Origin of the sequence: Streptomyces sp. NPDC020299 (assembly GCF_044387825.1) — a bacterium.
Taxonomy (GTDB): domain Bacteria; phylum Actinomycetota; class Actinomycetes; order Streptomycetales; family Streptomycetaceae; genus Streptomyces.
In genome coordinates, this window is record NZ_JBIRWL010000010.1 from 47,234 (window position 1) to 162,177 (window position 114,944).

Here is a 114,944-nt window from a genome sequence, read left to right on the forward strand (position 1 = left end):
GTGTCGTGGTGCCGGGTGGGCTGCGGCTGCGAGGTGAGTCGCTGCCGGGGGTCCGGGGGTGGTCCCCCGGGGGATGCAGTATCACGGAGCCGGGGATGGGCTACCGGTTCGAGAAGTAGGCTTCGGTTCCAGAAATCAGGCGCGGCCGGGGTGGTCGTGGTGCTGCCGGGGCGTGGTGTCGTGGTGCCGGGTGGGCTGCGGCTGCGAGGTGAGTCGCTGCCGGGGGTCCGGGGGTGGTCCCCCGGGGGATGCAGTATCACGGAGCCGGGGACGGGCTACCGGTTCGAGAAGTAGGCTTACCGGTTCCAGAAGTCAGGCCGTCGCCCCGCGCGGGTCGCTGCTCACCCGGGCCGCGCGGCCGGGGATTACGTGGGCGTCAGTGGGCCCCGGTACGCTTTCTGGCATGAGCGCTGTTCCTCGTTCCGAAAAGCCGGCCGGCCGGTTCCGGCGCATGCTCGACCGGCTTTCCTCGTCACAGGAGGACCTGGAGTCCGAGGAGCTCAGGGAGGACGCCGAGACCGCGGGCTGCACCCGGATCGGTGACTGCCAGGACCGGCAGATCGTCACCGTAACTGGTACGTTGCGCACGGTCACCCTGCGGCCGCGCGCCGGAGTCCCGGCCCTGGAGGCCGAACTGTTCGACGGCTCCGCCGCGCTGGACGTGGTGTGGCTGGGCAGGCGCTCCATCGTGGGCATAGAACCGGGGCGCAGGCTCATCGCATCGGGCCGGATCTCGATGAGCCGGGGCCGCCGCGTGCTGTTCAACCCGAAGTACGAACTGCGACCCCTCGGACGGGAGTAGCCGGTGACGTCACTCGACAAGCCGACCGAAGACACAGAGGCGGACGAGGCTCGGACGGACGACGCGCGGGCGGTGACCGAGGCCGCGCTGTTCGAGGCGTTCGGCGGTGTCCGGGGCATGGTCGAGACCGTCCTGCCCGGTCTCCTCTTCGTCACCATCTTCACGATCAACAAGGACCTGCACTGGTCCGCGATCGCCGCGCTGGCCGTGTCCGTGATCCTGGTCGTGGTCCGGCTGGCGATGAGGGACACCGTCAAGCACGCCTTCAGCGGTGTCTTCGGCGTCGCCTTCGGTGTCGTCTTCGCCATGTTCACGGGCAACGCCAAGGACTTCTACCTCCCCGGCATGCTGTACACGCTGGGCCTGGCCCTGGCGTACATCATCACGACCCTCGCCGGAGTGCCCCTGATCGGCCTGATCCTCGGCCCGGTCTTCAAGGAGAACCTCTCCTGGCGCACCCGCAATCCCGGCCGCAAGACGGCCTACGCCAAGGCCAGCTGGGCCTGGGGCCTGATCCTGCTGGCCAAGTGCGCGATCCTCTTCCCGCTGTACTGGTGGGCCAACACGGCGCAGCTCGGCTGGGTGCTGATCGCCCTGAAGATCCCGCCCTTCCTGCTGGCCGTCTGGCTCACCTGGGTCTTCCTCGCGAAGGCGCCCGCGCCGATCGACGTGTTCGCGGAGATGGAGGCCGAGGAGCAGGCCGAGAAGGAGCGCAAGGCAGCGGCGGCCACGGCGGCCACGGAGCGCGGCGAGGCACCGAGCGCGGGCCGGCACCGCCGAGAGGCCTAGGGCCTGTCTGACAATTCCCGCCTGCCCCGCGACGCCTGGCACGCACGCTCGCCGCGTTGCCGAACCACCCACGTGGCTCCGCCACGAGGGCGCTCCGGCGCCTTGCGATCGCACGCTCCCCCACGCTCGAACGCGCTCGCGCGGGGGGACCCCCATCGCCGCCGCGGGGCCCGCCCTTCGGGCGGACGACGGGAATTGTCAGACAGGCCCTAGCGGCGGCGCACCGAGCCGCGCACAGCTTCCGTACGAGGATGGGGGCGCCCAGAGATCCTTGGGCGCCCCCATCCTCGTATCGCTCGAGGTTCCCCTCGTCAGCCGTCAGCCGTCAACCGACAACCGTCAGCCGTCCTCCCGCCGCACCGACAGCAGGTCCTCCAGCTGCTCCTCCCGGGCCTGTGCGGCCACGAACAGCAGTTCGTCGCCCGGCTCCAGGGAGTCCTCCTTGGACGGGGTGAGGACGCGGTTGCCGCGGATGATGGTGACCAGGGAGGTGTCCTGCGGCCACTCGACATCGCCGACCTGGGTGCCGGCCAGGGCCGACTCCTCGGGCAGGGTGAGCTCGACGAGGTTGGCGTCGCCGTGGCTGAAGCGGAGCAGCCGGACCAGGTCGCCGACGCTCACCGCCTCCTCGACCAGGGCGGACATCAGGCGCGGGGTGGAGACGGCGACGTCGACACCCCAGGACTCGTTGAACAGCCACTCGTTCTTGGGGTTGTTCACCCGGGCCACGACGCGCGGAACGCCGTACTCCGTCTTCGCGAGCAGCGACACGACCAGGTTGACCTTGTCGTCGCCGGTCGCGGCGATGACGACGTTGCAGCGCTGGAGCGCCGCCTCGTCCAGGGACGTGATCTCACACGCGTCGGCGAGCAGCCACTCCGCCTGCGGGACCCGCTCCACCGAGATGGCGGTCGGGGCCTTGTCGATCAGCAGGACCTCGTGGCCGTTCTCCAGCAGCTCGCCCGCGATCGAGCGGCCGACCGCGCCGGCACCGGCAATGGCGACCCTCATCAGTGACCGCCCTCCTCTTCCGGGCCCTCGGCGAACGCCGCCTCGACCTTCTCGACGTCGTCCGAGCGCATCATCACGTGCACCAGGTCGCCCTCCTGCAGCACCGTCTGCGAGGTGGGCAGCATCGCCTCACCCAGGCGCGTCAGGAACGCCACGCGGACGCCCGTCTCCTCCTGCAACTTGCTGATCTTGTGCCCGACCCACTTCGCCGAGGCGTGCACCTCGGCGAGCTGCACCCCGCCGGTGGGGTCCCGCCACAGCGGCTCCGCGCCCGAGGGCAGCAGACGGCGCAGCATCTGGTCGGCGGTCCAGCGGACCGTGGCCACGGTGGGGATGCCCAGGCGCTGGTAGACCTCCGCGCGGCGGGGGTCGTAGATCCGGGCCGCCACGTTCTCCACGCCGAACATCTCGCGGGCCACCCGCGCGGAGATGATGTTCGAGTTGTCACCGCTGGAGACCGCGGCGAAGGCGCCGGCCTCCTCGATGCCCGCTTCGCGCAAAGTGTCCTGGTCGAATCCGACTCCGGTGACCCGGCGCCCGCCGAATCCCGGGCCGAGCCGGCGGAAGGCGGTGGGGTCCTGGTCGATCACGGCGACCGTATGGCCCTGTTGCTCCAGGGTCTGGGCAAGAGCGGAGCCCACTCTCCCGCAGCCCATGATGACGATGTGCACGGTTCTACTCCGCACTCCTCGCTAGGCCGCTGACTTGCGTGAACGTCGTGCTCATATCCTTCTCTCGGGCTCGCCGGGCAACGGGTGGGGGACCCGTTCCGGATCCGCCGGGCAACATCATGCCGGGGAAACCCGCCGGTGATCCCCCGCGGGTACCGATCGCGGCTCTCGAGTGCCCGAATCCACGGTAGCCGCAGGCACCGACAGCCGGCCCCTCGGCAAAGACAGCCCAAGGTTTGACCAAAGGAAGAGCCAAGGGCCCGCTCACCGTCGCGTGATGCTGCGCACGCTCCACAGCGTCAGGATTCCGAGGCCGACGAGGGCGGTCACAGCGCCGATCAGCTCTGCGGTCACGGGCATTGAACCTCCGAGGGGCGGCGACAGGCTGGGTTTGCCATCTAGGCACGGTGGGCAGCCGGACCACGGAATCCGCAGTTCCAACCGTCTGTGAGTTCACTCGTCGGGAATAACCGAGACGGCGGGTGGGCGACAGCCAGTTCGAAGGCATACGATCCTCTCTCGTGTCCAAACTGACCGACGTGCCCAAACGGATCCTGATCGGGCGCGCACTGCGCAGTGACCGGCTGGGCGAAACACTCCTGCCGAAGCGCATCGCACTCCCCGTCTTCGCCTCCGACCCGCTGTCCTCCGTGGCGTACGCCCCCGGCGAGGTGCTGCTGGTCCTCTCCATCGCGGGCGTGTCGGCGTACCACTTCAGCCCCTGGATCGCGGTCGCGGTCGTCGTGCTGATGTTCACCGTGGTCGCCTCCTACCGGCAGAACGTGCACGCCTACCCCAGCGGCGGCGGCGACTACGAGGTGGCCACCACCAACCTCGGGCCCAAGGCCGGCCTCACCGTCGCCAGCGCGCTGCTCGTCGACTACGTCCTCACCGTCGCCGTCTCCATCGCCTCCGGCATCGAGAACCTAGGCTCCGCGGTCCCCTTCGTCGTCGAGCACAAGGTGCTCTGCGCGACCGCGGTGATCGTGCTGCTGACCCTGATGAACCTGCGCGGCGTGAAGGAGTCCGGCAAACTCTTCGCGATCCCGACGTACGTTTTCGTCGGCGGCGTCTTCATCATGATCGCGTGGGGCGCCTTCCGCGGCCTGGTCCTCGGCGACACCATGCGCGCACCCACCGCCGACTACCACATCAAGGCCGAGCACCAGGGCCTGGCGGGCTTCGCCCTCGTCTTCCTGCTGCTGCGCGCCTTCTCCTCCGGCTGTGCCGCGCTCACCGGCGTCGAGGCGATCTCCAACGGCGTACCGGCCTTCCGCAAGCCCAAGTCGAAGAACGCGGCGACCACGCTGGCCATGATGGGCCTGCTGGCGGTCACCATGTTCTGCGGCATCATCGCCCTGGCCATGGCGACCAACGTCCGCATGGCGGAGAACCCGGCCACCGACCTGATCCACAACGGTGTCGCCCTCGGCTCCGGCTACGTCCAGAACCCGGTGATCTCCCAGGTCGCCGAGGCGGTGTTCGGCAAGGGCAGCTTCCTGTTCATCGTGCTCGCCGCCGCCACCGCCCTGGTGCTGTTCCTGGCCGCGAACACGGCGTACAACGGCTTCCCGCTCCTCGGCTCGATCCTCGCCCAGGACCGCTACCTCCCGCGCCAGCTGCACACCCGCGGCGACCGCCTGGCCTTCTCCAACGGCATCGTGCTGCTCGCCGGCGCGGCGGCCCTGCTCGTCGTCATCTACGGCGCCGACTCCACCCGCCTGATCCAGCTGTACATCGTCGGCGTGTTCGTGTCCTTCACGCTCAGCCAGACCGGCATGGTCCGGCACTGGAACCGCCACCTGGCCACCGAGCAGGACCCGAACAAGCGCCGCCACATGATGCGCTCCCGCGCGATCAACGCCTTCGGCGCCTTCTTCACCGGCCTGGTGCTGGTCGTCGTCCTCGTCACGAAGTTCACACACGGCGCCTGGGTGGCGCTGCTCGGCATGTGCATCTTCTACGTGACGATGACGGCGATCCGTAAGCACTACGACCGGGTGTCCGAGGAGCTCGCGGCTCCCGAGGGCCCGAGCGACGACAGCCTGAGGCCGTCCCGCGTCCACTCGGTCGTGCTGATCTCGAAGATCCACCGCCCGGCGCTGCGTGCCCTCGCCTACGCCAAGCTGATGCGCTCGGACTCCCTGGAGGCGCTCACCGTCAACGTCGACCCGGCGGAGACGAAGGCGCTGCGCGAGGAGTGGGAGCGGCGCGGCATCGACGTACCGCTGAAGGTGCTGGACTCGCCCTACCGCGAGATCACCCGCCCGATCATCGAGTACGTCAAGGGCCTGCGGAAGGAGTCGCCGCGCGACGCGGTCTCGGTGATCATCCCCGAGTACGTGGTCGGCCACTGGTACGAGCACCTGCTGCACAACCAGAGCGCGCTGCGCCTCAAGGGCCGCCTGCTGTTCACGCCGGGCATCATGGTGACCTCGGTGCCGTACCAGTTGCAGTCCTCCGAGGCGGCGAAGCTCCGGGCCCGCAGGCGGCAGGACTGGAGCGCGCCGGGTGCGGTGCGCCGCGGTCCGGCCGAGCAGCGGGCGCACTCGGAGAAGCAGCCCAGCGCGAGGGACTGACGCGGGCGCCGGGGACCGGACGGCGGCACGTAGACTGGTGGGCTGTTGTCAGGCCCCCGCCGCGGGCCGCCCCGTCCCTCCCCGATCTGGAGTCACCCCACCATGCAGGCAGAACCGAAGAAGTCGCTGGTGGGGGAGGAGTACGAGGTCGAGATCGGCCCCGTCGCCCACGGCGGTCACTGCATCGCCCGCACCGCCGAGGGTCAGGTCCTGTTCGTCCGGCACGCGCTGCCCGGCGAGCGTGTGGTGGCCCGGGTGACGGAGGGCGAGGAGGGCGCCCGCTTCCTGCGCGCGGACGCCGTCGAGGTCCTCGATGCCTCCAAAGACCGCATCGACGCCCCCTGCCCCTACGCCGGCCCCGGCCGCTGCGGCGGCTGCGACTGGCAGCACGCCAAGCCTGGCGCCCAGCGCCGCCTCAAGGGCGAGGTGATCGCCGAACAGCTCCAGCGGCTGGCCGGGCTCACGCCGGAGGAGGCCGGCTGGGACGGCACCGTCGTACCCGCCGAGGGCGACAAGCTGCCCGCCGGCGAGGTGCCCCAGTGGCGGACGCGGGTGCAGTACGCGGTGGCCCCCGACGGCCACGCCGGTCTGCGGCGCCACCGCTCGCACGAGGTCGAGCGGATCGACCACTGCATGATCGCCGCGGCGGGCGTCAGCGAGCTGGGCATCGAGAAGCGCGACTGGACCGGCATGGACGTGGTCGAGGCGATCGCGGCGACCGGCTCCCAGGACCGCCAGGTGGTCCTCACCCCGCGCCCCGGTGCCCGCCTCCCGCTGGTCGAACTCGACAAGCCCGTCTCGGTCCTCCGGGTCGACGAGAGGTCCGGCGGCGTCCACCGCGTCCACGGCCGCCCCTTCGTCCGCGAACGCGCGGACGGCCGCACCCACCGCGTCGGAGCCGGCGGCTTCTGGCAGGTCCACCCCAAGGCCGCGGACACCCTGGTCACCGCGGTCATGCAGGGCCTGCTGCCCCGCAAGGGCGAGATGGCCCTCGACCTCTACTGCGGCGTCGGCCTCTTCGCCGGCGCCCTCGCCGACCGCCTCGGCGAGACCGGCGCGGTCCTCGGCATCGAGTCCGGCAAGCGCGCGGTCGAGGACGCCCGCCACAACCTCGCCGACTTCCCCCGCGTCCGCATCGAACAGGGCAAGGTCGAGTCCGTCCTCCCCCGCACCGGCATCACCGAGGTCGACCTCATCGTCCTCGACCCCCCGCGAGCGGGCGCGGGCCGCACGACGGTCGCCCACCTCGCCTCCCTGGCCGCCCGCCGCATCGCCTACGTGGCCTGCGATCCCGCCGCGCTGGCCCGCGACATCGCGTACTTCCGCGAGGGCGGGTACCGGGTGCGGACGCTTCGGGCGTTCGATCTGTTTCCGATGACGTCGCATGTGGAGTGCGTGGCGATTTTGGAGCCTGCTGCAAAGGGGCTCTGACCTGCGACTTTCTTGGGTCTTCCAGATGTGGTCGGTGGTGCTCGACCTGTTTCCCGAAGTGCATCATGTGGACTGTGCCGCGGAAGCGAGGAGTACAGCTGACCTGCGGGTTCCTGGCACGGACCGTGGGATGACCGATGCGTCGCCCTGGCACCGCGAGGGCGGTCAGGAGTTGTCCCGACGCTCCTTTGACGCCCGTTTTGACGGAGCATCAGGTGTTTCCTTCGCGGGCCCGTCGACTGACGGACGCGGGAACGCCTGCCCAGGATGGGGAGAGGCTCGGCTTGCTCGATGCGGGGCAAGCCGAGCCGGTGAACCGCGGGCGGTCTAGCGCATGATGATCAGTCGCGGTCCTGGCTCTCAGAGAGTGATATTGGACAAGGGCGCGCCTGCGGTTGGGACGGTTCTGGAGAGCTACGGGCCCACGTGGACGTAGCAGGCCCAATTCAGGCGTGAGGCGTGTGCGGGGTCCTGGCGGAGTCGCTGGACGGCGTCGTGGAGAGCGCGGGCACTGCCGCCCGCTCCCTGGTCCGAGGTTTTCAGAGCCAGGTAGAACTCACGTGTGATTGCAGGCGCCGGACCGTCGGCGAGCCTCCAGAGGGTGCCGACGACGTGCTGGAAGCCCGCGAGTTGGAAAGCGGCGGCGAGATGGATCGCCTCGTCGGCGAGGGCGCTGGTGCCACGGGCGGTGTGGCACGCGGAGAGGAAGGCGAGTTCCGCGCCGGAGAGGTCCTGTTCGGCGATGCTCGTCACGGATAGGGGGCCGTCGTACAGGACCAGGTGACTGTTGGCGGGGTCGTCCGGGTCGTGTATGCCGTGGCAGGCGAAGTGGACCCATGGATGCGAGGGCAGAGCGGACAGGACGGCAGGCATGACAGCCTGCTCCTCGGCCCGGAGGGTGTGCCCGTCGCCGAAGAGCTCCCCCAGCACGGACAGTTCGCTCCGGACGCCGGCCAGGTCGGTCAGGGGCGTGGTGGTTTCGTCGTTTTTCGGTGCGTCGGCCACCCCTACTGCAAGCAGTTGCGGCCGCCGGGAAGGGCGGTGCGATCTGGCCCGGACGAGTGCGCCCAGGGTGGGGGTATAGGAGGAGATCACTCGGTCGATGACCCGCGGGCCGTTCCTGGGCCCGGCGGCGTGCAGGGGGAGGAGGGCCAGGGGACCGGTGGGGCACCACCACATGCGGGGCACCACCGCACCCGGCTGATCCAGGCCGAGTTCGGCGAGGACGGGCTCGGCGATGTCCTCCCAGAGCCGGTGCAGTGTGTCCGTGATCCGGGTTCCCAGAGCGTGGGCTTCGATGGGGCCGAGAGCGAGCCCGGGCTTGTTCAGTCGGCTGATGGCGTCGAGGAAGCCGGCGGCGCTGAGTTCGATGTCCTCGGCGGTGACGTGGGGCAGTTTGACCAGTCTGATCGGGTCTTTGCCCGGGGCGGAGGTGAGCAGGAGGGCGTCACAGCGGTGGCTGCTGATGTTGATGATCGCGACCGGGCCGTCGTCGGCAGCGCGGTGCAGGAATTCGAAGGACGGCGGCTCGAGGAAGTCGTCGAAGTTGGGGAGACTGCGGATGCGAGCCAGGATGTCGTCGAACTGTTCGCTGAGCCCCCAGCGCCGCGAACCGATCCCGGGTACCCCGGTGTGATTGCCGTCCAGACCGGGCCAGCTGCCTTCCAGATCGGCGCAGATCGCATCGAACTCCTCTGCCAGCGAGCGATGCTCGGCACGCAGCGCGTTCCGGTCGGTGCGGGTCTGCATCAGTTGGGACCAGATCACCGAGCGACCCTGCTCCAACAGCCGGACGGCACCGCGCGGGTCGTCGGCGGCGATCGCGGCCGCTGCGGCATCGCTGGCCAGCAAGGGCAGTTGTGCGATCTGCGCCAGCCGGGATGCCCGGGGGATGCCTCGGTCCGCCAGCCGGGGCAGCAGGTGTTCGATCGCCGTACGGTAGTCGGCGAGCGCGCCCCTGGGGTCGCCGGTCAGCATGCTCAGTTTGCCCGAGTGGAAGGCCGAGAACAGACGGGTTCGCGTCGAGGCAGTCACGTTGGCGGTGGAGGCTCGGAAGGATGCCAGGGCGTCGTACACATCCTCGGCCGGGCCGCCGCCCTCGAACCGTCGCCTCATGAGGGTCAGTCCGAGCTCTGACTCCAGGTGGGCGAGATTGGGGTCGTCGGGACTGCGGGTGGCGAGCTCCCGTGCCGTCTGGCGGAGGATGAGCACCGAGGCGTCGAGGTCATCCCGGTCGTCGCCGTCGCGAAGAGCCACGGCGAGTTTGAGCCGCATGATGGGGTAGTCCACGTGGGTGGACGGCGTGGCCGCGATCGCCGTGCGGAGGGTGGCCAGCGCACTGTCCAAGTCCTCCCGCTGCTCGAGGGCGTGGTAGCGGGCGTGCAGGGCGGCGGCCAGGTGGGTCAGCGCGCGACCAGTCTCTGGGCCGGGCGGCGCGGTCTCCACTGCCTTGTGGGCGGCCGCGATCGCTTGGTCGATATCCCCGCGGTGGCGCAAGGTGACGAATCGGGCGAGCAGGAGGCCGCTGAGGACGGCCGGCGCTGTGTGCTCGGTGGCACCCAGGCGGTCGGCAAGGCTGACAGCGGCGTCGGCCGCGTCGATTGCGGCGGTGAGGTCCTCCAGGTTGCCCACGGTCTCGAACCGGATACGCACGATGGACGCGAGGGCGGCCAGACGGTCGACACGGACGGGAGCGTCGTCGGGGGTGGCTGCGAGTGCCGCGGAGGCGGAGTCGAACGCTTCGGCGAGATCGGCTGGCTCGGCCATGAGACGAAAGCGGTGGAACAGTGCGGCGGACTTTGCGGACAGGGCGGGGGCATGTCCGGGGATCACGGCGAGCGCCTCCCGAGAAAGCCGCAGCGCCGCCTCCGCATCCTCCGAGTCGCCGAAGCGGATGAACTGGCTGAGCAGACTCTCGGCGAGAGTCACGAGGACGTCTGGTTCCGGCGGCTCGAGGTCTAACCCGGTATACGCAGGCTGGGGTTGACCGCTCAGGGCCAGCGCGTAGCGCTGCCGCAAGGCATGCGTGTTCCGGTGCAGCGCCGCGCGTTGCGGATGCTCCGGCTGCGCGAGCCGCTCGCCTGCGGCCGTGGCGGCCAGAGCGGCCTCCAGTTCGTCCAGGTCGCTGGTGGCGGCGTAGCGGGCAAGCAGCATGTTCCCGAGGCTGCCCAGCACTCCGGGCAGGACCGGGTGCTCGCTGGGCGTGATCCTGGTCTCGCGAGCGGCCGCGTCGATTGCCTCATTCAGATATCTCTCGACGCGGGTGTGCTGGTACCGCTTCCATAGGAGGACCCCGAGCTGGAACCACCAACCGGTCTCGGGGAGGATCTCGTTCACCATCGCTCGTCGGGCGCCGATCGCTTTGTCGAGGTCGGCGATGTCGTGGTTGTGGTCGAACAGGGCGTCCTGGACGTTCGCGAGGCTGTCCCACATCCGCGACCTTTCCGGATTGCCTTCGGCCGCGCTTGCCGCCTGGTCCATGTGGTGGGCGGCTACTTTGAGTCCTTCGGGTGTGCCGAGGACCTCGCTCAGTTCCATCCAGGAACTGCCCAGGTTGAACCGGATTGCAGGCTGCTCTTCCTCAGGCGCAGTCCGCGACGCGGCCTCCAGCAAGGAGATTGCGGTGCCGGGGACCTGCGCGTCCTTGGTCCGTCCGCATTCGCGGAGCAGGACCATGCCGATCGCGCTCAGCAGGGTGTGCGGTTCCGGCACAGGGGGAGGCGCGTCGGCGAACGCGTCGGCGAGGCCCTCGGGAACGACCTGCGGAGCGATCGCGTACAGGAGCCCGAACACGGACAGCCATGCGTGATAGTCGAAGGGGGTCTGTTCCTCGCCGAGAGCCTGGAGACGGATGTCGAGCAGGACGCCCACCAGGCGGGCGAGCGCCACGTCGTCCTCGGTTACGGAATCTTCGTACAGTCGCCCGCTGATCTCATGGATCAGCGAGCCTGCGGCGCACAACGGCGGTGCTGCGAGCGCGATTTGAGGGTCGTCCGTGCTGAAGTATGCGTGGATGTGGTGATGCACCAGTCCGGCGGATTCCACGGAATCGGCGTTCAGTAAACCCTCAGTGGGTTCCTCGTCCCTCTTCACCGGTAACCCCTGTCTCGCGTGGCCGCGTCGTCCGGCTCAGGCTAGGGGGTGGATAGGGGGTGAAAGGGTTTTCGTGGCAATTGCCCACTCTCGGAGAGGGCTTGGTGGGACCATGCTCCGGTGGAGGACGGGGAGGTCGGGTTGTCGGGCGGGGATGCGGCGGGACTGGCGTATGTGTGCGCTCATTTCGAGGAGTTGCGGGAGCTGCTCGGCGACGATGGTCTCGATCCGTCGACGCCATTGGCGCGGCTGCGTGCGGCCTGCGGTGTCGACGCGACGCAGGCCGCACGACTGTTGGCCGAGGTCGATGCGGCGCTCAGGGCCGCGACCGACGGTTTCGTGAGCATCCACGGTGCCGGTCAGGGCCGTGCTGGAGAGCTGAGCGGTCTGGAGCCGCTGGAGATCGTCTTCCGGTGTCCACTGCGGCAGTGCACTGGGCGGCACGGCAGCGAAGTGGCTGTCGCCCGGCCGGTCTGCTCGATCAACCGGCGGGAACTCATCCGGGAACGGCTGGTCTGAGGTGGGCGGGCTCTGGACTGAGCTGGGCAAGAAGCTCGCCGACCGGTGGCTGTCACTGCTGGTCCTGCCCGGGGTGCTCTACGTTGCCACGGCCGCTGCCGCGCACACCCTGGGTCAACGGCACGCCCTGGATGCCGCAATGCTGGTCCAGGAGGTGACGACTGTCGCCAAGCAGCCGGCCGTGACCGGGGTCGGCGGGCAGATCGTGCTGGTGGGGGCGATTCTGATCGCTTCGGCCGCGGCCGGGCTTTTCGCCGAGGCAGCTGGTGCGCTGGTCGAACGCCTGGTTCTGGCAGTCGGCTGGAAGGCGTGGCCGCTCGGGCTGCCGGTTCTGGCTGACTGGTGGGTACGGCGCAGGCAGCGTCGCTGGGACGACGCCCACCGCGTCTACCACGAGCAGCAGCGGCTCACCCTCGCGCCCGACCCTGATGACCGGCCCGATCCCGCGGTGGGGCGCGCAGCTCTCGCAAGGCGCACCCGAATCGCCCTGGAACGGCCCGAGCGGCCGACCTGGAGCGGGGACCGCGTCCAGGCCGTCGCCCTGCGCCTGGACCGTGACCACAGCCTGGACCTCGCCACCCTATGGCCCTACCTCGAACCTGTCCTTCCCGAGGCTCTGGGCACCCGGATCTCCGAGGCCCGAGCCGCGCTGGCCCGCGCCACGACCCTGGCCGGCTGGGCCGTGCTGTACGCACTGCCCGTTTGGTGGTGGTGGCCGGCCGCCCCGGTGACCTTGGTCCTGGCGGCGGCCGCCAGGCACCGCACCCGCAGTTGTGTGGACACCTACGCTCGTCTCCTCGACGTGGCCGCCCGCCTCCACATCCCTGACCTGGCTGCTCAGCTCGGGTTCGACCACGCCGACCCTCTCACCCCCGATCTCGGCGCCCGCCTCACCCACCACCTCCGGAGCGAGCCTTTGCCTCCTCCCGTCTCGACAGGCAGCTGACAAGGGTTGCCACGCCGGGACAGTCATCCGCTTGCTCTCGGCTCCCAACCGCCCTCGCCTCGGCCGCCGAGGCGAGGCGTAGCGGCCAACCTGGTGTGCTTCATCTGCTGGTCGGACCAGCCGCGGGCTTCCAGGCCGGCGCGGAGCGTGCCGCGATGTCGGCCATGGGCGCCGGGCTCTCGGTGGCGACATCGAGGTCCTGGCTGGGGCGGTTCACGAGGCGGTGCGCCCGCACGGCATCCGCCGGTGAGGACCAAGGGATGCTTCCGGCCCCCATCGGTGACGACGGAGCGCATGCCGGAGGAGTCTCACATCCGCTCCCGGGCCGCCCGGTCGCGGACGCCCAGGACGTCACCCGCACGGACTCGGCGCGACTCGTGCGCGGCCGTCCCGGGTGCTCCGATCCGCTTCAACCGCCGTTGGGCGTGACCCCTGAGGGAGCCGGGGCCAGTCGGTACCCGCCGTCCTCGCGTCGCACGTGTCCGGCGGTCGGCGGCGGGAAGTGGCTCCCCAGCACGAGAGTTGACGTACCGGCCAGTGAGCCGAGCATCTGGTTCCGGGTCCTGGCCGCGAGTTCGGGAGCGACGTCCACACAGCTGCAGAGCTCCGGATGCGCCATCTGGACCGGGTGGTGGATGCTGTCGCCGGTGACCAGTGCGGTCTCGCCACGGCTGCTCAGTTCCACCGCTACCTGCCCCGGTGTGTGGCCGGGGGTGGGCAGCAGACGGATGCCCGGCGCGACGTCCGTGCCCTCGTCCGCGACATCGATGAGGTCGAACAGACCTGCTTCCCGGACGGGATGGACCGAGTCCCGGAACATCTGTCGACGCGCCTCCTCCATGTCGACACCCGCCCAGTAGTCCCACTCGGTGCGTGAGGTGAGATGGCGCGCGTTCGGGAAGGTGGGCACCCAGGCGTCGCCCTCGGCACGCGTGTTCCACCCCACGTGGTCGGCGTGGAGGTGGGTCAGGATCACGACGTCGACGCTCTCCGGCGCGAAGCCCGCCGCCCGTAGCCGTGCTTCGTAGTCGCTGTTCAGGTTGTGCCAGGCGGGGTTGGAGCGCCGCTTCCCGTTTCCGATGCCGGTGTCCACCAGCACCCGCATGCCGTCCACCTCGACGGCGAAGCTGTGACTCGCCAGGCGCAGGACGCCTTGTTCGTCGGCGAATTCGGGGCTCAGCCAGGGAGTCCCGCTCACGAGGTCGGTGGTTGCCCCGGGCAGCAGCCACGGACCGGTCCGGGCGGGCAGGGCCACTTCGTCGATGCGTCGCACGGTGTGGTTGCCCACCGTCCAGGATGAGGCGGGGAGAGTAGTGGACCTGGTCGTTTGCGATGAGGTGAACACGAAGACCTTCCTTACCTGTTGTGGCTCGCGAGGACGGAAGACGGCTCCGAAGCCGAACCCGGCCAGCGCCGCCCCCGGTGAAGACAAGTACGGGGTCGGCGAGATGGAGGGCGCCCACGGCCGGGACGGCCGCCGGAATCACCGCGCAGCTGCCGACAAGAGCGGAGACGTCGGCACGCAGCCTGCGCGTGAAGTACACCGTCGGGGCGGCGACGGCCGTCAGCGTGAAGAAGACCAGGCCGCCGGCGTATTCGGGTCCGTCGGGAAGGGGGAGGTGCGGGGAGGCGCGAGGCCCGCGGGGACGCTCTGCATGAGGGTCCTTCCCGTGCTAAAAGCGATTCGTTTGCTTTAAGGCATCGTAGGTCCTACGATCGACTAAAGCAAACGATTCGCGTTTACGGTGGTCGGAGGTCCTGTGCCAGCCCCGGCCCGTCACGCCGCACAGATCCGGAAGGAAGCCATGACCGGCGAACTCACCCCACAGGAGGCAGCCCGAGGGGCGCTGCGGGCGGGGCTCCCCCTCGGGGACGGCCGACACGAAGGAGTGGCCATGACGGCCAACCACATCCACTCCGTGATCAGCACGTTGCGCGAGCTCGATTTCGGCGAGATCCCTCCCGCGTCCTCCTACCGAGCCGGAGAGTTGAACGCCGATGCAGCCGTTTGAGCTGTCGCTGAGCGAAGCCTCCCGTGCGGTGCGCGCACGGGAGCTGTCCCCCGTCGAACTCACCGAATCGGTGCTCGCCCGTATCGCCGCCGTCGAAGGACGGCTGGGCGCCTACGTCACCGTCGCCGCCGACGCGGCCCTGGCCGCAGCGGTCCGCGCCGAACGGGAGATCTCCGGAAGCGGACCGCGCGGGCCGCTGCACGGGATCCCCATGGCGCTCAAGGATCTGATCGACGCAGAGGGGATGCCCACCACGGCGAGCTCGCACGTCCGGGCAGGGCACGTGGCGGAACGCGACAGCCGGGTGGCCGAACGGCTCGGCGCCGCCGGGGCCGTCCTCCTGGGCAAGACGCACACGCACGAGTTCGCCTATGGCCTGACCACTCCGCAGACGAACAACGCCTGGGACCACGCCCGGGTTGCGGGTGGGTCGAGCGGTGGCTCGGCGGTAGCTGTCGCCGCCGGCGGGGCGACGTTCGCCATGGGCACGGACACGGGCGGTTCCATCCGGGTCCCCGCGGCCCTGAACGGCGTCGTGGGCCTCAAGCCGACCTACGGTCTGGTCCCACGCACAGGCGTGACCTCGCTGTCCTGGTCCCTGGACCACGTGGGCCCTCTCACCCGCACCGTCCAGGACGTCGCGCTGGTGCTGTCGGCGACCGCCGGCCATGACCCGCGCGACCCGGCGAGTGTGTCCGGCCCGATGCCGGACCGCTTCCCGGGAGGGGACCTGCGAGGACTGAAGGTCGGCGTACCGCGGAACCACTACTTCGACCGGGTCACGCCCGAGGTCGAGGAGTCCGTACGCGGTGCGATCGAGCGGCTGGCGGAGCTGGGGGCGGAGCTCGTCGACGTCGAGATCCCGATGGCGCGTTACATTCAGGCCGTTCAGTGGGGGCTGATGGTTCCCGAGGCCACCGCGTACCACGAGCGGTCGCTGCGGGCCACCCCCGACCTGTACGCGGCGGACGTTCGCATCCTGCTGGAGGCCGGCGAACTCACCTCTGCGGGCGACTACCTCCGCGCTCAGCGGGCCCGCACCATGATGCGAGACACCTGGGCTCGCATGTTCGACGGAATCGACGTCCTCGCCGCGCCGACGGTGCCGATGACCGCCACCGAGGCGGGGCAGGAAGCCGTCGAGTGGGCCGATGGCACGACCGAGGCCGTGTCGGACAGCTACGTCCGCCTCTGCGCTCCCGCCAACATCACCGGCGTCCCGGCCCTCACCCTGCCGGTCGGTCACGACCGCGCCGGACTGCCGATCGGTATGCAGCTGATGGCGCGCCCCTTCCACGACGCGACGGTGCTCCGTGTGGGCCGGGTCTACGAGGAGTCGGTGGCCGGCGCGGGGCGGCTTGCTCCCCTCGCTGCCTGAGGGAGGGCGGACGTTCCAGCCGGCATGCGGTTGCGTCGCCGCAGGGGCGTCCGCCGTGCTCGGGCGCCCGGATGCGTAGCCCTGCGGGTCGCCGACGCCGGCCATCGGCTAGAAGCAACAAATTCGCATTAAGGTGGAGGTCATGAGTCCCAGGCCCATGGCCCGCCCCGGCGGGCGCAGCGCACGCGTACAGGAGTCCGTCCATGCGGCGGTACGTGAACTCGTAGAGGAGGTGGGCCGCGACGCGCTCACAGTCCCGATGGTGGCCACTCGGGCGGGCGTGACCCCCTCCACGATCTACCGTCGTTGGGGCGACCTGCAGGAACTCCTGTCCGACGTGGCCGTCGAACGACTGCGCCCGGAAACGGATCCGGCCGATCTCGGAAGCCTGCGGGCCGATCTCGACGCGTGGGCGGAACAGTTCCTCGACGAGATGGCCTCGCCGCCCGGGCGTGCCTACATCCGGGACGCCCTGCTCGGCGACCCCGACGGCGCCAATGCCGGTCAGTGTTCGGCGTATGCCGCAGAGCAGATCGACGCCGTGTTGGCCCGTGCGGTGCAGCGGGGGGAGCCGGTGCCCGAGACGGAACTGCTGATCGACCGTGTCGTGGCGCCGATCATGTACCGCATCCTCTTCCGCCCTGGCCGACTGGACGCCGCATACGCGCGTGAACTCGTGACGAACGCCGTGTAAGCCCTGCAGATCGAGGCGGGCGCTCGCCCCACCCAGGAGGTCGCCGGGGCGTCGACCGCCAACGGTGCCGCCCTGGACCAGGCAACGTGCGCCGCCGGCGCCGACCAGCAGTGGATGGTCGTCTGACGGGCAGAGAAACCGCCAACCGGCGGGAACTCCGGGCGGTCCTTGCACCAGGGCCTGTCCGGAGTCCCCATCTGTGCTGATCGGTTCCACCTGCGTGTGTGCCGCGGCCACGGCCCTTTGCCCGATGTCGCGGTCAGCCGGCGGGGGAGGAGGCCGGCAGGTCCTGGTCGGCGGCCCAGGAGGCCAGGATGCGCAGTCGTTCGTGGGTGGGGGAGCCGGGCTCGGCGGTCCAGACGGTCAGATTCTGGTCGGGGTCCGTGTTGGCGGTCAGGGTGTCCCAGTCAAGGACGAGTTCGCCGACGACGGGATGGTTGAGGGTCTTCGTGCCCACGGTGCGGGCGGCGACGTGGTGTTCGCCCCACCAGCGGGCGAACTGCTTGTCGCGCAGGGACAGTTCACCGACCAGCTCGATCAGGCGCGGGTCCTCGGGATACTTCGCGGCCTCCATGCGCAGTTGGGCGACGGCGATGTGCGCGGAGCTCTCCCAGTCGGCGTACAGGGTGCGCATGGCGGAGTCGGTGAAGATGATCCGCGGGTAGTTGCGGTGCTTTTCCGCGAGGCGGGAGAAGTCGGTGACCAGGGCGGCGGCCAGTGCGTTCCAGGCGAGGATGTCCCCGCGTCGGCCCTGCACGATGGCCGGAGTGGCGGTGAGGTCGTCCAGGACCCGCTGCAACTGTGGCTGGACCTTCTGCCGTCCGCGGCGCCGGGTGCGGGTGGTGGTCTTTCCGGCGAGCTGGAAGAGGTAGCCCCGCTCGTCGTCATCCAGATGGAGCACCCGGGCGAGGACATCCAGCACGGGCGCCGACGCCTGCATACGGCCCTGCTCCAGACGGGTGTAGTAGTCGGTGCTGATGCTGGCGAGCTGGGCGACCTCCTCGCGGCGCAGCCCCTCCACCCGGCGGGGCCTGTCGGTCTCGGGCAGTCCGACTGTGCGCGGGCTCAGCTCCGAGCGGCGCCTCTTGAGGAATTCTCCCAGCTCATTGAGGGGAGCGTTGGCGGTCATGCTTCCCAGGATGACATCGATCGCACCTGCGTAAGGGGGGAGAATTTCCTCCCAGGATGTTCCCATCCTGGGATATTTCTCTCCGCTTTTCGCGCCCGCCCTCGCGTGTGAGGCTCGGCCGTGAGCAGTCGTTCCTCGCGACGGCTGCGGCTCACCGATCCCCGCACCAAAGGAAGACCCCATGCGCGGAGCAGTCATTCACGCCCCCGGCGATGTGCGCTTCGAGACCCTGGACGACCCGAAGATCCTCCAGCCGACCGACGCCGTCATCCGTACGGTCGCCACCTGCGTCTGCGGCTCGGACCTGTGGCCCTACCGCGGCGCGGAGCCGGTGGACGAGCCCCACCCCATGGGGCACGAGTACGTGGGCATCGTCGAGGAGGTCGGCAGCGAGGTCGCCAACGTCGCGCCGGGCCAGTTCGTCGTCGGTTCCTTCGCCACCTCGGACAACACCTGCGTGAACTGCCGGGGCGGCTGGCAGTCCTCCTGTCTGAACCGCGAGTTCATGAGCACCTGCCAGGCCGACTACGTGCGCATCCCCAACGCCCACGGCACCCTGGTCGCCACCGACGAGCACCCGGACGCCGAGCTGGTACCGAGCCTGCTCGCCGTCTCGGACGTGATGGGCACCGGCTGGTACGCCGCCCTCGCCGCCGAGGTGAAGCCCGGCTCCACCGCCGTGGTCGTCGGTGACGGGGCGGTCGGCCTGTGCGGTGTCATCGCCGCGAAGGAACTGGGTGCGGAGCGGATCATCGCCATGTCCCGCCACGAGTCGCGGCAGAAGCTCGCCCTCGAGTTCGGCGCCACCGACATCATCAGCGAACGCGGCGACGAAGGCATCGCCCGCGTCAAGGACCTCACCGGCGGCATCGGCGCCGACTCCGTGCTGGAGTGCGTCGGCACCGCCGAGTCGATGCGGCAGGCCCTGCACTCCACCCGCCCCGGCGGCAACGTCGGTTTCGTCGGAGTCCCGCACGAGGTCTCGATCGACGGCCAGGAGCTGTTCTTCTCCCAGGTCGGCCTGCGCGGTGGTCCTGCCCCCGTGCGCCGCTACCTGCCCGACCTGGTCGACCGCGTCCTGACCGGCCGGATCAACCCGGGCAAGGTCTTCGACCTCACCCTGCCCCTGGACCAGGTCGCCGAGGGCTACAAGGCCATGGACGAGCGCCGCGCCATCAAGACCCTGCTCAAGCCCTGAGCGCAGACGCGTCCACACCCGGGGCCGCACCGACGCGGTGCGGCCACAGGACCGGCAACCACTCCCGCTCGCACAAGGACTGACATGACGACCTTCGCCCTCATCGGTGCCGGACCCGGTCTCGGGCTGGCCACCGCCCGCCGCTTCGGGGCCGTCGGCCACACCGTCGCCCTCATCGCCCGCGACGCGGAGAAGCTGGACGGTCTGACGGCCGCCCTCGCCCGTGACGACATCCAGGCCCGCGGCTACACGGCCGACGTCCTCGACATCGAGTCCCTCACCGCGGCCCTGTACGCGGCCGCGGCCGACCTGGGCAGCATCGAGATCCTCCAGTACAGCCCCGTGCCCCGCGCCGACTTCATGAAGCCGGTCCTCGACACGAGCGCCGACGACCTCGACGCCCCGCTCGCCTTCTCCGTCAAGGGCCCCGTCTCCGCGGTGAAAGCCGTTCTGCCCGGCATGCGTGAACTCGGCCGCGGCACGCTGCTGTTCGTCAACGGCTCCAGCGCCGTACGACCGAATCCGGAGGTCGCCGGCACTTCGATCGCCTTCGCCGCCGAGAGCGCCTACGCCCGCATGCTGCACGAGACGCTCGCCCCGGAGAACATCCACGCCGCGCAGCTGATCATCCCCGGAGCGATCAGGCCCGACGCCGAGCACAGCAGCCCCGACACGCTGGCCGAACGTCTGTACGACCTCCACGCCAAGCGGGACGGCTTCCGCCACTACGCCGAGCCGCTGCCCGACTGACGCCCGGACGACACCATGAACTCGGCCACCCTCCGCGCCGTCGCCCGTGCCGCCACGGCCACCACTGTCCTGCTGGCCGCGGCGGCCTGCAGCGACACCTCGCCGGCCTCCCCGCACAAGACACCCTCCGCGTCCTCCGCCCGAGAGCAGGCACCGACGGCCGAGGCGCGCACCACACCGCCCGACAGGAACACCACCATGGACATCCGGGTCACCCTCGACGGCCGCCCCGTCGACGCCGCCCTGAACGACAGTCCGGCTGCCCGTGACTTCGCCGAGCTACTCCCGCTCGTCCTGGATCTGGAGGACTTCCACCAGACGGAGCGGATCGCCGACCTGCCGCGCAAGCTGACCACCTCGGGCGCTCCCGAGCCGTGCGCGCCGAAGGCCGGCGACCTGACCTACTACGCACCCTGGGGCAACCTGGCCCTCTTCTACCGCGACGGCGACTCCGCCAACCCCGACCTGCTCATCCTCGGCCACATCGACGCCGACGCCGACCGGCTTGCCGGGGCCGACCGGATCACCATTGAAGCCGCGCCCTGACCCGCGCCACCGTTCGTCCCTGCACGAAGGGGGGAGGAGATCCTCCTCTTTTCGCCCGGTTCCCCGCATGGGACCGTCGAAGACGTGGCCGCGCTGTCCACCGTCCGCCGTGACGGTTGCAGCCGCCACCACGATCCCCCGATTTCCACGCAAGGAGAGACCACACGTATGCCTTCCGCGTCCGGGACCACCCCCGGCAAGCTCCCGCTCGTCGTCTGGGTGCTCGCCGCCGGCACGTTCCTGATGGGGACCACCGAGTTCGTCGTCGCGGGTCTGCTGCCGGAGCTGGCCGGTGACCTCGGAGTCAGCGTCTCCCACGCCGGCCTGCTGATCACCGCCTTCGCCATCGGCATGATCGTCGGCGCGCCGACCATGGCCATGGCGACCCTGCGCCTTCCCCAGCGCCGGACGCTGATCCTGGCCCTGTCCGTGTTCTGCCTCGGACATCTGGTCGCCGCCCTCAGCACGTCCTTCACGATCGTCCTCGCCGCCCGCGTCGTCACCGCCCTGGCCACCGGAGCGTTCTGGTCCGTGGGCTTCGTCGTCGCCACCACCGCCGCGGGACCGCACAACGCCACTCGCGCCACGGGCGTCATGATCGGCGGCCTGACCCTGGCCAACGTCGTCGGCGTGCCGGTCGGCTCCTTCGCCGGCCAGTTCACCGGCTGGCGCGGCCCCTTCTGGGCGCTGGCCGTCCTCTCCGGACTTGCCGCCGTCTTCATCGGCCGCTTCATCCCGGCCCAGGAGCAGCGCGTCGAGGTGTCCCTCCGGGCCGAGGTCCGGGCCCTGCGGCAGGGCCGGCTGTGGCTGGCGCTCGGCGCCGCGATGCTGATTATGGGCGGCGTCCTGGCGACATACACCTATGTCACGCCGCTGCTGACCGACCGTGCGGGCATCCCCCAAGGCGCCGTACCGCTCGTCCTCATCGCGTTCGGCGTCGGCGCGCTGGGTGGTACCACCACGGGCGGCCGCCTGGGTGACCGGCGTCCGATGGCCACCACCATCACGGCCGCCGCGGCCACCGCCCTGGTCCTGCTCCTGATGATCCCGCTGTCCGGCAACCCGGTGACCGCCACCCTCCTCGTCTTCCTCATGGGCCTGACCGGCTTCACCGTCAACCCGGTGGTCACCGCGCTCGCCATGCGCTTCGCGGGCGACGCGCCCACGCTCACCTCGGCGCTGACCACGTCCGCCTTCAACACCGGTATCGCCGCCGGTTCGCTGATCGCCGGTACGGCCCTGGACTCCTCCCTCGGCCTGACCGGCCCGCCCCTGGTCGGCACCGTCATAGCCGCCCTGACCCTCCTCCCGCTGATCGCCCTCGCCGTCCACGGCTCATCCGGCAAGGGCCGGATCGTGGCCCGGAGCAGCGCGCCCACGCACGCGCGACGCGACGAACCCGCGCAGGTGCCGTCGCAGCACTGAACTCGAGCCTGGATCCGCGTACTGCCGGCCCGAACACCCTCGTCTGCGACGGCAACGGCGATGACGACGTGCAGTCCGCGCTGGACGACACCGTCGAGGCGCAGTTCATCCAGGCACACCTGACATCAGTCGTCCCCCGCAACCCCCACCCGAAGGGACAACTCCAGTGAATCCCACGTACGACTTCACCGGCCAAGTCGCTTTTGTCACCGGGGCCGGCGCCGGTATGGGGCTGGCCACCGCCCGCGCGTTCGCCGCGTCCGGAGCCGCCGTCGCCCTCACCGACATCGACGAAGCGGCCCTGAACGCGGCCGCGAAGGAACTCACCGACGCCGGCCACCAGGTCCTCGCCCTCACGTGTGACGTCAGCGATGAGGACCAGGTCGCCGCCGCGGTCGACCGCACCGTGGAGAACTTCGGCCGCCTCGACATGGCCTACAACAACGCCGGCATCCAGATCCCGCCCAGCGACGCCGCCGACGAACCCGCCGAACGCTTCGACCGCGTCAACGCCATCAACCTCCGCGGTGTGTGGGCCTGCATGAAGCACGAGCTGCGGCACATGCGCGCCCAGGGCAGCGGCGCCATCGTCAACTGCTCCTCCCTCGGCGGCCTGGTCGGCCTCCCCGGCCGCGCCTCGTACCACGCCTCCAAGCACGGAGTCATCGGCCTGACGAGCAGCGCGGCACTCGAATACGCCCCCCGAGGCATCCGCGTCAACGCCATCTGCCCCGGCACCATCGACACCCCCATGGTCAGCGACATGATCGCCAAGGGAGAACTCGACCGCGCCGAGGCCGAGGCCGAGCAGCCCATCAACCGGCTCGGCACCGCCGAGGAGATCGCCCAGGCGGTCCTGTGGCTGTGCAGCCCCGGAGCCGGCTTCGTCGTCGGCGTCGCCCTCCCCGTGGACGGCGGCTACGTCGCCCGCTGAAGACAGCACACGTACCAAGGAGAGGCGAGACACCATGGAATTCATCGCGCCGCAGCCCAGCAGCAAGGCCCCGGCGGACTGGTTCACCGGCGACGTGTGGTGGGACGTCATCGTGGCCGGCCAGGAGCCGTCGAGGATGCGCGCCAACCTGGTCCGCTTCTCGCCGGGCGCACGCACCAACTGGCACTCCCACGCCCTGGGCCAGACCCTGCACGTCGTGTCCGGCGTCGCCCTGATCGGCACCCGGGACGGCACCGTCTTCGAGGCTCACCCCGGCGGGACCGTCGCCTGTCCGCCGGACGAGGAACACTGGCACGGCGCCGTCCCCGACCGGTTCATGGAGCACATCGCCCTGTGGGAGGGCACGGGCGACGACACTCCCGAGACCACGTGGGCCGAGCCGGTCACCGACCAGCAGTACAACGGCCGCCGCACCCGCGACCAGTAGCCCCGGCCCCTCCCACGCGCATCCGGGGCGCGCGCACGACCGTCACGGCGTCCCGGGGACTGCAGCGCTGCCCTGCAGCGCGCGCAAATGCCCCCGATGACGTCGGTCAGTCGCTTCTGACGAGCCTCAAGGGGGGAGGAAAGTCTCCCTGCCACGAGCGTTGCCGGTGATGCAAGACTCCCCAGGCGACCGGTAGCCGCCGCCAGAGCGCGCGGTTGCCGGCTTCCCCGCGGTGACGACGATCCACTCTCGCGTCCCGCTGATGTGTACGGCCGATCCGTCAGCGATACGAAGGCGTACGTATGTCAACTGAACTCCCCGAGCCTGCCGCTCCACCCCCCACCAGAGCCGGTGAGTCCTCCCCGGCGCCCACTCGGCGCTCGTTCATCGCCACCAGCACCGCGGTCGGTGGTGCCGTCGTCGCGGGCGGCGTGATCGGAGGCACGTTCCTCGGCGACCCGGAGGAAGCGACGGCCGCCGAGAGACCGCCGTCCAGCCGTGTCTCCCTGACGGTCAACGGCACCCGCCATACCGTGACGGTCGACAACCGCACCTCTCTGCTGGACCTGCTGCGCGAGCACCTCGGCCTCACCGGCTCGAAGAAGGGCTGCAACGCCGGGGCCTGCGGGGCGTGCACGGTCCTGGTCGACGGACAGCGGCACAACGCCTGCCTGACGCTCGCGGTGCGACTGGAGGGGTCCGACGTCACCACGATCGAGGGTCTGGCAGAGGGCGATCAACTCCACCCGCTGCAGCAGGCGTTCATCGACGAGGACGCCTTCCAGTGCGGTTACTGCACCCCGGGTCAGATCGTCTCCGGGGTGGGTTGCATCCAGGAGGGCCACACCGGTTCGCCGGAGGAGATCCGGGAGTGGATGAGCGGCAACATCTGCCGCTGCGGCTGCTACGTGAAGATCGTGCGGGCGGTCGAGCAGACCGCCGGCCGGAAGTGAGGGCCCGATGTATCCCTTTGCCTTCACCAAGGCGTCCGACACCCGTGAGGCTCTCAACGCGGGCTGCCGCGGCGGCCGTTACATCGCCGGCGGCACCACCCTCGTCGACCTGATGCGCGAGACCGTCGAGCGTCCCGGCAGCCTGGTCGACATCGGCGGCCTGCCCTTGCGCGAGGTCTTGGTGACCGAGCGCGGGGGCCTGCGGATCGGCGCCCTGGTGACCATGTCCGAGGCCGCCGCCCACGCCAAGGTGCGCGCGCTGTATCCCGTCGTCTCCGAGGCGCTGGAGCTGAGCGCGTCGGCCCAGCTGCGGAACATGGCGACCATCGGCGGCAACATCATGCAGCGCACCCGATGCACGTACTTCCGGGACGTGACCGCCGACTGCAACAAGCGCGAGCCCGGCTCGGGTTGTGCCGCCCTGCACGGCCACAACCGCACGCACGCCATCCTCGGGACCTCCGACGCCTGCGTGGCCACACACCCGTCCGATGCCGCCGTGGCCTTCGCCGCACTGGAAGCCCGGGTGCACCTGCTGAGCCCGGACGGGACACGCCAAGTTCCCTTCGCCGACTTCCTGTTGCGGCCCGGCAGCACTCCGCAACGCGAACAGTCCCTGCACAAGGGTGAGTTGATCACGGCGGTGGAGATCCCCGCTCTTCCGCGCCCGCTCAGATCCGGCTATCTGAAGGTGCGTGACCGGCAGTCGTACGAGTTCGCCCTGACGTCTGCGGCCGTCGCGCTGCACGTACGCGGCGGGGTGATCCGCGAGGCCAAGGTCGCCGCCGGGGGCGTGGGCACCGTGCCGTGGAAGCTGCCCGCCGTCGAGCAGCACCTCGTCGGGGAACGCCCCTCGGGGGCCCTGTGGTCGGCCGCTGCCGCGAAGGCGGCGGACGGCGCCCGTCCCCTGCAGCACAACCGGTTCAAGGTCGAGCTGCTCAAGCGCACTGTCGAACGCCAGTTGCGCGTCGTAGGAGGTACCAAGTGAGCCCCCAGCCGCAGGCAGCCGTGGGTGCGTCGCTGTCCCGGGTGGACGGCAGACTCAAGGTCACCGGACAGGCGCTGTACGCCGCCGAGCACGACGTCGAGGGGTCCGTTCACGCCGTCATCGTCGACGCGAGCATCGGCCGCGGTCGCATCACGTCGATCGACAGCGGCGCCGCCGAAGCCCTTCCGGGCGTACTGAAGGTGCTCCACCACCGCAACGCGCCGAAGCTGCCGTACCGCGACAACTCCGGGTCGAACAACCCGCCAGGCCGGCGACTGCGCGTCTTCCAGGACGAGCGCGTCCGTTTCCACGGCCAGCCCGTCGCCGTCGTGGTCGCCACCACCCTGGAGGCCGCGCAGCACGGCGCGAGCCTGGTCAAGGTCGGCTACGACGCCGAACAACCCTCGACCGACCTGACTCAGGCCGAGCCGGACGAGCCGACCACCTACGCGCGCGGCGATGCCGAAGCGGCCCTGCGCTCGGCGGCCGTACGACTGGACCTGACCTACCGCACGGCGCGCAACCACCACAACCCGATGGAGCCGCACGCCACCATCGCCCGCTGGAACGGCGACCAGCTCACCGTGTGGGACAAGACCCAGTGGGTGGTGGGCACACAGACCGAACTCGCCGCGGTGTTCGGCCTGGAGATGAACGCGGTGCGCGTCATCTCGCCGTTCGTCGGCGGCGGTTTCGGCACGGCGCTGCGCTGCTGGCCGCACGTCGTCGTCGCGGCACTGGCAGCCCGTGAGACGAAGCGCCCGGTCAAGCTGGTCCTCAGTCGCAAGCAGATGTACCTCGGGACCGGGTTCCGGCCCTCGTACGAGTACCGTCTGCGCCTCGGCAGTGACCGGCGGGGCCGGCTGTCCGCCGCGGTGCACGAGCTGGACGCCGAGACGTCGTCGTACGAGACGTTCACCGAGTCCATCCTGGCGGCCGGGCAGATGCTCTACAGCATGCCCAACGTGACCCAGAGGTACCGGACGGTGCCGCTGGATCTGCCCACGCCGCTGTACATGCGCGGCCCCGGCTTCCAGACGGCCTCCTTCGTCATCGAGTCGGCCATGGACGAACTCGCCCACAAGCTCGGCGTCGACCCGATCGAGCTGCGCCGGCGCAACGAGCCGAACGAGGACGAGTCGTCCGGACTGCCGTTCTCCACCCGTCGGCTGCGCGAGTGCTACACGGTCGGCGCGCGCGAGTTCGGCTGGCACCGCCGCAACCCCAGGCCCCGCTCGACACGTGAGGGAGACTGGCTGATCGGCAGGGGCATGGCCGCCGGCGTCTACGACACCGCCCGCATGCCCGCACAGGCCCGCGCCCGCCTCGACGCCGACGGCACCGCGCTGGTCGAGGCCGCCGCCACCGACATGGGCCCGGGCACGTACACCTCCCAGACCCAGGTCGCCGCCGACGCCCTCGGACTCACCGTGCGCACGGTCACCTTCCGGCTGGGGGACTCCCTCTACCCGCCGACCCCACCGCACGGCGGCTCGATGACCATGGCCAGCGTCGGCTCCGCCACCCTCGACGCCTGCAACAAAGCCCGCCGTCAGGCGATCGAACTGGCCGTCTCAGACCGCGAGTCACCGCTGTACGGGGTGGCCGCCGGCGATGTCGTGGTGCGGGGCGGCCGACTGCACGTGAAGAACGATCCCACGCGCGGGGAGACGTACCGGCGGTTGCTGGCCCGCAACGACCGCACCCACCTGGAAGCGGACGGCTCCTTCGCGCCGCCGTCGGGCCCGGAGCGGCACTCCTTCTACGGCTACAACGCGACGTTCGCCGAGGTGGCCGTCGACGCGACCCTGGGCCTGGTGCGGGTGCGGCGGGTGCTCGGCGTGTACGACGCGGGCCGCATCATCAGTCCCAAGCTCGCCGACAGCCAGGCCCTCGGCGGCATGGTCGGCGGCATCGGAACGGCCCTGCTGGAACACACGGTCACCGACCACCGCGACGGACGCATCGTCAACGCCAACCTCGCCGACTACCTCGTGCCCGTCAACGCCGACATCCCCGACCTCAAGGCGATCTTCCTGGACGGCGAGGACCGCGAGGCCGACCCGCTCGGCGTCAAGGGTCTCGGAGAGCTCGTGATGATCGGCGTCGCGCCCGCCATCGCCAACGCGGTCTTCAACGCCACCGGCCGCCGCGTCCGCGAACTGCCCATCACCGCCGAGGCATTGCTCTGACCCATGCCGTGGGGCCGGCGGGGTGCACACCGCTCGTCCGGCAGCCTGCCCCCGCCCGGCTGCCGGACTTCCCAGGGCCGCCGCCTGACGTTTCCCCGCGTCGCGGCGGCGGCCCGTTCACCTTCCGATCCTGGTCCCGCCATGGAGAACTGCCATGCTGAACATCGCTGACACACTGCAGCGCTGGTGCCGCGAGGCACGTCCCTTCGCCCTGGCCACCGTCGTCGGCGTGCACGGCAGCGCCCCTCTGCCGGTCGGTACGTCGGTCGCGGTGGACGAGGACGGCGACGTGGTGGGCAGCGTCTCCGGCGGCTGTGTCGAGGGAGCGGTCTACGAGCTGTGCCGACAGGTGCTCCACGACCGGGGCACTCCGCGGCGGGCCTGGTTCGGTTACTCCGACGACGACGCCTTCGCCGTCGGTCTGACCTGCGGCGGCGAACTCGACGTCTTCGTCCAGCGCATCGATCCCGCAGCCCAGCCGCACCTGTCCACGGCTCTCTCCGCGATCGCTCAAGGGCGACCGGTCGCCGTGGCACAGGTCGTGGACGGCCCGGAGCGCCTCCTCGGCTCCACGCTCAGCGTGCTCGGTGGCGGACGTGTCGCCTACGGGCGCGTGGACGGCGGCCCGGCGGACCGGGCAGTGGCCGACCGGGCCAGGGCCCTGCTGCGGGCGGGCCGCACCGTCCGCACCGACATCGGCGGGCAGGCAGACGAATGCCCCGAACGGCTGTCCGTCCTCGTCCACGTCCATGCGTCCCGGCCGCGTCTGCTGGTCTTCGGTGCCGTCGACTTCGCCGCGGCCCTCAGCCAGGCCGGCCGCTTCCTCGGCTACCACGTCACCGTCTGCGACGCCCGCCCCGTCTTCGCCACTCCCGCCCGCTTCCCGCACGCGGACGAAGTGGTGGTCGACTGGCCCCACCGCTACCTGGAACGCACCGAGGTGGACGACCGCACCGCCGTCTGCGTCCTTACCCACGACGCCAAGTTCGACGTCCCCCTGCTTCGCCTGGCACTCGACCTGCCCGTCGCCTACGTCGGGGCCATGGGCTCCCGGCGCACCCACGACGAGCGCATGCGCCGCCTGCGCGAGCAGGGTGTCACGGAGAACCGGTTGGCCCGGCTGCGTTGCCCCATCGGCCTCGATCTTGGAGCCTCCACACCCGAGGAGACGGCCGTCTCCATCACCGCGGAGATCATCGCCCAGGCCAACCACGGCACGGGCAGACCCCTGTCCCAGATCACCGGCCCGATCCACCGGCCGTCGGAGTTGGCGAGTCAGCGGTAGGCCGGCCTCACGAACCGACAAGGGCTCATCGTCCCTCTGAGGGCAGCCTGTACGTCATGACGCTCGTTTGACGCTCTGGCCTCCCGCAGGCGGGACAGCGGGCCGAGAAATGGCCTCTGACCTGGCCTTTTCCGAGACCCGCTCAAGCCGACATCTTTCCGATGACGTCACATGTGGAGTGCGTAGCGATTTTGGAACCGGCTACGAAGAGCCTCTGACCTGCAGTTTTCTCGGGTTCTTCGGGCGGGGCTGGATGTGCTCGACCTGTTTCCCCAAGTCCACCGCGTGGAGCACGCTGCAGGTTCCCGCCACGCGTCTTCACCTGCGGCTTCGCGGTCGGGGCGTGGGTCGAGAACGCTCTGTCTCAACGCCATCAGGGACGGGTTCGGGAAATATCTTGACGCTCGTTCGACGCTGTTTCTGACGGGGCCTGAGATGGTCGTTCTGGCGAAGTGCGAGGACGGATTTCCTGGTGCCGGTCTCGCTGAGTGCGGGGCAGGGGCCACGGACCTGTCCGGCGGCCGGCTACCGTTCCAGGAATTCGAGCGCCCGCGGGACGCATCTGTCGTGGTGCTGGAAGATCCCGCCGTGTCCGGCGTCGGGGTAGAGGGGTTCGAGTTCGCCCTGGGGCAGCCGGGCCGCCAGGTCGACCGTGTTGACGCTCGGGACCATGCGATCGCTCTCGCCGTTGGCCACCAGGACCGGTTGGTGGATGCGCGACAGGTCGGCCGGTGCCTGGCGGCCCCAGTGGTGAATGGCCTTGAGCTGGGCACGGAACGATGAGAGCGAGATGGCTTTGTCGCGGTCGTCCGTGCGTTCCTTCAGTCGGTCCAGGAAGGCGTGGGCCGCCCGGCGGCCATCCGCGGTGTCGGTGAAGAAGAGGTATTGCTTCGGGTCTTTGCGGGTCAGGACGGCCTTGACGGTGTCCTTGATGGTGAGGCTTGTGACCTTGTCGATGCCGGGTCCTCCGGCGGGGCCCGTGCCCGCGAGGATGAGCTTGCGTACGAGGTCGGGTTCTTGTGCCGCGATGACCTGGGCGATGAAGCCGCCCATCGACAGGCCGAGCAGGTCGACCCTGTCGTACCCGAGGGCCCGGATGAACAGTACGGCGTCGCGGGCCATCGCCTCGATCGTGTCGGGTGTGGAGCCGCCGGAGGCGCCGACGCCGCGGTTGTCGAAGGTGATCACCTGTCGTCGGGCGGCGAGTCCGTCGACGACGCGGGGATCCCAGTTGTCCAGAACTGCGGACAGGTGGTTGACAAGGACCAGGGGGAAGTCATACCGGACCCGAAGGCCGGAAGCCCCATTGCGGAGCCACGAAGACAGTAACGGGGGGGACTTGTTGCTGCCGAAGGTGACCGGCGCCTGGGACTTGTTTTCGCCCTTACGTCATCGCGACGACGACTTTGCCGGCCTTCGCCCGTCCCTTCTCGACGTATTCCATGGCCTGGAGGGTCTCTTCGAACGGGAAGACGCGGTCGACGACGGGGCGGATCTTCCCGGCGTCGATGAGGGGGGTGAGTTCGCGCAGTTGGTCGCCGCTGGCCTTCATGAACAGGAACGAGTACGTCACACCGTGGCGCCTGGCGTCGCGCCGGGTTCTGAAGCTGAGGGCTGTCATGGCCAGACGGAGGATCGGGTTCGCGCCCAGTTCGCGGGCGAAGGCCGGGTCGGGCGGGCCTGCGACGCTGATGGCCATGCCGCCGGGCTTGAGCACGCGCAGGGACTTGGCGAGGTTCTCGCCGCCGAGGCTGTCGAGGACGACGTCGTAGCCGTCGAGGACCTCTTCGAAGTCCTGGGTGCGGTAGTCGATGACGACGTCCGCGCCGAGGTCCCTGGCCAGGTCGACCTTGGTGGTGCTCACGGTGGTGGCCACGTGCGCGCCCAGCGCCTTGGCCAGTTGGACGGCGATGGAGCCGAGGCCGCCGGCGCCCGCGTGGACGAGGATCTTCTGGCCCGGCTGCACGTGGGCCCGCTCGACCAGTGCCTGCCATGCGGTGAGGGCGACCAGGGGGAAGGAGGCGGCCTCGGCCATGGTGAGGGTGGCCGGTTTGGGCGCCAGGTCGTCCTGGTGGACGGCGATGAGTTCGGCGAAGGTACCGATGCGGTCCTTGTCGGGCCGGGCGTAGACCTCGTCGCCCAGCGCGAAGCGGGTGACGGACGTGCCGACCCGGACGACCGTCCCGGCGAGGTCGTTGCCCAGAATGAGCGGGAGGCGGTAGGGCATGAACGCCTTGAAGTCTCCGTTGCGGATCCTGAGGTCCAGCGGGTTCACGCCCGCCGCGTGGATCTTGACCAGGACGTCCTCGGCACCTACCTGGGGGTCGGGTGCTTCGGCGGCGCGCATCCCGGCCTGGTCGCCGTACTTCGCGACCATGAAAGCCTTCATCGTCCTCTCCGTTCCGTGTCCCGTCCGTGAAAGGCCGGGGTCTTCGCTCGCCCCGGGCTTCTCCCAGTGCGAGACAGTTTGGGTTGCTTTCCTGGCTGCGGCGCGGGCTCACCTCGTCCTCAGCCGCGTTCACCCGTCAGGCCACCGGCGCGACCGGGGCGGTGACACGGTCGGCGGCGCCGCCCTGGAGGCGGTCCAGGCTGGCGGCGATCCCTTCGTGGGGCACGCCGAGCGGCACCGCGCTGACCTCGGCCAGGCGGGCGTACTGCTCGTCGGTCAGCTGGACGTCGAGGGCGCCGAGGTAGCTGTCGAGCTGGGAGAGACTGCGCGGGCCGATGATCGGGACGAGCGCGGCAACGGAGCGGGCGGCGCGCTCGCGCACCCAGGCCACTGCCACCTGGGCGGGCGTCACGCCGGTCTCCTCGGCGATCGCCAGGACGGTGTCGACGACGGCGGTCTTCTGGCCGGTGCTCTCGGTGTGGATGACCATGCCCAGGTCGCTCAGGCGCCCCTCGGCGGAGCTGCGGTACTTGCCGGTGAGCAGTCCGCCGCCGAGCGGGGACCACAGGGCTGCGCCGAGCCCGAGGCTCTCGGCCATGGGCAGGAGCTCACGGTCGGCGGTGCGCTCGACGAGGCTGTACTCGTGCTGGATGCCCACGATCGGGGCCCAGTTCTTCAGGTCCGCGAGGGTTACCGCGCGCGAGACGCGCCAGGCGGGGAAGTTGGACAGCGCGGCGTGGTGGATCTTGCCGGCGCTCACCAGGTCGTCGAGCCCGCGCAGGAGTTCCTCCATCGGAGTGAGCTCGTCGGGGAAGTGCACCCACAACAGGTCGATGTAGTCGGTCCCCAGGCGCTTCAGGCTGGCCTCGACCGAGGCGACCATGTTCTTGCGGCTGTTGCCGGTCTTGGAGATGTCCGGCTGCGGGGCGGCGCCGAGGGTGAACTTCGTGGCCAGGACGAAATGGTCGCGGTCGGCGGAGATCAGCTTTCCGGTCAGTTCCTCCGACTCGCCGAACTGGTAGCCGTCCGCGCTGTCGAGAAAGGTGCCGCCGGCCTAGGCGAACCGGTCGAAGATCCGCCGGGCCTCGTCGGGCTCGGCGCCCGCGCCCCAGCCGGTGCCGAAATTCGCGGTGCCGAGCGCGTACTCGGAGACGCGCAGTCCGGTCCGGTGGCCGAAGGTCGTGTAGCGCATGAGATGTCCTTGCATGAGGGGTGTGAGGGTGGTCGCGCCGGGGTGGAGGGGTGAGCGTCAGTCCGCGTTCGGCTGGGGTGCCGCGGACAGGCTCTGCTTGACGTACCGGCTGGTCTCGTCGGCGAGGATCTCGGGCAGGCCGGTCTCGATGCCGGACAGGGCCTGGGCCGCGACGTCGGCGGCGGCGACCTTCTGATCGGCGGGCACGCCGGCGGCCATGTCGGTGTCCATGTAGCCGACGTGCAGCGCCGAGACGGTGATCCCGCGCGGTGCCAGCTCCTCACGGGTCGCGTCGCTCAGCGCCCAAGCGGCGGCCTTGGACGCGGCGTAGGAGCCGAGTCCTGCCGGGTGGAACCAGGACAGGGCGGACAGGACGTTGAGCACGGCGCCGCCGCCGTTGCCCTCGATGACGGGGGCGAAGGCGCGGGTCGCGGCGAGCAGGCCGAAGAAGTTGGTCTCCATCTCCCGGCGCACCTCAGCCACGTCGCCTGCCATCAGCGTCGCGCCGGTGGAGATGCCCGCGTTGTTGATCAGCAGTGTCGCGTCGGACGCCACGCGCGCGGCCTCTCGTATCGACGCCTCGTCCGTGACGTCCAGCCGCAGCGGGATGACGCCCGGCACGTCGACCGTCTCGGGGCGTCGGGCCGCGCCGTACACCTTCGCGCCGCGCTCGACGAGCTGGGCGGCCAGGTGCCGCCCGAAGCCCCGATTGGCGCCGGTGACGACTGCGACCGCGTTCTTCAGTTCCATGTCCACTCCTGGTCGTGGCGGGCGACGTCGGCCACCCGCGACTGTTTAGATTATGAATGCAATCTAAACATGGGTCTATGATAGATGCCAGTCGACATCTAAATGGGAGGTGACCATGGGCCGTGTATCGCAGGCGCAGGCGGAGGAAAATCGCAGGCGGGTGGTGGACACCGCATCCCGGCTGTTCCGGGAGCAGGGCATGCAGGTCAGCGTTGCCGACCTGATGAAGGCGGCCGGTCTGACCCACGGCGCCTTCTACAAGCAGTTCGTCTCCAAGGAGGCACTCGTCGACGAGGCCACCGCGCACGCCTTCGCCGAGCTCGCCCAGCGCTACAGCGCCGGGCTCGAGCGGCACGACGGGCAGCGCGCCGCCCAGCAGGCGCTGATCGACGCCTACCTCTCCGTCGAGCACCGCGACGACCCGGCGGGCGGCTGCCCGGTCGCCGCGCTCGCCACCGACATCGCGCGCGAGGGCGGGGGGCGCGAGGCCCGTCGCGTCTACGCCGAAGGGGTGGCCGACTTCGCCGGTTTTCTGGCCAGTGACGACCAGGACGGCATCGTCCGCCTGTGCACCCTGTTCGGTGCGCTGGTCCTGTCCCGGGCCACCAAGGGCTCCCCGCTCTCCGGGGAGATCCTCGCCGCAGCGCACGCGGCCTTGACTGAAGCAGGCTGATTGGCCCAAAGGGTCAAGGAGAACTTGACCGCCTTCTTCCGCGCCGAGGCCGAACAGGGCGGGGCGAGCGGTCCCCTTCTGATGGCCTGGCGGCTGATCCTGGTCTTCGACGGCGCCAGCTCTGCGCTCGGCGAGTCGCGGCCGCCCTTTGGTGACCCGGGGACTCTCGGGGGTGACGGCCAAGAGTTGCTGAGCTGACGAGCATGCCGTGAGCCAGGAAGGGTCGTGGGCTCACTTACATCGGCCCTCAGCGGAGGCGAACGGCCTCACGGGCATCCGGCCGGCCCGGACGAACTCGCGAGGCGGGGCTCTTTTCGCCTGGCGATCGACGCCAACATCCGCGAGGAACGTGATCGACAGGCCGAAGGGAGCCTCGCCGCTTGGGCTTGCGTCTGGAAACCGATCGGTTTACGGTGGTGAAACTGTTCGGTTTCCCGCCGTGAAGGCGAGCCTCGAGCCCGAATCCCCAGGAGTACGGATGACTGCCGCGCGCGACGCCGAGGGGCAACAGACGGCCCCGGCCCCCAGGCTTCCGGCGAAGCTGGCCGCCCACCCCTCGGTACAGGCCGTACTCGCCCGGCGCAGAGCAGGTGACGCGGTGAACCCGCCGGCGGTGATCGACGCGGACTGGCTGCGCGAGTTGTGTCTGGCGGCCGGCGCGGACGACGCGGCCGCGGTCGGTCTGGACCACCCGGACCTGGTTGGCGAGCGTGAGTACGTGCAGTCCGCGCTGCCCGGTACCCGCACCCTGATCGCGATGGCGGTCCGGATGAACCGCGACAACTGCCGCTCTCCGGCCCGCAGCGTGGCCAACCAGGAGTTCCACCAGGCCGACGAGCAGGCCAACCACGCCGCCCGCACGGTCACCCAGGCGCTCCAGGACGCCGGCTACCGCGCGCTCAATCCGTCCGTCGGCTTCCCTCAGGAGATGGACCGCTTCCCCAGCGAGCGGATCTGGGTGGTGGCGCACAAGACGGTCGCGGTGGCCGCCGGGCTCGGCGTGATGGGTCTGCACCGCAACGTCATCCACCCGAAGTTCGGCAGCTTCGTCCTGCTGGTCACCGTCCTGGTGGACGCGGAGGTGAGCGCGTACGGGCAGGCGCTGGACTACAACCCCTGCATCGACTGCAAGTTGTGCGTCGCCGCCTGCCCGGTCGGCGCCATCGCCAAGGACGGCGCCTTCGACGCGCTGGCCTGCACCACGCACAACTACCGCGAGTTCATGAGCGGGTTCACCGACTGGGCGCAGACGGTGGCCGACAGCGAGGACGCCGCCGACTACCGCTCCCGCGTCACCGACTCCGAGAGTGCCTCCTTGTGGCAGAGCCTGAGCTCACCTCCCGGCTACAAGTCCGGCTACTGCCTGGCCGTCTGCCCCGCCGGCGAGGACGTCCTGGGCCCGTACCTGGACGACCGCAGGACGTTCATGGACACCGTGCTGCGACCGCTCCGGGACAAGAAGGAAACCCTCTACGTCCTGCCGGGCTCCCACGCACAGGAGTACGCCCTGCGCCGCTTCCCCCACAAGCCCGTCAAGGAAGTCACCGGCGGCTGGCAGCCCCCGGCGAAACGCTCCACGTCCCCCGACCGAGAGACACGTACGTCATGACTGGCATGCCCCCCTTCCGCGTCCTGCGCGCCAAGCCTCTGTGGATCGCGAACGGCGTCATCACGGGCGTACTCGCGCTGCTGTTCGCCGTGTTCTACGTCGGCGCCAACATCGATCCGGCCGACCACCTGACCAAGCTGCCCGTCGGCCTGGTCGACGCCGACAGGGGAGCCGCCGTCGGCGGCAAGCAGGTCGATCTCGGGGCGCACATCACCGAGTCGATCAAGAAGTCGACCGCGAGCGGGGACAAGATCGACTGGAAGGTGATGGACGAGAAGGAGATGAAGGAGGAGCTCGGCAAGGGCAAGCTGTTCGGCGCGCTCGTCGTGCCCGCCGACTTCACCTCCTCCGCCACCGCGCTGACCGCCACCGCGCCCACCGCAACCCCGGCCCGCCCGACGCTGACGGTGCTGACCAACCAGTCCGCCGGCAGCATCGGCTCCGGCCTGGCCCGGACGGCGACCACCCGGGCAGCCGAGAACGCCTCGCTCCAGCTGGGCAAGGAGCTGACCGCCCGGATCGGGACCGCGCAGGCGCAGCTGCCCGCAGCGGCACGCGTCCTGCTCGCCGACCCGGCCGCCGTCACGGTCGAGGACGGTCACCCCCTCGGCTCGCACAGCGGCCTGGGCCTGACGGCGTTCTACTACGCACTCACCCTCGTGGTCGTCGGCATGCTCTCCGCCAACGTCATCAGCGGCCAGGTCGACCACGCCCTCGGCTACACCCACAACGACATGGGCCCGCGGCGCCTGCACCGCCCGCTGATCCGGGCGACCCGGGTCCAGACCCTCGCCATCAGCAGCACCCTCATGGCGGCCCTGTCCCTGCTGACGGGCACCCTGGTCATGGCCGGCGCGGTCGGCATCATGGGCATGGACGCCTCCCACCTGCCCCTGCTGTGGCTGTACTCGGTGTGCGCCGTCGCCGTCACCGGGATCGGCGCCCTCACTCTCCTCGCCGTCTTCGGCACGCCCGGCATGCTGGTGGTCACGCTGGTCTTCATCGGGATGGCGGTGCCCACGGCCGGTGCCACCACCCCCATCGAGGCACTGCCCGGCTTCTACCGCTTCCTCGCGGAGTTCGAGCCGCTGCGGCAGATCACCGGCGGCATCAGGTCGATCCTCTACTACGACGCCCAGAGCGACGCGGGTCTGACGCGGGGCTGGGTGATGATGGCGGCCGGACTCGTGGCGGCCGTGCTGTTCGGCTTCGGCGTACTGGGGTGGTACGACCGCAAGGGGCTGCACCGCATCCCGGTGGAGACGACGCCCGGCCAGACCGCGGTCCCGGCGTAGCGGCAGGTCGCCCAGGACGGGTCCGTTACTCGGAGTGGCCCCGGCGCGTGTCGCCCTGCCAGGGACGACAGGCGTGCACACCGTCATGGCTCGGCGACGGCCCTTCTCCCAGGCCGTCGCCGAGCCTCTGTCCAGAGCCCTTGAAAACCGATCGGTCTTCATTTCGTCCGCTTCGGGTTAACCTCGCGGTATGACCACCGAAGTGAAGCTGAGCCCCAGGGAGCGGTTGCTGGGGGCGGCGGCCACGCTCACCTACCGGGACGGCGTCAGCATCGGCGTCGAGGCGCTGTGCAAGGCGGCGGGGGTGTCGAAGCGCTCCATGTACCAGCTGTTCGAGAGCAAGGACGAGCTGCTGGCGGCGAGCCTTGAGCAGCGTACTTCCGCCTACGTGGCGACGCTCCTGCCGGCGGCGGACGATGACCGTCCACCCCGCGAGCGGATCCTGCACGTCTTCGGGCAGGTGGAATCGCAGGCAAGCGCGCCCGAGTTCCACGGCTGCCCGTACCTGGCCGTGCAGATCGAACTCAAGGACCAGAGTCACCCCGCGAGCCGGGTCGCCCATCAGGTCAAGGCGAACCTGACCGCCTTCTTCCGCGCCGAGGCCGAACAGGGCGGGGCGAGCGATCCCGATCTGCTGGCCCGGCAGCTCAGCCTGGTCTTCGACGGCGCCAGCGCCCGCGCGGGAATCCAGGCCGACAGCCTGACCGGGCTCATCGCACCCACGGTGACCACCCTGCTCGACGCGGCAGGCGTGAGCTGACGCATCGCCCGTCCAGAACAACCCTCACCGCCTGGCACTCGCGGGAAGCCCGATAGCCGTAAGCGTGTTGCCGAGCATGCCGCAAGCGAAGAAGCTTGCCGTCTCGTCGGCATCGGCGCCCAGCGACAGGTGCACGGTTTCCCGGATCCTCATCCAGCCGGCCCGGACGACCTCGCCGATCAGGTCATCGCCCTGCGCCTCGGCGGCCGCCACGGCGGCGTATCCCTGCATCTGCATCAGGAGCGTTTCGGGGCGCGTCGAGATCAGCTGCGCGTAAGCCCTCGTCATTGCCTGCAGTGCCTGCTCGCCGCCCTCCACCCGGTCGGCCGCCCTCTCGAAAGCCAGGCGGGTGTCGTCCATGCTCCGCATCAGAGCGGCGACGAAGATCGCCTTCTTGTCCGGGAAGAGCCGGAAGAGATACGGCTGCGTGACGCCGACCCGCTTGGCGATCGCCGCGGTGGAGGTGCCGTGGTATCCCGTGCGCGCGAACTCGGCGATCGCCGCGCGGATGACGCTCTCACGCCTCTTCTGTGCACTCATCCTGCCCACGCCGTCACGCTCCCTGCTCGAGCTTGCACGCTGAAACCGATCGGTTTACTGTAGTGGAAACCGATTGGTTTCAAGTGAGTGAGGGAGTCCAGGATGACGACAGATCGGCCGGTCGCACTCGTGACGGGTGCGTCATCCGGCATCGGGAAGGAAACCGCGCTAGCCCTGGTCGCAGCCGGATTCACCGTGGTCGGCACCAGCCGTGACACCTCACGCGTCACCCCGCTCGACGGCGTGACGTTCCTCGGCCTCGACGTCGCCGGCGACGCCTCGGCCGCCGCAGCGGTCCAGGAGGTGAGCGAGCGGTTCGGACGGATCGACGTCCTGATCAACAACGCCGGCGTCGGCTCGATGGGGGCGGCCGAGGAGACCTCCGTCGAGCAAGCCCGTTCCGTCTTCGACACCAACGTCTTCGGGGTCATGCGCATGGTGAACGAGGTCCTGCCACACATGCGCGCCCAGCGACGCGGACGCATCATCAACATCTCGTCCGTGCTCGGGTTCCTGCCCCAGCCCTACATGGCCGCCTACGCCGCCTCCAAGCACGCGATCGAGGGCTACACCGAGTCCCTGGACCACGAGATCCGTGACCACGGCGTCCGGGCGCTCATCGTCCAACCCGCCTACACCAGGACCGGGTTCGAGACCAACAGCGCGAAGCCCGACACCCCACTGGACGCGTACGCGAAGCAGCGGCAGACCGTCGACCGCGTCATGGCGCAGGCCGTCAGGAACGGCGACGCCCCCGTCGTCGTCGCCCAGGCGATCGTCACGGCAGCGACCGACCCGAAGCCGAAGCCGCGCTACACCGCAGGCCCCCTGGCCGGACGCGCACGCGTACTGCGCCGTCTCGCTCCCGCCGGTGTCCTCGACAAGCAGATCCGCAAGATGAACCGGCTGGCCGGCTGACGCGCAGGCGCTGCCTGGGGTTCCCGAACAGCCACCCACCTCCACCAGACAGAGGACACCTTGATGCCAGAGCGCAGGGCACCCGGTACGGGCGTTCGTACGGCAGGACGACGAACGCGCGCACTCGCTCCCCAGGCCGGCGTCGAGGTCTGTCCTCACCCGGCGGGCGAAGCGGAGCGCCTCCGGCAGGCCGGCTGACCGCTGGATCCGGCGTACGGGTATCCGTCGGCGCACTGCGCGCTGACCTGTTCACGCTGGCTTCCCGACGCCCGAGGACATGGGGGCAGGCGTAGAGGGACCCACCAGGGGGTCGGCTCCAACTGATCACCGTGCCGATGGGGTCGCAGCCTGCCTGCAGACTGATTTCGCCCAGGGCCTGCCCGGTGTAATTGATGCGGGACAGGCCCACGACCTGCTGCTTTGCTACCTACCCATTTCTTGGTTCTTGCGCTGATCGATTGCAGATGTGATCTCATCCGGACGTGGTCAGCCGATGTCCAAATCCTCGGCCTCTTCCAGGCGACGGGCCGCGAGGTCATCTGCCCACCCCACCGCCCAAGCGCGAAGCGCGGTGATGGTGGCATCATCCAGCCCATAGGCGGCGAAGGCGTCGGTCCACTCGGCGCCCGTCAGATCCTCGCGCTCGAAGCGGCCACGCGCGTGACGGCGGCCAAACTCTTCGAGCTCGGCATTGGTCCAGCGGCGGGAGGCTGCGAACACGTCGATCAGGTCGCGGGGCGCTCCGCGGTCGCGCGGTCGGCGAGGGCGCGGACCTTGGGGGACGGGATCCGCCGGCCCTGCTCGAACGACGCGACCGTGGACGCCGAGTAGCCGATCCGCCGCCCGAACTCCTCGCGTTCCAGCCCCGCTCGCAGCCGCAGTGTCTTCATGGTCTGGCCGAACGCGACGACCACGCCCCGGCCCGAGGCGTCCGCCGCCTGGCCCGCGGTGCTCTCTTCTTCCGTAACCTCGGTCGTCACTACCGCCTCCTTGCCCCAACGCCCGCCTACGGGTTGCGCTTCACCTCCACACCGCGCGGCGCACGGCTCGCCCGCAGGCTGGCGGCGCACCGGCTGGACACCTGGGGGATCCCGTACGGCGGCGGCCCGCACGAGGCGATCGCGCTGGTCGTCGGCGAGCTGGCCGCCAACGCGGTGCGGCACGGTCACGTGTCCGGCCGGGACTTCCACCTGCGTCTGTACGTGACCGAGCCCGACCGTACGGTGGTCCGGATCGAGGTCACCGACACCCGCGCCGAACGCACACCGCCCCGCCCGGAGGCGTTGCGCGCACCGGGCCCCGAGGGCACCGGGGGCCGGGGGCTGGTCCTTGTCGCGGGGCTGGCGTCCCGCTGGGGCTGGCATGCGCGGTCCGACGGGCCGGGGAAGACGGTGTGGGCGGAGTGCGAGGTCACGCCCTCGGCGTGAGGCGAAATACGGACATCGTGCACGGGCAGGGGCGGCGGTCGGGAACAATGGACCCACGATGACCTCGCAGAACTACAGCCCGTTCGCGCACCTCACCGCGCCCAACTCCGCCCTCTACCGTCAGGTGATGCGGGCGTTCCTCGCCGCCAAGGAGCGGTTCGCGGTGCATCTGCGGCCGGAGGACGTGTATGCCGTCCTGGGCGGGGGGAGTGGGCCGGTGGACCTGGAGGCGGTGGTGAAGGCGTTGGACAGTCTGGTCGGCTGGGGGAATCTGCGGGCCGATCCGGACACCGCTCGGGTGACGGCGGTCGAGGACTTCTACCGCAGACGGTTCATCTACCAGCTCACCCGGGCCGGTGAGGCGGCCGAGGCGGCGCTCGGGGCGTACGACGCGGCGCTCGGGCGGCGCGGGGAGCTTCAGGCGGTCGCGCTGCACGACATCGTCACACAGTTGCGGGCGCTGCTGGTGATCGCCCAGGAGGACGAGCCGGATCCGGCCAAGGCACATATCGCGCTGTCCGTGCTGACGGCGCGCTTCACCGACCTCGCGGACAACGCGCGTGCCTTCATGGGGTCGTTGCAGCGCACCATCGACCTGCACGACATCGAGGTCGAGGCGTTCCTCGCGTACAAGGACCGGCTGATCCAGTACCTGGAGCGGTTCATCCAGGATCTGATCACGCTCGGCGGGCGGATCGCCCTGCTCATCGGCGAGCTGGAGGATCAGGGGAGGGTGGGGCCGCTGCTGGCCCTCGCCGCCGGGCGGGAGGCCGCCGACGCCGCTCCCGAGGAGGCCGAGCGGGCGGAGGCGCTGGCGTACGAGAAGTGGGCCGCGCGCTGGTCCGGGCTCGCCCAGTGGTTCGTGTCGGAGGAGGGGCGGGAGTCGCAGGCCCGGCTGCTGCGCGGGCGTGCCCTCGGGGCGATTCCGCAGCTGCTGGCTGTCGTACGGCAGTTGAACGAGCGGCGGGCCGGGCGCTCGGACCGTTCCGCGGACTTCCGTACGCTGGCACGCTGGTTCGCCCAGGCACCGGACGACGAGACGCGGCACCGGCTGTGGCGGGTGGCGTTCGGGCTGCACTCGTCCCGGCACCTCACCGTCGACGCCGACACCCTCGCCGAACGCGCCGCCGCCCCGGAGCCCGCCGCCACGCCCTGGGCGAAGGCGCGACCGCTGCGGATCAGCCCCCAACTGCGCCGTACCGGAAGCTACGAACGCCGGGGCAGGCCGCGCCGGGTGGCCGACCGGGGCGAGGCGAAACGGCGGCTCGCCGAACTCGCCGCCCGGCAGACGGCTCAGGCCAGGCAGGCCCGCGACCGGCTCGCGACGGGCGGGCCGGGACGGCTGTCCCGGCTCGGTGAACTCGACCCCCTCGCCTTCCAGTTGTTCCTGCGGCTGCTCGGCGACGCCCTCGCCACCTGGCGGCCGGGCATGACGACCACCACGGCGACCAGCTCGGACGGTTCGATGGAGATACGGCTGACCGCGCTGGACGACGGCTCGACGGCCGAAGTGCGGACGGTCGACGGGGTGTTCAGCGGTCCCGACCATCTGATCGACATCGTCGACCTCAGGATGGGAGAGCAACGGTGACTGGGAGAGCAACGGTGACCGGCTCACCCGGCCCCCTGGCGGAGGTCCTCGAAGGCCAGCGCGAGGCCGAATTCCAGCGCGCCGCACGTGCGTTGCTGAAGGAGCCGCTGCTGACCGCCGACGGGCCGTACGCCGACGAGTTCCGGCTGGTGCGCCGGCACGCCACCGCACTGCGCGACTGGTTCGAACGCAACGTCGGCTGGACGCTGCGCACCGACGCCGACGCCGCCCGGCTGCGCAAGACCCCCGGCACCCTCACCGACGCCACCCACCCCGCCCGCGAGGCGGCCCGCACCGCCCTGCCCTTCACCCGCCGCCGCTACGTCCTGCTCTGCCTGACCCTCGCCGCCCTGGAACGCGGCGAGGCCCAGGTCGCCCTCGGCCGCCTCGCCGAACAGGTCGTGCTGGCCGCCGCCGACCCCGAACTCCTCGCCGCTGGGATCGAGTTCACCCTGGAGCGGCGCGACGAACGCCTCGACCTCGCCGCCGTCGTACGCCTGCTGCTCCGGCTCGGGGTGCTGCGGCGGGTCGCCGGTGACGAGGAGGCGTACGTCAGCGGCTCGGGGGACGTGCTGTACGACGTACGCCGACGCGTCCTCGCCGGGATGCCGGCCTCCCTGCGCGGACCCTCCCTGATCGAGGCCGAGGACTTCGACGAGCGATTGACGGAGATGACGGCTCGGACCGCCCTCGACAGCGACGAGCTGCGCTTCCGCACCATCCGCTGGAAACTGACCCGCCGCCTCCTCGACGACCCCGTGCTCTACTACGACGACCTCACCGACGACGAACTCGGCTACCTCACCCGGCAGCGCGGCTTCATCACCGCCCGGATCACCGAACTGACCGGCCTGGTCGCCGAGGTTCGCGCCGAGGGCATCGCCATGGTCGATCCGCTGGACGACCTGACCGACGTACGCATGCCGGAACAGGGCACCCACGGCCACATCACCCTGCTGATCGCCCAGCACCTGGCGCGGGCCGACGGGCCCGTCACAGTCGCCGAACTGGCCGCGCACGTACGCGAACTCGCAGTAGAACACGGCAACTTCTGGTCCAAGAGCGCCCGCGAGCCGGGAGCCGAACCCGCGCTCGTGGCACAGGCCCTGACCAAGCTCCAGGCCCTCGGGCTCGCCGAGCACACCCCGCGAGGCGTCGTGCCCCGCCCCGCCCTCGCGCGGTACGCGGTCGGCGACGCCGTCATCAGAACGACCGGCGACGAAAGGTGACCCGCGCCGTGACCGCCCCGCCCGTGGAGACCGCACAGACCGCACAGACCGCGCGGACCGTACAGACCGCGCTCCCGGGCCTGGTACTCCCCGCCCCCGCGCCCGGCCGGTGGCGGCCCCTGCGGATCGGGCTCGTCGACCTGTTCCACTACGACGTCGAGGAGTTCTGGTTCCGCGACGGCCGGCTGCTGCTGCGCGGCAACAACGGCACCGGCAAGTCGAAGGTGCTCGCCCTCACCCTGCCGTTCCTGCTCGACGGCGACCTCTCCGCGCGCCGCGTCGAGCCCGACGGCGACCCCGGCAAGCGCATGGAGTGGAACCTGCTCCTGGGCGGCGAACACCCCCACCCGGAACGGCTCGGCTACACCTGGATCGAGTTCGGCCGGCTCGACGACACCACCGGCGAGGGCCACTACCGCACCCTGCTGTGCGGCCTGAAGGCCGTCGCCGGACGCGGCATCGCCCGCCACTGGTTCGCCGTCACCACCCAGCGGATCGCCGCCGGACTCGACCTGCTCGACGCCACCGGCACCGCCCTGTCCCGGGACCGGCTCGCCGAGGCCATCGGCGGCCACGGCATGGTGTACGACACCGCCAAGGCGTACCGGCGCGCGGTCGACGAGGCCCTGTTCGGGCTGGGGGAGCGGCGCTACGGCGCGCTCGTCGACCTGCTCATCCAGCTGCGCCAGCCCCAGCTGTCCAAGCGGCCCAACGAGGCAGCCCTGTCCCGGGCGCTGACGGAGGCGCTGCCGCCGATGGACCAGGCGGTCATCGCCGACGCGGCGGAGGCGTTCCGGTCGCTGGACGAGGAGAAGGAGGAACTGCGCGCGGCCCGCGAGGCAGAGCAGGCGTCGTCGGCGTTCCTCGACCACTACCGGCGCTACGCCCGCATCGCCGCCCGGCGCAGGGCCCGCCTGCCCCGCGCCGAACACGCCCGCTACGAACACCTCCAGCGGGAACTCGTCAGAGCGCAGGCCGACCACGACCAGGCCGTGACGGACCGGACCCAGGCGCAGGACCGCGCGGCGGCGCTCGCCGAGCGGGCGGCACGGCTGAGCGCCCAGGACACGGCACTGCGGTCCGGGCCCGAGATGCGCGACGCGCGCGCCCTCGACCAGGCGGCGGCCGACGCCTCCCGCACGGCCGGGGACGCCGTCCGCTTCGAGGCGGACCGGCAGAAGGCCGCCGAAGCGCACACCCGGGCCCTCGGCCGGCTCGCCACCGCCACGAACCGGCTGACCGCCGCCCGGGAAGCCCTGGGCGACATCGAAGGCCGGGTCGCCGACAGCGCGGCGGCGGCCCGCATCGACGTACCCCGCACCTCCGGAGCCCCCGCCCCGGCCCTGCGCCGCGCCGCCGACGAGGCCACGGCGAGCAGGCGGCGGGCCGTGGACCACGTGGAGACCCTCGTGGCAGCGGCCGAACGCTCCGAGGAGGCCCGCAAGGCCGCCCGGCTGCGCGCCGACGAGGCCGACGAGGAGGCCGGGCACAGCGCGGAACTGCTGGCCGAGGCCGAGGAGGCGGTCACGGAGGCGGGGCACGCCCTGGTCGCGGCCGTACGGGAGCACCTGTCGGGGTGCGTGGAACTGCGCGTCGACGGGCTGCCTGGGGTGCTCGACGCCGTGCAGGGCTGGACGGGCAGCCTGGACGGGCCCCACCCGGCCCGACTCGCCGCCACCGCCGCGCATCGCGGCCTCGGTGCCCAACTTGCTGATTGGGCAGCCGCGTTGGCCCAGCGGGAGACGGCGACGGCCGAACGCCTGCGCGAGCGGGCCGAGGAACTGGCCGCCCTCGAAACCGGCGGACAGCGCGGACCCACCGCTCCGCACACCCGCACCGCCGACGTCCGCACCCGCGCCCTCGGCGCCCCGCTCTGGCGTCTCGTCGACTTCCGCCCGCATGTGACGGAGGCCGAACGGGCGGGCCTGGAAGCCGCGTTGGAGGCTTCCGGGCTCCTCGACGCCTGGGTGAGGCCGGACGGCACCGCGGTGCCGGCGGGCGGCCACGACGTACTCCTCGACCCGCTCGACCTGCCCACCGGACACGGACTCGACCGCGCGCTGTGCCCGGCCGTCGACCACGCCGACGCCGGGGCCGCTGCCGTCGGCGAGCAGACCGTCCAGCGCCTGCTGGCCGCCATCGCGCTGGTGGACACGGACCGGGAGGGCGACAGCCGTACCTGGGTCTGCGCCGACGGCCGCTTCCGGGTCGGCGCGCTCACCGGCGGCTGGACCAAGGACAGCGCCCAGTACGTGGGGGAGGGGGCCCGGGAGCGGGACCGCCGCAACCGGATCAGGGAACTGCGCTTCGAACAGACGGCCTTGGAGATCGAGCGGGAGCGACTCGGCGCAGAACGCCGGGCGGTGTCCGAGCGGCGCACCGTACTCGACGCCGAACTCGCCGCCGTACCCGGCGAGGACGACCTGCGCCGCGCCCACGCCCGGCACGGCGCGGCGGCCGGCGCCGTGCACCGGGCCCGGACCCGGCAGCGGGAGCGGGCCGCCGAACTGGCCCGCGCGGCCACCGAAGCCGACCGTACGGCCGGCGAACTCGGCGACACGGCGGCCGACCTGAACCTCCCCGCCGGCCGGGACGGCCTGGCCGCCGTGCGGCAGGCGCTCGCCGACCACGCCGTCCACCTCGCCGCGCTCTGGCCCGCGTCGCGCGAGCGCGCGGACGCCGAGCAGGCGGTCGACGGGGAACGGGCCGAGACCGGCCGCGCCGAGCAGCTCGCCTCCGAGCTCGCCGGACGCGCCACGGAGGCGGCCCGCCTCGCCGCGGCCGCCGACGAACACCTGCGCACCCTCCGCTCCACCGCCGGAGCGGCCGTCGCCGAACTCCAGCGGCGGCTGGAGGAGACCGGGGAGGCCGCACGCGCCTGCGCGCTCGAACAGCAGCGCACCCAGGAGGACATCCAGGCCGCCGACCGGCGGGCCGGCCATGCGGAGGGGCGTATCGAGCGGCTCGCCGAGGATGTCACCGACGCCACCGCCGCACGTGAACGGGCCGTCGCCGCGCTCCAGCGGTTCACGGCGACCGGACTGCTCGCCGTGGCCCTCCCCGACCTGCCCGTACCGGACGAGGACGGCGGGCCGTGGGCGGCCACCCCCGCCGTGACCCTCGCCCGCGCCGTCGAGTCCCGCCTCGCCACGACCGACGACTCCGACGCGGCCTGGGAACGCATCCAGAAACATCTCAGCGAGGAACTCGGCCGGCTCCAGGACGCGTTGTCCCGGCACGGCCACACCGCCACGGCCCGCCCCGGCGAGGACGGCATGCGCGTCGACATCGTCTACCAGGGCCGAGAACGCGCCGTACCCGAACTCGCCGAAGCCCTCGCCACCGAGGTCACCGAACTCACCCGCATCCTGTCCGCGCACGAACGCGAGATCCTCCAGACCCACCTGATCACCGAGGTAGCCGGCACCCTCCAGGAACTGATCGGCGCGGCCGAACATCAAGTACGCGCCATGAACCGGGAGTTGGAGGAGCGACCGACGTCCACGGGCATGAAGCTGCGCCTGGTCTGGCGTGCCTCCCGCCGCGCCCCGCAGGGGCTGGCCCAGGCCCGGGACCGGCTGCGCCAGTCCGCCGACGCCTGGTCACCCGAGGACCGGGCCGCCGTCGGCGCCTTCCTCCAGGAGCAGATCGCCCGCCGGCAGGCCGACGACCGTACCGGCAGCTGGCAGGAGGACCTCACCGCCGCCCTCGACTACCGTGCCTGGCACGAGTTCGGCGTCGAACGCCACCAGCACGGCAAGTGGGTACCGGCCACCGGCCCCGCCTCCGGCGGCGAACGCGTCCTCGCCGCTTCCGTCCCCCTGTTCGCCGCCGCCTCCTCCCACTACGCGAGCGCGGGCGGCGCCCACGCCCCGCGCCTCGTCACCCTCGACGAGGCGTTCGCGGGCGTGGACGACGACTCCCGCGCCAAGTGCCTGGGTCTGCTGCGCGCCTTCGACCTCGACGTCGTCATGACCAGCGAACGCGAGTGGGCCTGCTACCCGCAGGTGCCCGGCATCGCCATCGCCCAGCTGTCCCGGGTCGACGACATCGACGCCGTCCTGGTGACCCGATGGGAGTGGAACGGCGGCGAACGCCGGCGCGGCCCCGAGCCCGGCACCACCGTGGGGCCGGCGGCGGTTCCCGCCCAGGTGCCCGCCCCCGCCCGCGACGTCACGGTCGATCCGGGGGCCCCGTGGACGTGAACCCCCTCGCGGCCGAAGCGAAGGTCGACGGCGAACGGCTCGGGCGGCTGCTCGGAGACCCGGGTCTGGCCTGGCTCCTGGAACGAGTCCGGCAGCGGATGGCGGCCGGGCGGCCGCTCACCGGGACGGTCGCCCTGGCGCACCCCGACGACCTCCAACGCCGGGCCGCCGAGCGGCTGCTGGGACGCCCCCCGAGCGCGGGCCGGTCCCTGACGGTGCGCCTCGACACGGTGGAAGAGGTCCTGCGCCGCTCCGGCGTCAGCCCCGGCGGCCTGGAGGCCGCCGTGGTCGCCCTCACCGGGCCCGTCGTACTGCGCGCGGAGACGCGGGACAGACACGTCGAGGCGTGGGAGGAGGCCCTGGCCCCGCTCGCCACCGTGAACGCCGAACTGGCCGACTGGGCCGGGCGGATCCGCGAGGACGGTCTCGTACGGCGGCTCGCCCGCAGCCCGGAAGCCGCCGGGCCCCTGGTCGCCGCCGCCGTGCGGGCGCTGTGCGCACTGCCTGCCGACCCCCCGGTGTCACGGGCGGCGTTCGCGGCACTGCGGCTGACCGGCGCCCACGCCCTGGACGAGGGGACCCCGCTCGCCACGCTCGTGCTGTCGGGGATCCGCGCGCTCACCGGCTTCCCCGACGGCGCCGGCGCCGAGTGGCGGCGGGAGGCCTGGGCGTCGGCCGGCCTGCTCAAGGACGACGTGTCGTCCACCGTGCTCACCCTCAACCTGCGCGGCACCCCCGCCCTCGACTGGATGGCCGACGAGGGCGAGCCCGCGGTCCTGACGCTGCGTTCCCTCACCCGCCGGGCCGCGAACCGGATCACGACGACGACGGGAGACGTCCGCGTGTGCGAGAACCCGGCCGTCCTGTCCGCCGCCGCCGACACGCTCGGCCCGGCGTGCCCGCCCATGGTGTGCCTCCAGGGGCAGCCCTCGGCGGCCGCGCTCACCCTGCTGCGCGGTCTGTCCGCACGCGGAGCGGTCCTCCTCCACCACGCGGACTTCGACTGGGGTGGGGTGCGCATCGCCACCGCGGTGGGGCGAGTGGCTCCGTGGCGCCCCTGGCGGTACGGCGTCGCCGACTACCGGGCGGCCGTGACCAGGGTGAGCGAGCCGCAGCACCTGACGGGCACGGCCGCCGCGACGCCGTGGGATCCGCCCTTGGCCGCCGCGATGACCGAGCACGGAGTACGTGTCGAAGAGGAGTCGGTCCTCGATGCTCTGCTCACGGACCTGCACAACGCGGCTCACTGAGCCACGTGGGACGTGGACGCTGCCCGCCGGCGCTTTCCGTGATCAGTTCGGCTCGGCTGCCGCGGCCGCGGCCTCGCTCTCCGTCCGGGCCTGTCCGGTGGTGAGTGTGCCGCCCGCACTCTCCAGGTGGGCCCGTACGAACCACTGGAACTGCTCCAGATCGCGCAGCTGCTCGATGAGCAGGTCCTCGGTGGCGGTGTCGATGTCGCCCGCCTCCTTGATCGCGGCGCGGACGCCCTCGATCACGCCCGTGTAGACGAGGTCGAGCGCGCCGAGATGGGCGATCGCGTCGGCCCGGCCGATGGAGTAGTCGTCCCAGGTGCGCTCGGCGACGAGCACTCCCGGCGTGCCCTGCGCGACGCCGCCGAGCGCGGCGATGCGCTCCGCCACGTCGTCGGCCATCTCCCTCACCCGGTCCACCTGCGGGTCGATCATTTCGTGGACGGCGATGAAGTGCGGTCCTGCCACGTTCCAGTGCACGTGCTTGAGCGTCAGGTGGAGATCGTTGAGCGCGTGCAGGCGCAGCCGGAGCAGACCGATGAGCCGGCCGGCCGCCTCGCGCTCGATGCCGGGGACCGTGTACTTGGGGGTCAGATCCTGCGTCATGGCTCACCTCGGTTTAGACGGAGTGTGTGGATTCACCAGCACCGGTGCCCCGGTTCACCCAGGTCAGGCATGTGGTCCGGGCGGCCACGGGGAGCCGAGCGGGACAGGGAGAGGTCCGAGGCATGCCGGCCCGCGATGGGGGTATGCGCGTGCTTGCCGGACGACGCACCGGCGAGGACGACGACCGGGAGGGGCCCATGATGGCGACGACGACCGTGCAGACCACCGAGCGGATGGTGGACGTTCCGGAGATCGCCGTCCCTTCGAAGGTCGCGCCGAAGGACGCCCGGGAGCTGTCGAAGGTGTTCTTCGACCAGCTGGCGGTGCTGGAGGAGGGCACGCCGGAGCATCAGTACGCGCGCAACACCCTCATCGAGATGAACATGTCCCTCGTCCGCTACGCGGCCGGCCGGTTCCGCAGCCGGGGGCCGGAGGAGATGGAGGACATCGTCCAGGTCGGCATGATCGGCCTGATCAAGGCCATCGACCGGTTCGAGCTGTCCCGCGAGGTCGAGTTCACCTCCTTCGCCGTCCCCTACATCGTCGGCGAGATCAAGCGGTTCTTCCGCGACACCTCCTGGGCCGTGCACGTCCCGCGCCGGCTCCAGGAAGCCCGCGTGCAACTCGCCCGCGCGGGCGAGGAACTGCGCAGCCGACTGGGCCGGACACCGACGACCAAGGAACTCTCCGAGCTGATGAGCCTTCCCGAGAACGAGGTCGTCGAGGCACAACTGGCCTCCAACGGCTACAAGTCGGCCTCCCTCGACGCCGCGATCAACGGCAGCGAGGACGGCGAGGCCGCACTGGCGGACTTCATCGGCAACGAGGACTCCGCCCTCGGCCTGGTCGAGGACTTCCACGCGCTCGCCCCGATGATCGCCGAACTCGACGAACGCGACCGCAAGATCATCCACTGGCGCTTCGTGGAGGAACTCACCCAGGCCGAGATCGGCGAACGTCTCGGCGTCTCCCAGATGCACGTCTCCCGGCTGATCTCCCGCCTCCTGACCCGCCTGCGCGAAGGCATGCTCAGCACCGCCTGACGACGGGGCAGCGCACGGTCGCCGTGTGTCAGCACCGTCGTCGTGTCGCGGAACGCCCCTGCTCCCGGCGCGCGCGGGTTGGCGAGGAAGGTGCGACCGTGGTTGCTGAGATCCGGCCGCACCTCGCGCCGGTCGACGGCGCTGACCGCGCGCTCGACGAAGCCGGCGGTCACCAGCCGGTCGAGCATCAGCAGCACGCCCAGCCGGGACGGCGAGGCCGGTGCGGTCGAGGCCCGGCCTCGCAGGCGGATAGCTCACCGGTGGCACCGAGCCCGGCAAAGGCGCCATCGTCACCTCTCGTCGCCTGGGCCATCCGGGTGTGTCCGTGGCCCGGTGACACGCGTCCGTGTCATCCCGGTGCACGACTCCACCCGTGTGCGGGACGTCCGGGCGGCGACCGAGGAGGCCGGCGCACCGCGGTCGCGGCCCGCTCCTCACCAGACCCCGATCGCGATAGCGTGGAGTTCGTAAGGGGAGAAGGTGGAGGCATGGTGAATCCCTCCGAACCGGGCCCGTCCGCGGAAGCCCAGTTGCGCGCGGCTCCGCCGCACGCTCTGGTGGCCACCGCCGTCCGCCTGCTGGCGGAGCGCTTCGATGCCCTGAACGTGACACTCCTCCTCGCCGACTACGGCCTGACGGTCCTGCAGCCGGTCACCCATCTGCCACACACCGGCGATCCGGTCTCCGCCCACGACGGCCCCGCCGGTACCGCCTTCACCACCCAGAAACCCGTGGTGGAAGTCACGGCCGACCCCGCCACGCAGATGGTTCACCTGCCCATCACCGTCCGCGGGGACCGCATCGGAGTGCTCTCGGTCCGCATGCCCGCCGGCTCGACCGACCCGGGCACGGTGCTGAGGCTCGACGACTTCGCCACCGCGTTGGGCCACGAGGTCGCCACGGCGGGCCGGGACACCGATCTGTATCTCCAGGCCCGCCGCACCCGTCGTCTCACCCTCGCCGCCGAGATGCAGTGGCAACTCCTCCCGGGCCGGGGGTGCGCCCGCGACGAATACGTCATCGGCGCTCACCTGGAGCCGGCCTACGCCATCGGCGGCGACAACTTCGACTGGTCGACCAGCGCCGACCACCTCACTCTCACCGTCACCGACGGCATGGGCGAGGGAATCGACGCGGCCCTGCTCACCAGTCTCACCGTCGGTGCGCTGCGCAACGCCCGCCGCGCCGGCATCGGCCTGGCCGACCAGGCATGCCTCGCCGACCAGGCCGTCTACTCCCAGTACGGAGGCAAGATGTACGCCTCCACCCTTCTCCTGGGCTTCGACCTGGCCACCGGCACGGTGCGCGCCGTGGACGCGGGTTCCCCCCAGCTCTACCGCCAGCGCGGTGCCACGATCGAACGCGTCGAACTCGAGGCGCAGATGCCTCTCGGCATGTTCGAGGAGACCCTCTACGAAGAACAGAGCTTCCAGGTCGAGGCCGGTGACCGCCTGGTCGCCATCAGCACCGGCGTCCACGGCACCCGGTCGGCGAGCGGGGAGGTGTTCGGCGAGGGCGTCCTGCGCCAGATCCTGGGCGCGACCCGGCAGGTCTCACCGCATGAGGCGGCCCGATCGGTCGTCGCCGGTCTTATCGAACACGTCGGCGGCGAGGGCCTCCTGTCCGACGCCGCCGTCGTCTGCCTCGACTGGGCCGGTCGCGATGCCGGGACGCCCCCGCGGTCCCGGCCGACCCGCTGACCTCATGGCGCCCGCGGTGGCTGGAAGGATGCCTCGCACTGAGTGGAGAAAAAGGCCTTCAGGCCGCGGATCAGCGCCGATCGCTCCGCGGGTGCCATGGTCGTCAGCACTCCGGCCAGGGCCTGGACGCGTCGACGGGCCACGTCCCGCAGGACGCGGCGCCCCTGACCGGTGAGCCTCAGCTGCAACTCGCGACGGTTGTGCGGGTGCAGCGCACGCTCCAGCATGCCCGCCGCCTCCAGCCGGTCACACAGGCGGCTGGCGGTGGGAACCCCTATGTCCATGCGCGCCGCCAGGCCCGTGAGATTCACCGTCGGTGTCGTCTCCAGCGCCCGAAGCGCCCGCAGCTGGTGCGGGGACAGCCGTACCGGTGCTTCCTGAGCGGCCAGGGCCCACAGGTTCGTCAGACGCTCCACGGCATCGGCGATCTCCCGCGCGTCGACGCTCGGATCGTCACCCGGGCTCTCGGCGCGGTCGTCGGCACCGCCGGGAAGTGTCACGAACCCATCACTTTCAGTGAGAAAGGGTGCTGCGGGAGCACCCGCGTATTCCATCGCTCTACCCGGGAAGCCGACGGGCAACCAGCGTCATTCGGGGCTCAGCTTCGTCAGCTCCGCGTTGAACTGAGCACCGACCAGAAGGGCCAGGTTGGCCAGCCACAGCCAGACCAGGAAGACCACGACCCCCGCCAGTGAACCGTACAGACGGTGATAGGTGCCGCCGTGGGAGGTGTAGACGGCGAATCCGAGCGAGACGGCCAGCATGAGCCCCACCGCCAGGGTGCCCCCGGGGGCCATCTTCCGCACCGGGCGGGAGGACGCGGGGCCCGAGCGGTACAGCACGAGCACCAGGATGACGGCGACGGCGGCCACGACCGGCCACCGCAGCGCGTCCCAGACGGCCTGCGGCGCGGTGCCCAGGTTCAGCGCCCGGCCCAGACGCCGGGCCAGGCCGCCGGTGAGGAACAGCGCCAGGGTGGTCGTGAGAAGGAGCGAGATCAGAACGAGGGCCGTAACGATGATGCGCGGAGCGGTGCGCCAGACCGGCCGATGCGCACTCGTGCCGTGCATGGCGTGCAGCGCACGGCGGAAGACGCTCAGATAGCTGGATCCCGACCACAGGGCTCCCGCTCCGCCGAGGAAGATCAGTGTCCATGCCGCCGACGACTGTTCGGCCAGCTGTCGCAGGGTGTCGCGCAGCAGAGCGCGGGACGCGACCGGGGCGGCCTGCGACATGCGGTCGATGACGTCCGGTGTGGCCGTCGGAATGGTCAGACCCACGATCGAGAGGATCACCAGCAGTACCGGGAACAGGGCCAGGACCGCGTAGTACGTCAGAGCGGCAGCCCAGTCGGTGACGTCGTCGTTCCAGACCGCCACCGGCGTGCGGCGCAGCGCCGCAGACCAGCGGGCCGCGCGACCGCCTGCATCGTTCATGAGGCGGATGCTCTCACCCCCGGCGTACGGCTTCCCAGAGCGGGTTGCCATACCGGGGTGGATGCGGGACTGTTGCCGTAAGACATCTATTTTCCCATGGCAGAAAGGTGGTGGGGCGCGCACGACGCGCCTCCGCTTGTGTCTGCTTCCCTCGATACCTCCGCCCGCCCACCCGACGCCGGCCACATGGTGGGCGCGACGTGGACCGCGGCCCCCTGCCCTGTCCTGGTCGTCGACCAGCACGGCGGCCTCGTCGACATCAACGAGGCCGCCCGGACACTCCTGCCCGGTGCGTCCAGCGGCGACCCGCTGCACGAGCGGGTCCCCTCCTGGCTCTCCGACGCGCACCAGCGCATCCGCGACGGGCGGCGCGACACGGGAGGCGGCCTGCCCAGCGGCCGCATCAACGGCCGTCACTTCGAGGCGCACCCGACCGCGGCCGGGAACGGTGACGTGGTGTGGTGGCTGGTCGACGACACCGACCGCCGACTGGCCGAGGTCGCGCTGAGCGACGCGCAGACGCGGACCGAGATCCTGTCGGAGGTGTCCAGCACCCTGCTGTCCACCCTGAACGTGCCGCGCTGCATGGAGGTGGCGGCCTCCCTGGCCGCGGCGCATCTCGCCGACGCCGCCGTCCTCGTCGCCCCACCGCACGGCAGGCGCCACTCGCTGACCTTCGCGAGCCGCGGCGGCCTCGTCACCCAGGTCACGCGGCAGGTCGACGTGGCCTCAGTGCCGGGCCTGGCCGAGGCACTCCAGGGCTTCCCGCCCGTACCGGCCCGTTGGATAGACCCCGCCGGCATTCCCGACTGGGTCACCCCGGACGGCTTCGCCGGACCGGTCGGCTCCGTGATCGTCACTCCGCTTCCCGGGCACGGCGTACCCGCCGGAGCCCTGATCCTGCTGCGGGCCAGCACCGAACAGAACTTCACGGAAGGCGAGGAGCTCTTCGCCCGCCTCTTCGCCGCCCGCGCCGGTGCCGCCCTCTCCGCCGCCCGCCTCTACGGGGAACAGGCCACGGTCACCGCCACCCTGATGCGCGAGTTGCTGCCCCCGACGCTGAGCAGCGTCCACGGCGTCGAGTACGCCGGCGGCTACCGCGCGGCCAGGGACCACGAGCGGGTCGGAGGGGACTTCTACGATGTCCACCCCGGCTCCGACCCCTCCCAGGACACCCTCGTCGTCCTCGGAGACGTCGCGGGCAAGGGACTGGACGCGGCCGTACTCACCGGCAAGATCCGTAACACGTTGCACGCGCTGCTGCCGCTGACCGACGACCATCAGACCGTGCTCGACCTGCTCAACGGCGCCCTGCTCACGTCCCACCACACTCGCTTCGCCACACTGGTGCTCGCCTCGGTCCGCCGCCGCGGCAGCCGGGCCCGCCTCCGGCTGACCAGCGCCGGACACCTGCCGCCGCTGATCGTCCGCGCCGACGGCACGGTGGAGGCAGTACCCACGCACGGCACCCTGGTCGGTGCCCTGCCGACCGTCACCGCGCACACGGTCCGGACGGAGCTGGGTCCCGGGGAGACCTGCCTGCTCTACACCGACGGCATCACCGAAGCGCGCGGCGGCCCACTGGGCGACGGCTTCTTCGGCGAGCACCGTCTGCGGCGGGCCCTGTCCGAATGCGCGGGCCTGCCGGCGGAGGCGGTCGTGGAACGGGTGCAGATGGTGGCCGCCCAGTGGCTGGGCGCGGGCCGCCACGACGACATGGCCGCCGTCGCCGTCAGCGTCCCCAGAGCCGGCCCGCTGACCGTTGTCGACGGGCGGGCAGGCACCTGGAACAGCAGGAGGAGTACGTGAGACACCCCACCGCGACGGCCGGTCTGCCGGACCGGCTGTGGCAGGCAGTGGTCGACGGCGACGAATACGAAGCCGTCGACATCGTCCACAAGGCGGTGGCCGACGGTGTGGATGAGGAAACGCTCCTGCTGGAGGTGATCGCGCCCGTCCAGGCGAAGGTCGGGGTCGAATGGGCCGCCGACCGCATCACGGTGGCCCAGGAACACGCCGCCACCGCCATCAACGAGCGGGTGATCGCCTCCCTCTCCCACCGCCGGCCGGCACGCGAACGCCGCACCCCGCGCCAGGGCCGGGTGACGGTCGGCTGCATCGACGGTGAATGGCACGCCTTCCCCGCCCGGCTCGTCGCCGAGGTACTCCACCTGCGCGGTTGGCAGGTCGACTACCTGGGCGCGCAGACCCCGACGCCGCACCTCGTGGCCCACCTGCACCAGACCAACCCCGACGCCGTCCTGCTGTCCGGATCGATCCCCACCCATCTGCCGGCCGCCCACGCCGCCATCACCGCCTGCCAGGCCGTCGGCGTCCTCGTCCTGGCCGGTGGCCGCGCCTTCGGCCCCGACGGCCGCTACGCCCGGGCGCTGGGCGCCGATGAGTGGGCGGCCGACGCCCGCGGCGCGGCCGCCGTGCTCGAAGCGGGCCTCGCCCGGCCCCGTCCGGCGGCGATCCGACAGATGACGGACGATCTGCCGCATCTGGCCGACCAGGAGTACACCATGGTCGTCCGGTCCCGCCTCCAGCTCGTCAAGCAGACCCTGGCCGGCCTCGAAACCCGCTTCCCGGCCGCAAGGAACTACGACGACGCACAGCGGGAGCGCACCGCGGAGGACATCGCACACATCGTCGACTTCCTGGCCACCGCCCTCTACGTCGACGACCCCGAACTGTTCACCTCGTTCCTGACCTGGACCGCCGACATCCTGGAGGCCAGGCACGTTCCCGCCCACTCCGTCCTGACCGGGCTGGACGTCCTGGCCGGCCAGCTACGTGAATTCCCCCGCACCGTCGACCTGATCGACGCGGGCAGGGCCGTACTGCGCGGCCGCCCCACCCGTCCTGTCCCCGACCCTGGCACCCGAACATGACCGACCCGCAGACCACCGAGTTCGCCGTCACCGTCCTCCACGAGCCCACCACGCTGACCGTGCGGGTGGCCGGCGACCTCGACTACGACACGAGCGACGACCTGATCGGCACGGTCGTCGAGCACCTGGCAGCCGGCGGCGCGCGGCCGCACGGGGTGCGTATGGACTTTCGCCACCTGACCTGGATCGACTCCACGGGCCTGTCCGCCCTGCTGATGATCCACCGCCGTACCGCCGCCGCCGGTGTCACTCTGCACCTGGACAACCGGCCGGACGTGCTGGAGCGCATGCTGCGCCTGACCAACGTGCTGGACCACCTCACCGCCCCGGCAAGCCGTGGAGAGCCATCGGAGTACCGGCAGGACGACGGCTTCACCGGGGCGAGCGCCACTTGAGAAACCGAAAGGGGCCTCACCGGGTCACGCCCGGTGAGGCCCCTTTCGGAAGGTCAGTGCTTGAATGCGTCCTTGGCCTTTTCCTTGGCCTCGCGGGCGTCACCCTCGCTCTTCTTCGCCTGCCCCTCGGCGACCATGCGGTCATTCCCGATGGCGCTTCCCGCGGCCTTCATGGCCTTGCCCTCGGCCTGCTCGGTCTTCGCCTTGGCCTTCTCGCCGGCAGTCATGAAACGGCGCCTCCTCGTCACTTGTTTGCCGCTGTGGCAGTAGCCCGCTACTGCCCCGGCTTTCCCTTCACAAACAAGGCACCGTTGCGGCATGTCGGTGAAATTGCAGGGCAGACGGAAGGAAGGAGGTTGATAAATATGGTTCCCCTGCTGCTTGTTCTGCTTCTCGCGTTGGTTCTCTTCGGCGCCGGCTTCGCCCTCAAGATCCTTTGGTGGGTCGCCGTCGCCGTGTTGGTGCTGTGGCTTCTCGGCTTCGTCATGCGCTCCACCAGTGCCGGTGGTGGCCGAGGGCGTTGGTATCGATGGTGACCTGACTCGCATACGCCTGCTTCACCGGGCCCGGCCGACGTGACGGCCGGGCCCGGCTCAGGGTGTTTCTCCCCGCAGGCTGAGTTCGGCCACGACCTGTTTGCCGTCGTCGAGGGGGACCGTATGGAACCGCTCGCAAAGCCGGGTGACCAGGTGCAGGCCGTGCCCCCCGACACGGCGGGGGACGGGGACACGCATGCGTGGCTGCCGCGATGAACGGTCGCGGACGGTGATCCGAAGCAGGCCGCTTTCACGGACGAGTTCCAGACGGAGCCGTCCGGGGCCAGGTGCGTGGCGCAGCGCGTTGGTGACGAGTTCGCCGACGACGATCTGGGCGTCCATACTCGGCTGGTGGTGGGAATGGTGTCCTGCCCGGGCGAGCAGCGTGCGAACGGCGTGCCGGGTGTGAGCGACGGATGTCCCTTCGCTGTCCCAGACGGCGTCATATCGCAACGGCGCTGCCGAGTGGCGCGCGTTCGTGACCTGATTCCTGAGCGGCATGACCATGGAATTTCCTGTGCGGTGCGTCCGGCTTTCTCGTAGTTGGTCGTTTTCGTTTCGCTCTTTCCGTCTACCCGCTGTGGTCGCGCTCATGGGGATGACCGTCGTCACGGTCTCTCAGAAGATCCGAATTCAGGATCGTGAAGTGTTCGAGGGTGCCGCTGATGGTCAGAAGCCGGTTGACCGAAGGGTGCAGAGGGCCGAGCAGGATGAACTCGCGGCCGGCCGATTCGTGTTGGCGCCGGGCTTCGAGGAGTGCGTTCAGGAGCATGCTGTCCGCGAAGGTGACCTGGGTGAGATCCACCACCGTGGTGGCGAGTGCCGCGAGGCCGGCGGCCTCCCATGCGGCTTCGACGTCTTCGGCGTCGTCGTGGTCCAGCTCTCCGCGCAGGATGATGCACAGAGCCTGATCGTGGCGGCTGATGTGGACGTTCGTGGGGTGGGCCGCTGCCATGGCGCCATCCTGACACTTGGTCGTTTCGGCGCCAAGGGGCACCGGTGGGCTCACAGAAAGCGGCGGAGGGGTGTGACCGCCGCTTCTTTGGCGCGTTGCAAAAGTGCCCGTCGTCTCCATCGCGTGAGGTCGATGTCCGCGCTGTGCTTCAGGTCCGCTTCGTAGTCGCGGTCGAGTGCGGCGGTGAACGTCTCGTCCAGGACGGCGAGCATGACCTCCTCGTCGTGGTCCATGGACCGGCGGTTGAAGTTGGTGGATCCGATGAGGGAGGCGACCGAGTCCACGGTGATGATCTTGGCGTGCATCATGGTCGGCTGGTACTGACGGATGTGCACACCGGCCCGCAACAGCCGCGTGTAGTGGTGCTGACCGGCCAGTTGACAGGCGCGCTGGTCGGTGTGCGGACCGGGCAGGAGGATCTCGACCCGCACGCCGCGGCGGGCGGTCTCGCACAGCAGGCCGATGAAATAGCTGTCGGGAGCGAAGTAGGCGGTGGCCAGCCGGAAGCGTTCCTCGGCGGAGGTGAGCATGACGCGGATGAGGGTCTGCATGTCCTGCCAGCCGATGCTCGCGGAGCCGCGGACGACCTGCACCACCGACGAGCCGGCCTGCGGGTGTTCCGTGAAGCGGTCGCGGTCGTCGAAGAGCTCGGCGTGGCACTCCGCCCAGTTCTGTGCGAACGCCGCCGCGATGCCGTCCACGGCCGGACCGCGCACCTGGACGTGGGTGTCGCGCCACTCGGCGGGGTTGCGTGCGTCGCCGCACCATTCCTCCGCGATGCCGACGCCCCCGGTGAAGGCGGTCTGTTCATCGACGACGAGGGCCTTGCGGTGGCAGCGGTGGTTCTGTTTGAACGGCGACAGCCACACGGGTTTGCGGAACCAGGCCACCTGCACACCCGCGGCGCTCATGAGGTCGAGCAACCGCCGCTCTATCTCCTTGGCGCCGAAGCCGTCGAGCAGCAGCCGTACGCGCACCCCCGCGCGGGCGCGTTCGGCCAGAGCGACGGCGAAGTCGTGGGCGATCCGACCCCGCCAGTACACGAACGTCATCAGGTCGATGGTGTGCCGAGCCGCACGGATCGCCCCGAGCATCGCGGGAAAGATCTCATCACCGTTGCGCAAGGGCACCAGGTCGTTGCCTTCGGTGGCGGCCACGCCTATCAGTCGCTCCAGGCGGCGGCGCAGGCGCTGTTTGCGCGCTGCCGCGTCAGGGGTGGCCCCCTGAGCAGGGGATCTTGGTACCTCGTCGAGTATCACGCCGAATCCCCCCACTGGGACGAAGAGCAGAACGCCTCGGGCTGCCGGACGAGCCCGAACAAGCAGATGCCCGGCGGGCACCGCCTTACTCCAGCCCTCCGCTGCGGCGGCCCGCCGGTCTCGTCAGGATCCCGGCAGGGGCCGCACCGTGAGGATCTGCTGGGCCTGGCCGACCGGGCCGTCGACGTCGTGCAGCACCGTGCTGGTGAGGCCCTGGCCGGAGGGGCCGAAGGTGACCGTGGTGTCCAGTCCGGTCCAGGGGCCTCGTGGCCGGCGGTGGAGGTGGACGGTCAGGTCGACGTTGGGGAACATCCACGCGGTGGGCGGCTGCCGGACGGCTATGCCGTTGGCGGTGTCGACGAGGGCGAGGTACGACGCGAGCGGGCTGACCGGAACGCCGGCGACCAGATCGAGCGGCGTGGAGACCCAGGCGGTCGTACGGCCGGGCCTGGGCGGTTCCACCGGGCGGACGTCCAGGGAGGCGATGTAGCCGCCGGGCCAGACCTCGGACATCGGCCACGCGGTGAGCGACTCCGGAGAGGTGAGGCGGTCGTCGGGGCCGCCCGCGACCGCGGTGGTGTCCAGGCAGGCCAGGAACCAGGCGCGGGCCCGGACGACCGGCCGGCCGGCGATCCGGACGACCGCTTCGAGGAGTTCGATGGTCCGTCCGCGGCGGATGGTGTCCACCTCGATCTCGCACTCGTCGAGGGCGAGGCGGCCGAGGATGTCGTAGCTGATCCGGGAGAGGACCAGGCCGTTGTCGGGACCGGCGGCCCGATGGCGGTCGATGGCGTGGACGACGAGTCCGCCGAGCGGGCTGAAGTGTGTGGACGCGATCGACAAGGCAATCATTGCCGAGCTGGAGCGGGACGGGCGGCTGACCAACGTGGAGCTGGCCCAGCGGGTCGGGCTGACCACCGGGCCGTGTCTGCGCCGGGTGCAGCGGCTGGAGGCGGACGGTGTCATCCAGGGCTACCGGGCCGTGATCGACCCCGCTTCCGTGGGCCGTTCCTTCGAGGTCCTGATCGACCTCAGTCTCGAGGCCCAGGACGCGGAGACGGTCGAGCGCTTCGAGAGCACCCTGGCGCGGGCCGAGGAAGTACTGGAGCTGCGGCGGCTGTTCGGCAGCCCCGACTATTTCGTCCGCGTGGCAGTCGCCGATCTGCCCGCCTACGAGACGTTCCTCAGCCGGAGGGTCATGACGATCCCCCGGATCAAGAACGTCACCTCGCACTTCACGATGAAGACCGTCAAGCCGGGCCCGTAGCCGTCCGGCGGGGTCGGGCGGGACGGCGTCCCGGGTGGCGGCCACGGCACACAGGGCGCGCAGGCACGCGGCCCGTCGGGGCCATTGTGTGGACGTTCGCGCCCATGGCGTCCAGGGTTGTCCCTGGCCCGGCCCGGCCCGGCCCGGCATGGCCCGCCGGCCGGCGAGCTGACGCTCGTCCCGCCATGCCCAGCGCGACCACTAGGAGTCGCCCGGCGTCCCCTCGAACGTCGCCAGGATGCGTTCGGCGGCCAGTGTGGCCGTCAAGGAGCCGTCTCTGACCGCCTGTTCCAGGGTGGGCTTCGCCTCGCGCACCGCCGGGTTCGCGTGCAGCCGGCCGAGGAGTTCGTCGCGGACCATCGCCCAGGTCCAGTCGACCTGCTGGTCGCGGCGCTTCGCGGTGAGCCGGCCGGTGGAGTCCAGCAGCGTGCGGTGCTGTTCGAGCCGCTCCCAGACGGTGTCCAGGCCGGCCGACTCACGCGCGCTGCAACTGAGCACGGGCGGCGTCCAGAAGGCGTCCTTGCCGTGCATCAGCCTGAGCGCGCCCGCCAGTTCACGGGCCGCGGCACGGGCGTCACGCTCGTGCGGACCGTCCGCCTTGTTGACGGCGATCACGTCGGCCAGCTCCAGGACGCCCTTCTTGATGCCCTGCAACTGGTCGCCGGTACGGGCCAGGGTGAGCAGGAGGAAGGAGTCGACCATGTCGGCCACCGCCGTCTCCGACTGGCCCACGCCGACGGTCTCCACCAGGATCACGTCGTAGCCCGCCGCCTCCATCACGACCATGGACTCGCGGGTCGCCTTCGCCACCCCGCCCAGCGTGCCCGCGCTGGGGGAGGGCCGCACGAACGCCGCCGGGTCCACCGCCAGCCGCTCCATCCGGGTCTTGTCACCCAGGATCGAGCCCCCGGTGCGGGTCGAGGACGGGTCCACGGCCAGCACCGCCACCCGGTGCCCCAGCGAGGTCAGCAGCGTGCCGAACGCGTCGATGAACGTCGACTTGCCCACGCCCGGCACTCCGCTGATGCCGATCCGCCGCGCCCGGCCGCTGTGCGGGAGCAGCTCGGTGAGCAACTCCTGCGCCAGCGCCCGGTGCTGCGGACGGGTGGACTCGACGAGCGTGATCGCGCGGGCCACGATCGCCCGCTTCCCGTCGAGCACACCCTTCACATACGTGTCGAGATCGATCGCCGCCATGGGGGACTACAGCTCGTGGCCGAGGTCGGCCGCCAGCCGCTTCACCAGGTCGTACGCCGCGTCCGGGATCACCGTCCCGGGCAGGAACACGGCCGCGGCGCCCATCTCCAGCAGCACCGGCACGTCCTGCGGCGGGATCACCCCGCCGACCACGATCGTGATGTCCTCGCGGCCCTCCTCGGCGAGCTTCTCGCGCAGCGCCGGCACCAGCGTGAGGTGACCGGCGGCCAGCGAGGACACCCCGACCACGTGCACGTCCGCCTCGACCGCCTGCCGGGCGACCTCGTCCGGGGTCTGGAACAGCGGGCCGACGTCGACGTCGAAGCCGAGGTCGGCGAAGCCGGTCGCGATCACCTTCTGGCCGCGGTCGTGGCCGTCCTGGCCCATCTTGGCGACCAGGATGCGCGGCCGGCGTCCCTCGGCCTCCTCGAAGGCGTCCACCAGGGCACGGGTGCGGTCCACGTTCGGGGACTCCCCTGCTTCGTTGCGGTACACCCCGGAGATCGTACGGATCTGGCTCGCGTGCCGGCCGTACACCTTCTCCAGGGCGTCGGAGATCTCGCCCACGGTCGCCTTGGCGCGGGCCGCGTGCACGGCCAGCTCCAGCAGGTTGTCCTTGCCGTCGGCGGCCCGGGTCAGCGCGTCCAGCGCGTCCCGGCAGACGGTCTCGTCCCGCTCCGCGCGCAGCCGCCGCAGCTTCTCGATCTGCTGGGCCCGCACGGAGGAGTTGTCGACCTTCAGGACCTCGATCGCCTCGTCACTGTCGACGCGGTACTTGTTCACGCCGATCACCGGCTGCCGCCCCGAGTCGATCCGGGCCTGCGTGCGGGCCGCCGCCTCCTCCACGCGCAGCTTCGGGATGCCCGCGTCGATGGCCTGCGCCATGCCGCCCGCCTGCTCGACCTCCTGGATGTGCTGCCAGGCCTTGCGGGCGAGGTCGTACGTCAGCTTCTCCACGTACGCGCTGCCGCCCCACGGGTCGATGACCCGGGTGGTGCCGGACTCCTGCTGGATCAGCAGCTGGGTGTTGCGGGCGATGCGCGCCGAGAAGTCGGTGGGCAGCGCGAGCGCCTCGTCGAGGGCGTTGGTGTGCAGCGACTGGGTGTGGCCCTGCGTCGCCGCCATCGCCTCCACACAGGTCCGCGTGACGTTGTTGAACACGTCCTGCGCGGTCAGCGACCAGCCCGAGGTCTGCGAATGCGTGCGCAGGGACAGGGACTTGGAGTTCTTCGGCTCGAACTGCGAGACCAGCTTGGCCCACAGCAGACGGGCCGCCCTGAGCTTCGCGACCTCCATGAAGAAGTTCATGCCGATCGCCCAGAAGAAGGACAGCCGCGGCGCGAACGCGTCCACGTCCAGGCCCGCTTCACGGCCCGCCCGGATGTACTCCACACCGTCGGCGAGGGTGTACGCCAGCTCCAGGTCGGCCGTCGCGCCCGCCTCCTGGATGTGGTAGCCGGAGATGGAGATGGAGTTGTAGCGGGGCATCCGCTGCGAGGTGTACGCGAAGATGTCGGAGATGATCCGCATCGACGGCTTCGGCGGATAGATGTAGGTGTTGCGGACCATGAACTCCTTGAGGATGTCGTTCTGGATGGTCCCGGCCAGCTTCTCGGGCGGTACGCCCTGTTCCTCCGCGGCCACGATGTACAGCGCCAGGATCGGCAGCACGGCGCCGTTCATCGTCATCGACACGGTCATCTTGTCCAGCGGGATGCCGTCGAACAGCTGCCGCATGTCGTAGATCGAGTCGATCGCCACGCCCGCCATGCCGACGTCGCCGGTCACGCGCGGGTGGTCGCTGTCGTAACCCCGGTGCGTGGGCAGGTCGAAGGCGACCGACAGGCCCTTCTGACCGGCCGCCAGATTGCGCCGGTAGAACGCGTTGGACTCCTCGGCGGTGGAGAAGCCCGCGTACTGGCGGATCGTCCAGGGCTGGTTGACGTACATCGTCGGGTACGGGCCGCGCAGGTACGGGGCGACGCCCGGGTACGTCTCCAGGAAGTCCAGGCCCTCCAGGTCACGCCCGGTGTACAGCGGCTTGACCCCGATGCCCTCCGGGGTCTCCCACAGCGGCTCTTCGCTCCCGGTCGCCCGCTTGACGGCCGTACGCCACTCCTCGGCGCTGCCGCCGGCGACGGGCGTCCCCAGCTCGATGCCGGAGAAGTCGGGGATTCCCATCAGGACACTCCCATGCGGTCCAGGGTCGCGGACAGGACGTCGACGGCGTCGCAGCCCGCGAAGACATAACTGTCGACGCCCGCGTACTCGGCGGGGCGGCCCGCGAGGAACACGTGCCGGGCGCCGGAGGTCTTGAAGGACCCGGCGGCCTGCTCGGCCTGCTCCTCGTAGAGCGCGTCGCTGGAGCACAGCACGGCCTCGGTGGCGCCGCTGTCCTCGAAGCGGCCCTCGGTGACCGGCTCGATGCCGCCCGCCTGGAAGAGGTTGGCGGCGAAGGTCGAGCGCGCGGTGTACGCGGCGGCCGGTCCGATCGTCGCGAGGAAGACCCGGGGGCGGGCGCCGGTCGCCGCGAGGTGGGCGTCCGAGCGGGCGCGCAGGGTTTCGTACGCCTCGTCGCGGCGCACCCGCGGCAGCCCGCCGGACGGCGGCTCGGGAGCGGGCTCGCGCTCCACCGGCTTCTCCGCGAGGAGCGGGAACTCGCTGACACCGGTGATGGGTTCGCGCCGCTTGGCGAGCCTCTTGGAGCGCTCCGCCCAGGTCGTCGCCAGGTCCGTGCGGATCCGGCCGGAGCGCAGGGCGGCCGCCGGGCCGCCGTCGCCCTCGATCGAACGGAAGTACTTCCAGCTCGCCTCGGCGAGTTCGTCGGTCAGCCGCTCCACGTACCAGGAGCCGCCCGCCGGGTCGATCACCCGGGCCAGATGCGACTCCTCGACCAGGATCGTGGAGGTGTTGCGCGCGATACGGCGGGCGAACGCGTCCGGCAGGCCGAGGTCGTGGTCGAACGGCAGCACGGTGACGGCGTCCGCGCCGCCCACCCCGGCGGCCAGCGTGGCCACCGTCGTGCGCAGCATGTTCACCCACGGGTCGCGGCGGGTCATCATCACCGGCGAGGTCACGGCGTGCTGCACCTGCGCGCCCGCGCCCGGCGCCCCGCACACCTCGGCCACCCGCGCCCACAGCCGGCGCGCCGCGCGCAGCTTGGCGATCGTCAGGAACTGGTCGGCGGTGGCCGCGTACCGGAACTCCAGCTGGCCCGCGGCCTGCTCGACACCGAGCCCCGCCTCGGTCAGCTCCCGCAGATAGGCCACGCCGGTGGCCAGGGACAGGCCCAGCTCCTGCGCGGCCGAGCCGCCCGCCTCGTGGTACGGCAGCGCGTCCACGGTCAGCGCGCGCAGCCCGGGGTAGGACTCCGCGCAGCGCGCGGCGAGCGCGGCGACCGGCGCGAAGTCCAGGGGCGAGCCGGTGCGGGCCCGGTACCCGAGCGGGTCGGCGCCGAGGCTGCCGCGCACCGCCTCGGGGTCCACGCCCCGCTCCTCGTACAGCCGCAGCAGCGCCTCGGCAGCGGCCTGAACGTCCCGGCCGGCGTCGAGCACGACCGGCGCCAGGTCGAGGTAGACGCCCTCGAGCACGCGGCCGAGCGAGGCCACCGGAATGCCGCTCTCGCCCACCACGAGCCAGAGCGAGGTGACGCCGTTCTCCAGGTCGGTCAGGACCGCGCCGTCCTCGGCCGCCGCGTGCCGCTGGCGTACGTCCCAGCCGCCCCCGGTGTTGCCTTCGGGGCGGCCGCCGCGTACGAACGGGGCGAAACCGGGCAGGCCGGGGTCGGGCGCGGCATCGCGCGCCGTGTAGAGGGGCCGGGTGCGCAGCCCGTCCTCCAGCGTCGTGGACAGAGCGTCCTCAGCTGCCGCGCCCGAGACTTCCTTGCCCGACTTGCGCAGCACACCCTCGACCAGGCGTTGCCACTGCTCGTGTGTCGCGTCAGGGAACTCGGCGGCCAGTGGGAGCCCGTCGTCAGGCAGGACCGTCATGCTCGGATGCTAGGGCAGAGCGCTCAAGTGGTAGCGGAGCGGGGGCTGTGACGTTTCCCTCGCGCTGGCTGTGACCTGCGCCTCTCAGCCCCCGGAGGGGTCGTCCTCGAGGTCCGGGACCAGTGCGCACATGGCCGCCCGCTGGTCGGCGCCCATGGAGTCGGCGAGGGCCTGTTTCACGGTTCCGGCCAGCAGGACGGAGGTCTCCCGCAGCCGTTCGCGGGCCTTCTCGGTGAGGGCGACCTCGATGCCGCGCTTGTCGCCGCAGACGGACTTGCGGGTGACCAGGCCGGCGTGCTGGAGGCAGGCGATCTGGTAGGTGAGCCGGGTCTTGGGGCGGCCCAGGAGGTCGGCCACCCGGGTCATGCGCAGGCCGCCGGGCTGTTCGGCCAGCAGGCACAGGATCAGGAACTCGTCGTGGGAGACGTCGAGGGTGTCCTTCACGACGGTCCGCAGGCGCTGCTCCACCGCGCCGGTCGCGGCCAGTAGCACCATCCAGGCACGCAGCTCCGGAGGGAGCAGCCCGGTGCCGTTCATGGACGGGCATTCGGGCTGGTCGGCGGGGTGCTCGGCGGAGGCTGCCATGGTTTTGAGTCTACCTGTTGTTCAAATTTGGATGAGGGGCTAGCGTGGTGTCATCCAAATTTGAACCACATCATCTGAACCAGTCATCGGGAGTACGACCATGACCGTCGCCGTGGAAACAGGCCTCTGGCAGCTCGACCCGACCGCCTCCGCCGTGGCACTGCGGCACAAGACCTTCTGGGGCCTGGTCACCGTCAAAGGGACCTTCGCCGGCGTCGCCGGCCGGGGTGAGGTCGCGGCCGACGGCTCCGCCACCGGCACCGTCACCCTGGACGCCGCCTCCCTCGACACCGGGAACGCCAAGCGCGACACCCACCTGCGCGGCGCCGACTTCTTCGACGCCGACCACCACCCTGAGGTCACCTTCGCCGTGCGCGGCGCCGAACTCCGCGCCGGCGACACGGCGCACGTCACCGGTCAGCTGACCGTCCACGGCATCAGCCGGCCGCAGACCCTCACCGCCCGCCTGACGGGCGTGACCGCCGACGCGCTCACGCTGGAGGCCGAGTTCACCGTGGACCGGGAGCAGTTCGGCATGGGGTGGAACCAGCTGGGCATGATCCGCGGCCTGACCACGGTGACCGCCACGCTCCGCTTCACCCGCGCCGGGGCCTGACCCCGGCCTTCGCGGCGGGCCCGGTCAGCCGCACGTCCTGGCTGGTCAGGGTCTGCGGGCTCGCCGTGAACGCGCGCAGCCGGATCCGGACGCCCGGCCTGGGCAGGGTGAACCGCCCGCCCGGTGCCCGCAGTCTCACCGTCGCCGTGGAGTGCGCGGGGATCGTGGCCGGGCCCCCCGCCGGCGACCAGTACATGGTCATCCCCTGCCCCGTGGTGAACATGAAGTGCGGGGTGAGGGCGCCGTCCGCCGTGTTGGTCACCCGCACGGTCACCGCCGACACCGCGCGCGCCGAGACCCGGTGCACCGAGGTGAGCGTCATCCGCAGCGGCGGCGTGCCCGTCACCGCCATGGCCGCACTGGCCAGCGCCGGGGTGAGCAGCAGGGCGGCCGCGGCGATCCGCTTGGGGCGCTGCCGCAGCCCTGACAACTGCCGGGGCCAGGGCTGCCAGGCGCCGGCGAAGTCCGACAGGGGCACGGTGACCGCCGCCGCCAGCCACAGCGGGGTCATCATCAGGTAGTAGCCGTCCTGCGAGCGGGTCGCCAGGTAGAAGGCGCACCAGGGCAGGACCGTCGCCGCCGGGCCCAGCCGCCGGACGAACAGCACGAACAGGGCGAGCAGGGCCGCCGCCAGCAGCATGCTCGCGTAGCCGTACCAGTCCAGCCGGTCGCTGCCGTCGGTGAAGTACAGCGAGACGTCCACCAGGCCCTGCCCGTGCAGCACCGCGCCCTGGGTCAGCGGCAGCGCGATCCCGGCCAGCCAGGTGCCCGGCTCGCTCACGACGAAGTACGTGTTGATCAGCAGCCAGACCGTGGCCGCGACCCCGGCGATCCGCAGCACCACCAGCCCCGCCGCCCGGGCGCCCAGTTCGCCGCGGCGCACGGCGTAGATCCCGGCCAGCAGGAACGGCGCGACGAACCAGGGCAGTTGCTGCGCCGCGCACGCCGCCCCCAGGCACGCGGCCCGCGCGATCCCCGCCGTGCCGAGCCGCCCGCCCCGCCCGATGTGGGGCCAGCGCACCACGACCGGGACGAGCAGGGCCAGGGCCATGATCGCCGGATAGCCGAGCCGGGCGTACGTCGGCAGGAAGCCGAAGCCCAGACAGGCCATCGTCGCGGCCGACCGCCACGGCACCGGCAGCATGCGCCACAGCACGACCGTGCCGGCGATCAGCGCGCCGGTGCTCGCGGCCGTGGCGGCGGAACCGGCGTGCCCCAGCCACAGCAGTGGCGCGGTCAGCAGCGGGGCCAGCGGGGGATAGCCGTAGGTGTAGTCGTAGCCGCCGTCTATGGTCGCGGTGCGGGCCACGCCGTGGTCGAAGAGCCAGGGCCAGGGCCGGCCGTAGAGCTGGTGCCCGTGGACCAGTTCCTTCGCGGCCTGCGTGGTCAGGACCGCCTCGTCGCCGCCGTTGTGGTTCAGCGCCCAGGTGCACAGGGCGAGCGTCACCGCCGTCACCAGCACCAGCAGGTCCAGGCGGGCCAGTGAGCGGGCCCGGCGGACCGTCAGCGCGAGCACGCCCGTCGCCAGGATCGAGGCATAGCAGAGGGAGATGGCGGCCGCGAGGACCAGGCGGTGCGTGGCCGCCTGCGTCCAGACCGCCCGGGTGCCGATGAAGAGGCTCGCATCGGCCAGGACGGTCAGCACGCGGTGCCACTGCGCGGGGGAATCCAGGCTGGCGGACACCGCCGACTGTGTCCGCCGGCTGGGTGTCACTCGTTGGGTTTCTGCCAAGTGCACGAGAGGCGACGCTAATCGGGGGCGGTGAGCGGCGTGTCCGTGGAGGTGAAGAGTCCGGTGTGAGGGCGGTAAGAAGCCCCGATCCGGCAGGAATCGGCCGAGTTCGGCGCCGACCGGTGATGTCGTACATATCTTGTTTTTGAGCACAAAGAAACGGGTGGGGCGGTCGCGCTTCGTGTCGTTGTTGGGCCGAACGGGTGACTTGGAGTAAGAATTGACCGGTGCAGGCAATGAGTGCGAGTCAGGTCGGGGGGAGCCGGTGAACCGATACGACGTCACCGATGAACAGTGGGAAGGGCTCGCCCAGGTCGTGCCGCTACGGGGCCGGGACGCCTGGCCGTCCGCGGTGAACCACCGCTCGCTGCCGGAGGCGGTGACCGAGACCCGCCGCCGGTTCGTGGTGCTGCGGGTCAACGTCTTCGCCGACGCCCGCGACGTGGCCGAGACGATCATGGCGGGCGCGCCCGTGCTGCTCGATCTGTCGGGTGCCGAGACCGAGGTCGCCAAGCGCGTCCTGGACTTCAGCACCGGGGTCGTCTTCGGCCTGGGCAGCGGGATGCACCGCGTCGACCGCAACGTCTTCCTCCTCACCCCGCCCGGCACCGAGGTCAGCGGGCTCATGGAAGGCGTGGGCGTCTCGGGCACCTGAGCCCGGCGGGCGGTCGCGGCCGGGCCCGGTCCCCCGATCGTAGGAAGGTCGCGGGAGGGAACGGTTCGCCGCTCCCGCGGAGCCCTACGGTCCGGACATGCCCGTGCCGCAGTCGCCTTCCGCATCGCCGTCACCCGAGCCGTCGGTCCTCGTGCCGCCGCCACCCGAGCCGCCCCGGTCCGCAGGGCCCGGATCGCTGACGGGACCGGCCGGCGCCGCCGAACCGGAGTCGTCGCCCGCGTCGTCAAGCGCTTCCGGCCCGCCGGCCGGGAGCGGCGCTCCCGAACCGCGGGCCGGGGCGCCCCGCCCCGCCGGGCCAGGACCGCAGGTCTCGCCGCCCGCCGGGCGCGCCGAACCGGGTCCGCCGGGCCCTGGCGCCAGGGTCGGCGGACCCGGATCGCCGCCGGAGTCCGGCCGGGCCGCCGTGAGCGGTCGGCCGGGGCCGGGGGACGGCCCTGCCGCCAGGGCGTCCGGGTGGGAGCGGCCGCGGATCACCGAGCTGCGGCTTTCCGCGTTCGCCGGGCACCGGCGGGCCGGGTTTCCGCTCGGGCCGCTCACCCTGTTCGCGGGGCCGAGCGGGAGCGGGAAGTCGACGGCGCTTCAGGCGTACGAGGCGCTGGCCCGGCTCGGGGGCGGCGCGGAGCTCGCGGAGGCGTTCCGGGACCCGGTCGCCTGCGTGCCGGAGCGGGCCCGGCCCGATGCCCAGCGGCGCCGCGGCTTCCGTATCGGCTGTACGGCCGACGGCGCCGAAGGCCCGGTCCGGCTCGACGTCGCGGTGCAGGCGGAGCCGGAACTGCGCATCGTGGGCGAGCGGTTGACCGCGGGCGGGCTGGTGCTGCTCGAGACGGCCCTGCGCGACCCGGGCCGCAGGACGGTGCAGGCCGCCTGGCACACGGCCGGCTCGGCACCCGTGACTCGCGCCCCGCTCCCCGACGACCGGCTCGGCACCCCGCTCCTCCCGCTGCGGGTGGCCGGCAAGACGGACGGGCAGCGCCAGGTGCTCGCCGCCGCCGAGCAGATGGTCGTCGCCCTGCGCTCGGTCTTCGGCTGCGATCCCCGGCCCGACGGCATGCGCGCCGCCGTCCCCATGGGCTCCGGACGGCTCCTGTCCGGCTGCGACAACCTCGCCGACGTCCTGTGGCGCACCCGCGCGGAGTGCGGCCGACGGCACGCGCACCTGGTCGCGGCGGTGCGCGCCGGCTGCTCGGGCACCATCACCGACCTGCTGGCCGAACCGCTGGGCGACGGGACCGTCCGCGCGGTGCTCGACCGGGGCGACGGCGTCCGTACGGCGCTCGGGCGGCTCGGTGACGGCGAACTCAGGTACCTGGCGCTGGCCCTGGTCCTGCTCACCGGTCCGGGCGTCCTGGACGTCGACCCGCCCGGCGAGGTCCCCGCGGCCCTGCGCTCGCTCACCGTCCTCGCCGACGGCCTGGACCGGGCGCTGGACGCCCGGCAGCGCGCGGAACTGCTGCGGCTGGCGGCATGGGCCTGCGGGACCGGGCACATCCGTCTGCTCGGGACGGTCGGGGACGCCTCGTGGGCCGCCGGGGTGGAGGGCGTGACGGTGGTACACCTGAGGCCGTGACGGAACCCCTGGACGTGGCGAAACTGCAGCGCCGGCTGGCCGAGTTCGCGGCCGCCCGGAACTGGCAGCCCTACCACACCCCCAAGAACCTCGTGGCCGCCCTCAGCGTGGAGGCCTCCGAACTGGTCGAGATCTTCCAGTGGCTGACGCCCGAGGAGTCGGCCCGCGTCATGGACGACCCGGGCACCGCGCACCGCGTCACGGACGAGGTCGCCGACGTGCTCGCCTATCTGCTCCAGCTGTGCGAGGTTCTCGGCATCGACCCGCTGGCCGCCCTGGATGCCAAGATCGGCCGGAACGAGCGGAGGTTCCCGGCGCCGGGGGACGGGACCGCGTAGAAGATCACTCTCCGCTATTACTCTGCGGAGTCAAAAAGCCCGTCGAATCCGAATTGTTGTCCAGGAATTTCCGTCTTCCTCTGGCTTTACGTCTCACATCCACTCACTCTGGGTAGTGAACAAGATGAGTTCGGGCGGACGAACGGGGGCAGCGTATGGACGCGGTGCGACTCATCGTGACGAGCAGGCGTGCGCTGGCGGCCAGCAGTGAGGTGGCTCAGGCCCTGACGGAGGTGTGGCAGGCGCAGGCCCTGGCCCAGGCGATCGGCAGCCGTCTCGCGGTCTCCGGCCCGCCGGAACTGCGGGGCGAGGCCCTGGGCCTGACCGAGCTGGCGGGCCGGGGCTGCGGTGTCCTGGACACGCCGGCCCTGGACCACGGCGACCTGCGTGCCGCCCAGCTGACCGAGCTGGACGACGCCCGCCAGGCCCTGCTCTGCCTCGGCGGCCTGCTCGGCGAGGTCGGCATCGCCCTCGTCGGCATCGCCAGCGCCGCGGCCGACGAGGCGACGTACTGGCAGTGCATGGAGGCCATCGACGCGGCGGACGAGTCCCGGGACCGCGTCCTGGAGATGCTCAGGAAGCTGGCGGCGAGGGAGGCGGCGCTGCCGGAGAGAGAGGCCGGGTGACCGTGGGCTGTTCGGTGCCCGGTGGGTGCGGCTGACGCGCGACGGCGGCGACCGTCCGGCGCGCGTGCCGGACGGTGACGGCGGGTACCGGTGGGGCCGGCGAGGTCACCGGCGTGCAGGATGGACGTATGGACCTTCGAATCTTCACCGAGCCCCAGCAGGGCGCTTCCTACGACACCCTGCTCACCGTGGCGAAGGCCACCGAGGACCTCGGCTTCGACGCCTTCTTCCGTTCGGACCACTACCTCCACATGGGCGACGTGGACGGCCTCCCCGGCCCCACCGACGCCTGGATCACCCTGGCCGGTCTCGCCCGCGAGACCAAGCGGATCCGCCTCGGCACGCTGATGACCGCCGGTACCTTCCGGCTGCCCGGTGTGCTCGCCATCCAGGTCGCCCAGGTCGACCAGATGTCCGGCGGCCGGGTCGAACTCGGCCTCGGTGCGGGCTGGTTCGAGGAGGAGCACAAGGCGTACGGCATCCCGTTCCCGAAGGAGAAGATCGGCCGCCTCGAGGAGCAGCTGGCGGTCGTCACCGGGCTGTGGCAGACCAAGCTCGGCGACACCTTCGACTTCCACGGCACGTACTACGACCTCACCGGCTCGCCCGCGCTGCCCAAGCCCGCCCAGCAGCGGATCCCGGTGCTGATCGGCGGCCAGGGTGCGACCCGCACCCCGAAGCTGGCCGCTCAGTACGCCGACGAGTTCAACATGCCCTTCGCCTCGGTCGAGGACAGTGAGCGGCAGTTCGGCCGGGTGCGGGCCGCCGCCGAGGCGGCCGGCCGCCGTCCCGACGAGCTGACGTACTCCAACGCCCTCGTCGTCTGCGTCGGCAAGGACGACCAGGAGGTCGCCCGCCGGGCCGCCGCGATCGGCCGTGAGGTCGACGAGCTGAAGGCCAACGGCCTGGCGGGCACCCCGGCCGAGGTCGTCGACAAGATCGGCCGGTACGCCGGGATCGGCGCCCGGCGCATCTACCTCCAGATCCTCGACCTCGCCGACCTGGACCACCTGGAGCTGATCTCCGGTCAGGTCCAGACCCAGCTGTCGTAGCGCCGAGGCCGATCGGTTCCCGGGGCCCGGTTCACGGGCCCCGGGAACCTTCTGCGGCGCGGACCGACTCAGCCGCGCTGTGCGAAGCCGTAGTCGAGGATCTTCGCCGCGTCCTTGAACCGCTGGTCCGCGGAGGTGTCCGCGAGGATGGCACCCACGACCGTCTTGGAGCCGCGGGTGGCCGCGAACACCAGGCAGAACTTCGCCTCCGGACCGGAGCCGGTCTTCACTCCGAACGCGCCCCGGTACGTGCTCAGGAGCGTGTTGGAGTTCTTCCACGGCGTCATGGCGTGCGTTCCGCCGCCGGGCCGGTACGACTGCATGTCGTCCTTGACCTTGGTACCGACGACCGTCTTGAACGTCTTGTTCTTCAGCGCGACCCCGGCGAGCTTGGCCAGATCACGCGGCGAAGAGTAGTTGTTCCCGTTCGACACCCCGTCGAAGCCGTCGAAGTGGGTGTTCGTCAGGCCCAGTTCGCGCGCCTTGCTGTTCATCTTGCCGATGAACGACTTGGTCCGCTGGGCCGTCGTCGAGCCCGTGCCGTACGTGTCCGCCAGCGCGTAGGCCGCGTCGCAGCCCGACGGGAGCAGCAGGCCGTACAGCACGTCGCGCGTCTTCATCGAGTCGCCGAGGATCAGGTTCGCGCTGGAGTAGCGCTGGGCGCCCGTCGCCGGGTCGATGACGTAGTCGGTGTACTCCTTCTTGATCTTGATCTTCTTGTTGAGGTCCACGTTCCGCTGCGACAGCACCACGAGCGCCGTCATGATCTTCGTGGTCGAGCCGGTCCGCAGCCGTCCGTCCGGCGCCTTGCCGAACAGCTTCCTGCCGTTGGCCGTGTTCATGGCGTACGCGCCCTGCGCCGACACCTGCGGCGCCGCCGCGACGGTCCGCGCCGTGGCGACGGTCCGCGCCGTGGCGGCGGACGGCGCCGTGGCCGCCTGGGCGGGAGCGGTCGCGAAGGCCCCCGCACCCAGGACGGCACCGGCCGCCACCGCGACGGCGACTCTTCGGCGCACCCGGACACCCTGGTCGATGGTCATGGTTCCCCTCATGTATCCCCCTTGTGTCAGTGGTCAGTTGACGAGGAATCAGTTCATCAGGCCGGGGCGCCTACGGCCGTAACGGAGATCACATGCCTGCTCTGTGAATGCCGTGTGCCGGAACTGTGGGCTCCATCACGGCGCGCATGATCCAGGACTGATCGGATGACCCGGTGCGTAAACTCCTCCCTCTCGCTCTCACCGGCCTGCTCGCCGTCTCGGCATGCCAGTTCGCCGGCGGCGACGACGCCGGCGACGGCGCCCACCGCCTCAACACCATGAAGGCGTTCCCGCTGCAGGCCTACGTTCCGGACCCGGCCTCCCGGGACGGAAAGGCCGTCGGCAAGGCGCAGTGGATCCTCGCCAGGCAGTGCATGGTCCGCATCGGGTTCAGCGGCTTCAAGTCGCTCGACATCAGGACGGTCGAGTCGACGTACCCGGTCCGCAAGGGCACCCTCACGAGCAGCAGCCTGGTCGGGGACGACAGCCCGTACGGCGTGGACGATCCGGATCTGGCGGCCGAGCACGGCTACCACCGGCAGCAGCGACAGGAGGAGGCCGGCAGCCGGCCCATGGAATGGGTGGCCGACCAGTACACGGCCCTGACCGGAACCTTCGAGTCCGGTGACAGCCACCGGGCGTACGGCAACCCCATACCCAAGGGAGGGTGCATGGGGGAGGCGACGCGGAAGATCTTCGGCCCCGAGCCCAAGCCGACGAAGGTGGGCGCCGTGAAGCTCAGCGGCTACTACTCGGTCGCCATGCAGCTCTGGTACGAGGCGCACAAGCAGGCGACGAAGGACCCCGCCTGGAAGAAGGCCGACCGGGCCTGGTCGGACTGCATGAAGGACAAGGGCCTCCACTACCCCGACCCGGACAAGGCGTCCACCGACACCGACTGGTACGGCACGGGCAAGCCTTCCGGCAAGGAGAAGAAGACCGCGGCCGCCGACGCACAGTGCAAACTCGACACCGGCTACATCAAGGCCGTGTACGCCGTCGAGAGCCACGCGCAGAAGACCGCCATCGCCAAGAACAAGAAGGTGCTGGACGACCGGCGCGCCGCCAACGAGCGGGCCGTCGTGAACGCCCGGAAGATCGTCGACAAGTAGAAATCAGGTGGTCGGCCAAGGTGCCGACGGGGAGACTCGGTACATGTTCCTGACCATCGGCACCACCGGCACCCCGGAGCGCCCCGCCACTGATCTCGGCTTCCTGCTGCACAAGCATCCCGGGAAAACGCAGGCGTTCTCCACCTCCTACGGCACGGCACACGTCCTCTACCCCGAGGCGGACGCCGAGCGCTGCACGGCGGCGCTGCTGCTGGAGGTGGACGCGGTGGCGCTGGTGCGGCGGGGGAAGGGCAAGGGCCGCGGCGGGGCCCCCGACGCGGCGCTCGCGCAGTACGTCAACGACCGGCCGTACGCCGCCTCCTCCCTGCTCGCGGTGGCCCTGAGCAGCGTTTTCTCCAGCGCCATGCGCGGGGTGTGCAACGCCCGGCCCGAGCGGGCCACCGAGCCGCTGCCGCTGCGCATCGAGGTGCCCGTGCTGCCCGCCCGCGGCGGCCCCGGCCTCGTGCGCGATCTCTTCGAGCCGCTCGGCTGGGCGGTGACCGCCGAGCCGGTCGCCCTGGACACCGAATTCCCCGAGTGGGGCGACTCGCGTTACGTGCGGCTCGTGCTGGAGTCCTCGCGGCTCACCCTGGCCGAGGCCCTGCGCCACCTCTACGTCCTGCTCCCGGTCCTCGACGACGCCAAGCACTACTGGGTCGCCTCCGACGAGGTCGACAAGCTGCTGCGCGCCGGCGAGGGCTGGCTGCCGGAGCACCCGGAGCAGAAGCTGATCACCAGCCGCTACCTGTCGCGGCGCTGGTCGCTGACCCGGCAGGCGATGGAGCGGCTGGAGCTGGTGCGGCTCGCGGAGGCGGACGACAGCGAGGTCGAGGACATCGACAACGCCGTCGGGGCCGAGACCGAGACCGAGGAGAAGCCGACCCCGCTCGCCGTGCAGCGACGGGACGCGATCATCGCCGCGCTGACGGAGTCCGGCGCCGCCCGCGTCCTCGACCTCGGCTGCGGCCAGGGCCAGCTGGTGCAGGCGCTGCTGAAGGACGTCCGGTTCACCGAGATCGTCGGCGTCGACGTGTCGATGCGCGCGCTGACCATCGCCTCCCGGCGTCTCAAGCTGGACCGCATGGGCGAGCGGCAGGCCTCGCGGGTCAAGCTCTTCCAGGGCTCGCTCGCCTACACCGACAAGCGGCTCAAGGGGTACGACGCCGCCGTGCTCAGCGAGGTCGTCGAGCACCTCGACCTGCCCCGGCTGCCCGCCCTGGAGTACGCGGTGTTCGGCGCGGCCCGCCCGCGCACGGTCCTCGTGACCACCCCGAACGTCGAGTACAACGTCCGCTGGGAGAGCCTGCCCGCCGGCCACGTCCGGCACGGCGACCACCGCTTCGAGTGGACTCGCGAGGAGTTCCGGGCGTGGGCGCAGGCGGTGGCCGAACGGCACGGCTACGGCGTGGAGTTCGTACCCGTCGGACCGGACGACCCCGAGGTCGGGCCGCCCACGCAGATGGCCGTGTTCCACTTGAGGACGGAGAAGAAGGAGGCGAAGGCAGCATGAGTGAGGCAACAGAGCACACGGGACGGGACAAGGAGCGGGTCCTCCCCGTCACCGACCTCTCCCTCGTCGTGCTCGTCGGCGCCTCCGGCTCCGGCAAGTCGACCTTCGCCCGCCGGCACTTCAAGCCGACCGAGGTGATCTCGTCCGACTTCTGCCGGGGCCTGGTCTCCGACGACGAGAACGACCAGGGCGCGACCAGGGACGCCTTCGACGTCCTGCACTACATCGCGGGCAAGCGCCTCGCCGCCGGCCGCCGCACGGTCGTCGACGCGACCAGCGTGCAGCAGGACGCCCGGCGCCAGCTGATCGACCTGGCCAAGCAGTACGACGTGCTGCCCATCGCCATCGTGCTGGACGTCCCGGAGGAGGTCTGCGCCGAGCGCAACGCGACCCGCACCGACCGGGCCGACATGCCGCGCCGGGTCATCCAGCGGCACATCCGCGAACTCCGCCGTTCGATACGGCACCTGGAGCGCGAGGGCTTCCGCAAGGTGCACGTCCTGCGCGGTGTGGCGGAGGTGGAGCAGGCCACCGTCGTCACCGAGAAGCGGTTCAACGACCTCACCCACCTCACGGGCCCCTTCGACATCATCGGTGACATCCACGGCTGCGCCTCGGAACTGGAGTCGCTGCTGGGCAAGCTGGGCTACACCGACGGCGTCCACCCGGAGGGCCGTACGGCCGTCTTCGTCGGTGACCTCGTCGACCGCGGCCCGGACAGCCCGGGCGTGCTGCGCCGCGTGATGTCCATGGTGAAGTCGGGCAACGCGCTGTGCGTGCCGGGCAACCACGAGAACAAGTACGGCCGTCACCTCAAGGGCCGCAAGGTCCAGCACACGCACGGACTCGCCGAGACCATCGAGCAGATGGAGGGGGAGAGCGAGGAGTTCACGCGCGAGGTACGCGAGTTCATCGACGGGCTGGTCAGCCACTACGTCCTCGACGGCGGCCGGCTGGTCGTCTGCCACGCGGGTCTGCCCGAGAAGTACCACGGCCGTACGTCCGGCCGGGTCCGCTCGCACGCCCTGTACGGGGAAACGACCGGCGAGACGGACGAGTTCGGGCTGCCGGTGCGCTACCCGTGGGCGGAGGACTACCGGGGCCGGGCGGCGGTCGTCTACGGCCACACGCCGGTCCCCGAGGCCGGCTGGCTCAACAACACCATCTGCCTGGACACCGGCGCCGTCTTCGGCGGCAAGCTCACCGCGCTGCGCTGGCCGGAGCGCCAGCTGGTCGACGTACCGGCCGAGCGGGTCTGGTACGAGCCGGCGAGGCCGCTGCGGACCGAGGCCCCCGGCGGGCACGACGGCCGGCCCCTCGACCTGAACGACGTGCACGGCCGCCGGGTGGTGGAGACCCGGCACTCGGGCCGGGTGGCCGTCCGCGAGGAGAACGCGGCAGCGGCCCTGGAGGTCATGAGCCGCTTCGCGGTCGACCCGCGCCTGCTGCCGTACCTGCCGCCGACCATGGCACCTACGGCGACCTCGCGGGTGGAAGGCTATTTGGAGCACCCGGAGGAGGCGTTCGCGCAGTATGCGCGGGACGGTGTCGAGCGGGTCGTGTGCGAGGAGAAGCACATGGGCTCGCGGGCCGTGGCGCTGGTGTGCCGGGACGCGGAGGCGGCGCGGAAGCGGTTCGGGGTGGAAGGGCCCACGGGCTCGCTGTACACCCGTACCGGCCGCCCGTTCTTCGACGACCAGGAGGTGACCGAGGAGATCCTCGGGCGCCTGCGGTCGGCCGCCGACGCGGCCGGTCTGTGGGAGGAGCTCGCCACCGACTGGTTGCTGCTCGACGCCGAGCTGATGCCGTGGTCGCTGAAGGCGTCCGGGCTGCTGCGGTCGCAGTACGCGGCCGTGGGCGCGGCCTCGGGCGCGGTGTTCCCCGGTGTGCTCGCCGCGCTGGAGGGTGCCGCCGCGCGGGGCGTCGAGGTGACCGACCTGCTGGCCCGCCAGCGCGAACGGGCCTCGAACGCGGCCGCGTTCACGGACGCGTACCGGCGCTACTGCTGGACCACCGAGGGCCTGGACGGCGTACGCCTGGCACCGTTCCAGATCCTGGCGGTCCAGGGCCGCAGCCTCGCCGCCCTGCCGCACGACGAGCAGCTCGCGCTGCTGGACCGGCTGGTGGAGCACGACGGCAGCGGCCTGCTGCAGACCACCCGGCGGCTCTACGTCGACACCGGTGACCCGGAGTCGGTGCGGGCGGGCGTCGACTGGTGGCTGGAGATGACCGGCCGCGGCGGCGAGGGCATGGTCGTCAAGCCGGTGGGTGCGCTGGTGTGCAGCAGCGAGGGGCGGCTCGTCCAGCCCGGCATCAAGTGCCGGGGCCGTGAGTACCTGCGGATCATCTACGGTCCGGAGTACACGCGCCCCGACAACCTCGCCCGGCTGCGCAACCGCTTCCTGAACCACAAGCGGTCGCTGGCGATCCGCGAGTACGCGCTGGGTCTGGAGGCCCTGGACCGGCTCGCGGACGGTGAGCCGCTGTGGCGGGTGCACGAGGCGGTGTTCGGCGTGCTCGCGCTGGAGTCGGAGCCGGTGGACCCCCGGCTGTGAGCGGCCGCGAGGAGCTGTGAGTGTCCCGGAACACCCTTGTGTCGCACAGGTATCCGTCCATATGGTGGACTCCCGTAAGGCGCAAGGGTGTTCGATGTGACGCGTCCCTGGGGAGTGGACATGGAGATCAAGAAGGTCGTCGTGCGCGAGGACCGGAGCACCAGCCGCCGGCCGGCGATCCTGGAGAAGCGACCGACCCGCTGACCGGAAGACGGTAGGAAACGGCGGAAACGGCATGCGTGTTCACCTGGTGACGATGCCGTGGCATCCGATCGACCTGCCGTCACTGCAACTGGGCCTGCTGCACCGGCTGGTGCGGCAGGCCCGGCCGCGTGACGAGGTGACGGAGTTCCACGGCTCGCTGCGCTGGGCGGAGTTCCTGCTGGAGCGCTCCGGCGGGCGGCTGCGTCCCGGCGACTACGTGGAGGTCGGCAGTGACTCGATCTTCCACGGCCTGGGCGACTTCGTCTTCTCGGGCGTCCTGTACGACGACCCCGGCTGGGGGACGGCACGGCTGCGGGACTACGCGGCCGCGCGGGGCGTCTTCATCGACACCGCCCTCGCCATGCGGCCGTACGCCGCGGAGTTCATCGACGGGTGCGCGGCCGAGGTACTGGCGGCGGAGCCCGATGTCGTCGGGTTCACCAGCACCTTCATGCAGAACGTCGCCTCGCTCGCCCTCGCGCGTGAGCTCAAGCGCCGCCGTCCCGGACTCGTCGTGGTCTTCGGCGGCAGCAACTGCGACGGCCCCATGGGGCACGCCCTGCACCGCAATCATCCGTTCGTCGACCAGGTCGTGCGCGGGGAGGGCGAGTACGCCTTCCCCGCCCTCTTACGTCACCTGGACGACGGCACCCGCCCCGTGGACGTCCCCGGCCTGTGCTGGTGGGACGGCCCCACGTCCCGCGCCAACCCGGAGGCCCGGCGGACGGTGGCCCCGGCCGACATCCCCTCTCCGGACTACGACCAGTGGCAGACCGCCCTGGAAGCCTCCCCGGTCGTGGAGTACGTCCACCCCAAGCTGGTCGTCGAGGGGGCGCGGGGCTGCTGGTGGGGCGAGAAGCACCACTGCACCTTCTGCGGGCTCAACGGCACCTCCATGGCCTTCCGCGCCAAACCGGGGGAGCGGCTGTGGGACGAGATCGACCACCTGGTCCGGCGCCACCGCCTCCTGGACATCGTCACGGTCGACAACATCATCGACATGGCGTACTTCCGGGACTTCCTGCCCCGTGTCGTCGACAGCGGCTGGGACCTGCGGCTGCACTACGAGGTCAAGTCCAACCTCACCCGTGACCAGCTCGGCCTCCTCGGCCGCTCCGGCACGGTGCACATCCAGCCCGGCATCGAGAGCCTGGGCAGCAGGGTCCTCGACCTCATGGACAAGGGCGTCACCGGCGCCCGCAACGTCCGCACCCTCAGGGAGTGCGAGAACCACTCGCTCACCTGCTCCTGGAACCTCCTCTACGGCTTCCCGGGCGAGACCGCCGAGGACTACGACCCGGTGATCGACCAGCTCCCGGCCCTCGTCCACCTCCAGCCGCCCAGCGGCGCCCACCGCATCCAGCTGGAGCGGTTCAGCCCGCACTTCACCGACCCGGAGCTGGGCTTCGGCAAGCGGCGCCCGGCGCAGATGTACAGCCACGTCTACGACCTGCCCGAGAGTGAACTCACCGATCTGGTCTACCTGTTCGACACCGAGGACGCGGGCATCGGCGGTCCGGTCGAGCGGCGCCTGAAGGAGGCGGTCGCCGCGTGGTGGGCCGGGCATCCGCACTCCCGCCTGGAGTACGAGAGCGACGGTGACGACCTCCTGGTCCACGACCGCCGGCACGGCCGCCCGCACACCACCCACCGCTTCACCGGCTGGGCCGCGACCGCCCTGCGCCACCTGGAGGAGGGCCGCACCGAACCCGCCCTGCACCGGCTGCTGACGGCGGACGGTCACGAGGTCCCCGCGGACGTGCTCACCGCCTGGCTCCGACAGGCCCTCGACCTGGGCCTGTTGTTCCGCGACGGCCGGACGTACGTCTCCCTGCCCACCTGGGACGCGCCGGTCCGCCTGCCCGACGGTGCGGGGGTGACCGGATGACCGGGCTGCCCACCACCGTCCCGCACCGCGTCACCGGCCGCCGGGTCGAGGTGACCGAGCCGCTGCGGCTGGGCGCGGGCGGCCGGGAGACCGCGGAGGCGGTGCGGTTCCTGCGTGACTGCCAGGGGCTGGGGCTCACCGTCACCTGGGAGGCGGCCGGTACGGAGATCCCGTACGACGTCCGGAATCTGCGCCACCTGCCGCCTCCAGCCGAACACCCGGATGAACGGCCCGAGTTGACCGACTGGCGGGCACGCCACCGGCTCGGGCTGCTCTACCACCGGCGGGGCCCGGACTTCGTCACCGTCCTGGACCGCAGGGAGCCCGGCGGCGCCGCCCGGCTCACCCTCGACCACCCCGAACTGGTCGCCGCCTTCCACACACTGCTGGAGCCCACCCCTCTCGACACCCTGCCCCCCGACCGGCGGACGGCCGCCGACCTCCTGGCCGCCGAGCGACTGGCCCTGATCACCGACGCCTGGGCGGTGACCCTGCCGCCGCGCATCCGGCGCTGGCCCGTCCCCTGCACCGCCATCTGAAGCGTTTGTCTGAAGCGTTTGTCGTCAAGGGGACGAGAACGAGAAACCGCAATGCGAGGGTGAAACGAGAAGGCGGTGGTCAGGATGGAGTCATGGGATTCCATGTCGACTCCGAGGCCGGGCGGCTGAGCCGCGTCATCCTGCACCGGCCGGATCTGGAGCTCAAAAGGCTCACCCCCAGCAACAAGGACGCCCTCCTCTTCGACGACGTGCTCTGGGTGCGCCGGGCGCGCGCCGAGCACGACGGGTTCGCCGACGTGCTGCGCGACCGGGGGGTCACCGTCCATCTCTTCGGCGATCTGCTGGCCGAGACCCTGGACCTCCCCGAGGCCAGGTCGCTCGTCCTGGACCGGGTCTTCGACGAGAAGGAGTACGGCCCCCTCGCCACCGACCACCTCCGCGCCGCGTTCGAGACCCTGCCCGCGCCGGAGCTGGCCGAGGCGCTGATCGGCGGTATGACCAAACGGGAGTTCCTCGAGGCGCACGCGGAGCCGACCTCCGTCCGCTTCCATGTGATGGACCTCGACGACTTCCTCCTGGAGCCCCTGCCCAACCACCTGTTCACCCGGGACACCTCCGCCTGGATCTACGACGGGGTCGCCATCAACGCCATGCGCCTGCCCGCCCGGCAGCGCGAGGCCGTGCACTTCGAGGCGATCTACCGGCACCACCCGCTGTTCCGGGACGAAAGGTTCCGGGTCTGGTCCCGGGGGCAGGCCGACTACCCGTCCACCATCGAGGGCGGCGACGTCCTGGTGATCGGCAACGGCGCGGTCCTCATCGGCATGAGCGAGCGCACCACCCCGCAGGCCGTGGAGATGCTCGCGCACAAGCTGTTCGCGGCCGGCTCGGCGAGCACGATCGTGGCCCTGGACATGCCCAAGCGGCGCGCCTTCATGCACCTCGACACCGTGATGACCATGGTGGACGGCGACACGTTCACCCAGTACGCCGGGCTCGGCATGCTCCGCTCGTACACGATCGAACCGGGCGCCGGGGACAAGGAACTCAAGGTCACCGACCATCCGGCCGAGCACATGCACCGCGCGATCGCCGCCGCGCTCGGGCTGAGCGAGATCCGGGTGCTCACCGCCACCCAGGACGTGCACGCGGCCGAGCGTGAGCAGTGGGACGACGGCTGCAACGTGCTGGCGGTCGAGCCCGGGGTCGTCGTCGCCTACGAGCGCAACTCCACCACCAACACCCATCTGCGCAAGCAGGGCATCGAGGTGATCGAGATCCCGGGCAGCGAGCTGGGGCGGGGGAGGGGCGGTCCGCGCTGCATGAGCTGCCCCGTCGAACGGGCGCCTGTATAGACGGGGTGCCTGCGCGGACATGGATGGCTGTATAGAAATGTGGAATATCGTATAGACTTCCAGGGTTCCTGTTCCCGTCCCCCCGGAGCGCCCCCATGGCGACAGTCCCGACCGCCCTCGCCGGCCGCCACTTCCTCAAGGAGCTGGACTTCACCGAGGAGGAGTTCCGCGGTCTGGTCGAGCTGGCCGCCGAGCTGAAGGCCGCCAAGAAGGCGGGGAGCGAGCCGCGGTACCTGCGGGGCCGGAACATCGCGCTGATCTTCGAGAAGACCTCGACGCGCACCCGCTGCGCCTTCGAGGTCGCCGCCGCCGACCAGGGCGCCGCCACGACGTACCTCGACCCGTCCGGCTCGCAGATCGGGCACAAGGAGTCCGTGAAGGACACCGCCCGCGTCCTCGGCCGCATGTTCGACGCCATCGAGTACCGGGGTGACAGCCAGGCCAATGTCGAGGAGCTGGCCGCGTACGCCGGTGTCCCCGTCTACAACGGGCTCACCGACGACTGGCACCCCACCCAGATGCTCGCCGACGTGCTCACCATGACCGAGCACTGCGCCAGGCCGCTCGGCCGGATCGCCTTCGCCTACCTCGGTGACGCCCGCTTCAACATGGGCAACTCCTACCTGGTCACCGGCGCCCTGCTCGGCATGGACGTGCGGATCGTGGCGCCCAGGGAGTACTGGCCCGCCGAGGACGTCGTCGCCCACGCCCGCAAGCTCGCCGAGGGCAGCGGGGCCCGCATCACCCTCACCGAGCAGGTCGACGAGGGAGTCGCCGGCGCCGATTTCGTGGCCACCGACGTCTGGGTCTCCATGGGCGAGCCCAAGGAGGTCTGGGCCGAGCGGATCGCCGCGCTGTCGCCGTACGCGGTGACCATGGACGTACTGCGCGCCACCGGCAACCCGGACGTGAAGTTCCTGCACTGCCTGCCGGCCTTCCACGACCTCGGCACCAAGGTGGGGCGGGAGATCCACGAGACCTACGGCCTGACCTCCCTGGAGGTGACGGACGAGGTCTTCGAGTCGCCGCACTCGGTCGTCTTCGACGAGGCCGAGAACCGGCTCCACACCATCAAGGCGGTCCTCGTCGCCACCCTGGCCTGATCCACCGCGTCAGGCCAGGTTCGGGGTCACGCGGGACGCCGCTGAGCGGGCACCACAGGCAGTCTGAACCACACCGCCTTGCCCGCCTCGGTGGGCCGGTGCCCGCAGGCCGAGCTGAGGGCGCGGATCAGCAGCAGACCGCGCCCGCCCTCCTGCCACGGGTCGGGGGGCTCGATGACGGCACGGGTGAGATGGCCGGGCGGCGCCGGGTCCGGGTCGTGCACCTCGACGCGGCAGCCGGAAGCGGCGAGCTCCACCACCAGCTCGATCGGGCCGGTGCCCGCGGTGTGCTCCACCGCGTTGGCCACCAGCTCCGCCGTGAGCAGCTCCGCGGTGTCGCAGTCGGCCGCGTGCTGCTGCTCGGCCAGCGCCGTACGGACCAGCGCGCGGGCCACGGGCACCGCGGCGGCGGTGTGCGGCAGCGCGACGCGCCAGGAGGCGGGGGCTGAGGGGCGTTCGTACAAGGCGGATCCGTTCATGGAGCAGGCTGTCCTGCTTTCAACCGTATGCATGGTACGGGGCCCGACTACAGAGTCCCTCGACGGGCACCGCCAGGAGCCTTCGGCCCCGGTACCCGGCGGCTTACCCAGGCCAACGCCCCGCCTCTCACGCGGGGCCCCGCTGTTACCGGAGTGTCGACTTCCTGTGACCGATGTGACCGGGTGGCCGATGTGACCGGGCTCATGCCAACCCCTGTCTGTGTCGTGCCCACCGACTCTGTCGCGCACTCATGACGACAGTCACAAATAGGTGATAGCTTCGTGGGGTAGAGCCAGCATGAGTCACGTGGCACCGCTGCCCAGGGAGGCCGCACGTCATGAGTCCCTTCACCGGCTCCGCCGCCCGCACCGCCCACTGGGAGCACCTGCGCGTCGCGCTCGCGGACGGGGTAGCCACCGTCACCCTGGCCCGTCCCGACAAGCTCAACGCCCTCACCTTCGGCGCCTACGCCGACCTGCGCGATCTGCTCGCCGAGCTGTCCCGCGAACGGTCGGTCCGGGCCCTGGTGCTGGCCGGCGAGGGCCGCGGGTTCTGCTCCGGCGGCGACGTCGACGAGATCATCGGTGCCACCCTCGCCATGGACACCGCCCAGCTGCTCGACTTCAACCGGATGACCGGGCAGGTCGTGCGGGCCGTACGGGAGTGCCCCTTCCCGGTGGTCGCGGCCGTGCACGGGGTCGCGGCGGGGGCGGGAGCGGTCCTGGCCCTCGCGGCGGACTTCCGGGTGGCCGACCCGAGCGCCCGGTTCGCGTTCCTCTTCACCCGGGTCGGCCTGTCCGGCGGCGACATGGGTGCGGCCTATCTGCTGCCCCGGGTGATCGGCCTCGGACACGCCACCCGCCTGCTGATGCTGGGCGAGCCCGTGCGGGCCCCCGAGGCCGAGCGGATCGGCCTGATCAGCCAGCTGACCGACGAGGGCCGCGCCGACGAGGCCGCACAGGCCCTCGCCCGCCGCCTCGCCGACGGCCCGGCGCTGGCACACGCCCAGACGAAGGCCCTGCTCACGGCCGAACTGGACATGCCCCTCGCGGCAGCGGTCGAGCTGGACGCCGCCACGCAGGCGCTGCTGATGAACGGCGAGGACTACGCGGAGTTCCACGCGGCGTTCACCGAGAAACGCCCCCCGAAATGGCGTGGGAGGTGACATGAAGGTCGCCGTGATCGGTGGTGGCCCCGGCGGCCTGTACGCCGCCGCGTTGCTCAAACGCCTCGACCCCACCCGCGACATCACCCTCTGGGAACGCAACGCCCCCGACGACACCTTCGGCTTCGGCGTGGTCCTCTCCGACGAGACCCTCGGCGGCATAGAACACGCCGACCCGGTGGTCTACGAGGCCCTCCAGAGGGACTTCGTCCGCTGGGACGACATCGACATCGTCCACCGCGACACCCGCCAGACCTCCTCAGGACACGGCTTCGCCGCCCTCGGCAGGAAGCGCCTCCTGGAGATCCTGCACCAGCGGTGCCGTGACCTCGGCGTGGAGCTGCGCTTTCGCAGCGAGGCTCCCTACCCGGCCTGGCTCTCCGAGGCGTACGACCTCGTCATCGCCGCCGACGGTGTGCACAGCAGCACCCGCGAGGCCTACGCCCATGTGTTCCGGCCCCATGTGGCCACACACCGCTGCCGTTACATCTGGCTCGCCGCCGACTTCGCGTTCGACGCCTTCCGCTTCGAGATCGCCGAGACCGAGCACGGCGTGATGCAGCTGCACGGCTACCCCTATGCGGCCGACGCCTCCACCGTGATCGTCGAGATGCGCGAGGAGGTGTGGCGGGCCGCCGGTTTCGAGGAGATGGACGAGCAGCAGTCCGTCGAGCGCTGCGCCAAGCTCTTCGCCGACGCGCTCGGCGGCCGCCCGCTGCGCTCCAACAACTCCGCCTGGACCACCTTCCGCACGGTCGTCAACGACCGCTGGTCCTGCGGCAACGTCGTCCTCCTCGGCGACGCCGCCCACACCGCCCACTTCTCCATCGGCTCCGGCACCAAGCTCGCCGTCGAGGACGCCCTCGCGCTCGCCGCCTGCCTGACGGAACAGCCCACCCTGGCCGAGGCGCTGACCGCGTACGAGGCGGAGCGCAGGCCCGTCGTCGCCTCGACCCAGCGCGCCGCCCGCGCCAGCCTCGAATGGTTCGAGAACCTCCGGCTGTACCTCGGCCAGCCGCCCCGCCAGTTCGCCTTCAACCTGCTCACCCGCAGCCGCCGGGTCACCCACGACAACCTCCGGCTGCGCGACGCCCGCTTCACCGGGGCCGTGGAGGACGAGTTCGGCTGCCCGCCCGGCACGCCCCCGATGTTCACCCCGTTCCGGCTGCGCGGCCTGACCCTGCGCAACCGGGTGGTCGTCTCACCCATGGACATGTACTCGGCGAAGGACGGCGTCCCCGGTGACTTCCACCTCGTCCACCTCGGCTCCCGGGCCCTCGGCGGAGCCGGGCTGGTGATGACCGAGATGGTGTGCGTCAGCGAGGAGGGCAGGATCACCCCCGGCTGCACCGGCCTGTACACCGGCAGACAGGCCGAGGCCTGGCGGCGGATCACCGACTTCGTGCACGCGCAGGCCCCGGGCACCGCGATCGGCGTGCAGCTCGGCCACTCCGGCCGCAAGGGCTCGACCCGGCTGATGTGGGAGGGGATCGACGAACCGCTGCCCGACGGCAACTGGCCGGTCGCGGCCGCCTCCCCACTGCCGTACAAAGCGGGCAGCCAGACTCCGCGCCAGCTCTCCCGCGCGCAACTGACCGATATCCGCGAACAGTTCGCGGCCGCCGCCGGGCGGGCCGCCCGCGCCGGCTTCGACCTGCTCGAACTGCACTGCGCGCACGGCTATCTGCTCTCCGGCTTCCTCTCCCCGCTGACCAACCGGCGCACGGACGCCTACGGCGGCTCGCCGGCCAGGCGGCTCCGCTTCCCGCTGGAGGTCTTCGACGCGGTACGCGCGGTGTGGCCGGGGGAGAAGCCCATGACCGTGCGGATCTCCGCCACCGACTGGGCCGAGGGCGGCAACACCGCCGAGGACGCCGTCGAGATCGCCCGCGCCTTCGCCGCGCACGGCGCCGACGCGATCGACGTCTCGACCGGGCAGGTGGTCGCCGAGGAACTGCCGGAGTACGGGCGCTCGTACCAGACACCGTTCGCGGACCGCATCCGGAACTCGGCGGGCGTCCCGGTGATCGCGGTCGGCGCGATCTCCTCCTGGGACGACGTCAACTCCCTGATCCTGGCGGGCCGTACGGACCTGTGCGCGCTGGCCCGCCCGCACCTGTACGACCCGCACTGGACGCTGCACGCGGCGGCCGAGCAGGGCTACGAGGGCCCGGGCGTGGTCTGGCCCGCCCCCTACCAGGCGGGCAGCCGGCGCCCGCAGACCGGCCGCACGGACGCCCCCAAGCCCCGCCTCACCCTGGGAAGCTGACCTCCGCCATGCCCGCGGTGAGTGTGCCGCGAGGGTCACACTCCGGCGAAGACCGCTCCCGCGTCCCTCAGCCGCTCGTGCAGACCCTGGAACACCGCCGCGGAGCGCGCCCCCGGCCAGTCGGCGGGCAGCAGCCGGGCGGGCAGGCCGGGGTCGGTGTAGGGCAGGTGGCGCCAGGAGTCGAGGGCGAGGAGGTAGTCGCGGTAGGCATCCTCCGGCGGGGTGTCCGAGCGCCGCTCCCAGGCGTGCAGCACGGGCGCGTGCACATCGAGGAACACCTCGTGCGCCTTGGCGATCGCCGCCAGGTCCCACCAGCGGGCGACCGCCTCGACGGTGGGCGCGAAGCCCAGGTGGTCGCCGCGGAAGAAGTCGACGTACGGATCGAGCCCGAGGCGCTGGAGGGTGTGCCGGGTCTCCTCGTGCAGCCGGGCCGGTGCGATCCACACCCCGGGGGCCGCCGTGCCGAAGCCCAGGCCGGCCAGCCGGGAGCGCAGCACGTGCCGCTTCTGCCGCTCCGACTCCGGCACCGAGAACACCGCGAGCACCCAGCCCTCGTCCCGCGGGGCCGCGGTGGCGTAGATGCGCCGGTCGCCGTCGTCCAGCAGCTGCACGGCCTCGGGTGAGAGCGCGTACCCGGCCGCGCCCCCGGCGGTGCGGGCCGGCAGCAGCAGTCCGCGCCGTTTCAGACGCGACACAGACGAGCGCACGGAGGGCGCGTCGACGCCGACCGCGGCCAGCAGTCTGATCAGCTCGGCGACGGGCACCGGGCCGGGCATGAAGCGGCCGTACGCGCCGTAGAGGGTGACGATGAGGGACCGGGGGGCGTGCTGCTCGGACACGTTGATCATTTTAGGTCTTCGGTATCACTGCTGGTCACCTTTGGTGCGCAGCCGGAAACGCTGGAGCTTGCCGGTGGCGGTGCGCGGCAGCGCGTCCAGGAAGACGAACTCGCGCGGGCACTTGTACGGCGCCAGTTCGGATCTGACGAAGGCACCCAGCGCCTCCGCGTCCCGCGCCGCGCCCTCCCGCACCACGGCGTACGCCACCACGAGCTGGCCGCGCGCCTCGTCCGGCCGCCCGACGACCGCCGCCTCCACCACGTCCGGGTGACGCAGCAGCGCGTCCTCCACCTCCGGGCCGGCGATGTTGTATCCGGCGGAGATGATCATGTCGTCGGCGCGGGCCACATAGCGGAAGTATCCATCGCCGTCCCGGACATACGTGTCACCGGTGAGGTTCCAGCCGTCGCGCACGTACTCCCGTTGCCGCGGGTCGGCGAGATAGCGGCAGCCGATCGGTCCGCGTACCGCCAGCAGACCGGGCTCGCCGTCCGGCACGGGGTCGCCGTGCCCGTCCTGCACCCGCGCCTGCCAGCCCGGTACCGGCAGGCCGGTCGTCCCGGGCCGGATGTGCTCGTCGGCGGCCGACACGAAGATGTGCAGCAGCTCGGTGGCGCCGATGCCGTTGATGACGCGCAGGCCGGTGCGCTCGTGCCAGGCCCGCCAGGTGGCCGCGGGCAGGTTCTCGCCGGCGGAGACACAGCGCCGCAGGGACGACAGGTCGTGGCCGGCCGGCTCATCGAGTTCGTGGAGCATCGCCCGGTACGCGGTCGGCGCGGTGAACAGCACCGACACGCGGTGCCCGGCGATCGCGGGCAGCAGCTGCCGGGGGCCGGCCTGTTCGAGGAGCAGGGCGCTGGCCCCGGCCCGCATCGGGAAGACGACCAGCCCGCCGAGGCCGAAGGTGAAGCCCAGCGGGGGACTGCCGGTGAAGACGTCGTCCGCCCGGGGTGCGAGCACATGTCTGGAGAAGGTGTCGGCGATCGCGAGCACGTCCCGGTGGAAGTGCATGCATCCCTTGGGGCGACCGGTGGTGCCGGAGGTGAACGCGATCAGCGCCACGTCGTCGCAGGCGGTGTCCACGGCCCGGTACGGCGTCCCGGGCGTCGCACGGTTCAGGAGGTCGTCCGGCGCGTCCCCGCCGTACGTCGTGATCCGCAGGCCCGGTATCTCGGCCTTCGCCAGGTCGTCCACGGCCCGGATGTCGCACAGGGCGTGCCCCACCTCGGCGATCTCGCACATCGTCGCCAGCTCGTGCGGCCGCTGCTGGGCCAGCACGGTGACCGCGACCGCGCCCGCCTTCAGCACCGCCAGCCAGCAGGCGGCGAGCCACGGCGTGGTCGGGCCGCGCAGCAGGACGCGGTTGCCCGGGACCACCCCGAGGTCGCGGGTGAGGACGTGGGCCACGTGGTCGACGCGGGCGCGGAGGTCGCCGTACGTCCAGGACGGGCCCGCGAGGGTGTGGAACACCGGGCGGCCGGGGTCGGCGTGGTCCAGCAGCTCGGCCGCGCAGTTCAGCCGATCGGGGTAACGCAGCTCCGGCAGGTCGAAGCGCAGCTCGGGCCATTCGCCGGGCGGCGGGAGGTGGTCGCGCGCGAAGGTGTCGACGTGGGCCGAGACATGCATGGCGGTTCGCCCCCTTGCCGGACAGGCCTTGACGGTGGGCTCGCGCAAGCGAGCGTATCGCGTTGGTGACGACAGTCAACCTGACGCGATACCGTCGGGGGGAGAGGCGAGGAGAGACACGAAGAGGGACCCGAAGAGGGGCCCGAGGAGAGGCACGGGAGAGGAGACCGGCGAATGCCCGCATTCTCGCTCGAACCGGAGCAGACGGCCTGGTGTGCCGAACTGCGCACACTGGCCGCCGAACGGTTGCGCCCGCTCGCGGAGAAGGGCGAGCCGGGCCGCGTCAACCGCCCGCTCGTCGCCGAACTCGGCCGCCTCGGCCTGCTGGCCCGCCTCTTCACCTCCGGTGCGCTCGACCTGTGCCTGATGCGCGAGTCGCTCGCCCAGGTCTGCACCGAGGCCGAGACCGCCCTCGCCCTCCAGGGCCTGGGCGCCCACCCCGTCCACGCGCACGGCACCCCGGCCCAGCGGGAGCACTGGCTGCCCCGGGTGGCCGAGGGCAGCGCGGTGGCGGCGTTCGCCCTGAGCGAGCCGGGCGCCGGCTCGGACGCGGCGGCACTGTCCCTCACGGCGGAACCCGACGGCCCCGGGCGCCGGCGGCTCACCGGCGAGAAGTGCTGGATCTCCAACGCACCCGAGGCCGACCTCTACACCGTGTTCGCGCGCACCACCCCCGAAGCGGGCGCCCGCGGCGTGACCGCCTTCCTGGTGCCCGCCGACCGCCCCGGACTGACCGGCGCCGCGCTGGAGATGCTCTCCCCGCACCCCATCGGCAGCCTGGACTTCGACGCCGTGCCCGTCACCGCGGACGACGTCCTCGGCGAGCCGGACCGCGGCTTCCGGGTGGCCATGGGCACCCTCAACCTCTTCCGGCCCAGCGTGGGCGCCTTCGCGGTCGGCATGGCACAGGCGGCCCTGGACGCCACCCTCGCCCACACCGCCCGCCGCGAGGCCTTCGGCGGCAGGCTGAGCGACCTCCAGGCCGTCGCCCACCGGGTGGCGGAGATGGCGCTGCGCACGGACGCGGCACGCCTGATGGTGTACGCGGCGGCGACGGCGTACGACGCCGGCGCCCCGGACGTCCCCAAGCGCTCGGCGATGGCGAAGCTGCTCGCCACCGAGACCGCGCAGTACGTCGTCGACGCGGCCGTCCAGCTGCACGGCGCCCGCGCCCTGCGCCGCGGCCACCTCCTCGAACACCTCTACCGCGAGGTGCGCGCCCCACGCGTCTACGAGGGCGCCAGCGAGGTGCAGCGCGGGATCATCGCCAAGGAGCTGTACGCCCACGTGGAGGACCGATGACCGTCGAGCGTGTCAACCCGCCCGAGCTGTCCCCGCCCACCGGCTTCTCCCACGCGGTCGTCGCCACCGGCGGCCGGATCGTCTTCCTCGCGGGCCAGACCGCGCTCGACCCCGACGGCAAGGTCGTCGGAGACACCCTCCTCGAACAGTTCGAGCAGGCCCTCGGCAACCTGCTCACCGCCCTGCGCACGGCCGGCGGCACCCCCGACCGCCTCGCCCGCGTCACCGTCTACACCACCGACGTCGCCGGGTACCGCCGTCACGCGCCCGAACTGGGACGCGTCTGGCGGAGGCTGGCCGGCCGCGACTATCCCGCGATGGCCGTCGTGGAGGTCGTACGGCTGTGGGACGAGCGGGCGACGGTGGAACTCGACGGGTTCGCCGTGCTGCCGTGACGCCGTGCTGCCGTGACCGTGGGGACGGAGCAGGTCAGGCCGCCATGGTGAGCCGCTCGGCCGGCTCCCGGTGGGGCGCGACGATCCGGCCGTCGGGCAGCAGCTCACCGGTGTCGTCGAAGACGATCTTCCCGTCGCACAGCAGACTCCAGCCCTGCTCGGGGTGTGCGGCCACCACATGAGGGGCGCTGTTGTCGTGGGACGGGCACTGGTGGGAACACATGGCGCACCTCCGCATCGGACGGAACGGGTGCCGGGGCGGCACATCCGCCGCCCGGTACGACAGACCATGCGCCCTCCGGGGACGGACCGGAACGGCCCGCCGCGAAGTGTGTCACCACGCGGACGACTCCGGGACCGTTCCACGACGGTCGTGACGCGCCACCGATGGGGTGACGGTCACGCCCGGGCCCACCCGGTGCCGGTACGAGTGGAGGCCCCACCGCACGATCCGGGAGTCAGCCCATGCCCGTACGCCCTGTCCTCGGCGCGGCCGCCGGCGCCGCCGTGCTGCTGCTCACCGCGGCCGCCGCCCCGGCGCAGCTGTTCGCCGCGGCCGTCGCCCCCGCGGCCGCCGGCCCGTACGAGACCGTCACGGTCGACCCGACGGGCCGCGTCGCCGCCGACGGCACCGTCACCCTCTCCGGCACCTACCGCTGCACGGCCGGCAGGGGTCCGGTCTTCGTCAGCTCGTCCGTCAGCCAGAGCCCCCTGCCCGTCCCGCACGGCATCGGCGGGACCGTCGCCCGCTGCGACGGCGCCGATCACCGCTGGAAGAACTCCGGCCGGATCCTGGGGGACACGGTCCGGGCCGGCGTGGCCCACGTCGAGGCCACCGTCCTGGAACTGCGCCTCCACGGCGCCCTCCCGCTGCCGTACTTCCACGCCGTCCGGCAGCGGGACGTGACGCTGGTCCAGCACTGACTGTGCACCGTGATCACCGTGATCACCGCGGTCTTCCGGTCCGTCCGCCGTGCTCCTCGTCCCCGTCCTGGTGACCGGCTCCCTCCCCGTGGCCGACACCGTCGGGGAGCATCGCGAGGTGGCCGCCCGTGGCGACCTTGGCCACCATCTCGGCGAGTTGCCCGCAGGCGCGCGCGATCTCCCTCTGGGACTCGTTGCGCTCGCTGACGGCCGCCGCGAGGACCAGGGCGGTCAGCGCCGAGGAGCCGTTGAACGCCTGCAGGGTGATCATGTTGGTGAGCAGGCCGTTGGCGGCGAACGGGCCCGCCCCCCGGGCGGCGGCGACGATCGCGAAGGTCGACACGACCAGGGCGCAGGGCGCGGCCCCGGCCAGCTGGAAGCGGAAGGCCGCCCAGATCAGCAGCGGGAAGCCGAGGAACAGCAGGGGCGTGCCGCTTGTCTCGAGGAATCCGACGCAGACGGTGGCCGCGACGAGCAGCAGCGCCTCCACCCAACGGGAGAGTGGGACTCCCTTCGGCCGGCGGGACGCGAGGAGGACGAGCAGGACCGGCGTCACCAGCAGGACGCCCATCGCGTCCCCGGTCCACCAGACCGACCACGTCGGCCAGAACTTGTGCGTGCTCAGCGCACCGGAGAGGGCCAGGGTCACGCTGCCCGTGGTCGCACTGACCAGCATCCCGGCGAACGCGCCGAGGAAGATCAGTGCGAGGGCGTCCCGCAACCGGTCCAGTTCGAGACGGAACCCGGCACGGCGCAGCAGCGCGTAGGAACAGACGGGCGCGAGGGTGTTTCCCGCCACGATCGCGAGCACGGCCCAGATCGACGGCCCGAGGGAGACGTTCGCCAGGAGCGCGCCGAGCGCGATGCCGGGCCAGACCCGAAGGCCGCGCACGAGCAGGCTCGCCAGGGCGATACCGGTCGGCGGCCACAGCGGGGTGACCTGGCCGCGCACCAGCTGCTGGATCAGACCCAGCTCGGCAGAGCCGTAGTACAGCGCGGCGACGACGCAGATGTCCAGGGTGGCCACACCAGCGCGCCGGAGTCCTTCACGCTGTGCGCCAGTCATCGGGCGACCTCCGTATCGACATCTCCGTATCGACACCGCCCCGGAATCCATCATCCGCCGGATCCACCTCATCCTCCAGAGCGACGTGGAGCCGTCAGGCGGGCGGGGCGCGCAGGGCCAGTACGGCCATGTCGTCGTGACCGTCGCTGGGGTGGTGATCGGCCAGTGCCCGGACGAACTCCTGCAACGGAAGAGCCGCGTATCGGGTGGCGAGGCCGGTGAGCTCGTCGAGGCTCTCGTCGATGGGCCGCTGGGGATGTTCGATCAGCCCGTCCGTGAAGAAGACCACGGTGGCGCCCGGGGGCACGAAGCGGGAGTGGTCAGGGCGGGGCTGTTCGGCGTCGACCCCGAGCGGCAGCCCGGGCTCGGCGAACAGGTATTCCACCCGCCCCCCGGGGACGATCAGCAGCGGGGGGACGTGGCCCGCGCTGCTCCAGTGGAGGCGCCAGCCCGCTCCGGCCGGTTCCATGCGCGCCAGGGTCGTGGTGGTGACGGGATGGTTCGTGATGGTCTGCACCGTGCGGTCGAGCTGGGCGAGGATGGCCCCGGGCGGACCGCCGCGTTCGAACAGCAGAGCGCGCAGCATGTTGCGGATGGAGGCCATGGCGGCCGCGGCCTTCAGATCGTGACCGACCACGTCACCGATGACGACCGCCACGACGCCGCCGGGCAGCGGAATGGCGTCGTACCAGTCTCCGCCGAGCCTGCTGGGCTCGGCGGCGGGACGGTAGATGGCGGCGGCGGTGAAAGGCCGCAGGTCGGGCAGTGTCGGCAGCAGGAGCCGCTGGAACTGCTCGGCTCCGACCCGCACCTGTTCGAACAGGCGGACGTTCTCGATCGCGATGCCGGCGGCCCCGGCCAGGGCGACCACGACGGTCTCGTCGTGGGCGTCGAAGGGCTGTCCGTCACGCCGTTCGGAGAGGTAGAGGTCGCCGTAGATCTCGCCGCGGACGGTGATGGCGACGCCGAGCAGGGTGCGCAGGAGCGGGTGGTCAGGCGGGAACCCGGCGGACGACGGATGGGCCCGGATGTTCTCGATCCGCAGGGGCTCGGGGTGGTGGATCAGGTGCCCGAGGACTCCCAGGCCGCGCGGGAAGGCGGTCTCGGCGAGAGCGGCGTGCTCCTGCTCGGACAGACCGGCGGAGATGAACTGCTTCAAGCGGTCTCCGGACTCGTCGAGTACGCCCAGAGCCCCGTAGCGGGCGCCGACCAGTTCCATGGCGGTGGTGACGATGCGGTGCAGCACCGCGGGCAGTTCCACCTCCCGGCTGATGGCGACCACCGCGTCCAGCAGGCCCTGCAGCCGGTCCATGGCGTTCAGCAGGGCGCGCAACTGCTCGTCGATCCGGCCCAACTCGGCGCGCAGACGCAGGTGCAGGTCGGGAAGCCGAGTCTGCCTGGCCTGTTCCCCTTTTCCTCCCCCTCCCCCTTCCCCGATTCCTGCCATCGGTCCGGCCTCCTCACTGGAAAACAGGATGGCATACGCGTACAAAGGGGGCGGTTCGGTCGCAAGAGGGCGGGGTGCTCCGCCGTTTGGGTGGCCGCCGGGTCTCTGGCATCATGGGCAAAAACGGAACTCTGTTCCGAAATGTGCCCGGGGGACACTGTTCCACGTTCCACGGCGAGCGCGGCGGCGAAGGGAGCGGTGCGGTGAACGACAGCGACGAGGGCGCGGGGCGGGCGGCCCGGTCCAAGCGGGCGGACGCCCGCCGCAACGAGAAGACGCTGCTCGACGCGGCCGCCGCGGTCTTCGTCACCTCGGGCGTGGACGCGCCGGTACGCGACATCGCCGCCGAGGCCGGCGTCGGCACGGGCACGATCTACCGCCACTTCCCGACCCGGGCGGACCTCATCATCGCCGTCTACCGGCACCAGGTCGAGGCCTGCGCCGAGGCCGGCCCCGCCCTGCTGGCCACCGCCGCGACCCCGTACGCCGCGCTGGGCCAGTGGATCGACCTCTTCGTCGACTTCCTGGTCACCAAGCACGGCCTCGCCGCCGTACTCCAGTCCGGCGACCCCGGTTTCGACACACTGCACGCCTACTTCCTCGACCGCCTCGTGCCCGTCTGCACCCACCTGCTCGAAGCCGCGACCGCCTCCGGCGAGATCCACTCCGAGGTGACGGCCTTCGAGCTGATGCGCGGCGTGGGGAACCTCTGCATCGGCGCGGACACCGACCCCCGCTACGACGCGCGCCGACTGGTCGCCCTCCTCGTCGCGGGGCTGGGCCGGACGGGCTGACGGCACCTTCGCCGGGAGCCTCGGATGTTTGCCAAAGTGGGGAGCTGAGCCTTTGGTCCGAGGGCCCCTGAGGGGGATGGTCACGCGACAAGGGTTTCAGACGTCCGCACCAGCGGCGAACGCAGAGCGCAGCCATGCATAGACTGACTGCATTGTGGGCCGGTCCGCATTCCAGAGCAGCGGTTGCAGGCCCCGTAGGGGGAGGCTTGGCACCGTGGAACCACTGAGGGAAGAGGACCCGCGAGAGATCGGGGGCTTCTCGCTCGTGTGCCGGATCGGGGCCGGCGGTATGGGGCAGGTGTTCCTCGGTGAGTCCGCGGCCGGCCACCAGGCCGCCGTGAAGGTCATCAAGCCCTCCGTCCTCGACGAGGACACCCGCGCGCGCTTCCTGTCCGAGGTGGAGAGCCTGCGCACGGTGTACGGGCCGTTCGTCGCGGCGTTCGTCGGCGCCGACGCGGACGCCGACCGGCCCTGGCTCGCCGTGGAGTACGTCCCCGGACCGGACTTGCGCACCTTCGTCACCGAGCACGGCCCCCTCCCGCTCGCCGAGACCGCCAGCCTCGGCGCGCTGCTGGCGGAGGGGCTCGGCACGGTGCACGACGCGGGGCTGCTCCACCGTGACCTCAAGCCGCAGAACATCCTGCTGTCCCGGTACGGCCCCAAGGTGATCGACTTCGGTCTCGCCGCGCTCGCCGAGCGCCGCACCACCCTGACGGCGACCGGCTTCGTCGTCGGCAGCGTGCTGTGCATGCCGCCGGAGCAGGCCCGGGGCGAGCACCAACTGGAGCGGTGTGCGGACGTCTACGCGCTGGGCGCGGTGCTGCTGTTCGCCGCGACCGGACATTACCCGTACGAGGGACCCTCCTGGCAGGCCGTCGCCCTGAAGATCGAGGACCCGGCGACTCCTCCCGACCTGACGGACCTCCCCACGGAGCTCGGCCCCCTGATCACGGACATGCTCGCGCCGGACCCCGACGCCCGGCCGGCTCTGCCCGAGGTCATCGAGCGCCTTGTACGGGTCATCCACGACCAAGGCCTGACCGCCCTCCAGGCCAAGTACCGCCTCACCGGCCTCACGCCCGAGATCGTCGTGCCCCAGCTCCCGGCGCCGACCCCCGGGCCCGCACCGGGCGCCGACGCCCCCGCTTACACGCCCACCGCCGTCGACCCGGCGGCGGTTGAGGACGACGAGCAGGCGGGAGCGTCAGTACCGGCCGGGGCGGGGCAGCCCGCCGACATCGACGAGGAACCCGGCGGGGAATCCGCGAACGCCGACCCCTCCGCCCCGCGGGAGACCGTCCCCGGGCAGGACAGGGAGCCCCGAAGCGGCAGGGCCGCCGGCGTCCGTCCCACGGCGCCCTTGCGGATCGCCGAGCGGATCCGTGCCGCGTACGCCCGCCAGGCACGCTTCTGAGCTGCCCGGCTCCGCTCGCGGAAGCCTGTACGGTCCCCTCCGCCGCCGTGACAGACTTGCGGTCGCAGGACCGCACGACCAACGGGAAGACCTAAGGGGCCGCAGGTGACCGACCAGGGGGCGACGGAGGACGGGACCCGGTTCCCGCCGGGGGCACAGATCCTCGTCCGGGACGAGGAGTGGCTGGTCCGCAACACCACCACGACCGACTACGACGGGGAGCGCATCGAAGCCGTCGGCGTCTCGGAGTTCGTCCGGGACGAGGAGGCCGTCTTCTTCTCCGGGATCGACAAGGTGGAGTTGCTCGACCCGGAGAAGACCCTGCTGGTCCCCGACACCTCCTCGTACTTCCGGCGCAGCCGCCTGTTCCTCGAAGCCGTCCTGCGCAAGACGCCGCTGCCCCAGTCGGAGCGGGGTCTCGCCCTCGCCGACCGCTTCCTGCTGGACCCGCTCGTCTACCAGCAGCGCCCCGCCGAGCTGGCCCTGTCCATGCGCAACCTGCGCCCGCGGGTGCTGATCGCCGACGTCGTCGGGCTCGGCAAGACCTTGGAGATCGGCCTGACCCTTGCCGAGCTGATCCGCCGCGGCCGTGGCGAGCGCATCCTGGTCGTGACCCCGCAGAGCATCCTGGAGCAGTTCCAGCACGAGCTGTGGACCCGTTTCTCGATCCCCCTCGTGCGACTGGACTCCCTCGGCATCCAGCGCATCCAGCGGGAGATCCCGGCGGGCCGGAACCCGTTCACGCACTACAAGCGCGTGATCATCTCCGTGGACACGCTCAAGAACATCGGCCAGTACCGGCACCACCTGGAGCGCATCCGCTGGGACGCCGTCGTCATCGACGAGTCGCACAACCTGATCAACCCGGGCAGTCAGCGCCGTGCCCTCGCCGAGATCCTCGCCCCGCGCACGGACGCCCTGCTGCTCGCCAGCGCCACCCCGCACAACGGCGACAAGCGGTCCTTCGCCGACCTGATCTCGCTGCTCGACCCGGCGGCCATCGCCGACCGCGACCACTACGACCCGGCCGAGGACCTCGGCCACCTCTACATCCGACGGACCAAGATCAGCCATGAGGTCCGCGAGGAGATGGGCACCGAGTGGCCCGACCGCGCTCCCACGGTCTCCCTGCACTGCGCCGCCACCGAGGCGGAGGAGCGGGTCTTCGCCGAGCTGGCCGAACACTGGATCCCCACCGCGCCGAAGAGCACGGAGTTCGGCACGGCCGGAGAGGACCCCGTCTCGGTCGCCACCGAGCCGGTCTTCGCCTACAACCTGCTCAAGACGTTCCTCTCCTCCCACGTCGCCCTCGGTGAGACGGTCGCCAACCGCATCGCCGCCCTCGGCGAGCGGGTCCGCAAGGCCGAGGAGAAGGGACTGCGGCCCGACCCGGCCATCGCCCCCGAGCAGGCCGCCCTCGCCCGGCTGCGGGAGATCGTCGCCGGCATGGGCGACGGCACCGCCCCCGGCGACTCCGCCAAACTCGACGCGCTCGTCGAGCAGTTGAAGGAGATCGGCGTCGGCCCGAAGTCCACCACCCGGGCCGTGGTCTTCTCCGAACGCGTCCGCACGCTCACCTGGCTGGCTCAGGTCGTCCCCGCCCGTCTGGGCTTCCCGGTCGCGGCCGACGGCACGACGAAGGCCGTCACCGTCATGCACGGCGGCCTCAGCGACGACGAACAGGGCAAGGTCCTGGAGGCATTCGGCCTGGCCGACACCCCGGTCCGGCTGCTGTTCACCGGTGACGTCGCCTCCGAGGGCGTCAACCTGCACCGCCGGTGCCACCACCTGATCCACTACGACATCCCGTGGTCGCTGATCCGTATCGAGCAGCGCAACGGCCGTATCGACCGGTACGGGCAGAAGTACGAGCCCCAGTTCCGGGCGCTAATCCTGACCTCGTCCGCCCCCGGCGCCAAGGACGACCGCACGGTCGCCGAGAAGCTGCTCCGCCGCGAGGAGGAGGCGCACAAGCTGGACGGCACGGCCGAGGCGGTGTCCGGTTTCTACCGGGCCGAGGAGGAGGAGCGCCGGCTCATCCGGGAACTCGTCCGGGGCGGCACGGTCGAGGACTTCCTCCAGCCCGACCCCGAGGACGACAGCGCCCTCGCCGACCTGTTCGGCCAGGTGGACACGATCACCGAGCAGGAGCTGCCCGCCCGCGCCGAGCTGATCTCCCTCTTCGAGGGCGACACGGCCGCCTTCGTCTCCACCGCCCTCGACGAGGTCTACGAGGAGCGCGCCGCCGACCTGATCGGTCTGTCGTCTGGCGCCGACGCCAAGGGCGGCGCATGGTTCTCGCTGTCCCCGGCCAAGGCCCCCGACCTGCTCCACCGCCTCAAGGCCCTGCCGCCGTCCTACCTGAGGGAGCAACGCGTCGCCGAGCGGATGCTGGTCACCTTCGACCGCACCCTCGCGCAGCGCAAGCTCACCGAGGCCAGGGACAGCTCCACCACCATGTGGCCGGAGGTCTCCTTCCTCACCGACATCCACCCGGTGGTGGAGTGGCTGACTGACAAGGTGCTCGTGGAGTTCGGCCGGCAGGAGGCCCCGGTCATCACCACGCCGCACGTCGACGGGCCGGTGTTCCTCGTCCAGGGCATCCACTCCAACGCCCTCGGCCGCCCCACCGTGGTCCGCTGGATGGCCGTGACCGGGCTCGGCGCCGACGGCACGGGCACGCCCGAGGTGCGCCCCATGGCGGACGCGCTGCGCGACGCGAAGGTCGGCCCGAGGCTCGCCCGCACCGGCGGGCCGGGCGACCTGGACCGGCTCCAGGCCCTCGTCCCGGCCGCCGTCGCCGCCGCCCGCGCCCACCTCGACGCGGGCAGGGCCGAGTGGGAGGAACAGATCAGCGAGCCCCTGGCCGGCTACCGCGAGCACGTGGCCCAGTGGCGCGCCGACTCCCTGCTGCCCGGCGTCACCGGCCGCCGCGAACGCCTTGTCGAGGAGACCGCCGACGAACTGGCCCGACTGCTGGACCAGCTGAACACCACCGGCCGCCCGCTGCTGCGGGTCCTGGCCGTCCTCGACCGCCCCGGCGACCCGGACGCCCCCGGCGCCGAGGACGACGACTCCTCGGGCGGGTCCTTCGCATCCGATGCCCACCCGTCCGACGCCCAGGCGGAGAACTGACGTGACGTACGACTCGCTGGTCAACCACGGCGACTACCTCTCGGCCCACTACCTCGCCGAAGTCCTCCCCAAGGACCTCAAGGCCAAGGACGGTCTCCTCGCTCGCTGGGCCGCCTTCGAGGAGCGGGAACGCCGCCGGCACGCCGACGCCGTCGCCGAGGCCAAGAGTCAGGGCCTTGGCCCCGACTCCGTCCCCCCGCGCGCCCGCACCCCCCGCGAGGGGCTGCGCGCGCTGCACGGCCCCTACTTCGCGGGCCGCGCCGCCCTCGCGGCGGACGCGACGGCGCTCGCCGAACCCGGCGCGCCCGAACCCGAGGGCTGGCGCAAGCGGTTCACCGAGAGCCACCTGGACACCCTGCACGCCCTCGGCTACGCCGACGCCCACGAGCAGACCGTCACCGTCCACCGCGCCGACCACGCGTACACCCTCCAGGTCCTGCACGCCGAACCCGGCCTGTACGCCGTCTCCTGCGGCTGGACCACTGACCCGGACGCCGCGCTCGACCCGGACGACGCGGGCCGTCTGCTCCACCCCGTGGACCTGGAGGCCTCGGCGGCCCTGGAGGACGCCAAGGCCCTCACCGACTTCCTCTTCGCCTGCGACGCACCCCCGCGCTACGTCCTGCTGCTGGTCGGCGGCGTCGTCGTCCTCGCCGACCGCCTCGCCTGGCCAGAGGGCCGCTACCTGGCCGCCGACCTCGACGCGGCCCTCAACCGCCGCGACGACCGCCATGGTGGCGAACTCGACACCCTGGCCGCCCTGTTCGGCGCCGACTCGCTGCGCGTCCCCGCCGAGGGCGGCACCGCGCCGCTCGCCGGCTACCTCGACAGGTCCGGCAAACACGCCGTCGGCGTCTCCACCGAACTGCGCGAGGGCCTGCGCCTGAGCGTCGAATGGATCGCCAACGCGGTCCTGAAGCGCCTGCGCGACCCGGAGAACAACGTCACCCCGGCCGACCTCGACGACCCGGCCCGCCTGGCCAAGGAGCTCAGCCGCGAGGCGCTGCGCTACCTGTACCGGATCCTGTTCCTGCTGTACGCGGAGGCCAGCCCCGCCCTCGGCATCCTGCCCTCCGACTACCCTGAGTACGAGCAGGGCTACGGCCTCCAGCGCCTCGGCGACCTCGTCCTGCGCGACCTGGTCGGCGAGCCCTCCCGGCGCGGCTTCCACCTGTACGAGTCGCTGGAGCTGCTCTTCGACAAGGTCGAGCACGGCCACCGCCGCTACGGCACCGAGCCCGAGGACCTGGCCGCCGAGGCCGCGGCCCGCGAGGCCGCCGAGGCGGAGCGGGAGGCCGACGAACTCCTCGCCGCCGGCACGATCACCCGCGCCGAGCACACCGAACGCGTCCGCGAGGCCGACCGCGCCCGCCGCGCCGCCGCCCGCAGCACCAGCGCGGGCCTGCGCTTCGAGGCGCTGCGCTCGGAGCTGTTCACGAAGGAGGCCGTCCGCCTCATCTCGGACGACCAGATCGAGAACCCGCTGTACCGGGGCGACGAGGGCGACAAGCGCCGTCCGTTCCTGGACACCCGGCTGCGCAACGAAACCCTGCACAAGGTGCTGCGCCGCCTGATGCTCACCCAGGGCCGGGGCCGGGAGCGCGGCGGGTTCATCTCCTACGCCCAGCTCGGCATCAACCAGCTGGGTGCGGTGTACGAGGGCCTGATGTCCTACACCGGCTCCATCGCCGAGGAGGACCTGTACGAGGTCGCCAAGGGCGGCGACCCCTCGGGCGGAAGCTGGACGATCCCCGCCTCGCGGGCCCAGCACTACGAGGACGGCGTCTTCGTCACCCGCACGAACGAGGAGACCGGCCGCAGGGAGCGGATGGTCCACCCCAAGGGCACGTTCGTCTACCGCCTGGCCGGCCGCGACCGCCAGACCTCCGCCTCCTACTACACCCCGAAGTCCCTCACCGAGGTCACGGTCGAACTGGCCCTCAAGCACCGGCTGGACCAGCACGGCACCGTCACCCCGGCCAAGGAACTGCTGGAGTGGAAGATCTGCGAACCGGCCCTCGGCTCGGGCGCGTTCCTCAACGAGGCCATCGACCAGGTCGCCGCCGAGTACCTGCGGCGGCGCGAGCGCGAGCTGGGCCGCCGGGTGGACCCCGAGCTGCGGCAGATCGAGCTCCAGAAGGCCAAGGCGTACATCGCCCTGCACAACGCCTACGGCGTCGACCTCAACGCCACGGCGGTGGAGCTGGCCGAGGTCTCCCTGTGGCTCAACTCCATGCACCCGGGCATGCGGGCCCCCTGGTTCGGCCTGCACCTGCGGCGCGGCAACTCCCTCATCGGCGCGGGCCGCAAGGTCTACAAGGCGGACGTCCTGACGGATGGCGGGTGGCTGGCCAAGAAGAACACCCTCCCGCCGACCGACCTGCCGTTCCGCGACGGCCCGCTCCCCGAGGGCGCGGTGCACCAGTTCCTGCTGCCCGCCATCGGCTGGGGCGCGGTCGCCGGGGAGACCGAGGCGAAAAAGCTCGCGGAGGACGAGGCGAAGGCGCTCGGCGCGTGGCGCAAGGGCGTGCAGAAGGCGCCCAAGGGGCCGAAGCCGTTCCAGGAGCGCGGCGAGGAGACCGCCGAGGCCCGGCAGAAGCGCTACGACCGGTGGCGCAGGGCGGCGGAGAAGACCGAGCTGGGCCGGCTCCAGGGAGTGGCCCGCCGCGCCGAGTTCCTGTGGTCGCTGGTCGCCACCCGCCTCGAACTCTCCGAGCGGGCGGTGTCCCGCCGCGTCGACGTCTGGGGCGCGGACTGGCTGGAGCAGTCCTCCGAGGCGGAGGACAAGCAGAAGGTCCTCGACGACCTGACCCGCCAGGGCACGCCGTACTGGCGGCTGAAGACCGTGATGGACGCGTGGTGCGCGCTGTGGTTCTGGCCGCTGGACAAGGTCGGGGAGCTTGACGGTTCTGATCCGGTGTACGGGACGGGCGGCGCGCTCGTTGATGAGTCGTCGGTGGTGGGGCTGCTGGGTGGGGGGCCCGCGGTGGCGGAGCCGGTGGAGCCGGTCAGCCCCGCTCCCGGTGACCAACTGTGGAGCGCGGCGGGGCTATTCGACGATCCGGACGGCGAGCAGAGCGAGTTGGGCTCGGTGGATGAGGAAGCCGGTCTGGAGACCCGCCGCAAGCGTGGTACGGCGGGCCGCGAAGCCCAGATCACCGACCCGCGCCGGCCGTGCATCCCCTTGCAGAACATGGGGGACTGGCTGGACTTCCTGGAGGCCCTGCTCGGCACCAGGGACCCGGAGGGATCGCCACTCGAAGGCATTGAGGACATGCCGGTGGACAGGGCACTGGAGTTCCTGTCGGACATCGAGGTACGCCTCGACGGCATCCTCGGCATGGACGCACCCAGCCGCCTGCCGTTCCGTTTTCCCTGGCTGAGCACGGTCGAGGACATCGCCGGCACGACGGAGAAGGACATAAAGGCGGAGGACGGGCACGGCTTCTTCCATTGGGAGCTGCACTTCGCGCATGTGTTCCGGGGGCCGGGGGGTGGGTTCGACCTACAGGTGGGGAATCCGCCTTGGGTGCGGCCGGACTGGGATGAGGCCAGGGTGTTGGCTGAGTTTGATCCTTGGTTCAAGCTGAGCGAGAAGCCGTCGGCCGATCGTTGGCGAGAGCACAAGGACGCTGTGCTGGCAGATGCCGGGCAACACAGGTCGTATTTCGGCGAACTCGCTGCGACCGTCGGAATGGCCCAATTCCTCAGTGACCCGACGACATACACGCTCATCTCAGGCACGAGACCAGATCTCTATCGAGCCTTTATGTGCCAAGTTTGGCGCCACTTTGGTGTATGCGGAACGGCAGGGTTGGTACACCCAGACACGCACTTTGGCGGCGTGAAAGAAGGTCGACTGCGTGAAGCCGCCTACCGGCACCTCCGGGTACACGGACATTTCTCGAATCGGCGAGGCGTATTCTCGGAGATTCACGCGAACACAGAGTTCGGTGTTCATATCTATGGCGAGGCAGGGTCGATCAAATTTACGCATCTTAGCTGGCTTTTCGATCCATCGACTTTGCGAGACTCATTTACGCACGATGGCCAAGGTGAGGTGCCAGGCATTAAGTCGGCCGGTCAATGGGAGCTACGTCCGCATCGGGCGCGTCTGATTGAGGTGGATTCGGCATTGCTCGCGCAGTGGCACCGACTCTCGGGCGATATAACGATCCCCGCTAGCCAGGCAGCGCTGCTCTACCCGGTGACGACGGATGAGCAGGGGGCTATCACGGTGCTCGCCAAAGTCGAAGATCGATTGGGTGCTCACGACCCCAGGATTAGCATCGGTATGTTCGAGAACCTGGCCACAAAGAAGCTGGGCCTCTATCGATGGGCCACCACTAGGCCAGAATCGCTCGACGAGGTAATCTTGCAGGGGCCGCATCTCGGCGTAGCCGCGTCAATCTTCAATAAGCAACCGAATCGAATCTGTAAGACCAATCGTGATTGGTCGGGCTGGAATCTCCCGGCACTTGCGGAAGTCGAGATCCCGCGCACGAACTACGTGCGTGATTGCGAACGTGAGAAGTTCAAGGGTGTTCAGGATCGGTGGCTGGATCACGAACGCTTGAATTTGCAATGGACCCCTTCCCCTGGAGACTGGGATAGCCGTTCCAGTGTCCTGAGCGATGAAGAACTGGGGCTCCCTGAGGTCGAGCAGAGAGATCTATTGCGGCGTCGCCTGTGGCTTCTCCGTCCATATACAGAGTTCTATCGGTTGGCGTGGCGGAGAATGATCCCTTTCGATACAGAGAGGAGTTTGTTCGCTGCCCTGATTCCGCCAGGACCGGCTCATGTGCACACCATCGAATCAATGGCCCTAGCGAACAACCTACTTACTTCACTTAATGCTGGTTTCTGGGCTGTCTTGCCGCTGGACTATTTGCTGCGCATTACCGGGCGCTCGGACCTGCAAGTAGCGGAGGCGAAAAAGATGCCGTTTGCAGATCCTAGCCACCCGCTGGCCGGACCTCTCTTGCTGCGCACCCTGCGCCTTAACTGTCTAACAGAAGCGTACGCCTCCGTGTGGGAAGAATTGTTTGATGAAGCTTGGCTTAAGGCTGAGCAGTGGGCGGTAGCGTGGCCTAATATCCCACCCCTTGCGGCGCACCTAGAGCCGTCCTGGCAGCAAAACACCCCACTCCGCACGGAATTTGCGCGTCGCGCGGCCCTTGTTGAGATGGATGCACTAGTGGCGGTGTGGCTTGGAATGACGGCCGATCAGTTGGTAGCGATTTATCGATCCCGCTTCCCTATTCTCGCCGACTATGAACAAGAGATCTGGTTCGACTCCTCGGGGCGCAGGGTTGCACGTAGCCACCACGCTTTTGGGTTTGGCCAGACAAAGCAAGACTATGCGGAAGTGGTGGCCTATGAGTCGGGTGAAGTGCCCTGCCCTCCGGAAGGGTATACAGCTCCGTTTTATAAGGCGGAAAGGGAGTGTGAGCTGCGCGCCGCGCACGCATTCTTCGCAAGTCGACTGAAAGAGTATTCCGTAGCTCTACGAGGGAAACCTTGAGTAGACGGGTCCATAAAGCTAAATGCGGCGACTGTTTGAGGCACCCCGCACCGGCTTGCCATTGTGCGGGGTGCCAGGGTGATTACGCCTGACTAACGGGCGAATGGTTAGGAGGGTCGGAATGTTGCTATTAGGAATACCAGGGATCCAATAGTGGCGGCGACGAGTATGGGCTGGATCAGATTTTCACGAGTGTGGGCGACGTACCCCGATGCGAGAGCGCATACTAGTATGAGTGCGAATGTTAATGTGTTCAAAGTCGCTTCCGGTGGGGTTGGTTAGATTTCTATTAGCGCGCCACTGGCGTGGCGCGCTATAGTGGAATCAGGCGGAGTTGCGAAGATCTTGCAGGGTGGTCCCCTTATCGGTATGCCATGCAGACCATCCGTTTACAGCAACTCCCGCTGCGGCCGAGCAGGCGCCCGATGGGGAGTCGTGCACTGTGCCATCATCAAGGCGGAGCTTTCCGTCAGCGGTCACGAATGCGGTATGTACCTGGCCCAGGTTGCGACGATGCCAGGTTAGAGCCTGTCCGACCGTCAGTCGTCCGTCTGCAAGTAGCGGAGCAAGGGCAGCCTTCCTGGTTCGGCTGGTATGGGTCGTGGAAGCTTCGCGGTCCAGTCCCAGCAGGCGTCGCAGCACACTATTGGGTGTGTCGACAAGTGGTCTCGCCTCCCGGGCCAGTCGTGCATACACTTCGTCGTCAACGTCAATCGAGTGGGTAGGCATTAGCCCGCCTTTCGGTCGCCCAGTAAGACAATACAAACTCCAGGTCCAGGTGTCCAGGTATCCAGGTAACGAACTCCGGTTGCGTGTCCCTGACTTGGCCAACCGACGCGTGCCAGCAGCGCAGACAGCAGCGCCCCGCATCGAACTTGTCGATGCGGGGCGCTGCTGCCTGTGTGAGGGTCAGCCTTGGGCTGCGTAGGTGATGAAGTCGCTCCACGCGGTGGGGGATAGGGCGAGTTCAGGGCTCTGCTGGTACTTGGAGTCCCGGACGTGGATCGCCTGCGTGCTCGCCGCGACCTCAACGCAGTCGTCGCCTTGCGAGCCGCTGTAGCTGCTCTTGAACCAGGCCAGTTCGGACATGCTCATAGCGCTCCTCGCAATCGCTTCAGCAGGCCCAGGGAGTCCTCGGGGGTCAGGGCCTGCGAGCGCAGTTTCGCATACCGCTGCTGGAGCAGGCTGATCTCTTTCAGGTCGGCGATCAGCCGTCCGTTCTGCTGCCCCTCGGAGTAGGCGAACCACTGGTTGTCCGGTGTTTCGGCCAGTCGCACCGGACCGTCCACTCCTGCATGCGTCGGCCTCCGCAGCGGCATCACCTGAAACTCGACGTTCCAGTTCCGCTCGATCAACTCCAGCAGGTGGTCGAAGAGTTCCCGCGTCACCTCCTCCCCACCCGTCCACCGCTCCAGCACCGCCTGCTCCACGATGAAGCTGAACGCCGTCGGCGGCTTCCGTGTCACCGCCAGCAGTTCCTGTCGTGCCAGCCGCGCCGCGATCCGCTGCTCCAGCTCCACCGGGTCGGGCAGCGGCGGCACGTCCAGCGACACCGCCCGCGCGTACGCCTCCGTCTGCAACAGGCCCGGTACGACCCGGCACTCGTACGTGTACAGGCTGATCGCCGTCGCCTCCAGCCGAGCCCACTGCCGGAACCAACTAGCCAGCCCCGCCTGCCGAGTCAACGTCGGCGCGGCCCTCCGCAAGGCCCCCGTGTTGCCGAGCACCGCCTCCCCCCGCTCCACGAACTCCCGGTCCGGCATCCTGCGACCCTGTTCCACGGAGGCGACCGTGTGCTTAGAGAAGCGGACCAGCGCGCCGAACTCCTCGCGGCTCAGGCCCGCGTGCTCCCGCAGGGCCTGGACGACCGCCCCGAAAGTGCGCAGACTGTCCGACGCCCCCGGTTCCGCGCCGCCCGCCCCCGTGCCGCTGTCCGTGCTCTCGTAGGCCACCGCCGGCCACCTCCCCGTGCCACCCACCGCCGTACCGCTTCCGACGACGGCAATCGTCACGCACCGTGATGCGTACTGTCCGCTGAACGTGTGCGTACGCTGACTCAGCGTACGCAGCGCGGCGCTGGCGAACGCACCCTTTCCGGCATCACAGTGGGCATATGACAGCACCATCCACCCCCACGACGCGGCAGGGCCTCGTTACCGTACGTGCGTTCACCCAACAGTTCAGCTCCACCCCGCGCGGCGCCCGCCTCGCCCGCCGGCTCGCGCTGCACCAGCTCGACGTCTGGGGCGTGCCGCACGGAAGCGAGGCCTCCGACACGGCGGCCCTGCTCGTCGCGGAGCTGGCCGCCAACGCCGTCACGCACGGCCGTGTCCCCGGCCGGGACTTCGAGGTCACCGTCAGGCTGCTCGGCCGGACCCTGCGCATCGAGGTCTCCGACACCCTGGGCGAACTGCGGCCCCCGGCCCCCGGCACACCCCGCCCCGCACTCGGGCCGCTCTCGGAGACCGGCCGGGGCCTGCTCCTGGTGGAGGCGCTCGCCGACCGCTGGGAGGTCCTGGACCGCGTCCCCGTCGGCAAGACGGTCGTCGCCGAGCTGGACCTGCGGCGCTGACCGCGCTGCCCGTGCCGGCGGCCCCGGACGGTCGCGCCGCCGGGCCGGGACGCCGCCCGCGCGCTCGGCCTGGCGCGGCGTCAGGCCGACCGGACCGTACCCCCTGTCCCCGCCCCTGGCCCACGACGGCCGATCGCCTGTTCCAGGCAGTCGTCTCACCACCGAATGACGCCCGTGGGAGTCCGCCGCCCCGGCCGTCGTGCCGTCCGGCGCCGGTTGTCCACAGGGGGTGCGCGCCTGCCGGGCGGCGTCGGAGACTTCCCTCGTGCAGCATCTGACACGACTCACCCGTAACGGTGTGCTGCTGACCGCCCACGCCCTGGCCGCCGGCTGGCCCGCTCGCAGGCTCACCCGGCGCCTCCGCCGCGACGGCTGGCTGCCGATTCACCGGGGCGCGTGGGCGGCGCCGGGCGTGGCGGTGGACTGGCTGCTGCGTGCCCGCGCGATGCAGATACTGCGCCCCCATCTCGTCTGCAGCCACCGCACCGCCGCCGCGCTGCACCGCGTCGAACTGCTCGGGAACAGCCCCGGTTCCGTGCCGCTGGAGTTCAGCACGACGTACCGCGGCTCGACCGACCAGCCCGCGGGTGTTCGCGTGCGGGCGGCGACGTGCCTCACCGACGGCGACCGGACCGTACGGAACGGGCTCGTCGGGACCACGCCCGCGCGGACGGTCGCCGACCTCCTGCGCGCCGGACCTCGTGACGACGCCGTCGTCGCCGCGGACTCCGCCCTCTCGCCCCGCCGAGTGGCGGGCGTGACCCGTCCGGCCCTGGTGACCCTGGCCGGCCTCGCGGCCGAGCTGGCCCCGCCCCTGCACGGGGCACAGCGGGCCCGGCGCTGGCTGCGCCTGACGGATCCGGCCGCCGGGTCGCCGGCCGAGACGTTCACGCGTCTGCGGATGCACGACGCCGGGCTGCATCCGGCAACCCAGGTGGAACTGCGCACGCGGGCCGGCCGAACCGTCCGCCCGGACTTCCTCTTCCTCGCGGAGGGCCTGGTGGTCGAGATCGAGGGCTACGCCTTCCACGGCACACGCGAAGCCCACGCACGGGACACCCGGCGCTTCAACGAGCTGGCCACATGCGCGGGCGTGAGGCGGGTGCTGCGCTTCACCGCCGCGGAGGCCTTCCTTCGGCCGGACGCGATGATCGCCACCATCCGCGCGGCACTGGCCGACCTGGCCGGGACGCCGGGCGAGGTCGGTCTCCCTGTTCTGGGCGCTACGGGACCCTCACACCGGGCCGGGAAGAACATCCAGGCGTCCTGAAGTGCCGACGACTCGGAGGGGGGTGGGGGCGGGGGGCGTCTATAAGGTGGGGTGGTGTTGGTGGAGGGCTACGGGGAGTGTGGATGGCGGACCTCGAGGACAGCGGTGGCGGCCCGGGGACCGGCCGGAGCCGGCCGGCGGGGCACCGGGGGTACGCCGTACCGGAAGATGTCGACGGCGGCCCGGACGCGTTCTTCCTGCCGCTGGGGCCGGCCCTGGAGATCGGGTCCGACGGCCGGCCGACCGGCGTCGAGCTGGAGCTCCCCTCCGACGAGGAGGACGAGGCCTACAGCGACGCCGACGGCATCTCCGCCCCGTTCCGGCCCGACAGCATCAAGATCCACACGGAGACCACGACCGTGGACCTGCTGCTGTCCCGGCTGCGGGAGGGCATGATCGACCTCGCGCCGGACTTCCAGCGGCGGGCCGGGATCTGGAGCGACCGTGCGCAGAGCCGTCTGATCGAGTCGCTGCTGCTGCGCATCCCGATCTCCAACTTCCACATGGCCCAGGACGACGAGGACAAGTGGGCGGTGGTGGACGGCGTCCAGCGGCTCACCGCCATCGCCCGGTTCATGGAGCCCCAGCTCACCGGACTGAGCCCACTGACCCTCCGAGGTCTGGACTACCTCTGGAACTTCGACGGCAGCACCTACCAGGACCTGACGGGGCGGCTGAAGATCCGGCTGCGCGAGACCCAGCTCACCGTGCACATCATGCAGCAGGGCACCCCGGAGGCTGTCAAGCACAACGTGTTCTCCCGGATCAACACCACCGGTCTGCCGCTGACGCAGCAGGAGCTGCGGCACGCGCTGGTGCGGGGGCCGGTCCGGAAGATCCTCGCGGACCTCGCTGAGGACCCGTCGTTCGGCGAGGCCACTCGGTGGAGCGTGTCCAACGAGCGGATGGCAGACCGCGAGATGGTGCTGCGCTTCCTCGCCTTCCGCCTGACCAATCCGGCCGAGCACTCCGAGAAGGACTTCGACCGCTTCCTCACCGACGTGATGTACCGGATCAACAACCTCACCGAGGAGCGGCGGGCGCAGCTCACCCGGGAGTTCCGGACGGCCATGCGGTGCGCGAGCGACCTGTTCGGGGAGCAGGCCTTCCGCAAGCCACGCGTCGGGCCGGGCCGCTCACCCATCAACAAGGCCCTCTTCGAGACGATCGCCGTCCATCTCGCGCTACTGGACGACCAGGAGCGGGACAGACTGGTAGCGTCTCGCGAGATCTTGCTCGACGAGTTCACCGATCTGATGAAAGTGTGGGACTTCGACCGGTCGATCTCCATCGGCACCGGGGACCCGGTGAAGGTCCGCACGAGGTTCCAGTACGTGGCACGGCTGTTCCGGGGGGTGGCTGAACAGTGATCGACCGTTTGACACTGCACAACTTCAAGGCGTTCCGCGACACGTCCTTACCGCTGGGCCCGCTCACCCTCCTCACCGGGCTCAACTCGTCCGGCAAGAGCAGCGTCCTCCAGGCGATCGCGCTGCTGCGCCAGTCGCACGAGGCAGGCGACCTCGCGGTTTCCAGGCTCCTGCCTGAGGCGCGACGGGCCGGGATGACGGTCGCTGTTGCCAACCAGGGCTTCCTGCTCAACGGCGAACTCGTGCGCCTCGGCACCGGCGAGGACGTCCTGCACGAGGAGTTCGCGGAGGACGAGCCACGGATCGAACTCCGCGTCGACGAGGGGCCGTACCACTACGAGTGGTCCGTGGAGTACGAGCCGGAGCAGAATCTGCTGCCGCTGCGCGACGTGGACCTGCCGCTCACCTCGGAAGGGCCCGCCGCGCCGACCGGGCCCGAGGCCGTAACCCCGTCGTTCCTCACCGCCCCCTTCCAGTACCTGCACGCCGACCGGATCTCGCCCGCCGAGTTCTACCCGCGCGACCACCACGCGGTCATCGGCCGAGGCTTCCTCGGCGTACGCGGCGAGCACACCGTCAACTACCTCCGTCACCACGCCCGTGACGAGGTCCCCAAGGGCCCACTGCATCGTCGGGACGCCGAGTCGGACCGTCTGCTCGACCAGGCCGCCGCCTGGATGGGCGACCTGTGCCCCGGGGTGGACATCAGGGCGGACGCCATGGAGGGCACCGACGCCGTACGCCTGTCGTACGGATTCCAGGGCACGCTCGGCGCCACCCAGCGTCGCCGGCCCAGCCACGTCGGCTTCGGCCTCACCTATGTCCTGCCGGTCGTGGTGGCCTGCCTCACCGCACGCCCGGGCTCTCTGGTCCTCCTGGAGAACCCTGAGGCGCACCTTCACCCACACGGCCAGACGCAGATGGCGAGGCTCTGCGCGGCGGCCGCCGCCCAGGGCGCCCAGGTGATCATGGAGACGCACAGCGACCACGTCATCAACGGCGTGCGGCTCGCCGTCAAGAACGGACGGCTCACACCCGGGCAGGCGGTGTTCCACTACTTCCGCGGCAACGGCACCGGCGTCGAAGTGGTCAGCCCGCGGGTCGACGCGGACGGCATGCTCGACCATTGGCCCGAAGGGTTCTTCGACGAGCTGGAGAACACGCTCGACCAGCTCATCGGCTGACTTACCCGCCCGGGGAAGGCGGGGCGAGGCGCACACCATCGCGGAGGGGGAGACGTGCCGCAACTGTTCCTGAACGAGAGATCCTGTGAGACGACGGCAGATCCGGACCGGGTCAACCGCGCCATGACCGAGCTGGTGAAGGCCATCGTCGCCGTCGCCAGGGTGGACCGTCCGGGCACGGTACTGGTCGCCCGGGAACACGTGAAGGCCTTACAACTGGCCGAGGGACACCCCATCGGCAAGTGGATAGGCACCCCGGACGCCAAGGACCTCTGGCGGCGGCTGCTGCTCATGCAGACCAAGTACCCCCACGACGAGGCCTTCCCCGAGGGCGAGACCTTCTCCGACGTGGCCTACAGCCACGACGGCGTACCCGTGACCGGGCTGGGAGCCGCGCACCTGATGGGCGGCGTGGGCGTCTCCCTGCCGCTGGAGCGATGCTGGGACGCCGACCGGCTCACCCTCGTCCGGGAAGAACTCGTCGACGACGAGGACGACGGTTCGGTGCTCACCGACGTCGAGGTCCCGCACGCCGCCACCCGTGAGCACGTCGACGCGCACCTGCCGTGGATCCGCGAGGAGGTCGAGGCCGCCCAGCGCGGCGATCTGAGTGCCATCCGCACCGGAGCCGAACTGTGGGAACGGTGCGCCGAACTTTTCCCCCACCTCCTCTTCCTGCCGCGCGTCGAAGCACAGTTGCGGGAACTGGAGCAGTACTGGGTCCACCCGGTCTGCAAGCGGCTCGCGGAGATGGACCGCGCGGTTCTGCTCTGGGACTCGGAGGCCGACCTCGACGGGCCGCGATGGGCCTCGGCCGTGACGCCGGAACACTCGACCCGCAAGCGTGACTACTGCGAGTTCACCGACTTCGACGGCGAGAGCCGGTACTTCGACACCCACCTGCGCTTCACCCCTGGCGCGGGACGGCTGCACTTCCGGTTCGTGAAAGCCACCCGGCGAGCCCACATCGCCCACATCGGGCGCAAGCTCGGCATCTGAGCCGCACGGAAGCCGCCCGGCCACCCCCGATACCGTAGGGAGCCCCACCGGCACCATCAGCACCAAGGAGGACCGCGCGTGCGTCCCACCCTCGCCGCCGACCAGGTACGGGCCAGCCTGAGCCAGTACCTCGCGACGACGTACGCGCTGGCCGACGAGAGCACCCGCCGCGCTCTGGAGAACTTCCTCGGCGACGCCGAGGACGGCATCTTCCGCGGCCCCTACCTCCGTATCCGCACCCCCTTCCGCAGCGCAGAGGGCGACGCCTGGCAGCGGCACCTGACCTGGTGGCCCCGCGACTTCACCCCGCACCGGCACCAGGAGCAGGCCTGGGAGAGGCTGTCCACCCTGCACGGTCCGGCGCGGCCCACCCTCGTCACCACCGGCACCGGGTCCGGCAAGACCGAGTCGTTCCTGATCCCGATCCTCGACCACTGCCTGCGGGAACGCGAGGCGGGCCGGGACGGCGTCAAGGCGGTCCTGCTCTACCCCATGAACGCGCTCGCCACCGACCAGGCCCAGCGCATCGGTAAGCGGCTCGACGACGCCAAGGACACGCGGCTGCGCGACGCCGGCGTCCGGGCGGCGCTCTACATCGGTGACACACCGTCCCAGGAGTTCAAGCGGGCCAACCCGGCGATCGCCGTCGACCGGGATGAGATCCGGCGCACCCAGCCGGACATCCTGATCACCAACTACAAGATGCTCGACCTGCTCCTCCAGCGGCCCGAGGACCAGCGGCTGTGGCAGGACTCCGCGCTCGCCTACGTCGTCCTCGACGAGTTCCACACCTACGACGGCGCCCAGGGCACGGACGTGGCCATGCTGCTGCG

97 protein-coding genes and 5 pseudogenes (1 of these 102 cut by a window edge) are annotated in these 114,944 nt (G+C 71.0%); 65 read left to right on the top strand and 37 right to left on the bottom strand.

Features of this window, described 5'->3' with window-relative positions:
• The first annotated feature begins 403 nt into the window (after positions 1-403).
• Positions 404-802 carry an OB-fold nucleic acid binding domain-containing protein gene (locus ACH45E_RS24885; protein WP_159536198.1) on the top strand — a complete coding sequence of 133 codons (399 nt, stop codon included), beginning with the start codon at positions 404-406 and terminating at the stop codon, positions 800-802.
• Between the two features lie 3 nt (positions 803-805).
• Entirely contained in the window at positions 806-1,591 is a 786-nt protein-coding gene (locus ACH45E_RS24890) for a DUF3159 domain-containing protein (protein WP_361456644.1), read from the top strand.
• Positions 1,592-1,930: 339 nt separating this feature from the next.
• Here the strand turns inward: ACH45E_RS24890 and ACH45E_RS24895 are convergent, their stop codons facing one another.
• Positions 1,931-2,602, bottom strand: coding sequence for a TrkA family potassium uptake protein (locus ACH45E_RS24895; RefSeq protein WP_361439548.1), 672 nt, complete (start codon positions 2,600-2,602; stop codon positions 1,931-1,933).
• The gene (locus ACH45E_RS24900) at positions 2,602-3,273 is read right to left on the bottom strand and encodes a TrkA family potassium uptake protein (protein ID WP_361439550.1); all 672 of its coding nucleotides are present in this window, start codon (positions 3,271-3,273) and stop codon (positions 2,602-2,604) included. The genes ACH45E_RS24895 and ACH45E_RS24900 overlap by 1 nt, the downstream gene beginning before the upstream one ends.
• A 521-nt stretch (positions 3,274-3,794) precedes the next feature.
• On the opposite strand from ACH45E_RS24900, the gene ACH45E_RS24905 reads away from it, so the two are divergent.
• Together ACH45E_RS24905 and ACH45E_RS24910 are read left to right on the top strand one after the other, a co-directional pair.
• The gene (locus ACH45E_RS24905) at positions 3,795-5,852 is read left to right on the top strand and encodes an APC family permease (protein WP_361439552.1); all 2,058 of its coding nucleotides are present in this window, start codon (positions 3,795-3,797) and stop codon (positions 5,850-5,852) included.
• A 102-nt stretch (positions 5,853-5,954) separates the two neighbouring features.
• Positions 5,955-7,283, top strand: a complete 1,329-nt coding sequence (locus ACH45E_RS24910) for a TRAM domain-containing protein (RefSeq protein ID WP_361439554.1) — start codon at positions 5,955-5,957, stop codon at positions 7,281-7,283.
• A gap of 414 nt (positions 7,284-7,697) precedes the next feature.
• Here ACH45E_RS24910 and ACH45E_RS24915 read toward each other — a convergent pair whose 3' ends face one another.
• A complete protein-coding gene (locus ACH45E_RS24915; RefSeq protein WP_361439556.1) occupies positions 7,698-11,171 on the bottom strand; it encodes a CHAT domain-containing protein in 3,474 nt (1,157 codons plus the stop codon).
• 324 nt (positions 11,172-11,495) lie between these two features.
• On the opposite strand from ACH45E_RS24915, the gene ACH45E_RS24920 reads away from it, so the two are divergent.
• Together ACH45E_RS24920 and ACH45E_RS24925 are read left to right on the top strand one after the other, a co-directional pair.
• Positions 11,496-11,894 (top strand): hypothetical protein, encoded by a 399-nt coding sequence (locus tag ACH45E_RS24920; protein WP_361439558.1) that lies wholly within the window; start codon positions 11,496-11,498, stop codon positions 11,892-11,894.
• Between the two features lies 1 nt (position 11,895).
• Positions 11,896-12,840: a hypothetical protein gene (locus ACH45E_RS24925; RefSeq protein WP_361439560.1), complete on the top strand. Its 945-nt coding sequence runs from the start codon at positions 11,896-11,898 to the stop codon at positions 12,838-12,840.
• A gap of 80 nt (positions 12,841-12,920) precedes the next feature.
• Here ACH45E_RS24925 and ACH45E_RS24930 read toward each other — a convergent pair.
• Positions 12,921-13,136: pseudogene (locus ACH45E_RS24930) on the bottom strand (nucleotidyl transferase AbiEii/AbiGii toxin family protein); the annotation flags it as partial.
• A 113-nt stretch (positions 13,137-13,249) separates the two neighbouring features.
• A complete protein-coding gene (locus tag ACH45E_RS24935; RefSeq protein WP_361439562.1) occupies positions 13,250-14,128 on the bottom strand; it encodes an MBL fold metallo-hydrolase in 879 nt (292 codons plus the stop codon).
• A 517-nt stretch (positions 14,129-14,645) separates the two neighbouring features.
• Between ACH45E_RS24935 and ACH45E_RS24940 the strand changes: the two genes are divergently transcribed.
• The 3 genes from ACH45E_RS24940 to ACH45E_RS24950 all read left to right on the top strand — a co-directional run bounded on the left by ACH45E_RS24940 (position 14,646) and on the right by ACH45E_RS24950 (position 16,924).
• Positions 14,646-14,852, top strand: coding sequence for a hypothetical protein (locus tag ACH45E_RS24940; protein WP_361439564.1), 207 nt, complete (start codon positions 14,646-14,648; stop codon positions 14,850-14,852).
• Positions 14,839-16,230, top strand: coding sequence for an amidase (locus ACH45E_RS24945; protein WP_361439566.1), 1,392 nt, complete (start codon positions 14,839-14,841; stop codon positions 16,228-16,230). Before ACH45E_RS24940 ends, ACH45E_RS24945 begins: the two co-directional genes overlap by 14 nt.
• Positions 16,231-16,372: 142 nt before the next feature.
• On the top strand, positions 16,373-16,924 hold the full coding sequence (locus ACH45E_RS24950) for a TetR/AcrR family transcriptional regulator (protein ID WP_361439568.1): 552 nt from the start codon (positions 16,373-16,375) through the stop codon (positions 16,922-16,924).
• 259 nt (positions 16,925-17,183) lie between these two features.
• Here ACH45E_RS24950 and ACH45E_RS24955 read toward each other — a convergent pair whose 3' ends face one another.
• On the bottom strand, positions 17,184-18,053 hold the full coding sequence (locus ACH45E_RS24955) for a helix-turn-helix transcriptional regulator (RefSeq protein ID WP_361439570.1): 870 nt from the start codon (positions 18,051-18,053) through the stop codon (positions 17,184-17,186).
• A 181-nt stretch (positions 18,054-18,234) separates the two neighbouring features.
• Here ACH45E_RS24955 and ACH45E_RS24960 point away from each other — a divergent pair, with 181 nt between their 5' ends.
• The 10 genes from ACH45E_RS24960 (at position 18,235) to ACH45E_RS25005 (ending at position 28,772) form a co-directional block, all read left to right on the top strand.
• Positions 18,235-19,251 carry a zinc-dependent alcohol dehydrogenase family protein gene (locus ACH45E_RS24960; RefSeq protein ID WP_361439572.1) on the top strand — a complete coding sequence of 339 codons (1,017 nt, stop codon included), beginning with the start codon at positions 18,235-18,237 and terminating at the stop codon, positions 19,249-19,251.
• Between the two features lie 84 nt (positions 19,252-19,335).
• Entirely contained in the window at positions 19,336-20,001 is a 666-nt protein-coding gene (locus tag ACH45E_RS24965; RefSeq protein ID WP_361439574.1) for an SDR family NAD(P)-dependent oxidoreductase, read from the top strand.
• Between the two features lie 15 nt (positions 20,002-20,016).
• Positions 20,017-20,547 carry a cyclophilin-like fold protein gene (locus ACH45E_RS24970; protein WP_361439576.1) on the top strand — a complete coding sequence of 177 codons (531 nt, stop codon included), beginning with the start codon at positions 20,017-20,019 and terminating at the stop codon, positions 20,545-20,547.
• A gap of 168 nt (positions 20,548-20,715) precedes the next feature.
• Positions 20,716-21,972, top strand: coding sequence for an MFS transporter (locus tag ACH45E_RS24975; RefSeq protein WP_361439578.1), 1,257 nt, complete (start codon positions 20,716-20,718; stop codon positions 21,970-21,972).
• Between the two features lie 166 nt (positions 21,973-22,138).
• Positions 22,139-22,906, top strand: a complete 768-nt coding sequence (locus ACH45E_RS24980) for a glucose 1-dehydrogenase (protein ID WP_361439580.1) — start codon at positions 22,139-22,141, stop codon at positions 22,904-22,906.
• A gap of 34 nt (positions 22,907-22,940) precedes the next feature.
• A complete protein-coding gene (locus tag ACH45E_RS24985; RefSeq protein ID WP_361439582.1) occupies positions 22,941-23,354 on the top strand; it encodes a cupin domain-containing protein in 414 nt (137 codons plus the stop codon).
• Between the two features lie 302 nt (positions 23,355-23,656).
• Complete coding sequence (locus ACH45E_RS24990) at positions 23,657-24,307, top strand: (2Fe-2S)-binding protein (RefSeq protein WP_361439584.1); 651 nt, start codon at positions 23,657-23,659, stop codon at positions 24,305-24,307.
• 7 nt (positions 24,308-24,314) lie between these two features.
• On the top strand, positions 24,315-25,295 hold the full coding sequence (locus ACH45E_RS24995) for a xanthine dehydrogenase family protein subunit M (protein ID WP_361439586.1): 981 nt from the start codon (positions 24,315-24,317) through the stop codon (positions 25,293-25,295).
• Positions 25,292-27,487: a xanthine dehydrogenase family protein molybdopterin-binding subunit gene (locus tag ACH45E_RS25000; protein WP_361439588.1), complete on the top strand. Its 2,196-nt coding sequence runs from the start codon at positions 25,292-25,294 to the stop codon at positions 27,485-27,487. Before ACH45E_RS24995 ends, ACH45E_RS25000 begins: the two co-directional genes overlap by 4 nt.
• Before the next feature lie 154 nt (positions 27,488-27,641).
• Complete coding sequence (locus tag ACH45E_RS25005) at positions 27,642-28,772, top strand: XdhC/CoxI family protein (protein ID WP_361439590.1); 1,131 nt, start codon at positions 27,642-27,644, stop codon at positions 28,770-28,772.
• Between the two features lie 525 nt (positions 28,773-29,297).
• Here ACH45E_RS25005 and ACH45E_RS25010 read toward each other — a convergent pair.
• The 5 genes and pseudogenes from ACH45E_RS25010 to ACH45E_RS25030 form a co-directional block, all read right to left on the bottom strand.
• On the bottom strand, positions 29,298-30,098 hold the full coding sequence (locus ACH45E_RS25010) for an alpha/beta hydrolase (protein ID WP_361440242.1): 801 nt from the start codon (positions 30,096-30,098) through the stop codon (positions 29,298-29,300).
• Between the two features lie 58 nt (positions 30,099-30,156).
• The gene (locus ACH45E_RS25015) at positions 30,157-31,161 is read right to left on the bottom strand and encodes an NADP-dependent oxidoreductase (protein ID WP_361439592.1); all 1,005 of its coding nucleotides are present in this window, start codon (positions 31,159-31,161) and stop codon (positions 30,157-30,159) included.
• Positions 31,162-31,297: 136 nt separating this feature from the next.
• Positions 31,298-32,203, bottom strand: a pseudogene (locus tag ACH45E_RS25020) (aldo/keto reductase); the annotation flags it as partial.
• Between the two features lie 12 nt (positions 32,204-32,215).
• Positions 32,216-32,353 carry a hypothetical protein gene (locus ACH45E_RS25025; RefSeq protein WP_361439594.1) on the bottom strand — a complete coding sequence of 46 codons (138 nt, stop codon included), beginning with the start codon at positions 32,351-32,353 and terminating at the stop codon, positions 32,216-32,218.
• A 57-nt stretch (positions 32,354-32,410) separates the two neighbouring features.
• The gene (locus tag ACH45E_RS25030) at positions 32,411-33,103 is read right to left on the bottom strand and encodes an SDR family oxidoreductase (protein WP_361439596.1); all 693 of its coding nucleotides are present in this window, start codon (positions 33,101-33,103) and stop codon (positions 32,411-32,413) included.
• 115 nt (positions 33,104-33,218) lie between these two features.
• Here ACH45E_RS25030 and ACH45E_RS25035 point away from each other — a divergent pair, with 115 nt between their 5' ends.
• The 5 genes and pseudogenes from ACH45E_RS25035 to ACH45E_RS25055 all read left to right on the top strand — a co-directional run bounded on the left by ACH45E_RS25035 (position 33,219) and on the right by ACH45E_RS25055 (position 37,440).
• Positions 33,219-33,776, top strand: coding sequence for a TetR family transcriptional regulator (locus tag ACH45E_RS25035; RefSeq protein ID WP_361439598.1), 558 nt, complete (start codon positions 33,219-33,221; stop codon positions 33,774-33,776).
• Positions 33,777-33,908, top strand: a pseudogene (locus ACH45E_RS25040) (TetR/AcrR family transcriptional regulator); the annotation flags it as partial. It lies immediately after the preceding gene.
• Between the two features lie 346 nt (positions 33,909-34,254).
• Complete coding sequence (locus ACH45E_RS25045; RefSeq protein ID WP_361439600.1) at positions 34,255-35,385, top strand: 4Fe-4S binding protein; 1,131 nt, start codon at positions 34,255-34,257, stop codon at positions 35,383-35,385.
• Complete coding sequence (locus tag ACH45E_RS25050; RefSeq protein ID WP_361439602.1) at positions 35,382-36,680, top strand: DUF3533 domain-containing protein; 1,299 nt, start codon at positions 35,382-35,384, stop codon at positions 36,678-36,680. The genes ACH45E_RS25045 and ACH45E_RS25050 overlap by 4 nt, the downstream gene beginning before the upstream one ends.
• Positions 36,681-36,870: 190 nt before the next feature.
• Positions 36,871-37,440, top strand: a complete 570-nt coding sequence (locus tag ACH45E_RS25055) for a TetR/AcrR family transcriptional regulator (RefSeq protein WP_361439604.1) — start codon at positions 36,871-36,873, stop codon at positions 37,438-37,440.
• Positions 37,441-37,464: 24 nt separating this feature from the next.
• On the opposite strand, the gene ACH45E_RS25060 is transcribed toward ACH45E_RS25055, so the two are convergent.
• Positions 37,465-37,989 carry a helix-turn-helix domain-containing protein gene (locus ACH45E_RS25060; RefSeq protein WP_361439606.1) on the bottom strand — a complete coding sequence of 175 codons (525 nt, stop codon included), beginning with the start codon at positions 37,987-37,989 and terminating at the stop codon, positions 37,465-37,467.
• 93 nt (positions 37,990-38,082) lie between these two features.
• On the opposite strand from ACH45E_RS25060, the gene ACH45E_RS25065 reads away from it, so the two are divergent.
• A complete protein-coding gene (locus ACH45E_RS25065) occupies positions 38,083-38,898 on the top strand; it encodes an oxidoreductase (protein ID WP_361439608.1) in 816 nt (271 codons plus the stop codon).
• Between the two features lie 486 nt (positions 38,899-39,384).
• On the opposite strand, the pseudogene ACH45E_RS25070 reads toward ACH45E_RS25065, so the two are convergent.
• Together ACH45E_RS25070 and ACH45E_RS25075 are read right to left on the bottom strand one after the other, a co-directional pair.
• Positions 39,385-39,735 (bottom strand): annotated as a pseudogene (locus ACH45E_RS25070) (hypothetical protein); the annotation flags it as partial.
• Positions 39,654-39,878 (bottom strand): annotated as a pseudogene (locus ACH45E_RS25075) (multiprotein-bridging factor 1 family protein); the annotation flags it as partial. The pseudogenes ACH45E_RS25075 and ACH45E_RS25070, both read right to left, overlap by 82 nt.
• A gap of 33 nt (positions 39,879-39,911) precedes the next feature.
• Here ACH45E_RS25075 and ACH45E_RS25080 point away from each other — a divergent pair.
• From ACH45E_RS25080 to ACH45E_RS25100, 5 genes are read left to right on the top strand one after another with little or no spacing between them, the layout of a single operon-like run.
• Positions 39,912-40,325 (top strand): ATP-binding protein, encoded by a 414-nt coding sequence (locus tag ACH45E_RS25080; RefSeq protein ID WP_361439610.1) that lies wholly within the window; start codon positions 39,912-39,914, stop codon positions 40,323-40,325.
• 58 nt (positions 40,326-40,383) lie between these two features.
• Complete coding sequence (locus ACH45E_RS25085; protein WP_361439612.1) at positions 40,384-41,916, top strand: TIGR02677 family protein; 1,533 nt, start codon at positions 40,384-40,386, stop codon at positions 41,914-41,916.
• Positions 41,917-41,930: 14 nt separating this feature from the next.
• Complete coding sequence (locus ACH45E_RS25090) at positions 41,931-43,145, top strand: TIGR02678 family protein (protein WP_361439614.1); 1,215 nt, start codon at positions 41,931-41,933, stop codon at positions 43,143-43,145.
• An 8-nt stretch (positions 43,146-43,153) separates the two neighbouring features.
• Positions 43,154-47,350, top strand: coding sequence for a TIGR02680 family protein (locus ACH45E_RS25095; RefSeq protein WP_361439616.1), 4,197 nt, complete (start codon positions 43,154-43,156; stop codon positions 47,348-47,350).
• Positions 47,341-48,600 carry a TIGR02679 family protein gene (locus tag ACH45E_RS25100; RefSeq protein WP_361439618.1) on the top strand — a complete coding sequence of 420 codons (1,260 nt, stop codon included), beginning with the start codon at positions 47,341-47,343 and terminating at the stop codon, positions 48,598-48,600. The genes ACH45E_RS25095 and ACH45E_RS25100 overlap by 10 nt, the downstream gene beginning before the upstream one ends.
• Before the next feature lie 42 nt (positions 48,601-48,642).
• Here ACH45E_RS25100 and dps read toward each other — a convergent pair whose 3' ends face one another.
• Positions 48,643-49,206: a DNA starvation/stationary phase protection protein Dps gene (dps, locus tag ACH45E_RS25105; RefSeq protein WP_361439620.1), complete on the bottom strand. Its 564-nt coding sequence runs from the start codon at positions 49,204-49,206 to the stop codon at positions 48,643-48,645.
• 200 nt (positions 49,207-49,406) lie between these two features.
• Between dps and ACH45E_RS25110 the strand changes: the two genes are divergently transcribed.
• A complete protein-coding gene (locus tag ACH45E_RS25110) occupies positions 49,407-50,249 on the top strand; it encodes an RNA polymerase sigma factor SigF (RefSeq protein ID WP_399041554.1) in 843 nt (280 codons plus the stop codon).
• A 488-nt stretch (positions 50,250-50,737) separates the two neighbouring features.
• Positions 50,738-51,949: a PP2C family protein-serine/threonine phosphatase gene (locus ACH45E_RS25115; protein ID WP_361439622.1), complete on the top strand. Its 1,212-nt coding sequence runs from the start codon at positions 50,738-50,740 to the stop codon at positions 51,947-51,949.
• A 2-nt stretch (positions 51,950-51,951) separates the two neighbouring features.
• Here ACH45E_RS25115 and ACH45E_RS25120 read toward each other — a convergent pair whose 3' ends face one another.
• The gene (locus ACH45E_RS25120; RefSeq protein WP_399041493.1) at positions 51,952-52,503 is read right to left on the bottom strand and encodes a MarR family winged helix-turn-helix transcriptional regulator; all 552 of its coding nucleotides are present in this window, start codon (positions 52,501-52,503) and stop codon (positions 51,952-51,954) included.
• Positions 52,504-52,536: 33 nt separating this feature from the next.
• On the bottom strand, positions 52,537-53,385 hold the full coding sequence (locus ACH45E_RS25125) for a YihY/virulence factor BrkB family protein (RefSeq protein ID WP_361439626.1): 849 nt from the start codon (positions 53,383-53,385) through the stop codon (positions 52,537-52,539).
• Between the two features lie 186 nt (positions 53,386-53,571).
• Here ACH45E_RS25125 and ACH45E_RS25130 point away from each other — a divergent pair, with 186 nt between their 5' ends.
• From ACH45E_RS25130 to ACH45E_RS25140, 3 genes are read left to right on the top strand one after another with little or no spacing between them, the layout of a single operon-like run.
• A complete protein-coding gene (locus tag ACH45E_RS25130; protein WP_361439628.1) occupies positions 53,572-55,194 on the top strand; it encodes a PP2C family protein-serine/threonine phosphatase in 1,623 nt (540 codons plus the stop codon).
• Positions 55,191-56,279 (top strand): cobalamin-dependent protein, encoded by a 1,089-nt coding sequence (locus tag ACH45E_RS25135; RefSeq protein ID WP_361439630.1) that lies wholly within the window; start codon positions 55,191-55,193, stop codon positions 56,277-56,279. The genes ACH45E_RS25130 and ACH45E_RS25135 overlap by 4 nt, the downstream gene beginning before the upstream one ends.
• Positions 56,276-56,674 carry an STAS domain-containing protein gene (locus tag ACH45E_RS25140; protein ID WP_361439632.1) on the top strand — a complete coding sequence of 133 codons (399 nt, stop codon included), beginning with the start codon at positions 56,276-56,278 and terminating at the stop codon, positions 56,672-56,674. Before ACH45E_RS25135 ends, ACH45E_RS25140 begins: the two co-directional genes overlap by 4 nt.
• A 53-nt stretch (positions 56,675-56,727) precedes the next feature.
• Here ACH45E_RS25140 and ACH45E_RS25145 read toward each other — a convergent pair whose 3' ends face one another.
• The gene (locus ACH45E_RS25145) at positions 56,728-56,901 is read right to left on the bottom strand and encodes a CsbD family protein (protein WP_361439634.1); all 174 of its coding nucleotides are present in this window, start codon (positions 56,899-56,901) and stop codon (positions 56,728-56,730) included.
• 138 nt (positions 56,902-57,039) lie between these two features.
• Here ACH45E_RS25145 and ACH45E_RS25150 point away from each other — a divergent pair, with 138 nt between their 5' ends.
• Positions 57,040-57,210 (top strand): hydrophobic protein, encoded by a 171-nt coding sequence (locus ACH45E_RS25150; protein ID WP_361439636.1) that lies wholly within the window; start codon positions 57,040-57,042, stop codon positions 57,208-57,210.
• 57 nt (positions 57,211-57,267) lie between these two features.
• Here ACH45E_RS25150 and ACH45E_RS25155 read toward each other — a convergent pair whose 3' ends face one another.
• The 4 genes from ACH45E_RS25155 to ACH45E_RS25170 all read right to left on the bottom strand — a co-directional run bounded on the left by ACH45E_RS25155 (position 57,268) and on the right by ACH45E_RS25170 (position 60,276).
• The gene (locus ACH45E_RS25155; RefSeq protein WP_361439638.1) at positions 57,268-57,717 is read right to left on the bottom strand and encodes an ATP-binding protein; all 450 of its coding nucleotides are present in this window, start codon (positions 57,715-57,717) and stop codon (positions 57,268-57,270) included.
• 64 nt (positions 57,718-57,781) lie between these two features.
• Positions 57,782-58,165 (bottom strand): STAS domain-containing protein, encoded by a 384-nt coding sequence (locus ACH45E_RS25160; protein ID WP_361439640.1) that lies wholly within the window; start codon positions 58,163-58,165, stop codon positions 57,782-57,784.
• Positions 58,166-58,215: 50 nt separating this feature from the next.
• A complete protein-coding gene (locus tag ACH45E_RS25165; RefSeq protein WP_361439642.1) occupies positions 58,216-59,424 on the bottom strand; it encodes a phospholipase D-like domain-containing protein in 1,209 nt (402 codons plus the stop codon).
• 123 nt (positions 59,425-59,547) lie between these two features.
• A complete protein-coding gene (locus ACH45E_RS25170; RefSeq protein WP_399041498.1) occupies positions 59,548-60,276 on the bottom strand; it encodes a thioesterase family protein in 729 nt (242 codons plus the stop codon).
• Here ACH45E_RS25170 and ACH45E_RS25175 point away from each other — a divergent pair.
• The gene (locus tag ACH45E_RS25175) at positions 60,251-60,691 is read left to right on the top strand and encodes an Lrp/AsnC family transcriptional regulator (RefSeq protein WP_361439646.1); all 441 of its coding nucleotides are present in this window, start codon (positions 60,251-60,253) and stop codon (positions 60,689-60,691) included. The two genes, ACH45E_RS25170 and ACH45E_RS25175, sit on opposite strands and share 26 nt — an antisense overlap.
• A 201-nt stretch (positions 60,692-60,892) precedes the next feature.
• On the opposite strand, the gene meaB is transcribed toward ACH45E_RS25175, so the two are convergent.
• The 4 genes from meaB to ACH45E_RS25195 all read right to left on the bottom strand — a co-directional run bounded on the left by meaB (position 60,893) and on the right by ACH45E_RS25195 (position 66,462).
• The gene (meaB, locus tag ACH45E_RS25180; protein ID WP_361439648.1) at positions 60,893-61,888 is read right to left on the bottom strand and encodes a methylmalonyl Co-A mutase-associated GTPase MeaB; all 996 of its coding nucleotides are present in this window, start codon (positions 61,886-61,888) and stop codon (positions 60,893-60,895) included.
• 6 nt (positions 61,889-61,894) lie between these two features.
• A complete protein-coding gene (scpA, locus tag ACH45E_RS25185) occupies positions 61,895-64,069 on the bottom strand; it encodes a methylmalonyl-CoA mutase (RefSeq protein ID WP_361439650.1) in 2,175 nt (724 codons plus the stop codon).
• Entirely contained in the window at positions 64,069-65,877 is a 1,809-nt protein-coding gene (locus ACH45E_RS25190; protein WP_361439652.1) for a methylmalonyl-CoA mutase subunit beta, read from the bottom strand. Before ACH45E_RS25190 ends, scpA begins: the two co-directional genes overlap by 1 nt.
• Positions 65,878-65,961: 84 nt before the next feature.
• On the bottom strand, positions 65,962-66,462 hold the full coding sequence (locus tag ACH45E_RS25195) for a helix-turn-helix domain-containing protein (RefSeq protein WP_361439655.1): 501 nt from the start codon (positions 66,460-66,462) through the stop codon (positions 65,962-65,964).
• A 100-nt stretch (positions 66,463-66,562) separates the two neighbouring features.
• On the opposite strand from ACH45E_RS25195, the gene ACH45E_RS25200 reads away from it, so the two are divergent.
• Positions 66,563-67,078: a YceI family protein gene (locus tag ACH45E_RS25200; protein ID WP_361439658.1), complete on the top strand. Its 516-nt coding sequence runs from the start codon at positions 66,563-66,565 to the stop codon at positions 67,076-67,078.
• Here the strand turns inward: ACH45E_RS25200 and ACH45E_RS25205 are convergent.
• Positions 67,059-68,762, bottom strand: coding sequence for a hypothetical protein (locus ACH45E_RS25205; RefSeq protein WP_361439661.1), 1,704 nt, complete (start codon positions 68,760-68,762; stop codon positions 67,059-67,061). The two genes, ACH45E_RS25200 and ACH45E_RS25205, sit on opposite strands and share 20 nt — an antisense overlap.
• 313 nt (positions 68,763-69,075) lie before the next feature.
• Between ACH45E_RS25205 and ACH45E_RS25210 the strand changes: the two genes are divergently transcribed.
• The 5 genes from ACH45E_RS25210 (at position 69,076) to ACH45E_RS25230 (ending at position 73,069) form a co-directional block, all read left to right on the top strand.
• Entirely contained in the window at positions 69,076-69,465 is a 390-nt protein-coding gene (locus ACH45E_RS25210) for a cell division protein SepF (RefSeq protein WP_361439663.1), read from the top strand.
• A 424-nt stretch (positions 69,466-69,889) separates the two neighbouring features.
• Entirely contained in the window at positions 69,890-71,053 is a 1,164-nt protein-coding gene (locus ACH45E_RS25215) for an ATP-binding protein (protein ID WP_361439666.1), read from the top strand.
• Positions 71,050-71,391 (top strand): nucleotide pyrophosphohydrolase, encoded by a 342-nt coding sequence (locus ACH45E_RS25220; RefSeq protein WP_361439669.1) that lies wholly within the window; start codon positions 71,050-71,052, stop codon positions 71,389-71,391. Before ACH45E_RS25215 ends, ACH45E_RS25220 begins: the two co-directional genes overlap by 4 nt.
• A 155-nt stretch (positions 71,392-71,546) precedes the next feature.
• Complete coding sequence (locus tag ACH45E_RS25225) at positions 71,547-72,017, top strand: DUF6099 family protein (protein WP_361439672.1); 471 nt, start codon at positions 71,547-71,549, stop codon at positions 72,015-72,017.
• A 128-nt stretch (positions 72,018-72,145) separates the two neighbouring features.
• Complete coding sequence (locus ACH45E_RS25230) at positions 72,146-73,069, top strand: LLM class F420-dependent oxidoreductase (protein WP_361439675.1); 924 nt, start codon at positions 72,146-72,148, stop codon at positions 73,067-73,069.
• A gap of 68 nt (positions 73,070-73,137) precedes the next feature.
• Here the strand turns inward: ACH45E_RS25230 and ACH45E_RS25235 are convergent, their stop codons facing one another.
• Positions 73,138-74,121, bottom strand: a complete 984-nt coding sequence (locus ACH45E_RS25235) for a D-alanyl-D-alanine carboxypeptidase (protein WP_361439678.1) — start codon at positions 74,119-74,121, stop codon at positions 73,138-73,140.
• 161 nt (positions 74,122-74,282) lie between these two features.
• Here ACH45E_RS25235 and ACH45E_RS25240 point away from each other — a divergent pair, with 161 nt between their 5' ends.
• The 7 genes from ACH45E_RS25240 (at position 74,283) to argF (ending at position 84,336) form a co-directional block, all read left to right on the top strand.
• Entirely contained in the window at positions 74,283-75,221 is a 939-nt protein-coding gene (locus tag ACH45E_RS25240) for a hypothetical protein (RefSeq protein WP_361439681.1), read from the top strand.
• 43 nt (positions 75,222-75,264) lie between these two features.
• Entirely contained in the window at positions 75,265-76,731 is a 1,467-nt protein-coding gene (locus tag ACH45E_RS25245; RefSeq protein ID WP_361439684.1) for a 3' terminal RNA ribose 2'-O-methyltransferase Hen1, read from the top strand.
• Positions 76,728-79,286, top strand: a complete 2,559-nt coding sequence (locus ACH45E_RS25250; protein ID WP_361439687.1) for a polynucleotide kinase-phosphatase — start codon at positions 76,728-76,730, stop codon at positions 79,284-79,286. The genes ACH45E_RS25245 and ACH45E_RS25250 overlap by 4 nt, the downstream gene beginning before the upstream one ends.
• 235 nt (positions 79,287-79,521) lie before the next feature.
• Entirely contained in the window at positions 79,522-81,378 is a 1,857-nt protein-coding gene (locus ACH45E_RS25255) for a RiPP maturation radical SAM C-methyltransferase (protein ID WP_361439690.1), read from the top strand.
• Positions 81,375-81,917: a DUF5825 family protein gene (locus ACH45E_RS25260; protein ID WP_361439692.1), complete on the top strand. Its 543-nt coding sequence runs from the start codon at positions 81,375-81,377 to the stop codon at positions 81,915-81,917. The genes ACH45E_RS25255 and ACH45E_RS25260 overlap by 4 nt, the downstream gene beginning before the upstream one ends.
• Before the next feature lie 92 nt (positions 81,918-82,009).
• The gene (locus ACH45E_RS25265; RefSeq protein WP_361439695.1) at positions 82,010-83,233 is read left to right on the top strand and encodes an arginine deiminase; all 1,224 of its coding nucleotides are present in this window, start codon (positions 82,010-82,012) and stop codon (positions 83,231-83,233) included.
• Between the two features lie 95 nt (positions 83,234-83,328).
• Positions 83,329-84,336, top strand: coding sequence for an ornithine carbamoyltransferase (gene argF / locus ACH45E_RS25270; RefSeq protein WP_361439698.1), 1,008 nt, complete (start codon positions 83,329-83,331; stop codon positions 84,334-84,336).
• Positions 84,337-84,362: 26 nt separating this feature from the next.
• On the opposite strand, the gene ACH45E_RS25275 is transcribed toward argF, so the two are convergent.
• Positions 84,363-84,815 (bottom strand): ATP-binding protein, encoded by a 453-nt coding sequence (locus tag ACH45E_RS25275; RefSeq protein WP_361439701.1) that lies wholly within the window; start codon positions 84,813-84,815, stop codon positions 84,363-84,365.
• A 338-nt stretch (positions 84,816-85,153) separates the two neighbouring features.
• Here ACH45E_RS25275 and ACH45E_RS25280 point away from each other — a divergent pair, with 338 nt between their 5' ends.
• Together ACH45E_RS25280 and ACH45E_RS25285 are read left to right on the top strand one after the other, a co-directional pair.
• Complete coding sequence (locus ACH45E_RS25280) at positions 85,154-85,981, top strand: enoyl-CoA hydratase family protein (protein WP_361439704.1); 828 nt, start codon at positions 85,154-85,156, stop codon at positions 85,979-85,981.
• Position 85,982: 1 nt separating this feature from the next.
• Positions 85,983-88,250, top strand: coding sequence for a bifunctional salicylyl-CoA 5-hydroxylase/oxidoreductase (locus ACH45E_RS25285; RefSeq protein WP_361439707.1), 2,268 nt, complete (start codon positions 85,983-85,985; stop codon positions 88,248-88,250).
• A 35-nt stretch (positions 88,251-88,285) separates the two neighbouring features.
• Here ACH45E_RS25285 and ACH45E_RS25290 read toward each other — a convergent pair whose 3' ends face one another.
• Positions 88,286-89,098: a PaaX family transcriptional regulator C-terminal domain-containing protein gene (locus ACH45E_RS25290; protein ID WP_361439710.1), complete on the bottom strand. Its 813-nt coding sequence runs from the start codon at positions 89,096-89,098 to the stop codon at positions 88,286-88,288.
• A 15-nt stretch (positions 89,099-89,113) separates the two neighbouring features.
• Entirely contained in the window at positions 89,114-90,790 is a 1,677-nt protein-coding gene (locus tag ACH45E_RS25295; RefSeq protein WP_361440248.1) for an AMP-binding protein, read from the bottom strand.
• A 99-nt stretch (positions 90,791-90,889) separates the two neighbouring features.
• Here ACH45E_RS25295 and ACH45E_RS25300 point away from each other — a divergent pair, with 99 nt between their 5' ends.
• Entirely contained in the window at positions 90,890-92,017 is a 1,128-nt protein-coding gene (locus tag ACH45E_RS25300; protein ID WP_361439713.1) for an acyl-CoA dehydrogenase family protein, read from the top strand.
• Positions 92,014-92,412 carry a RidA family protein gene (locus tag ACH45E_RS25305; RefSeq protein WP_361439716.1) on the top strand — a complete coding sequence of 133 codons (399 nt, stop codon included), beginning with the start codon at positions 92,014-92,016 and terminating at the stop codon, positions 92,410-92,412. Before ACH45E_RS25300 ends, ACH45E_RS25305 begins: the two co-directional genes overlap by 4 nt.
• A gap of 34 nt (positions 92,413-92,446) precedes the next feature.
• Here the strand turns inward: ACH45E_RS25305 and ACH45E_RS25310 are convergent, their stop codons facing one another.
• Entirely contained in the window at positions 92,447-92,635 is a 189-nt protein-coding gene (locus ACH45E_RS25310) for a DUF5999 family protein (protein ID WP_361439719.1), read from the bottom strand.
• 242 nt (positions 92,636-92,877) lie between these two features.
• Between ACH45E_RS25310 and ACH45E_RS25315 the strand changes: the two genes are divergently transcribed.
• The gene (locus tag ACH45E_RS25315) at positions 92,878-93,336 is read left to right on the top strand and encodes a DUF6299 family protein (protein ID WP_361439722.1); all 459 of its coding nucleotides are present in this window, start codon (positions 92,878-92,880) and stop codon (positions 93,334-93,336) included.
• 22 nt (positions 93,337-93,358) lie between these two features.
• Here the strand turns inward: ACH45E_RS25315 and ACH45E_RS25320 are convergent, their stop codons facing one another.
• Entirely contained in the window at positions 93,359-94,402 is a 1,044-nt protein-coding gene (locus ACH45E_RS25320; protein ID WP_361439725.1) for an MASE1 domain-containing protein, read from the bottom strand.
• 94 nt (positions 94,403-94,496) lie between these two features.
• On the bottom strand, positions 94,497-95,849 hold the full coding sequence (locus tag ACH45E_RS25325) for a GAF domain-containing SpoIIE family protein phosphatase (protein ID WP_361439728.1): 1,353 nt from the start codon (positions 95,847-95,849) through the stop codon (positions 94,497-94,499).
• Positions 95,850-96,052: 203 nt separating this feature from the next.
• Here ACH45E_RS25325 and ACH45E_RS25330 point away from each other — a divergent pair, with 203 nt between their 5' ends.
• The 4 genes from ACH45E_RS25330 to ACH45E_RS25345 all read left to right on the top strand — a co-directional run bounded on the left by ACH45E_RS25330 (position 96,053) and on the right by ACH45E_RS25345 (position 106,716).
• A complete protein-coding gene (locus tag ACH45E_RS25330) occupies positions 96,053-96,643 on the top strand; it encodes a TetR/AcrR family transcriptional regulator (protein WP_361439731.1) in 591 nt (196 codons plus the stop codon).
• Positions 96,644-96,857: 214 nt separating this feature from the next.
• On the top strand, positions 96,858-98,057 hold the full coding sequence (locus tag ACH45E_RS25335) for a serine/threonine-protein kinase (protein ID WP_361439734.1): 1,200 nt from the start codon (positions 96,858-96,860) through the stop codon (positions 98,055-98,057).
• 105 nt (positions 98,058-98,162) lie between these two features.
• Positions 98,163-101,192 (top strand): SNF2-related protein, encoded by a 3,030-nt coding sequence (locus tag ACH45E_RS25340; protein WP_361439737.1) that lies wholly within the window; start codon positions 98,163-98,165, stop codon positions 101,190-101,192.
• Position 101,193: 1 nt separating this feature from the next.
• Entirely contained in the window at positions 101,194-106,716 is a 5,523-nt protein-coding gene (locus ACH45E_RS25345) for a class I SAM-dependent DNA methyltransferase (RefSeq protein ID WP_361439740.1), read from the top strand.
• 324 nt (positions 106,717-107,040) lie between these two features.
• Here the strand turns inward: ACH45E_RS25345 and ACH45E_RS25350 are convergent, their stop codons facing one another.
• Genes ACH45E_RS25350 through ACH45E_RS25360 form a run of 3 tightly spaced genes read right to left on the bottom strand, consistent with a single transcriptional unit; the run spans position 107,041 to position 108,668 of the window.
• Complete coding sequence (locus ACH45E_RS25350) at positions 107,041-107,586, bottom strand: hypothetical protein (protein WP_361439743.1); 546 nt, start codon at positions 107,584-107,586, stop codon at positions 107,041-107,043.
• Between the two features lie 39 nt (positions 107,587-107,625).
• A complete protein-coding gene (locus ACH45E_RS25355) occupies positions 107,626-107,811 on the bottom strand; it encodes a DUF397 domain-containing protein (protein ID WP_361439746.1) in 186 nt (61 codons plus the stop codon).
• Positions 107,808-108,668: a helix-turn-helix transcriptional regulator gene (locus ACH45E_RS25360; protein ID WP_361439749.1), complete on the bottom strand. Its 861-nt coding sequence runs from the start codon at positions 108,666-108,668 to the stop codon at positions 107,808-107,810. Before ACH45E_RS25360 ends, ACH45E_RS25355 begins: the two co-directional genes overlap by 4 nt.
• Positions 108,669-108,829: 161 nt before the next feature.
• On the opposite strand from ACH45E_RS25360, the gene ACH45E_RS25365 reads away from it, so the two are divergent.
• The 6 genes from ACH45E_RS25365 to ACH45E_RS25390 form a co-directional block, all read left to right on the top strand.
• Positions 108,830-109,288 (top strand): ATP-binding protein, encoded by a 459-nt coding sequence (locus ACH45E_RS25365; RefSeq protein ID WP_361439752.1) that lies wholly within the window; start codon positions 108,830-108,832, stop codon positions 109,286-109,288.
• A gap of 265 nt (positions 109,289-109,553) precedes the next feature.
• Positions 109,554-110,558, top strand: coding sequence for a hypothetical protein (locus tag ACH45E_RS25370; protein WP_361439755.1), 1,005 nt, complete (start codon positions 109,554-109,556; stop codon positions 110,556-110,558).
• A gap of 83 nt (positions 110,559-110,641) precedes the next feature.
• Complete coding sequence (locus tag ACH45E_RS25375; RefSeq protein ID WP_361439758.1) at positions 110,642-111,928, top strand: DUF262 domain-containing protein; 1,287 nt, start codon at positions 110,642-110,644, stop codon at positions 111,926-111,928.
• Entirely contained in the window at positions 111,925-113,112 is a 1,188-nt protein-coding gene (locus ACH45E_RS25380) for a DUF3696 domain-containing protein (RefSeq protein ID WP_361439761.1), read from the top strand. The genes ACH45E_RS25375 and ACH45E_RS25380 overlap by 4 nt, the downstream gene beginning before the upstream one ends.
• Positions 113,113-113,166: 54 nt before the next feature.
• The gene (locus ACH45E_RS25385; RefSeq protein WP_361439764.1) at positions 113,167-114,111 is read left to right on the top strand and encodes a hypothetical protein; all 945 of its coding nucleotides are present in this window, start codon (positions 113,167-113,169) and stop codon (positions 114,109-114,111) included.
• 78 nt (positions 114,112-114,189) lie between these two features.
• Positions 114,190-114,944, top strand: partial view of a DEAD/DEAH box helicase gene (locus tag ACH45E_RS25390; protein ID WP_361439767.1) — the 5' portion only. It continues 6,055 nt past the right edge of the window; the window shows 755 of its 6,810 coding nt (coding positions 1-755); the start codon lies at positions 114,190-114,192; its stop codon lies beyond the right edge, outside the window.

What these genes read in the sequence shown, in the direction of transcription:
- ACH45E_RS25035 (WP_361439598.1), top strand. Translation starts at nt 33,219, where the DNA reads ATGGGCCGTGTATCGCAGGCGCAGGCGGAGGAAAATCGCAGGCGGGTG.
- ACH45E_RS24970 (WP_361439576.1), top strand. Translation starts at nt 20,017, where the DNA reads ATGAACTCGGCCACCCTCCGCGCCGTCGCCCGTGCCGCCACGGCCACC.
- ACH45E_RS25310 (WP_361439719.1), bottom strand. Translation starts at nt 92,635, where the DNA reads ATGTGTTCCCACCAGTGCCCGTCCCACGACAACAGCGCCCCTCATGTG.
- ACH45E_RS25355 (WP_361439746.1), bottom strand. Translation starts at nt 107,811, where the DNA reads ATGAGCATGTCCGAACTGGCCTGGTTCAAGAGCAGCTACAGCGGCTCG.
- ACH45E_RS24975 (WP_361439578.1), top strand. Translation starts at nt 20,716, where the DNA reads ATGCCTTCCGCGTCCGGGACCACCCCCGGCAAGCTCCCGCTCGTCGTC.
- ACH45E_RS25245 (WP_361439684.1), top strand. Translation starts at nt 75,265, where the DNA reads ATGTTCCTGACCATCGGCACCACCGGCACCCCGGAGCGCCCCGCCACT.
- ACH45E_RS25155 (WP_361439638.1), bottom strand. Translation starts at nt 57,717, where the DNA reads ATGGTCATGCCGCTCAGGAATCAGGTCACGAACGCGCGCCACTCGGCA.
- ACH45E_RS25235 (WP_361439678.1), bottom strand. Translation starts at nt 74,121, where the DNA reads ATGAGGGGAACCATGACCATCGACCAGGGTGTCCGGGTGCGCCGAAGA.
- ACH45E_RS25030 (WP_361439596.1), bottom strand. Translation starts at nt 33,103, where the DNA reads ATGGAACTGAAGAACGCGGTCGCAGTCGTCACCGGCGCCAATCGGGGC.
- ACH45E_RS24945 (WP_361439566.1), top strand. Translation starts at nt 14,839, where the DNA reads ATGCAGCCGTTTGAGCTGTCGCTGAGCGAAGCCTCCCGTGCGGTGCGC.
- ACH45E_RS25280 (WP_361439704.1), top strand. Translation starts at nt 85,154, where the DNA reads ATGAGTCCCTTCACCGGCTCCGCCGCCCGCACCGCCCACTGGGAGCAC.
- ACH45E_RS25275 (WP_361439701.1), bottom strand. Translation starts at nt 84,815, where the DNA reads ATGAACGGATCCGCCTTGTACGAACGCCCCTCAGCCCCCGCCTCCTGG.
- ACH45E_RS25265 (WP_361439695.1), top strand. Translation starts at nt 82,010, where the DNA reads ATGGGATTCCATGTCGACTCCGAGGCCGGGCGGCTGAGCCGCGTCATC.
- ACH45E_RS24960 (WP_361439572.1), top strand. Translation starts at nt 18,235, where the DNA reads ATGCGCGGAGCAGTCATTCACGCCCCCGGCGATGTGCGCTTCGAGACC.
- ACH45E_RS25055 (WP_361439604.1), top strand. Translation starts at nt 36,871, where the DNA reads ATGACCACCGAAGTGAAGCTGAGCCCCAGGGAGCGGTTGCTGGGGGCG.
- ACH45E_RS25285 (WP_361439707.1), top strand. Translation starts at nt 85,983, where the DNA reads ATGAAGGTCGCCGTGATCGGTGGTGGCCCCGGCGGCCTGTACGCCGCC.
- ACH45E_RS25050 (WP_361439602.1), top strand. Translation starts at nt 35,382, where the DNA reads ATGACTGGCATGCCCCCCTTCCGCGTCCTGCGCGCCAAGCCTCTGTGG.
- ACH45E_RS25305 (WP_361439716.1), top strand. Translation starts at nt 92,014, where the DNA reads ATGACCGTCGAGCGTGTCAACCCGCCCGAGCTGTCCCCGCCCACCGGC.
- ACH45E_RS25145 (WP_361439634.1), bottom strand. Translation starts at nt 56,901, where the DNA reads ATGACTGCCGGCGAGAAGGCCAAGGCGAAGACCGAGCAGGCCGAGGGC.
- argF (WP_361439698.1), top strand. Translation starts at nt 83,329, where the DNA reads ATGGCGACAGTCCCGACCGCCCTCGCCGGCCGCCACTTCCTCAAGGAG.
- ACH45E_RS24985 (WP_361439582.1), top strand. Translation starts at nt 22,941, where the DNA reads ATGGAATTCATCGCGCCGCAGCCCAGCAGCAAGGCCCCGGCGGACTGG.
- ACH45E_RS25250 (WP_361439687.1), top strand. Translation starts at nt 76,728, where the DNA reads ATGAGTGAGGCAACAGAGCACACGGGACGGGACAAGGAGCGGGTCCTC.
- ACH45E_RS25225 (WP_361439672.1), top strand. Translation starts at nt 71,547, where the DNA reads ATGGACGCGGTGCGACTCATCGTGACGAGCAGGCGTGCGCTGGCGGCC.
- ACH45E_RS25300 (WP_361439713.1), top strand. Translation starts at nt 90,890, where the DNA reads ATGCCCGCATTCTCGCTCGAACCGGAGCAGACGGCCTGGTGTGCCGAA.
- ACH45E_RS24995 (WP_361439586.1), top strand. Translation starts at nt 24,315, where the DNA reads ATGTATCCCTTTGCCTTCACCAAGGCGTCCGACACCCGTGAGGCTCTC.
- ACH45E_RS25350 (WP_361439743.1), bottom strand. Translation starts at nt 107,586, where the DNA reads ATGCGGGGCGCTGCTGTCTGCGCTGCTGGCACGCGTCGGTTGGCCAAG.
- ACH45E_RS24965 (WP_361439574.1), top strand. Translation starts at nt 19,336, where the DNA reads ATGACGACCTTCGCCCTCATCGGTGCCGGACCCGGTCTCGGGCTGGCC.
- ACH45E_RS25140 (WP_361439632.1), top strand. Translation starts at nt 56,276, where the DNA reads ATGACCGACCCGCAGACCACCGAGTTCGCCGTCACCGTCCTCCACGAG.
- ACH45E_RS24895 (WP_361439548.1), bottom strand. Translation starts at nt 2,602, where the DNA reads ATGAGGGTCGCCATTGCCGGTGCCGGCGCGGTCGGCCGCTCGATCGCG.
- ACH45E_RS25325 (WP_361439728.1), bottom strand. Translation starts at nt 95,849, where the DNA reads ATGGCAGGAATCGGGGAAGGGGGAGGGGGAGGAAAAGGGGAACAGGCC.
- ACH45E_RS25025 (WP_361439594.1), bottom strand. Translation starts at nt 32,353, where the DNA reads ATGCGCTACACGACCTTCGGCCACCGGACCGGACTGCGCGTCTCCGAG.
- ACH45E_RS25065 (WP_361439608.1), top strand. Translation starts at nt 38,083, where the DNA reads ATGACGACAGATCGGCCGGTCGCACTCGTGACGGGTGCGTCATCCGGC.
- ACH45E_RS25045 (WP_361439600.1), top strand. Translation starts at nt 34,255, where the DNA reads ATGACTGCCGCGCGCGACGCCGAGGGGCAACAGACGGCCCCGGCCCCC.
- ACH45E_RS25290 (WP_361439710.1), bottom strand. Translation starts at nt 89,098, where the DNA reads ATGATCAACGTGTCCGAGCAGCACGCCCCCCGGTCCCTCATCGTCACC.
- ACH45E_RS25260 (WP_361439692.1), top strand. Translation starts at nt 81,375, where the DNA reads ATGACCGGGCTGCCCACCACCGTCCCGCACCGCGTCACCGGCCGCCGG.
- ACH45E_RS25015 (WP_361439592.1), bottom strand. Translation starts at nt 31,161, where the DNA reads ATGAAGGCTTTCATGGTCGCGAAGTACGGCGACCAGGCCGGGATGCGC.
- ACH45E_RS25190 (WP_361439652.1), bottom strand. Translation starts at nt 65,877, where the DNA reads ATGACGGTCCTGCCTGACGACGGGCTCCCACTGGCCGCCGAGTTCCCT.
- ACH45E_RS24940 (WP_361439564.1), top strand. Translation starts at nt 14,646, where the DNA reads ATGACCGGCGAACTCACCCCACAGGAGGCAGCCCGAGGGGCGCTGCGG.
- ACH45E_RS25110 (WP_399041554.1), top strand. Translation starts at nt 49,407, where the DNA reads ATGGCGACGACGACCGTGCAGACCACCGAGCGGATGGTGGACGTTCCG.
- scpA (WP_361439650.1), bottom strand. Translation starts at nt 64,069, where the DNA reads ATGGGAATCCCCGACTTCTCCGGCATCGAGCTGGGGACGCCCGTCGCC.
- ACH45E_RS24990 (WP_361439584.1), top strand. Translation starts at nt 23,657, where the DNA reads ATGTCAACTGAACTCCCCGAGCCTGCCGCTCCACCCCCCACCAGAGCC.
- ACH45E_RS24910 (WP_361439554.1), top strand. Translation starts at nt 5,955, where the DNA reads ATGCAGGCAGAACCGAAGAAGTCGCTGGTGGGGGAGGAGTACGAGGTC.
- ACH45E_RS25315 (WP_361439722.1), top strand. Translation starts at nt 92,878, where the DNA reads ATGCCCGTACGCCCTGTCCTCGGCGCGGCCGCCGGCGCCGCCGTGCTG.
- ACH45E_RS25255 (WP_361439690.1), top strand. Translation starts at nt 79,522, where the DNA reads ATGCGTGTTCACCTGGTGACGATGCCGTGGCATCCGATCGACCTGCCG.
- ACH45E_RS25120 (WP_399041493.1), bottom strand. Translation starts at nt 52,503, where the DNA reads ATGGAATACGCGGGTGCTCCCGCAGCACCCTTTCTCACTGAAAGTGAT.
- ACH45E_RS24950 (WP_361439568.1), top strand. Translation starts at nt 16,373, where the DNA reads ATGAGTCCCAGGCCCATGGCCCGCCCCGGCGGGCGCAGCGCACGCGTA.
- ACH45E_RS25365 (WP_361439752.1), top strand. Translation starts at nt 108,830, where the DNA reads ATGACAGCACCATCCACCCCCACGACGCGGCAGGGCCTCGTTACCGTA.
- ACH45E_RS25200 (WP_361439658.1), top strand. Translation starts at nt 66,563, where the DNA reads ATGACCGTCGCCGTGGAAACAGGCCTCTGGCAGCTCGACCCGACCGCC.
- ACH45E_RS25005 (WP_361439590.1), top strand. Translation starts at nt 27,642, where the DNA reads ATGCTGAACATCGCTGACACACTGCAGCGCTGGTGCCGCGAGGCACGT.
- ACH45E_RS25125 (WP_361439626.1), bottom strand. Translation starts at nt 53,385, where the DNA reads ATGAACGATGCAGGCGGTCGCGCGGCCCGCTGGTCTGCGGCGCTGCGC.
- ACH45E_RS25320 (WP_361439725.1), bottom strand. Translation starts at nt 94,402, where the DNA reads ATGACTGGCGCACAGCGTGAAGGACTCCGGCGCGCTGGTGTGGCCACC.
- dps (WP_361439620.1), bottom strand. Translation starts at nt 49,206, where the DNA reads ATGACGCAGGATCTGACCCCCAAGTACACGGTCCCCGGCATCGAGCGC.
- ACH45E_RS25130 (WP_361439628.1), top strand. Translation starts at nt 53,572, where the DNA reads ATGGTGGGCGCGACGTGGACCGCGGCCCCCTGCCCTGTCCTGGTCGTC.
- ACH45E_RS25150 (WP_361439636.1), top strand. Translation starts at nt 57,040, where the DNA reads ATGGTTCCCCTGCTGCTTGTTCTGCTTCTCGCGTTGGTTCTCTTCGGC.
- ACH45E_RS25230 (WP_361439675.1), top strand. Translation starts at nt 72,146, where the DNA reads ATGGACCTTCGAATCTTCACCGAGCCCCAGCAGGGCGCTTCCTACGAC.
- ACH45E_RS25160 (WP_361439640.1), bottom strand. Translation starts at nt 58,165, where the DNA reads ATGGCAGCGGCCCACCCCACGAACGTCCACATCAGCCGCCACGATCAG.
- ACH45E_RS25170 (WP_399041498.1), bottom strand. Translation starts at nt 60,276, where the DNA reads ATGATTGCCTTGTCGATCGCGTCCACACACTTCAGCCCGCTCGGCGGA.
- ACH45E_RS25195 (WP_361439655.1), bottom strand. Translation starts at nt 66,462, where the DNA reads ATGGCAGCCTCCGCCGAGCACCCCGCCGACCAGCCCGAATGCCCGTCC.
- meaB (WP_361439648.1), bottom strand. Translation starts at nt 61,888, where the DNA reads ATGGCGGCGATCGATCTCGACACGTATGTGAAGGGTGTGCTCGACGGG.
- ACH45E_RS25115 (WP_361439622.1), top strand. Translation starts at nt 50,738, where the DNA reads ATGGTGAATCCCTCCGAACCGGGCCCGTCCGCGGAAGCCCAGTTGCGC.
- ACH45E_RS24885 (WP_159536198.1), top strand. Translation starts at nt 404, where the DNA reads ATGAGCGCTGTTCCTCGTTCCGAAAAGCCGGCCGGCCGGTTCCGGCGC.
- ACH45E_RS24955 (WP_361439570.1), bottom strand. Translation starts at nt 18,053, where the DNA reads ATGACCGCCAACGCTCCCCTCAATGAGCTGGGAGAATTCCTCAAGAGG.
- ACH45E_RS25375 (WP_361439758.1), top strand. Translation starts at nt 110,642, where the DNA reads ATGGCGGACCTCGAGGACAGCGGTGGCGGCCCGGGGACCGGCCGGAGC.
- ACH45E_RS25085 (WP_361439612.1), top strand. Translation starts at nt 40,384, where the DNA reads ATGACCTCGCAGAACTACAGCCCGTTCGCGCACCTCACCGCGCCCAAC.